This is a genomic window from Zobellia uliginosa (assembly GCF_900156625.1).
Lineage (GTDB): Bacteria > Bacteroidota > Bacteroidia > Flavobacteriales > Flavobacteriaceae > Zobellia > Zobellia uliginosa.
On record NZ_FTOB01000005.1, the window covers coordinates 173,015 to 260,790 of the forward strand.

Here is an 87,776-nt window from a genome sequence, read left to right on the forward strand (position 1 = left end):
CCAGGCATGTGGATATCCATTAAAATGGCGTCGTAATAATTTTCACGGGCCAAATCGATTGCTTCGGCACCATTGTTGGCAATGTCGCTCGTAATCTCTTTTTTGCTCAACATTTTTTTGGTGATGACCTGGTTGATCTTGTTGTCTTCAACAATTAAAATGTTCAAGCCCTTAAAGTCGTATTCCTGCTCGCTGATGGCAAATGGAATATCGTCAACCAAGCTTTCCTTGCTTTTCGCCTCCAGTTCAAAGAAGAAGGAGCTTCCTACCCCGAGTTCACTTTGTAGTTGGATTTTACTACCGAATAGGCCCAAGAGGCTTTTTACGATGGTAAGGCCTAGGCCGGTACCGCCGTATTCCCTGTTGATCTGTATGGATCCCTGTTCAAAGCCGTCAAAAATATTTTCCTGTTGTTCTTTGGCTATACCTATTCCCGTATCCTTAACCTCAAAGTAGAGGGTAATGTCTTCGTCGTCTTTCTTCAATAACTTGGCAATGACCCGTACCTCTCCGTTTTTTGTAAACTTAAGGGCGTTGCCTACGAGGTTCAAGAAAACCTGCGAAAGCTTCAAGGGGTCGCTGAGTATGTGGTAAGGTATCTCGGGATCGTAGTCGAGAATTAATTCGGTTTTGTTGTTTTGCGCGCTCTGTTTGAGCGAATCGATAACTTCTTGAAGTACCTTTTTTAGATTGAACTGTACGTTCAGGGGCTCTAGCTTATCGGCATCGATCTTGTTGATCTGAAGAATATCATTAATGAAATTCAACAGGTAATCACCTGAAAATTTTAAGGCTTTTAGGTGTTCTTTTTGGTTCTTGCTCGGGTTTTCTTCCAAGAGTAAATGGGTAAGGCCCGTTACGGCATAGAGCGGTGTTCTGAGTTCGTGGCTTACGGTAGACAAGAAATTGGTCTTGGCTTCCATGGCCGTTACGGCGGCATCCCTTGCGGCCTTAAGTTCGTTGTTTTTGGTCTGTAAGAGCTCGTTGGTCTTCAGTTTGATCTGGTTGTTCCTAAAAAGGGAAACGGCCAAAAGGGTAATGATCGTCAATAAGGCAGAGGTGAGTATGGCCGTAATGTCCGATTTGTTCTTTGATTCGTTCAGCTCTTCTATCTTGGCTTCTTGACGTTTTATCTCGTCACTCATAAAATCGAACTGGATCTTTTCGGCAGTCTTTGCCTCGGTCTTCATCTTGGCAATATTGAAAAGCGAGTCGCGTATATGTAGTAGATTTTTGTTGTGCTCTAAAGATTTAGGGTATTGGGCCATTTGCTCGTAAGTGTTGGTGAGCATTTCGTTGGCTTCCCAAATTTCCTTGAAAAAATTATTTTTCTTGGCAAGCTTAAGGGCGTTCTCGGCATTTACGGCAGCTTCGTCGAATTTTTCCGTTTGAAAATGTAGCTGTGCCAGGCCCAAATGTGCCCTAGTCGCCAAATAGTCGCTTTCGTATATGTCCGTATTGACAATAAGCGAATTGAAATTCTTTGCAGCGCTATCGAACTTTTCAAGTTTCAGGTAGATATTACCTTCAGCGAGCAATATGTTATTGAAGAAGTTTCGGTCATTGTTCAGTTGCTTGGCCTCATTGAGCATAAAAATGGCCTGAAAATTCTTATCGTCGTGAAAGAGTAAAATGGCTTCGATATACTTTTGCATGGCATGGCCATAGGGGTATTCTATATCTTTTAACAAAGCTTTGGCCCTGTCCCAGTAAAAATAGGTAGTCTCTTCCTTCTTTAGTTTGAGGTATACCAAGGCGAATTTATGGTAACAGTCTACCAAAGCCTTTACGTCGGCATTGGCTTCGGCAACCTCTGCGGCCTTTTCAAGGGCTTCCAATGCCAGGTCGGTCTCATCCCTGTTGCGATGGGCTCGGGCGGCTTCAAAATAAATACGGACATCCTTGTTTTTTAAGTGAAGGGTGTCTTGCGAATGTCCCGTTTGGGCAGTCAGGATAAGGATGAATACCAGTAGTATTCGCGTTAGTTTTATATGTTGTAGGTTAAACCTCAAATGTATTTTTTTTGAACCAGTAATTGCATTAGGTCGACGAGCCTGCTACTATAGCCGGTTTCGTTATCGTACCAACCGATGATTTTAACCATTTTTCCAATCACCGAAGTCATCATAGAGTCAAACGTACAAGAGTGGTAACTATTGTTTATATCGATGGATACAATGGGATCTTCGGTGTATAATAGTATGTTTTTTAGCTCTTTATCGGATTTTTCCTTGAAAATAGAGTTTATTTCGTCAATAGATGTTTCATTCTTAACATTAAAGGTAATATCGGTTAAAGAACCGTTGGGTACGGGTACCCGAATTCCACATCCTCCGATTACCTCGGCCAAATGTGGAAAAATCTTGGTCAGGGCCTTTGCGGCACCTGTTGTTGTGGGAACGATCGATTGAGCGGCCGCCCTGGCCCTTCTTAGGTCGTGATGGGGCTGGTCGTGCAGGCTTTGGTCGGAGGTATACGAATGTATGGTGGTAATATAGGCTTGCTCTATACCGCACAGCTCATCGATAATCTTGATCATCGGAGCGGCATTGTTGGTCGTACAAGAGGCGTTTGAAATAAGGGTATCCTCTTTGTTCAAGATATCTTCGTTGATTCCCAAGACTACCATCTTGATATCCTCGTCCGCCGGGGGAGCCGATAAAATTACTTTTTTGGCGCCATTGGCCAGATGGGGCGCTAGACTTTCCTTGGTCTTAAACTTGCCCGTACACTCTACCACAAGGTCAACCTCGTCATCTGACCACTGGATTTCGGCCGGACTTGTATGGTTGGTCAGGTTTATAGGGGTTCCGTTGACAAGGATTTGGTTTTTTTTGTAGCCGACTTCGCCTCCAAAAACCCCGTGGATACTATCGTATTTCAATAAATGGGATAGTGTTCGCGCATCGGCCAAATCGTTAATGGCAACTACGTTTAAGTTGGGGTGGCCATCTAGCAGTCTAAATAGCGTACGGCCAATACGGCCAAATCCGTTTATGCCAATCTTGGTTTTTTTCATCTTAAAGGGACGGGCTTATCAATAATATGATCTACTTAACTCTGTACTTTTTCTTTGGTATGCTTAGAACGGTAGCCGATTATCCCACAAAAACCTAGTTAATGTGTTTGTGCGCCTTATACGAGGATCTTACCAGTGCCCCGCTTTCAACATGTCTGAATCCCATTTCCAGACCGATTTCTTCATACTTCTTGAACTGTTCAGGAAGAATAAATTCTTTAACGGGCAAATGTTTTTTCGAGGGTTGTAGGTATTGTCCAATGGTAACTACATCAACATTTGCATTTCTTAGGTCTTTCATGGTCTCTATGACCTCTTCTTCAAGTTCGCCCAAACCGAGCATTATTCCAGACTTTGTGCGGTTTACGCCCTTGTCGTGTAAATAACGTAGTACTTCTAAACTACGCTCGTACTTGGCTTGAATACGTACCTCACGTGTAAGTCGTTTTACGGTTTCCATGTTATGCGATACCACCTCCGGACCTACGGCTACGATCCGATCTAGGTGTCTTTCTATTCCCTGAAAATCGGGAATTAGGGTCTCTAAAGTGGTTTCAGGGTTCATTCTGCGAATGGCCTTTACCGTTTCCGCCCAGATAATGGAGCCCATATCTTTGAGGTCATCTCTGTCAACGGAGGTAATTACGGCGTGTTTAATGCCCATAATCTTGATCGAACGGGCCACTTTTTCGGGTTCGGCCCAATCAACGGTTTCGGGTCGGCCGGTTTTTACACCACAAAAACCGCACGATCGGGTGCAGACATTCCCCAATATCATAAAGGTAGCGGTGCCTTCCCCCCAACATTCGCCCATGTTCGGACAACTGCCCGAAGTACAGATGGTATGTAGGTCGTACTTGTCGACCAGGCCCCTTAGCTGGGTGTATTTTTTGCCGGTCGGCAATTTCACTCTTAACCATTTGGGTTTTCCCTTGGGCGGATGTACATTGGTTATGGTTTCCGTACTCATAGCTTGTGCAATTTTATACAAATATACGATTTAGGCGTGCAGTAACATGCGGTCGCCGACGGTTTTTGATGGCATCTGATCATGGGTGCACCTGGGGTGCGATAAATCTTTAGGGGGGACTATTTTTTTTGAATGACCTCTGCCAATAGTTTTTTTGCGCGCAATAGTTTCACTTTTACGTTGTTTATGGGCTCATTGAGCTCTTTCGCAATATCGGCATAGCTTAATTCTTTAAAATACCTTAGGTTGATGACCTCTTGATAGTGGGGCTTTAGTTTTTTGATGTGTAGTAGAAGACTGGCCAGGTTCTGCTCGCGGATCAATTGGTCTTCCGCAGATGGGGCGTCGTCAAGTACTTTTTTTACTACGTCTTGGTGGCCACCGGTTTCAAGGTTTTTTTTGCGCTTACGGATGAGGTCTACATGAATGTTCTTGGAAATGGCAATGAGCCATGTCTTGAATTCATAATCGGCATTGTAGGTGCTCAGTTTATCGAAGGCTTTTGAGAAGGTTTGAACGGTGATGTCTTCGGCGTCGTTCTCGTTCTCGGTGCGCTTCAGTTGAAATCCGTAGACTTCGTTCCAAAAGGTGTCTAAAAGCGTGCTATAGGCTATTTGGTTACCCGCAAGAGCTTTTTTAATGGTAGTTTGGATATGGTCGCCGGCTCTTGCCAAAGGGATATAAGTTTGAGATATAAGTTTATATGGAAGACTGAAGGTTTACGTTGTCGTCTTTTCTACAATCTTGTTCGCTAGGAAGTTTTCCGCACATACCGCAGGCTTCTCCGTCTTTATTCAAGAAAGGACTCTGGCTGGCACAGGTTCCGGCAAACTTGCCATCTTTTTTAGACCATATTTTGATGGCTATTCCTGCAAATGCCAAAGCTAATAACCCAATGGTCAATAATACGAGTTTCATATTAAGTTATTTTGGGGCAAAGATATAAAATTAAGCCCCGAAACGGAAGTTTCGGGGCTTAATGATATCTTAAATGTGAGACGCTTTAATATGCGATGTTGGCAACAATGTTTTCAACCGTTGGGCTTTGGTTGCCTCCCTTGGGCTCTATGGTGATATAGCTAATGGCATCATCAGCATAGGGTAGGGCCAATAATTTCTCTTGGCTATTGGCTTCTTTGATAATGCCTAAGTTTACCATTTCCCCGTTTACCTCTGCCCACATCTGGTAACATTGGTTTTCTGGTAGGTGTGGCAATTTGCTCACGTTTATATAAGAAAGACGTTTTACGGGGTTGATATAGGCCACCGCTTTGAGTTCTTTCGCCTTTTTGTTCCCTTTGACCGTGTATTTTTTGGTTTCGGGATTCTGAAGTACGATAAACTGGTTTCTTACATCTTCAAGTTGGGCACGCATGGTTTCCTCTAAATCGTCGATTTTATTGTTGACGATAGTGTTTTCTTCTTGAAGGCTCTGGTTTTGGTCCCAGAAGAAATATGAGGCGCCCACCGATATCAACACGGTGAAACTGGCCGCAATGGCCATACGGTAAAAGTTCCTTTTCATTCCCGTTTCCTTGCGGATGCTTTTAAGGATACGGTCTTTCAATTGCTCGGGAGCCTTGACGGCATGCATCTTGGCATAGGTCTCTAAATTGTCCTGTAGTTCTTCATAGGTCTCCCTTACTTCGGGATACATTGAGATATAGCGTTCTACACGCAATGTTTCCTCTGTAGTGGTCGTGCCTAAAAGATAGCTCTCGAGTAAATCGGAGTCTAAAAATAGTTTTATCTTTTCTTTCATGGTTTTAAGGTATCAAGTTAATCGATAACACCAACAGTAGGGTAGGGCCGTAAATTTTCTTGAGTTCCCTCAGACCGATCTTTAATCTCGATTTTATAGTTCCCAGCGGAATGTCAAGCTCATCACTTGCTTCCTGTTGTGTCATTCCTTGAAAAAACAAGGCATCTAACACAATTTGGTATTTGGTCTCTATCTTTTCGAGATTCTCACGGACGTCCATAAACTCGGGTCGTGTACTGTTGACGCCTAAATTATATACGTCAGAAACATCGATTTGGATTTCTTTGTCGCTTTTTGTATTGACACTTCTTAATTTATCTATTGCCGTATTTCGTGTAATCCGGAATAACCATGTAAAAAGTTTCGCTTTTGAAGCGTCGTACGAGTCCGATTTTTTCCAGATTTTTACAAAACTTTCCTGTAAGACATCTTGAGCCAGTTCCTCGTCACGTACTACTTTATTGGCAACTCCCAATAGGGTGTCGCCATAATGTTCGTACAAGAGGGAAATCGCTTTATCGTCTCGTTCTCGCAGTAGTTCTACAATGTGCTTTTCAAATAAAGTACTCATTTTTCTGTATGGGGCGAAAAAAAAATCGACCTTATGGCATCCAATCCGATAGATTGTACCGTATATGGTTTGACGCTAATTTATAAAATAGATTTTTATATCGCCGCGTTAATATTAATAATGTAAATGTGCACTTGGTAACTGCACATTTAATTTTTGGTTAGTTTGGTTTGGTATAGCCCCCGGAATTCTTTTTCGGGGGTTATTTTATGATATTGACTTCGGGTGAAATCCGTATTCCGAATCTATGGTCTACTTCTTCAATAATTTTATATGCCAAGTTTAAAATTTCGTCTCCGCTTGCATTTCCGTAGTTGACAAGAACCAATGCCTGGTTTTTATGGACACCGGCATCACCGAATTTTTTCCCCTTAAACCCGCATTGCTCAATAAGCCATCCGGCAGGTATTTTATACGCTTCTTCCGAAACCTTGTACGATGGGGCATCGGGGTGCTGCTGTGAAAATTTCCGATAGGCTTCGGCACCGATTACCGGGTTTTTAAAAAAGCTGCCACTATTGCCCAAAACCTTTGGGTCTGGCAGTTTGCTTTGCCGTATGGCAATAACGGCATTTGAAATGTCCTTTATTGTGGGGTCCGTAATCCCCTTTTTTTCAAGTTCGGCCTCGATTGCGCCATAAGATGTGTTCTTTTTATGGTTGCGCTTTGTGAGCTCTAAGGTAACCGAAACAATAACGTAACGACCTTTGCCTTCATTCTTAAAAAAAGAATCGCGATAACCGAAGCGACACTCTTCTTTAGAAAAGGTTTTCAACGTCTGTGTCTCAATGTGCATGGCTTCGCACGAAACAAAGGTATCTTTGAGCTCTACACCGTAGGCCCCTATGTTTTGAATGGGGGCCGTACCTGTATTGCCCGGAATGAGTGACATGTTTTCTAGTCCCCCGTAATTCCGTTCAAGGGTGTACAGCACCATTTGGTGCCAGTTTTCACCGGCCATGACCTTTAACCTAACGGTGTCGTCGTTTTCCGAAACAACCTCCTTTCCTTTGAGGTTGATGTGCAATACCAGGGCGTTCAGGTCGTTGGTGATAAGCATGTTGCTTCCGCCGCTGAGTATGAATTTTTCAGGGTAGCCTTTTAGTTGAAGTGCCGATTTTAAATCGTTTAAACTATTGACTTCAACAAAAAACTTTGCCTTGGCATCAATGCCAAAGGTGTTATAGGTTTTAAGGGATATATCTTTGTTGACTTCCATTAACCTATATAACTGGCTAGTCCTTCCTTTAGTATATGAACAGCTTTCTTTAAGTTTTCTTTGTCGAGAACGTAGGCAATTCTTATCTGGTTCTTTCCGTGGTCTTCAGAGGCATAGAAGCCTGCGGCCGGGGCTACCATTACGGTTTCGTTGTCTAGTCGGAATTCCTCTAACAGCCATTGGGCAAAAGCATCGGAGTCGTCAATGGGCAATTCAACGATACAATAAAATGCCCCCTGGGGTACCCCTATTTTTACACCTTCTATTTTTTTTAATTCTTGGATCAGAAGGTCGCGCCGTCCGACGTATTCTTCCTTGACTTGGTCGAAGTAACTCTGTGGCGTTTCCAAGGCTGCCTCACTGGCAATTTGGGCGTAGGTCGGTGGCGATAGCCGGGCCTGGGCAAATTTCAGGGCGGTTTTAGTTATGGTTTCGTTTTTTGATACCAGACAACCGATACGGGCACCGCACATGCTATATCTTTTACTGACCGAGTCAACGACAATGGCGTGGTTTTCGAGGCCTTCTTCCTGTAAAATGGAATAGTGTTCCTTGCCATCATAGGTAAACTCCCGATAGACTTCATCGGCAATGAGGAAAAGGTCGTATTTTTTGACGATTTGCGCCAATTTCTTAATTTCTTCCCTAGTATACAGGTAACCCGTAGGGTTGCCCGGATTGCATATAAGGATGGCTTTTGTGCGTGGGGTAATCAGTTTTTCGAACTCTTCGATAGGGGGAAGGGCAAAATTGGAGTCAATATGAGATATGACAGGAACTACCTTGACCCCAACGGCCGTTGCAAAGCCATTGTAATTGGCGTAAAATGGTTCGGGAATGATAATTTCATCATCGTTGTCGGCAACGGTACTCATGGTAAAGGCCAAGGCCTCTGAGCCGCCCGTGGTGACTATGATGTCTTTTGCACTGACGTGGATGTCGTTTTTGGCGTAGTAGGCCGCAAGTTTTTCACGATAGGTTTCCGAGCCTTCGGTACGGCTGTAGGCCAGTACTTCCAAAGTGTTGTTCTTTACTGCATCAAGGGCTACCTGTGGTGTTTTGATATCAGGTTGGCCGATGTTCAAGTGAATAACGTTGACCCCTTTTTTCTTGGCTTCTTCTGCATAGGGGACCAATTTTCTGATAGGGGACTCGGGCATCAATTGCCCTTTATGTGATATTGAAGGCATGTTAATTACAATTTTGGCACAAAAATGAGGAAACCAAACGACAAAACCATGATTCATAGCGAATTCGTTTGTTTGTCTTTTGTTAAAAAAGAGGGGGTGTATCTGAAAAAATCGTAAATTAAAGAGGTAAATATGAAAAAAGTTGAATGGCGCCCGAACTCATATCGTCCTCTTTTTGTTGCTGTTGTCCTCATTGGTGATGAGGGCACAGGGCTTTAGTTTACCCGAGGGAAAAAAGTTTGAAAAGCTAAAATTTCAATTGATCAACAATCTGATCATAGTGCCCATCGAGGTGAACGGTACCGAACTCTCGTTTTTACTGGATTCCGGCGTGGGAACACCTATATTGTTCAATATCTCGGAGCGTGATTCGGTGCAGATCAACAATGTTTCCGAAATTACCATAAAGGGGTTTGGCGATGATGTGCCCATAAAGGCCTTGGTCTCCCGGGAAAACGCTTTTCGTATAAAGTCTATTGTAAACCCCCGGCAAAGATTGTTCGTGGTCATGGACAAGAGCGTCAATTTTTCTACCTCCTTGGGTATTCCCGTACACGGCATAATCGGTTATGACCTGTTTCGTGATTTTGTGGTAGATATCAACTATACGAAGCAGGTCATTCGTTTATATGATCCAGGGAAATATGTATACCGTAAAGGTAGAAAGTACGAGGCCTTGCCTTTGTACCTTACCGGAAAAAAAGCCTATGTCAATAGCGGTCTGTCGTTGAAGAACGGAGAGGAGTTTCCTGTCCGGTTGCTGCTCGACACCGGTAGTAGTGATGCCCTTTGGTTGTTCGAGAACGATACCATTAATGTACCTGATAAGTATTATGACGATTTCTTGGGAAGGGGGCTTAACGGTAATATTTACGGGAAACGTACCAAGGTCGATGCTTTGACCATTGGTCGTTTTACCTTAAGTGATGCCAAGGCGGCTTTTCCCGATAAGGAATCCTTCCGTGAATTGAAAAACCTGACCGACCGCAACGGAAGCATCGGTGGGGCCGTACTCAAACGCTTTAACGTAATCTTCGATTATAGTAAAAACCGTATTACACTTAGAAAAAATTCCAATTTCGGTAAGCCCTTTCGGTATAACCTAAGTGGTCTTGACCTGCAGCACGATGGTATTCGATACATAGCCGAGAGTATTTCCGATTCCCGGGGGGTGGTGCATGATGCTAAAAAGGAATTTGGGAACGTGCAGATACTGTTTGAGGAGCAGACCCGATTGAGCGTTGTACCTGAAATTGTCGTATCTGCTATCAGGGCGGGTAGTCCTGCCCATGAAGCGGGATTGAAGGAGGGGGATGTAATTTTGGCGGTAAACGGAAAAAAGGTCCACCGTTATAAACTACAGGATATTTTGGAAATGATCAATGAACGCGAAGGGAAGCGTGTAAAACTGCTTATAGAACGTTACAATTCCGATTTGCTCTTTTCCTTTGTGCTGAAAAATATGCTTAAATAGAAAACCCTGCCTTTTAGGGCAGGGTTTTTAGCAATATTTATATTCAAGGTTTATTTACCTTCCGAGGCTTTAACTTCACCTTTTATCTTAAGAACCTTTGTAGGTGTATCGGCATTCGATATTACGGTAATGGCCTTTCTGATCGGGCCGACACGATTGGTGTCATATTTTACCTGGATCTCACCGGTCTTACCTGGTAAAATCGGGTCTTCCGGTTTCTTTGGGATAGTACACCCGCAACTAGAGCTAACTTTGCTTATGATAAGCGGTGCCTCGCCCGTGTTCGTAAATTCAAATACGCGAACGCCATCGGCGCCTTTTTGTATTTCACCGTAATCTACGGTCTCTGATTTGAATTCGATTTTTGCTGATTTGTCTTGTGCGGTAAGGGTAAAACCCATTAGCCCAACAAATAATACAAGTACTAGTTTTTTCATTTTGTTAAATTTAGGGAATCTCAAAAATAAATCTTTTCAGATGAACCTCCAAAATTCTTTTGTTATCTCTTAACGTTACTTATTTTTGTTTCGTATTTAAAACGCGGCAAAATTGCCATAATTTATTAACAATGTAACTTCATGTTTCGGTCTTTATTGTGATGACCGACATACTCTAGTCAAAAACCGTTCCAAAAATATGGATATCCCTTCTAAATATGACCCCCAAAAAGCTGAAAACCATTGGTATGATTACTGGATGCAGCATGATTTCTTTTCTTCGACTCCAGATGAAAGGGAGCCTTATACCATTGTAATTCCTCCGCCAAATGTAACCGGAGTACTTCATATGGGGCACATGTTGAACAATACTATTCAAGATGTATTGGTCAGAAGGGCCCGTTTAATGGGGAAGAACGCATGTTGGGTGCCGGGAATGGACCACGCCTCCATTGCTACAGAGGCTAAAGTTGTTGCGAAATTGAAGTCTCAAGGCATCGATAAGGCCGATTTAAGTCGCGAAGAATTCCTAAAGCATGCTTGGGATTGGACGGACGAATACGGCGGGGTTATTTTAGACCAGCTAAAAAAATTAGGGGCATCCTGCGATTGGAAGCGTACCAAGTTTACCATGGATGACGATATGTATAAATCGGTCATCAAGGTTTTTGTCGATTTGTTCAACAAAGGATTGATATATAGGGGCTACCGTATGGTAAACTGGGATCCCGAGGCCCAGACTACACTTTCCGATGAAGAGGTAATCTATGAAGAAAAGCAAGGTCTTCTTTACTACCTTTCATATCCCATAGAAGGTTCCGACGAGCGGGTAACCATTGCTACTACGCGACCTGAGACCATTTTGGGCGATACGGCCATTTGTATCAATCCTAACGATGAGCGCTACCGACATTTAAAAGGGAAGAAAGCCATAGTGCCGATCTCGGGCAGGATTATCCCTATCATAGAAGACGAATACGTAGATATCGAGTTCGGTACCGGTTGCTTGAAGATTACTCCGGCACACGATGTGAACGATAAGGCCTTGGGTGAAAAACACGAGCTTGAAACCATCGATATCTTCAATGCCGATGCTACGTTGAATTCTTTCGGACTTCATTATGAAGGAAAGGATCGTTTTGTGGTGCGCAAGGAAATAACCAAAGAGCTCGAAGAAAAGGGCTTTTTGGTCAAAAAGGAAAATTACGTCAATAAAGTAGGGACGTCGGAACGTACCAAGGCGGTTATAGAGCCAAGGTTGAGCGATCAGTGGTTCTTGAAAATGGAAGATTTGGTCAAGCCAGCGATCAAGGCGGTACTTGAAACCGAGGAGGTAAAATTCTTCCCTAAAAAATTCGAGAATACCTATCGCCACTGGATGGAAAACATCCGCGATTGGAATATTTCACGCCAATTGTGGTGGGGGCAACAGATACCCGCCTATTATTTCGGTGATGGCCAAGAAGATTTTGTCGTGGCCGAAACGGTTGAAGATGCCTTGAAATTAGCCAAGGAAAAGTCAGGTAATGCCAATTTGACAGTAGACGACCTTAAACAAGACGAAGATGCCCTAGATACTTGGTTTTCATCTTGGTTGTGGCCTATTAGTGTCTTTAACGGTATTTTGGAGCCCGAAAACGAGGAGGTGAACTACTACTATCCTACCAACGACCTGGTCACGGGGCCGGATATTATTTTCTTTTGGGTAGCCCGAATGATTATTTCGGGCTATGAATACCGTGATGAACGTCCTTTTCAAAATGTGTATTTCACAGGCTTGGTACGTGATAAACAACGTAGAAAAATGTCTAAGTCGCTAGGGAATTCGCCCGATGCACTTAAATTGATAGAAGATTATGGGGCAGATGGTGTTCGTGTCGGACTTTTATTGAGCTCTGCCGCGGGGAACGATTTGATGTTCGATGAAGATCTATGCCAACAAGGAAAGAACTTTGCCAATAAAATATGGAACGGTTTCCGATTGTTGAAAGGTTGGGAAATAGCCGATCTGCCACAACCCGAGGCATCAAGATTGGGTATTGAATGGTATAGGGCCAAATTCAACAAAACCTTACTTGAGATTGAGGACCATTTTAGCAAGTACCGTATCTCAGATGCCCTAATGGCAATTTACAAGTTGGTGTGGGACGATTATAGTTCATGGTTGTTGGAAATTATAAAACCCGATTACCAGAAGCCTATCGATAAAACCACCTATGAGGCGGTCATCGATTTGTTTGAACAGAACCTTAAATTGTTGCATCCGTTCATGCCTTTCTTGACCGAAGAGGTTTGGCAGCACATTACGGAGCGTAAGCCTCAAGAGGCTTTAGTGGTGGCGCCATGGCCGAAGGTAGAGAAAGTAGACGAAGCTCTTATTGAAAGCTTTGAAACTGCGGCGGAAGTGGTCTCTGGGGTTCGAAATATCCGTAAGGAAAAGAACATTCCTATGAAGGAGAGCTTGGAGCTTTTGGTGCTCAACGAGGGCGGTTTGGCCAAAACATGGGATGTGGTCATAGGGAAATTGACCAATGTATCGGAAGTCTCCTATGTCGATGCTACCGTAGATGGTGCATTGTCATTCCGTGTAAAGAACAATGAGTACTTTGTGCCGATGAGCGGCGCTATCGATGTTGAGGCCGAAATCAAAAAGATCGAAGAAGAGTTGAAATACACCAAGGGCTTCTTGCTGTCGGTTCAAAAGAAACTTTCTAATGAGCGTTTTGTAAACAATGCACCAGAGAAAGTCATTGCTATAGAACGCCAAAAACAGGCCGATGCCGAGGCTAAGATAGAGACCTTGGAAAAAAGTCTGGCCAGTTTAGGCTAGTCCTTTTTTTAATATAAGTGCGGTCGGATATCCTTATTTGAAGGATGTCCGACCGTTTTGTTTTTGGGTTGTTCAGGGTGTTGTAATAACCATTAGTTATCCAATACGTAGGGTGGTTTTTGGTTTCTTTTGGGGCATTGTGCCTGTAATCAGTGAATTACGGATTTTGTTTTATTGTGGATAAAAAACAAGAAATGAACTTAGATTCACTTTAATTACTATATTAGTAATGTGAGAGTAAGGGACGATACCAAGATCAATACCATTTTTGAGGCAACTACTGCATTGACCTCGGAAGTGGGGCTGAACCGGCTCACGATGTCATCTATTGCCCAAAGGGCCAAAATGGCCTGTGGAACCCTTTATATCTACTTCGATAGTAAAGAGCGGCTGCTGAACGAGCTGTATATGCATCTTTTTGTCGGTAGTACCCTTTCCATACTTCCTTCTATTGGGCATTTACCCTTAAAAAAACAACTTTCCATCATCTGGTCAAAAGTGCTGTGGTTTCGTGTAACTAACAGTTCAGAGGTGATATTCATGCATCAGTTTCGGTATTCGGTCTATGCTTCCGAAGAAACCCATAAGCTTGACGACCAGTTTGTGGGCTTTATCAAAAACTTATTGGGGCAGGGAAAGGAGGAATTGATTATTAAGAACATTGATAGTGACCTGATTATTCCCTTGTTTTACGGTTATGCCAATAACTTGGCTAGGCAAATGGCTATGGATGAGGTAGAAATTACGGATGAGATTATCGATCAAACCTTCCACTTGTGTTGGGATGCTATAAAATCATGATATTTTAACATTCATAAATGAATTTGTATTCATTTATAACCGTATATTGTATCGTCTTAACAGTTGAATGGTATCGAAAATTAGTTTGTAATAGCTCCATATTCTTACTGGAATACATTTATTTGAGATTCATCTGATCTGCTTAAGTCATTGGAGGCCCCATTTGTCATAACTATATGTTCCCCCACTTTATGGCTTTAGGGGTCCTTCTTTTACGACTTCGTTCCCAATTTTTGTCCCTTATCTTCTGAAAATTCATTTTTCGTGTCTATATTTAGGTAAAACCTTGATATTATGAAAAATACCATATTGTTAGCAGCTTTGTTCTCTGTGTGTTTTGTCACGTCGCAAGAGAAAAGTAGTGAAGTTCTACCTTCTGAAATACAGGTCAAAACGGCGACCTTGCCTGCTCCCGAAGCCGATAAGGATGGGGCCATGGTGTATGGGTATGATAGTTCGGGAAATCTGACGGTATTGAGGGAAGGCAGTAATAATTTGGTTTGCATAGGAGACGATCCTGCGAAAGAGGGGATAAGCGTAGCTTGTTATTCAAAGGCCTTGGAACCTTTTATGAAACGCGGTAGGGAGCTCACCGCTGAAGGGAAAAACACTAAGGAGAAACGGGAGATTCAAGGTGCCGAGGTTGCGGCGGGGAAATGGCAGATGCCCCTTGTGCCCAGTATGCTCTATATTTATTACGGGAGCGACGAAGCCTACGATAGGAACACCGGTGAATTGGCAGACGGACAGTTTCGTTATGTGATTTATACCCCTTTTGCCACGGTAGAATCTACAGGCTTGCCTTCAAAACCCCATGCCAAGGGTATGCCTTGGCTTATGGATCCCGGTACTTTTCGGGCGCATATAATGGTAGGCCCTTTTAATTGAACCGCATTCTGTTGATGTGAAATTGTTTTAAATGTAATACTACGGCAAGTGGAAACCTATGCTCAGGCACTTTTGTATGCTATCCCCGTTTTTATGGTGCTCTTGGCCATCGAAATAGGGTATGGGTATTTTGTAAAGGACCAAAAGCATAAGGTGATGGATTCCGTATCAAGTATAAGTTCGGGCTTTACCAATATTATTAAAGATACCTTGGGTCTAGGGGTGGCCTTGGTAACCTATCCTTATTTATTGAAGCATTTGGCGGTGTTTCAAATGGAGGCTACGTGGCCGGTATGGTTGATTGCCTTTATCGTAGTCGACTTTGCGGGATATTGGAACCATCGTTTAAGTCATAAAATAAATTTTTTCTGGAACCAGCATGTGATCCATCACAGTAGTGAAGAGTTTAATTTGGCCTGTGCATTGCGTCAGCCCATTTCTAATTTGATCGGTTATTTTCCGTTATTGTTGATTCCTGCGGCAGTTCTTGGCGTGCCTAATGGGCTAATGGCTATTCTTTTGCCCGTTCATCTCTTCGCGCAATTTTGGTACCATACACAACACATAGGTAAAATGGGCTGGGCCGAATATATTATTGTAACCCCTTCGCAACATCGCGTGCACCACGCTATTAATCCGGAGTATATCGATAAGAACCTCGGGCAGATTTTTTGTATTTGGGATCGTTGCTTCGGTACCTTTCAAGAAGAACTTGAGGATGTACCCCCTCAGTTTGGGGTGTTGAAACCCGCTTTGACATGGAATCCGATCCCGATTAATTTTCAACACTTATGGCGTTTGATCCGCGATGCGTGGTATGCTAAAAGCTATTGGGACAAGTTTCGAATTTGGTTTATGCCTACTGGCTGGCGGCCTGATGATGTCAAAGAAAAATACCCCATGGCCATTATTGAGGATGTCTACGGTTTTACCCGTTACGAAACCCCTGCATCGACCGCGTTAAAAGTGTATGCGGTTTTTCAAATGTTGGTTACTACGGGCTTTATGTGGTTTATGTTCTATAATTTTTCTGCAATTGGGCCGAAGGGGCTGCTTCTGTTCGGCTTTGTGGTTTTTACCGGGGTTTATGGCTATACTACTTTGATGGACCGCAAGGAGTATGCCGTGTATATAGAACTATTTAGGGGCGTTTTAGGCTTGGCCTTGATCTTGTTTACGGGCGATTGGTTCGGTCTTGACAGTTATGTGCCCTTCGGAAGTTGGCTCGTAGCGCTTTACTTTTTGATAAGCCTGTTTTCTGGAATATATTTTACCTATTTTGAAACCTCGGCCCCAAAAAGGAACACATGGGCCTAAATGTTTTTTATTTGGGTATTTTAAACAAGAATTATATATGATAAGACCTTACATTTTAGCCGAAACGAATTGGGAGGCGTTAAAGGAGGAAAGTTTTGAGTTGGCCATATTGCCATGGGGAGCTACCGAGGCACATAACTATCATTTGCCTTATGCTACCGATAATATCCAAGCGGATTATTTGACGGCGGAAGCGGCGCGTGTAGCTTGGGAAAAGGGAGGGAAGCCGATCGTGTTGCCGACCTTGCCTTTCGGGGTAAATACGGGGCAATCCGATATTTATCTCGATATCAACCTGAACCCAAGTACTCAGTTGGCCATTTTGACCGATATCGTAGAAGTGCTCAATAGGCAGGGGCTTCATAAGTTAGTACTGTTTAACGGGCATGGGGGCAATAATTTTAAGCCTTTGGTGCGTGAACTGGGGTATAAGTTTCCTAAGATGTTCATTAGCTTTTGCAGCTTTCCCCAAGCCTTGGATAAAGGCTTGTATTTTGAGGAGGAAGGCGACCATGCCGATGAAATGGAGACCAGTCTTATGCTTCATTTGAGACCGGATTTGGTTCTTCCTAGGGAAAAATGGGGTATGGGAGCTTCCAAAAAATTTAAGATCAAATCCTTTTCGGAAGCTTGGGCCTGGGCCGAACGAAAATGGTCTGAGATCAGTGAAGATACCGGTGTGGGTAATCCGCATAAGGCCAGCAAGGAAAAAGGGGAGCGCTTCTTTAATGATGTTACCCAAAAGATGGGGCATTTCCTTTACGAGCTGTGCAAGGCCGATACAAAGGATCTTTATGAGTAGACTTGTGAAATGGGAGTGGGGCTCGGTAGGGCTCAGTGCTTGTTTTGCACTTCGCTTTTTACAAGTTTGATGTAAGCCTTCATTGCCTCGTCTTTTTTAATGTTTTTTGCCTGTATAAGGGCATTGGCCTTAAAGGCGTTGATAAGGGGGGTACTGCTTCCGGGGTTGCTATAGTTTTTGTTGGCTATTTTGTAATAGGCATACAACTTGAGCAGTAAGTCGGCTGGCAGCGGGTCGGTATAGTTGTTCATAAACTCTACCGCCTTGTCGAAATCAATATGTAATTTCTCCTTCTTCATTCCTTTTGACTACAGCGGCGATACAGGTTTCTGCACCGATTACTTTTTGGTTTAACTTAACGGTAATGGCGCAATCCAAAGGCAAGAACAAATCGACCCTGGAACCGAATTTGATGAAACCGGCATCTTCGCCCTGTTGAACGTTATCGCCTTCTTCGGCATAGTTCACTATACGTCGTGCCAATGCGCCTGCAATTTGCCTGTATAGGATGTCCCCGAACTTTGGTGTGCGTATGACTACGGTCGTACGTTCGTTTTCGGTACTTGACTTAGGATGCCAGGCTACAAGGTATTTTCCTGGGTGGTACTTTGAATATTTTACACTTCCACTGGCAGGATATCGGGTAACGTGCACATTGGTAGGAGACATGAAAATGGATACCTGTTTGCGTTTGTCCTTGAAGAATTCGGTTTCCTCTACTTCTTCTATTACCACAACCTTGCCGTCTACGGGTGCCAATATTTCGTCAAAGTTTTTGTTGGCCCTTCGGGTCGGGTTTCTGAAAAATTGAAGAATCAAAATTAAGATTACTACCGCGATCAATTGAATGCCAAGACGTAACCAAGGAATCTCAATGGTATACTGCGAACCAAGGATAAGGGCGGAAACGATAAAAAAGGTAATAAGAATAATTTTTTGACCCTCTTTATGAAACATGGGCGAAAATATTTAAGGTTAAATACGCAAACGGTGCTGCAAATATTAAACTATCTAGGCGGTCTAACATCCCGCCATGGCCAGGTAAAATAGCACCACTATCTTTTACACCGGCAGCTCTTTTAAATTTTGACTCTATTAAATCGCCCAAGTTGCCCGTAACTACAATGATCACAGCTAGGGTAACCCATTGTGCAGGGCTAACGATAGGCTCGTATTTAGCTAGGAAATAGGCTGTTGCCACGGCAAAAACCAATCCTCCCAAAGCGCCTTCAACCGTTTTCTTTGGGGATACCGCCGGAAACAGTTTGGTTCGCCCAAAGGTACGACCAACGATGTAAGCGAACGAATCGTTTACCCAAATTAAGATAAAAATACCTATAATTAGAAACTTGGCAAAGTCATTGTCGGTATAAGGGATCATGGTAAGGAAAATACATCCCCCACCCACATAAAAAAGTCCGATGATAAACTTTTGAACCGTATTGAAAAGCTTTTCCTTTTTTGAAAAAAGATAAAAAAGAAGGGCAAAGTTAACGGTAATGGTGCAGAACAATAGTATGTAGACTACGCTCATGTCGTTTACGAAATAGATAAAGGCCCACCAGAGTGCCAAATAGGCGGCGTAGATGTGCAGTCCTTTAAGGTCGACCAGTTTTTTATATTCGTTGAGACAGGCCAGCCCGAAGATCATGAATAGAAAATCGAAGGCATCCGAGCTTAAAAAGACGGCAGATAGCAATAAAAAGATGTAAACAGCCCCGGTAAGCGAACGCCTTAAAACTTCTTTCATGTTATAGGTCTTCCAAAAGTAAAAGATATAGATTTTTTGAGCTACTTCCGTAAGTTAAAAAATCGTCTGAATTACCCTCGTTAGGTTGAAAGTGTTTTAATGTAGTAATGTTTGCGGGAATGTTATGACCGTATTTCTTTTTGATCGTCTTTAATCCTTCGCCTATAGACTCCACCAATTGGCTGGTCGTGGCAAAAACGATGACGTTGTACGGTAGTTCGTTCAGTTTTTTGTCCATCAACTGGTTTGAGCATACCAATATAGAACCGTTTTGGGCGATAAGGTGCTCACAAGTGGTAAAGAACACTTCGCTCTCTCGTGTCTTGTCGGTAAAACTGATTTTTTCTTTAGAAAACTTTTCCTTGAGTTTAGGGTCGATGATGTAAAAGGGGTGGTCTTGCCAGCTATTTTCGTTGACAATGTTTCTGACAGCCTGGGAGATTTCGTCAAACGAATCGCAGTAGAGGAATTTACCACCATTTTTCTTGAAATGAATGGTAAATTTCTCGTCTACAGGTATGTTCAGATCGGGCATGTGGGCGCCTCTAGTTTCCGCTGTTTCTTTGGAAACCTTCTTCTGCTTGCCACCACCGAATAATTTGTCAAATAGCCCCATTTGCTCTTATAAAACTCAATATACATTCTCTTCTGGTTAAAGAAAACGTTAAATGTTCTTATTTATTTTCTTCTCCTTCTTCTTTAGCAAGTGCGCTATTGTCAGGCGCAGCCGTATCATCGGATATTTTTTCCTGTCCTTTTTGATCGAATTCCTTGTCAAAAGGTCTTTTGCCGAAAATCTTTTCTAAATCTTCTTTAAAGATAACTTCTTTTTCTAACAACCTTTCGGCTAGAATCGTAAGCTTGTCTTTGTTCTCGGTCAATACCTGAATAGCCCTCTGGTACTGCGCTTCTATGATTTTTGAAATTTCCTTGTCGATCTTACGGGCCGTATCCTCGCTGTAAGGTTTGGAGAAGCCATATGAATCTTGCCCCGATGAATCGTAATAGGTAATGTTGCCTATCTCGTCGTTCAGACCGTAGATCGTTACCATGGCCCTTGCTTGCTTGGTTACTTTTTCCAAGTCGCTCAATGCTCCGGTAGATATCTTGTTGAAGATAACCTTTTCGGCGGCTCTACCACCCATGGTGGCACACATTTCGTCTAACATCTGCTCTGGGCGGACGATTAAGCGCTCTTCGGGCAAATACCATGCAGCACCTAGGGATTGTCCCCTTGGGACTATAGTTACCTTAACCAATGGGGCAGCGTGCTCAAGCATCCAACTTGTGGTGGCATGACCTGCTTCGTGGTAGGCAATTGTTTCTTTTTCACCTGGAGTGATGATTTTATTCTTTTTCTCTAATCCACCGACTATTCTGTCGACTGCATCCAAGAAATCTTGTTTGGAAACCGCCTTTTTCTCTTTTCTGGCCGCAATAAGTGCAGCCTCGTTACAGACGTTGGCAATATCGGCACCGGAGAAACCGGGTGTTTGTCTTGCTAAAAATTCTAAGTCTAAGGCCTCGGAGGTCTTGATAGGTCTTAGGTGGACCTCAAATATTTCCTTACGCTCCCTAATGTCGGGTAAGTCTACATATATCTGTCTGTCAAAACGACCGGCACGCATTAAGGCCTTGTCCAAAACATCGGCACGGTTGGTAGCGGCCAATACGATAACGTTGGTATTGGTTCCAAAACCGTCCATTTCGGTCAGCAACTGGTTGAGCGTGTTTTCACGTTCGTCGTTAGAACCGGTAAAATTGTTCTTGCCACGGGCGCGGCCAATAGCGTCAATCTCATCGATAAATATAATGGCGGGTGATTTATCCTTGGCTTGTTTAAAAAGGTCACGTACCCTTGAAGCACCTACACCGACGAACATTTCTACGAAGTCGGAACCGGATAGGGAGAAGAAAGGCACTTTGGCCTCTCCTGCCACGGCTTTCGCCAAAAGGGTCTTACCTGTTCCCGGAGGACCTACAAGAAGGGCTCCTTTAGGAATCTTTCCACCTAGGGAGGTATACTTGTCAGGGTTTCTTAGGAACTCGACAATTTCTTCTACTTCTTCTTTGGCGCCTTCAAGACCGGCTACATCTTTAAACGATGTTCTTGTATCGGTCTTTTCGTCAAAAAGTTTGGCCTTTGATTTCCCGATGTTGAATATCTGGCCGCCGGCACCACCGCCGCCACCGCCCGACATTCTGCGCATGAGGTAAATCCAGATACCGATAATCAAGACGAAGGGCAGTATGCCCAAAAGAAGATCCATAAGATAGTTGTTGTCGGTATCGTAATCGACAATGGTATCTAGGTTGTTCTCTTTTTTGATGTTCTTGATCTCGTTCTCGAAATTCTGCAAATCACCATAATCGAGCACGTACTGTGGTACGGCGCCGGTAGAGGGTAAAAATGGCTTTTCGGCTACATCTTTATGGACGTCTTTGGCCATAGCTTCTTCTGTAAGGAAGACTTTGGCCTGACGGGTATTGGTGATGATCATGATTTCTTTGACATCACCGTTTCTTAGGTATTCTTGTAACTCTGAAGTTGTCGTTTTTTTGGTGCTGGCCAAGTTGCCACTACCTATAAATTGAAAACCTATTAAAAGAATTGCGATCAATCCGTAGACCCACCACGAACTGAACTTAGGTTTTTTTGTATTCGAATTGTTATCTTTCGCCATTATTATTTTTTACTGGTTCAAACTGCTGCTACTTTCTATCGTGGTCAATTTGGCGTCACCCCAAAGACCTTCGATATCATAATATTCTCGAATGTGTTTCTGAAATACATGTACTACAACATTAACGTAATCCATTAAGACCCATTCGGCATTATCCTCACCTTCTACGTGCCAAGGTTTGTCTTGAATCGATTTGCTAACGATTTTACGAATTGAACCTACTATTGCGTTTACATGTGTGTTCGAAGTACCATTACAAATTATAAAGTAGTCACAAACAGTATTCTCTATATCTCGTAGGTCAAGCAGATTTATATCTTGGCCCTTAACTTCTTCTATTCCCTGTAAGATCAATGCAATTAGTTCATCTGCATTGGCTTTGCTTTTTTGCATTCAAAATTTTATTTCTACAAAGTTATTATTTTTTTGTTCTTTTAGGCCTAAGTTTTTTATAATAGATACAATATCTACGATTTAAGCCTGAGATGGAATTAATCAAACTTAATGCCACGGACTCTACAAACGCATATTTAAAACGTTTGTTGCCCGATAGTTCCTTAACTGATTTTACGGTGGTTATGGCCAAAGAACAGTTGAAGGGCAAGGGGCAAATGGGGGCTGTTTGGGAGTCTGAGACCGGTAAAAACCTTACTATCAGTGTTTTGAAAAATGACCTGCATCTGGTTGCCGATGATTTTTTTGCGTTGAACATTTGTGTTTCACTTGCCGTTTATGATGTGCTGAAGGCGTATCAAGTGCCGAACCTTAGCATAAAATGGCCCAACGACATTCTGTCAGGTACTTCGAAAATTTGTGGAATTCTTATTGAGAATTTACTTTCTGGGGGGCAAATAAATACGGCCGTGATAGGTATTGGTCTAAATGTGAACCAAACATTTTTCGGTAATGTTGAAAATGCCTCTTCTTTAAAATTGATTTTAGGTAAAAACTTTGAACTGGATGAACTCTTACATGCTTTAGTTGAAAGTTTAAAACGCAATTTTTTGAAAATGAAGGCCGAACCCGTGATGAAATTGTGGCAGGCCTATGAGGAAGTGCTTTTTCGCAAAGACAAACCCTCGACCTTTGAAAATCGAGATGGGGAACTCTTTATGGGGTTCATTCGTGGTATTTCCCCCAAGGGAAAGCTGGTTATTGCCCTTGAGGATAATATCTTGCAAGAATTCGATATCAAAGAGGTAAAACTGCTCTACTGATTAGATTTTCGATAGGTTCTCTGAAAGTGTTCCCATAAAATTGGTGATCGGATGTTTGATCATCATGGCCATCATAGCGTTGAACTTGCCTTCGAAACTCAGGGTAACCCCACTTTCAGACTCGCTTATTGATGTGATGTCGGCAGTTAGGGTAAAAGGCAACTTGTCACTTGCGGCACCCAATACTATTTGGTTGTACGGGGTTTGTCCTTGACGTTGTAGAACGATCTGTGGCATGCCACTTAGGGCAAAAAGAAAGCGGTCTTCGTTAATGACCTCAAATTTTTCGATGTTGTCGGGCATTAATTTTTCGAAATTCTTCAAATCGGTCAAGAATTCAAAGACTTCTTTGTTTCCTTTGGCTATATTTTTTTGAGGTGTCTCTATATGCATATCAATATTATTGCTGCCACTTCGATGGATTTTTTCTCCATTCCAATAGGGTGTTTAACTGGTCTTCTTTAATAAAATGGGTGTCCGAGGCCTGTTCGATCAGGTGTTCGTAATCACTCAAGGTATTCAAAGAAACATTTTTTGCTTCAAAATTGCTTTGTGCCACATCGAAACCATAGGTAAAAATGGCTAACATACCTTTTACTTTGGCTCCGGCCTCGGTTAGGGCGTCAACGGCGTTTAGGCTACTTTTTCCCGTACTGATCAAATCTTCGATTACCACCACCGTTTGATTGGGCTCCAGTTGGCCTTCAATCTGGTTTTTGCGACCGTGGGATTTGGGCTCGGGCCTAACGTAAATAAACGGAAGCCCCAGAAAATCGGCTACTAAGGCACCTATTCCGATGGCACCCGTGGCTACTCCGGCAATAATATCCGGCTTGCCGTAAAGTGACTCTACTTGCTTGGCCATTTCTTCCCTGACGAAGTTTCTTATGGCGGGGTAAGAGAGTATTATTCGGTTGTCGCAATAGATTGGTGATTTCCATCCGGAAGCCCATGAGAAAGGATTTTCCGGTTTCAACTTAATTGCATTAATTTGCAATAGGAGTTCGGCCGTTTTCTTGGCTGTATTCTTGTCTAAAACCATGACGCAAATGTATAAAGTTTTTGTGAACGAACTGCCCTTGATCTTGACAAATAAACTCTCGGAAACGGGAGGTGGCGAATATTTTTTGTTAAACGAAGATTCTATACAGGCTGCTATCAAGGCATTGCGGAAGAAAAAAATGACCGAGGCCTACATTTATCACCCTAACCATGAGGAGATTCTAAAGAAGTTTACACGAAAAATTCCTTTGGTCGTAGCGGCGGGTGGCGTGGTAACCAACAACCTCGGCGAGGTATTGTTCATTTATAGGAACGATAAATGGGATTTACCAAAAGGAAAATTGGACAAAGGCGAGTCGATCGAGACTTGCGCTATACGCGAAGTTATGGAAGAGACCGGCGTCAAGGGATTGCGTATAGAGAATTTTTTAAGGAAAACCTACCATGTATTCAGTAACAATGGGGTCTATACATTAAAGGAGGTGCATTGGTACGCCATGAGAACCGACTATGATGGCAAACTTAAGCCGGAAAAGAAAGAGGGAATAGAAAAAGTGAAATGGAAGGGCCCTAAAAAAATACAGGAAGCCCTTCAGAACTCCTATAATAACATCAAGATACTTTTTGGCGATTAGGGCCTTTATTTTTTCATTATTCGGTATACCGGATATTGTAAATGGGCCTCTTCATAGTGCTTTGATCGCTTGAATAGCCAATCTAATTGGGCGTACCAGTTGGCATTGAACTCAGGGTCATTGGCTTTTCTGGAAAGAAAACTATCTTTTAATACTTGGTTTTGTTTTAGTAATTCTGCTGCCTCATCTTCAAAAACATAGGGAGAGAAACCTTCCTTTTGTTGTAAGATACTATCGAAAAAATTCCAGTTAAAGAACGAATCCTTGGTTTCGGGCTCCAAGGTTTCAATAATATACCTGATACCTTCTTGGTCGGTAGGTATGAGAATGTCGCCTTGTTGAAACCTTATATTTTTGACGCTGACCTTTACTTCGGTGTCGTAGTGGGGGTAATGCCCTTCATAAGGGTAGTTTAAGGTCTTGTAATGGTCTATTTTATAAGATTCTACCGCAATCACCGTGTCTTTCTGTATGGTGTTGTAGTTGATCTTATTGAGGTCAAGCAGGGTCAGTACTTTGTGCCATCCCTTTTTTAAAACGTAGGCTTCGGGAATTTCGACCGAGTCCGTGGAGATGTAATGGTTTTGGTAATTGACTTTCTTGACAAAGGGCTTGTTTCGATCGTACTTCAGACGGGTGAGTCCGGTAACCTCGCTGGTAAGCGTGTCGCCTTCATATCCTTTAAAATCTAACACGGTTGTTTTGGTGGTGTCTATTTGCCATTTGGTAGGGTAGTGCGTCCAACTTTTGTGCCTGTGCTTGGCTTCCGCCCTTAGTCGCTTTATTTCCTTGGCGTCGGTCTCTGCCAATGAAATCATTTTTGTCATGAGTTCATAGGTTCCTTCAACCCTTTGTTTGTAGGGCTTTAGCATATGGGTTTCTACCATCATGCCAAAAGTGTTCCAAAGCGTAGTGTATCCTGTGGAGTATCGGGGGTAGTCCATAAACTGTGAAAACCCTTTTTCCGGCACTTGGTTGAAGACATTAACGTAAGGGGTAATGCTCCAATCGTCTTCCAATAATGATTTCTCTAGTGATGGCATCATCTTGTTATGGATATAATCGCCTAGTTCGCCGCCCAATTTGTTATGTTGGGTAAAAAGATGGGTAAGGGTGTATTGGTAGTCGGCTCCGTTGCTCACATGGTTGTCGATGAATATATCTGGGTTTACCGTATGGAAAATTTGGAAAAAAGTACGGGCGTTCTTGGTGTCGGCTTTTATAAAGTCCCTGTTCAGGTCGTAGTTTAGGGTGTTGCCGCGAAAACCGTAGGCCTTTGGGCCGTTTTGGTTGGCCCTTGTTGTACTGTTTCGGTTAAGGGCGCCGCCTATATTGTATATGGGGATGGTAACCAAGACCGTATTTTTTGGGGCGGGTATTTTTCCCGATGCAAAATCCCTGTACAGGAGCATGGTGGCGTCAATGCCATCGCTCTCCCCGGGATGAATACCGTTATTTATAAATAAAATGGTCTTGTCGCCACTTACTTTTTTTAAGTTGAAATCGCCATCGGGGTTGTAGGTAATCATATGAAGTGGGTAGCCACTATCGGTGCTGCCGATGGTCTGCATGTTGATTTCGGGAAAATCTTTGGCCAATCGGATGTAGAAATCGATGGTCTCGAGATAGGTGGCCGTTTCCGTGCCCTTACTGAGTTCAAAACGGGTCTTGTAATCTGCCGTTTGGTCGTCTTGTTCGCTTTCGCAAGAAGAACAGAACAGTAGGGTCAAAACAAAAAAGTTGAATATTCCCGAGCTAATTTTCGTAAATCTTCGTCGCATATACCAAAAATAAGCAAAAACAACCAAGTTTTAACTATGCTACTTTGGTAATCTCGGCAACGTGTTCCTTACGGATGGGTTTGTTGTTGAAGGTAATGGTGTGGTCGGTTTTTTGCTTGAAGCACTCCCACTTTTGTAAGTCGATTTTGTCTATGGAAGAGGTGATAATGTTTACCCTTACTTTTTCCGATGTGGGCAGGGTTATGAACTCATCTAGAAATTGCCATCCGTCCATGATGGGCATATTGATGTCTAAAAAAATGACCTGTGGGGCTTGTTTGTTTTCTTCTATTCGCTGTTTGATTCCGTCAATTGCCAACTTGCCGTTACGGTATACTGTAATATCATCGCACTGCACAACGAGGCTCAACATTTTTTGAATGCCGAACACCGTAATCGGATCATCATCGATAATACAAATACTCTCAATTTTGTTCATTAAAATAGATTTTGAAGGTAGTGCCTACGCCTACCTCACTGGCAACGGTTACTTTGCCGTTCATAGCTTCAATTTGATTTTTCGTAATGTATAGGCCAATACCTCTAGAGTCACTATGGTCGTGAAAGGTCTTGTACATACCGAATAATTTTTCGCCATACTTGTTTAAATCGATACCGAGTCCGTTATCTGAGATGGACAGAATGGTATAGCCCTCTTCGTTTTTAGTTTCCAGCCTGATTATAGGACTTCGGTCCGGATGCTTGTATTTGATCGCATTGGTAAAGAAGTTCATCAGTATGCTATCGATATACGATGGTATAACATTTATTTTTACATCATCGCTTATTGTATTGATGATTCGGGCCTCGTTACTTGCGAAGAAAGGTTTTAAGTTGTGTTTTACCGAAGCTATACGTTGGTTGAGCCGTACGGGTTTCTTTTTAAGGTTGATATTGGTGTTTATGGCAACTACCTCGTTCAGGTTTTCTAAGGTTTCCAGTAGATTGTCTGAAGCTTGGGTAAGCATTTCTGTAATCTTGATCTTTTCGTTTTCGTTCTTTTCGTGGGCCAAAAAGTCTAAAAGCATAGAAAAATTAGCCGTGTGCGAACGTAGGTTGTGTGAAACGATATGGGCGAAGTTGACCAATTTTTTGTTCTGTTGGGAAGTAACATTGATCAGGTCGCGTAGTTCTTGTTCTTTTTGTTTCAGGTCCGTGATATCCATACTAATGCCTACGAGGCCCTGGGCTTTTCCGTTATTGGATTTTAAGGGGATTTTTGAGGTGAGAAAGGTTACCATTTTACCATCTTTGGTTCTGCTGGTGGTTTCACGGCCCAACATAGGTATCAAGGTTTCCATTACATGGAGGTCTTCTGCCCTGGATATTTGGGCTATATCTTTGTCAAAGAGGTCAAAATCATTTTTGCCCAATAATTGGTCGGCATTTTCAACGCCCATATATTCGCATTCCGACTTGTTTACCAGAATTTTTCGAGACTCCGTATCCTTTATAAAAACGTTCAGGGGCAGGTTGTCGATAAGCGTGCGCATCAAGAGCTCGTTTTCCTTGGTCTTGGCCTCACGGCGTATCTGTTCTTCTATATTCTGTAAGGTGCCCTTAATGCCTACAATTTTACCGTCGATATAGGTGGGCATACCAGCTACCTGTACCCATATTTCCTTGCCTTTTATGGTTTTGAACTGTAGTTTTTCATTCCATGTCTTGCCATTCGTCAAGGTATCGTGCAGGTGCATGGCAATGGTATTTCTACTATGCCCGTCTTTGTATTGGCTGATGGCCGAGTCAAAGCTGAATTTGTAATCTTTGGAAACCTCATAGATTTCGCGAATAACATCGCAGCCGATAAGCGTATCGCTGATAAAGTCATATTCCCAAACCCCTATTTTACTGATTTCACAAGTGGCATCGAGAAGTGATTGAAGTTTGGCTACTTTTTCCCCTTTTAGTTTCTCTTCGGTAATATCGTTAAAGTGAATGATCAAGCCCACGGTTTCATTGGCGTCGTTCAGCCAAGCCGTGCATGACCATTTATACCATTTGGCATCTGCCTCGCTTTTTAAGCTGTAATTAACATTGAGGGACTCAGAGGAATTGGAAAGGCAGTTGTATAAAGTGTTTTCCCAATTGTCCGACAAAGTGGTGAACAGTTCGTTGATGGGTTTGCCAAAAACGTGCGTGGAATCAAAACCAAAATCACGTACGAATTTATCGGACGCATACACAACCTCGAACTTTTTGTTCGTGAAAACAGTGGCCGATGGCAGCTGTTTTACAAGGGGGTTGTTTTGTATGGTTTTGGTTCCGTTCAACATATTACTGTAATTTCTGACTAAAGTAGAGGCATTTTACTTTATATCTAAACCTTTGTTGTGAATAGTATAAAACTCGTTGTGTTGCTAATAAAATGGGATGTTTGCAACATTAAACAGTTAAAATGTCGTATTTACTTACAAAATACGATTTTATTTTAACATTTGTGTTTTTTAACGAATTATTAGGGTGAACGGCAGTTTAGGATCTATGAAATGCGTACGGTGTCGGGTACGAGGCCTGTATAGTCGCCTCCGTTTCGAATTACGTCCCTTACAATTGACGAGCTGATGTAAGATTTGCCTGAGGAGGTCAATAAAAAAACGGTTTCTATTTCAGATAATTTTCGGTTCGTGTGGGCAATCGCTTTTTCAAATTCAAAGTCGCCCGGGTTTCTTAATCCCCTAAGAATGAAGTCCGCTTCTATTTTCTTACAAAAGTCCACGGTCAGTCCTTCATAGGTGAGCACTTTTATTTTAGGTTCGTCTTCAAAGGCCTTTTCAATGAACTGCATACGCTCTTCTAGGGTGAACATATATTTCTTTTCGGAATTTACACCGATGGCAATGATAAGTTCGTCAAACAGGGTAATACCTCTTTGTATGATATCGAAGTGCCCTAAGGTCAAAGGGTCGAAAGAACCTGGGAAAATTGCGCGTCTCATGGGTTTGTTCGTTTTTGGGGAGCGTATCTTTTTTATTAAAGATAGGTCATTTTTGGTTTAGCGCTTCGTCTACTGCGCTTGTAAATAGTTCTTCCAAGGAAATGCCGGCCTTTTCGGCCTGCTGTGGTAATATGCTTTCGGTGGTCAGGCCTGGGGTCGTGTTCATCTCCAACATATATGGTTCGTCGCCGATAAATATGAACTCGCTTCTTGAGTAGCCTTTCATTTTTAAGACTTCGTAAGCCCGTTTGGCCATTTCCTCCACCTTGTCTTGCTGTATTTTGGAAATACGGGCAGGGGTTATTTCTTGCGATTTTCCTTGGTACTTTGCTTCGTAATCAAAGAAGTCGTTCTCCGAAACGATTTCGGTAATGGGCAAGACCTTGGTTTTTCCCTTGTAAGTAATCACACCAACGGAAACTTCCGTTCCGTCGAGAAAACCTTCGATAATAATTTCATCGTCTTCTTGGTAGGCCTTGTCTATGGCACTTCTTAAATGGTCTTTTTCATGCACTTTGGAAATGCCAAAACTGCTGCCGGCTTTGTTGGCCTTTACGAAACAAGGCAGCCCTACCTTGGCAACAATGGCTTCCTCATCGATAGGGTCGCCAAGGTTCAAATAATACGATGGGGCGGATTTTATACCGTACGGCTTCAATACGCTTAAAAGGTCACGCTTATTAAAGGTTAGGGCCGATTGGTAATAGTCGCATGAGGTCTGGGGAATGCTGAGCAGTTCAAAATAAGCCTGCATGAGCCCATCTTCGCCCGGGGTGCCGTGAATGGCATTGAAAACACAATCAAAGGCCAAGTGCCCCTGGTCGGTGTCTACCGTAAAATCGGCCTTGTTTACCGGATGTTCTTTTTCGTTCGCATCGACATAGACCCATTTCTCTTTAAAAATGTGAATACAATAGGTGTTGAACCTTTCTTTGTTCAGGTAGCGGTGTACTACACTTCCGCTGTTTAACGAAATTTTGTACTCGCTAGAGTAGCCCCCCATAATGATGGCAATATTTTTCTTCATACGACCGTTTAAATTCTTGGCAATAAAACGAAACCGAAATTAAACAAAAAAAGCAATACGAGTTCACTATATTTGTACCGTTAAAATAAACATATGCGTAATTTTTTCAACTTTTTAAAAAGTAGGGTATTTTTTATTCAACTAGGCCTGGCCATAGTGCTTTTGGTAGTTGTATCGATTTTTGTATTGCGCTGGTTAAGCTCTACCACCAATCACGGTGAATTTGTTGAAGTGCCCAATTTCGCCAAGATGTCGGTGCCCGATATGCGCAAGTCGGCAGAAGAGGCAAAATTGAGATACGAAGTTCTCGATTCGGCAAACTTCAATCCCGAATATCCAAGGTTTTCGATTATAGAGCAAAATCCACCGGCGGGTAGTAAGGTCAAGGAAAACAGAAAAATTTACCTGACCGTAAATCCTTCGGGCTATAAAAAAGTTTCCGTTCCTAATATTATACAGGTTACCCAGCGTAACGCTACCTCGATGTTGCGCGCCGTAGGTCTTGATGTACAGCGGGTCACATATATTGATCAGTTGGGTAAAGACATGGTCTATTATATAAAGTACAAGGGCAAGCAAATCAAACCCGGCGACAAGCTGCCTAAAACCTCTAAGATAGAATTGGTGTGTGGTAATGGCTCCATTACCGATCAGGCCAGGGTTCAAGCAGATTCAGAATAATACATGCAAACACCGGAAAATCAAGAACCGAACGATGATGAGCTTTTTGAGCATCACCGTTTTGTAGCCTCTAAAGGTCAAGAACCGTTAAGGGTCGATAAATTCTTAATGAATTTCATAGAATACGCTACTCGAAACAAAATCCAACAGGCTGCCAAAAGTGGTCATATTTGGGTCAATGGGGCTATCGTAAAACAAAATTACAAGGTAAAACCGGGCGATGAGGTAAAGGTGCTGTTCGAGCATCCGCCGCATGAATTTCTTTTGGTTGCTGAAGATATTCCTCTCGATATCGTTTATGAAGACGATGTACTCTTGGTGGTGAACAAACCCGCCGGAATGGTAGTACACCCAGGTCATGGTAACTATTCGGGCACGCTGATCAATGCGCTGCTACATCATATCAAAGACCTTCCTGTCAATAGTAACGAGCGACCAGGCTTGGTGCATCGTATAGATAAGGATACATCGGGACTTTTAGTGGTGGCCAAAACCGAGGCCGCAATGACCCACCTTGCCAAACAATTTTTCGATAAAACATCGGAAAGGGAATATATAGCCTTGGTATGGGGCAATGTGGAGGATGATCATGGGACGATTGAGGGCAATATTGCCAGAAATCCAAAGAACCGTTTGCAAATGCAGGTCTTTCCCGAGGGCGATGAAGGCAAGGAAGCCGTAACGCATTACTCCGTTATAGAAAGGTTAGGTTATGTAACCTTGGTGTCGTGTAAGCTAGAGACCGGTCGTACCCACCAGATCAGGGCGCATATGAAATATATAGGCCATACCCTTTTTAACGATGAGCGCTACGGAGGTGATAAAATATTAAAGGGCACCACATTTACCAAGTACAAACAGTTTGTAGATAATGCCTTTAAAGTACTGCCCCGGCAGGCCTTACATGCCAAAACCTTGGGTTTTGTGCATCCCGTAACGGGCGAAACCATGCGTTTCGATTCTGAAATCCCCCAAGATATGGTCGATTGTATCGATAAATGGAGGCACTATGCACAGCACAGTAGCAAATAGGTTATAAGGAACATCGATGGCCCTATCGATAACTCTTTTCCAAATGCATAGGTTTTACTCCGGATCATCAGTATTTTTACCTGAAGTTTTGAAATAGACACAAGCATGAAAATCGTTATCTCTCCTGCAAAATCCTTGGATTTTGAAAAAGATTATCCAAAATATAAGGAAACACAACCCCAATTTTTAGATGAGGCCCAGAGCTTGAACAAGGTTTTGGCCAAAAAAAGTCCAAAGGCCCTATCGGAGCTTATGGGGATTTCCGATAATTTGGCCCAGCTCAATTATGAGCGAAATCAGAATTTTGAAGTACCTTTTACCTTAAAAAATTCCAGACCGGCCATTTATGCGTTCACGGGTGATGTCTATCAGGGATTGGACCCCTATACCATACCCTCCCATAAGATGGAGAAACTACAGGAAAGATTACGTATTCTCTCCGGATTGTACGGCATTCTTCGCCCCCTCGACCTAATGCAGCCCTATCGTTTGGAAATGGGTACGCAACTGAAGGTCGGTAGAAAGAAGAACCTGTATGAGTTCTGGAAAAAAAAACTGACAGATACCTTGAATTCGGAATTGAAAGACGATGAGCTTTTTATCAACCTGGCGAGCAACGAATATTTTAGCGCCATTGACAAAAAGGCGCTGAAAGTACCTATTGTTACCCCAATATTCAAAGATTGGAAAAACGACAAGCTCAAGGTTATCAGTTTCTTTGCGAAAAAAGCACGTGGTGCCATGGTTCGTTACATTATAGATAAGGATGTGCAAAACCTTGATGAACTGAAAGGGTTCAACTATAACGAATACGAATTTAGCCCGTCACATACCTTAAAAGAAAACGAACCTGTTTTTATCAGGTAATCTATTTCTTTTTCTTTAGGCTGATCTTCTCTTCTACGGTAGGGCGTCTCTTAATTTTTTTAGGGCGCCTTGCTCCGTAAGAGCGATTGGCGATTTTCCCTCTTCTCGATTTTTTGTCTCCTCTTCCCATGTGATATTCTTCTTTAGCTGAAGATACTATTTTAGGTTTGGAATATCAAGCAAAGCGCAAACTGACTTTCTTAAGGTGACATAGAAACGTCACAAAATACCTGTAATTTATAGGCATATCATATTGCTATCCTAGACCAAAAAAGTTAAGTTTGTTTGAATCGGTTCAAGGGTAATAATTTTAAACAACGCGCAAACATGAAGATAGAAAAGGTTTTAGTAGCGAACAGAGGTGAAATTGCCATACGTATTTTTAGGGCCTGTGTTGAAATCGGTGTGCGAACGGTCGGAATCTATACCTACGAAGACCGGTATTCCTTACACCGCTACAAAGCCGATGAATCGTATCAAATAGGGGAGGATAACGAACCGCTTAAACCTTATTTGGATATCGATGCCATTATAAAGGTGGCCAAAGAGAACAATGTAGATGCCATTCATCCGGGGTACGGATTTTTGTCGGAGAACGCCAAGTTCGCCCAAAAATGCGCCGACAACGGTATTGTCTTTGTCGGTCCTAAAGTTTCGGTATTAAAGGCCTTGGGCGATAAGATTACAGCCAAGGAAGTCGCAGTTGCCAATAATATTCCCATTATACAAAGTAGTGATAAGGACTTAAAGGATGTAAAGACCGCGATTGCCGAGGCCAAACGCATCGGTTATCCCTTAATGTTGAAAGCTGCTTCAGGTGGCGGCGGACGTGGAATGCGTGTGATCAGAACCCAAGAAGAACTCGAAAAAGCCTTTCCCGAGGCCAAAAGGGAATCGTTGAACGCCTTTGGCGACGATACGGTCTTCCTCGAAAAGTTTGTAGAGAATCCCAAGCATATCGAAATACAGATCGTGGCCGATACCCACGGGAACATGGTACACCTTTATGAACGTGACTGTTCCGTGCAAAGAAGGTATCAGAAGGTTATAGAATTTGCCCCGTCGATAGGACTCCCGCAAGAGACTAAGGATAGCCTATATAAGTACGCCATAGCTATCTGCAAGGCGGTCGATTATAACAATATCGGTACGGTGGAGTTTTTGGTAGATGATGATGGTAGTATCTATTTTATTGAGGTGAATCCCCGTATTCAGGTAGAGCATACGGTTACCGAAATGATCACCAATATCGATTTGATAAAGGCCCAACTTTTTATAGCTGGGGGATATAAACTGTCGGATACCCAGATAAAAATACCGAATCAAGAATCGGTTCAAGTAACGGGTATAGCACTGCAATGTAGAATAACTACGGAAGACCCATCGAATGACTTTAAACCCGATTATGGGGTAGTCACTACTTATCGAAGTGCTTCCGGTTTTGGTATTCGTTTAGATGCGGGAAGCATTTATCAAGGGGTGGTTATCTCACCTTTTTTCGATTCCATGTTGGTAAAAGTTTCGGCACGTAGCCGAACGCTTGATGGTTGCTGTAGAAAAATGCGCCGTGCCCTGGCCGAATTCCGTATCCGTGGGGTGAATACCAATATGGCCTTTCTCGATAATATCTTGAAGCATGAAACTTTTCGCGAGGGTAAGGTAACGGTCAATTTTATTAAGAACGAACCTAAACTTTTTGAGTTTACCGAACCCCGAAACCGGGCCAATAAACTGATTACATTTTTAGGGGAGGTCATAGTAAACGGAAATCCCGATGTTAAGAAGCTTGAGCCTGGCCGTATCTTGGCCAAACCGACAATTCCTTCTTTTCCGAAAATTGACGGGCACCCAAAGGGTACCAAGGATTTGTTGACCGAATTGGGGCCTGAGCAATTTGCCCAATGGCTCAAGGCGGAGAAAAAAGTACATTTTACCGATACCACCATGCGCGATGCCCACCAAAGTTTGTTGGCGACCCGCATGCGGACCATAGATATGATGAAAGTGGCCGAAGGCTATGCCAAGAACCATCCCGAAATATTTTCCATGGAAGTCTGGGGAGGCGCCACTTTTGATGTCTGCCTGAGGTTCTTGCACGAAAATCCATGGGAGCGTCTGGCCCTGTTGCGTAAGGCAATGCCCAACGTATTGTTGCAAATGCTTATTCGGGGTTCCAATGGCGTAGGGTATACGGCCTATCCCGATAACTTGATCGAGAAATTTGTAGAGGAGTCATGGAATACGGGCGTAGATGTCTTTAGAATTTTCGATTCGTTGAACTGGATGAAATCCATTGCCCCATGTATCGAGCACGTACGAAGCAGAACCGGTGGTTTGGCAGAAGGCTCCATTTGTTATACGGGCGATATTCTAAATCCTTCCAAAACAAAGTACGACCTAAAATACTACGTGCAACTCGCTAAGGATATCGAGAATGCCGGAGCCCATATTTTAGGAGTAAAGGATATGGCCGGACTCTTAAAGCCGAATGCCGCCTTTGAATTGATCCAGGCTTTGAAATCTGAAATCAATATTCCTGTCCATTTACATACCCACGATACCTCCTCGGTACAGACGGCTACCTATTTAAAAGCGGTCGAGGCAGGGGTCGATGTAGTCGATGTGGCTTTGGGCGGACTTTCGGGTCTCACTTCCCAGCCCAACTTCAATTCCGTCTTGGAGATGCTCCGCTTTCATGACCGAGAGAATGCCATGAATACGGAAAAACTTGCCGAATATTCCAATTATTGGGAAACCGTCCGTAATTATTATTACACCTTTGAATCAGGATTGAAATCGGGTACGGGCGATGTGTACCACCATGAAATTCCTGGAGGACAATATTCCAACCTAAAAGGACAGGCCATTGCCTTGGGACTTGAGGACAAGTTTACCGAGGTAACCAAAATGTACGCCGAGGTCAACCAAATGTTCGGGGATATCATCAAGGTTACCCCGAGCTCGAAAGTGGTCGGTGATATGGCGCAATATATGATCAGCAACAACCTAAGTGTTGCGGATGTCATGGAAAGGGGGGAGGATATTTCCTTTCCCGAATCGGTAAAAAGCTTTTTTAGGGGAGACTTGGGACAACCCGTGGGTGGATTTCCAAAGAAATTACAGAAAATCGTTCTAAAGGACGAAAAGCCATATACCAATAGGCCCAACGCGCATCTCGAACCCATAGATTTTGATAAGGAGTTCAAGGCCTTTAAGCGAAAGTTTAAAAAGGGAATGGGCAGGGAACTTAAAATGACCGATTTTCTTTCCTATAAATTATACCCCAAAGTCTTTACCGATGCCTATAACAACCATGTGAAGTACGGAAATTTGGTAAACCTACCGACGAAAAATTTCTTCTACGGCATGGAAGTAGGCGAAGAGATCATGGTCGAGCTCGAAGGAGGAAAGAACGTTCTGATTTCATTGATGCTCAAAGGTGAGCCCGATGAGGCCGGTAATGTTAGTATCTTCTTTAAGATCAACGGTCAACTTAGAAATATTTTGATCAAGGATACTTCCGTAAAAGTGGAAAAGCAGGAAAATATAAAAGTCGACCCGAGTGATCCCAAACAAATTGGGGCACCATTGCAGGGGCTACTTTCCAATGTACTTGTCAAGACGGGCCAAGAGGTGAAAAGGAACCAGCCCCTCTTCGTTATCGAGGCCATGAAAATGGAGACGACCGTAACGGCTACCGAAGAGGGCGTTGTTGCTAAAATACAGTTACAAGGGGGGGCTTTGGTAAATTCCGAAGATTTGGTATTGACCTTGAAATAGGTATATTGTATATCTATGTTTTTACACACGCATCCTTATGAGCCTTTTATTTTTGAGCAGGCTGAAAAGCTCATCGTAGGAACGCTTCCGCCCCCACGGTTTACGACAGGTGAACTAAAGGCCGATGATGTCGATTTCTGCTACGGTAGTAGAAATGGCATGCTCTGGCCTATTCTAGACCGCATTTTCGATTTGGGCCTGGTGTATGAAAACACCCATTTGGCCGTTGAACAACGCAAGAATTTTTTATTGGCCAACAAAATCGGGGTCTGTGATATCGTTGAAAGTGCCGAACGTGAGAAGGTAGATGCTTCCGACTTGGGTATGCAAAATGTACGCCTACGGAATTTGCTGCATTATTTAGAGCGTTATCAGAATCTGAAGACCGTACTCTTTATGGGCGGTAATAGCAAGAACGGTCCTGAATACTTTTTTAGGAAACTGTTGAAACCCATAGAGGTCAAGTTGGAAACCATTTCTGAAGAGGTGCCGCGAATATATCGATTTCAACTCCCGGAAACGGATCGGAAAATACAGACCGTCTCCCTGACGGCGCCATCGGGTGCGGCCAATAGGGCGGTAGGTAGTTTGGCTTCCTATAAAAGTATGAAGGCTGCCGATGCCAATTTTAATACCCTTGATTTTCGAGTGCTACAATACCGCGATTTTTTTCTTTCCTAAGATATTCCTCAGCTTTGGAAATACCATTGGAATAGGTGTAAACTAAAAAGAGCCCTATCGGTTTCGACAAGACTCTTTTACGAGAACACTATATGAAAATGAAAAAATTTAAATCCGTATTAATTACATTGTAAATGTACCTTGTTATACCCTTGTGGGGTAATTATTGTTGTCAAGACTGTTGTTTTTGTGGTGTAGTGTGGTATTTTTGTTATAAGACGCGCTCAAGTGTCGATAGTCGTGTATTATTACCGATATTTACCGGTCGAAAACCATAAGTATTCCTTTTAAATTTTAAATAACCTATGCCGCATATAGAAAGATTGGTTGAGTTTAAGAAGTCGGTCAACAACAAGTTTAATGTCTACAATAGTCTGTTCTTGAATTTGCCGTACCGCAATATCGAGAACGTGGGTATGCTTATACCGTTGTTGTTGGATCAATGTCAGAAAGGATTGAGTTCAGGGCTTAACCCCCAGGAAATTCTTGAGAAGTTCTTTGAGAACTACGCGCATATCGATTCTGAAAAAGAACAGATCGATTTTATGTTCAAGATTATTCAGTACGTTGAGCGACAGGTGGTTTTGTACGATAGTGTTGAAGATGCAGCTTTTCCGAAGCTACAAGAGCATACACAGTCGTTATCGATTAAAGACTACTTTCAATTGGTAAATAAGAACAAGAGTTGGGACAAGGTGTCTAAAAAACTTTCTTCCTTCAGTGCCCGCCTTGTGTTAACGGCCCATCCTACACAGTTTTATACTCCCGCCGTACTCGATATCATCGAAGAATTGCGATCACTTATTTTAGAGGATAAGATAGATGATATTGATATTACCTTACAGCAATTGGGGCTGACCTCTTTGATCAATTCAAAAAAGCCTACCCCATTGGACGAAGCTAAAAATATCATTTACTTTTTACGTCATGTGTATTACAATGCCGTGGGGGACTTGTACGCCTATATCAAAGAGAATATAAAAAAGGACGACTTCGAGAACCACAATATTATGAAGTTGGGCTTTTGGCCCGGTGGTGACCGTGACGGAAACCCTTTTGTAACGGCCGATATTACAAAAGACGTGGCCGATGAGCTCCGTATCAACTTGATGAAGTGTTACTACAATGATTTGAAGATCATTCAGAAAAAATTGACCTTCAAAGATTTGCAGGAGCCTATCCAAAAACTCCGTGGCAACTTGTATACCGCCATGTTCGATTCAAAGAAAACCGTGGGCTATAACGATATCTTGCAACCGCTTCTTGACATTAAGGAGTTGTTGATCAATAAATATCACAGCCTTTACTTAAAGGAGCTGGAGAACTTTATCGATAAGGTGAAGATATTCAAGACCCATTTTGCCACCTTGGATGTCAGACAAGATCATAGCAAGCACAAATTGGCGATTGAGAGTATATTGAAAAACAATAAATTGATCAAAGAAAGTGTTGACGAGCTTTCTCAAGAAGCCTTGGTCGACCTTTTGATCAATAAAGACCTGAAGGTCAATGCCAGTGATTATTCAGAGGATATCGTTAAAGATACCATTACCAACATCAAGCAATTGAAGGGTATTCAAGATGCCAATGGGGAAGAGGGATGCAACCGTTATATCATCAGTAATTCGGAGGATATTTTTTCGGTACTGTTCGTTTTTGGACTGTTCCGATGGTGTGGATGGAAGAAAGAAGAGATCACTTTCGATATCGTACCCTTGTTCGAGACCATGAACGGTATGGAAGGAGCCGAAAAAACCATGCAAACGCTTTTTGATTTGCCCGATTATAAGGCACATCTTGAAAGAAGAAATTACAACCAGACCATTATGCTCGGTTTTTCCGATGGTACAAAAGATGGTGGGTATTTAAAGGCCAACTGGGCTATTTTCAAGACCAAGGAAACCTTGTCAAAGGTGTGTGATAAAAATGGCTTCAACGCTATTTTCTTTGACGGACGTGGTGGCCCACCGGCACGTGGTGGTGGTAAAACGCACCGTTTTTATGCGGCCCAGACCAAGAGCATTGCCAATCATGAAATACAGTTGACCATTCAAGGACAGACTATAACCAGTACCTATGGTACCAAGGAGCAGTTTATCCATAACAGTGAGCAACTCTTGACGGCCGGTCTTTCAAACAACCTTTTCGGTAAAGAGAACGTGATTTCAAAAGAGCACAGAAAATTGATAGAGCAACTTTCTGAGTTGAGCTTCAAAAAGTACGATGCACTTAAGAACCACGATAAATTCATTCCCTACTTGGAGAACCGTAGTACGTTAAAGTACTACCAAAAAGCCAATATAGGTAGTAGACCGGGGAAAAGGGGGAATAAGAAAAAATTGGAACTTACCGACCTTAGGGCCATCTCTTTTGTTGGTTCTTGGAGCCAATTGAAGCAGAACGTACCGGGTTATTTTGGTATTGGTACCGCTATACGGACCATTAAAAATGAAGGTAGGTTGTCTGAACTTAAGAAATTGTACAAAGAGGTGCCTTTCTTTAAAGCCTTGATGCATAATAGTATGATGTCGTTGTCCAAGTGTTATTTTGAGCTCACATCCTATATGCAGAAAGATGAGGAGTATGGAGATTTTTGGAACATCCTTCACGAAGAGTATCAACTGTCTAAGAAAATGTTGCTTTTGATTTCCGGAAGCAAGATTTTGATGGAAAACGAGGCAGTTTCCCGTGAGTCGATCAAAATACGAGAGAATATTGTTCTTCCGCTCTTGGTAATCCAACAGTTTGCCTTGCAGAGAATAGGGCAGGACACAAGCTTTAAGGACGAGTATGAAAAAATCGTTACCCGTTCGCTCTACGGCAATATTAATGCCAGTAGAAACTCAGCGTAAAAAAAGGCCCTTACTTTTAAAGTAAGGGCTTTTTGTTTAAAACGGATATGTTGTTTTTTGGGGTGGCCTAATCTTCGAAAACCTTGAACGCTGCGCCCATACCGTAATTGCGATGTCCAGTTTGGAGCAGTTTTGAGTTGGGGTTATAGTTCCGATCAAAGACTTGCCATTTTTTATCGTTAAAAAAAATGCGGCGAACAAAGGTGCGTTGATTAGCCTCTCCCTTTACGAAGGGCAACAAGGGCCTAAAGGAGGTCGATATTTTTTGTATGCCCCGGGCCGTTTTTATCTCACGGTATTTTTTGGTCTCTACCAATTTCCCCTCTTTATCGGCATAGCCTAAAACTTGGATCGAAACAAAAAGTCCCGACTCGGGAATGAAAATGGAGTTGGACAATAGGTCGAGCTCAAATACCTTGTCGGCCTTTTCGTCCATAGAAAAAACGATGTTTTCATAGGGAATGCCCGCACCGGGAGTTCCATTGTTGTTTTCGTAGAACTGTACCCTGAATATAGTGGCGAACTTACCCTTTCCCTTGGTTTTGTATTCCGATTCGGCATTGACGGGCAAGTAGAGTTTTGATATTTGTGAAACCTGACCTTCATAGCGATGAAAGAGCACGGCTATTTCACTTTCTACGGTAGGCAACCAACAGGCAAAAATGTCTTTATGGGTCTGCGGTTTTTGCTTCCTCAACTTGAATTTTCCTTGTTTTGGGGCGGAGACGATAACTTCGCCGAGTTGTGAAACCTCTGGGGCAAGTGCAACGATATGGGGTTCGGGGCTATTGCCTTTTGGAATCGAGATCGCTTTTTCCGAATAGCCAAGTGCCGAAATATAGAGCGTATCTATGTCGGGGTATTTTTGGGAGGAAAATACAAAAAGACCTTCTTCGTCGGCAAAGGTGCCCAGTCCGTCACCAAACGATATGGTGGCGAAGGAAACGGGGGAGCGGTCTTTGCTGTCTATGACCTTGATCTCTTGTGCATGGCCCCAATAGATAATAAGAAAGAAAAGAACGAGGGTATATCGCTTCATGGCGTAAACAATTTAGTACATAGTTAAGGCCGTTAAGACCTTGTACTCTATTGAGAACGGGATTTACCGATTTTCAGTATTAAAAATCGAATTAATAAGACAAAGGGAAAACCGTGTAAGATCACATCGAACCAATCTTTGGGCTGCATACCTATTGCTCCGCCCGTAATCCACTTGATTTTGCCCCAGATATGGGGTTCGGGAAAAAAAGGGGCCAGACCCAAGCTAAGGCAGAGGAGCAATAGAAGCTTGCCGTTGTTGATAAGGTCTTTCATGAGTTGCTGTTTTTGTCAATAAAAACTAGCGGATGGTTTCGATGAACTTGTCAATTCCGTCTACGCCATGACCGTTTAAATGCTTGATAAAGGCCGAACCGATAATGGCCCCTTTGGCCGATTTTGTGGCCTGCTCGAAAGTTTCGGAATTACTGATGCCGAAACCTACGATCTGGGGATTTTTCAGCTTCATGTCGGCAATGCGCTGAAAATAGGCTTGCTGCTCATCACCGAAACCCGATTGTGCCCCGGTAACACTTGCCGAGCTTACCATGTAAATGAATCCGTTGGAAACCGAATCGATAAAGCGGATGCGCTTTTCGGAAGTCTGTGGGGTAATCAAGAATACATTGATCAGGCCGTATTTTTCAAAGGTCTCCTGGTATTCTTCATGATAGACATCTACCGGAAGATCGGGAATGATGAGTCCGTCTACCCCGATTTCCTGGCATTTTTTACAGAAGGCATCCACACCGTATTGAAGCATGGGGTTAAAATAACCCATGATAATGAGCGGAATGGAAACCGATTTACGGATATCTTTCAGCTGATCGAAAAGAATTTCGGTCGTCATGCCGTTTTTAAGCGCCGCCGTGGAACTTTGTTGAATGGTGGGGCCGTCTGCCAAGGGATCACTGAACGGAAGCCCTATCTCGATTATATCGACGCCGTTTTTCTCCAATTGCTGTATGATTTCCACGGTGTCACCCAGTTTGGGATAGCCGGCCGTAAAATAGATGGAAAGCAGTTTTCCGTCTTCGTTCAGTTTTTTGTTGATTCTATTTCCCATAGTTTCAAATGCTGTTTTTCCTTTTAATAGGATGGGCAAGTTCGTTTGGGATGCCGTTTTATAGGATCCGTAAGATCTTGCCCAAGTATTTTATAGATTAAAATATTCGATATAGTTGTTGAGGTCCTTGTCTCCACGCCCCGATAGGTTGATGACCACTACATCTTCGGGCTTGAATTTTCGGTGTTCCAAGATCGCTAGTGCGTGTGAAGATTCAATAGCCGGGATAATACCTTCCATTTTAGACAATAGCAAGCCGGCCTTCATGGCATCGTCATCGGTAATGGAAATAAATTCCCCGCGGCCCGAGGCGAACAAATTGGCATGCATGGGTCCGACCCCGGGGTAGTCCAATCCTGCGGAAATAGAATAGGGCTCGGTGATTTGTCCGTCATGGGTCTGCATCAATAAGGTTTTGCTACCGTGAATGATTCCTACCTTACCCAAGGCCGAGGTAGCGGCACTTTCGCCACTGTCAATTCCTTTTCCGGCCGCTTCAACGGCTATGATGCCTACTTCCGGAATATCTAGGTAATGGTAGAAGGCGCCCGCGGCATTGCTTCCCCCGCCCACACAGGCCACTACGTAATCGGGATTTTCACGACCTTCCTTTTCCTTTAACTGCCATTTGATCTCTTCCGAAATAACGGACTGAAAGCGCGCTACCATATCGGGGTAGGGGTGTGGCCCGACCACGCTACCTATAATATAATGGGTGTCTACAGGGTTGTTGATCCAGTCGCGAATGGCCTCGTTGGTGGCGTCTTTTAGGGTTCTACTGCCCGAAAGTGCGGGTCTGACCTCGGCGCCCAACATCTTCATTCGAGCCACGTTCGGGGCTTGACGGGCAATGTCTATTTCGCCCATGTAAACGATGCACTCAATGCCCATAAGGGCACATACCGTTGCGGTAGCCACCCCGTGTTGGCCGGCGCCCGTTTCGGCAATGATTCTGTTTTTGCCCAATTTTTTGGCCATAAGGATCTGCCCGATGGTATTGTTGACCTTGTGCGCACCGGTATGGCAAAGATCTTCGCGTTTCAGGTATATCTTGGTGTTGTATTTTCTTGAAAGCCGATCGGCAAAATAGAGCGGGGTAGGGCGTCCTACATAGTCTTTGAGCAATTGGTCAAACTCCTTTTTAAAGGAGGGGTCTTGCATGATACGGATGTAGTTCTGCCGAAGCTCCTCGGTATTGGGGTATAGCATTTCAGGAATATAGGCACCGCCAAACTCCCCGTAATATCCTTTTTCGTCCGCTTGATAGGTTTTCATAACAATTCGTAGTTAATATGAAGTTGTAGTACAAAGTAAAAAGTAGGGTTTCATACGTTTTACTCGATACTAAGTACTCTTTTAAATTCTTTTACTTTTTCAACATCCTTTAAACCCGGTTCTATCTCAAACTTACTGTTCACGTCTATGGCGTGACAGTATTTGGCTTCCGGCCGGGTCATGAATTCCTTTAGGGAATCCACTTCGTTCAATCCGATACCGCCGCTCAAAAAATAAGGTTTGGTAGAGGGATAGTCTTTTAAAACTTCCCAATCAAAGGCATAGCCGTTTCCCCCGGGCAATTTCCCCTTGGTATCGAAAAGAAAGAAATCGCATACGGTTTCATATGGCTTTACTATTCCAAAATCAAAATCGTCCTTAATCGAAAACACTTTGATGATGCCGATATGTTTTACTTTTTGCCTAAGCTCGGCGCAGTATTCGGGCGTTTCCGAACCGTGCAATTGCACTAGCAAAAGGTCGTGCTCTTGTATGCGTTCGACAACGGTTTGAATGTCGGCATCGACAAATACGCCAACTTTCTTTACCGTATGGGGTACGGGTGTCATGGGCCCCGTAAAATGGCGTTTGGATTTTTCCCAAAAAATAAAGCCGAGGTAGTCGGGCCTCAGGCCGGCAATTTCGGTCGTGTTTTTGTTCATGCCACACACCTTCAGCTTGATCGGGGCGTTTTCTATGGTAGAAGGCCCTGATTTTTTGGTTGTGTAATGATAGTCCATTTGAGTCATTGCATTGGGTCGCAATTACGACAATTGTTTAATGAATTCCTTGGCATTTTTACCGGGATTGTCGGTTTTCATAAAATTTTCCCCGATCAAAAAGCCCTGGTAGCCGTAGGGCTTCAAGTCGTTTATGGCCTCTATGGAACTGATTCCGCTTTCCGATACTTTTACGAATTCATCGGGAATGAGTTTTGAAAGCGATTTGCTGGTATCTAGGCTTACCTCAAAGGTTTTGAGGTTTCGATTGTTGACGCCCAACATGTCGAGGCTGGGCATAATGCTTTTCTGTAGTTCGGCTTCGTTGTGCACTTCGAGCAACACGTCAAGGTCCAGGCTTTTGGCCAGTTCCGAAAAGGTCTTTATTTCCTCCTTCGATAAAATGGCGGCGATCAATAGAATCACGTCGGCCCCATGGGCACGGGCTTCCAAAATTTGATATTCGTCTATAATAAACTCTTTCCGCAATAAGGGTAGGCCTACGGAGGCGCGCGCCAATAACAGATCGTCGAGCGAACCGCCGAAATACTTGCCGTCGGTCAAAACGGACATGCCACAGACGCCTGCATTTTCGTATCCACGGGCTACGTCTTGAACGTTCAGGCCTTGGTTGATTTCCGATTTGGAGGGCGAACGGCGTTTGTGCTCGGCAATGATACCGGTTGGGCTGTTGCGCAGGGCCTTGCTTAAAGAAACTGTCTCTCGTGCGAACAAGACCGAATTTTCCAATTGGGAAATGGGAATAAGCGACTTTCTTAAGTCTGTTTCCTTGCGTTTGTCCGCTACTATTTTGTCTAGAATGTTCATCTTCTATGGGCCTTGGGGTGCCCCTGTTTAGTTTTTACTTAATTCTTGCAGTTTTTTCAATGCATTCAGTCCTTTTCCGGCCAATAGCGATTCCTTGGCTTGTTCGAAACCTTCTTTCGGACTAAGGTTTTTTACCGTGGCTATGGCGACACCCGCATTGGCACAGACTACATTGTTCTGGGCTTCCGTACCCCGGCCTTGCAGTACATTTAAGAATATCTGGGCCGAATCCTCAATGGAATCCCCGCCGACTATTTGCGACTGTTCGATCTTTTCTACGCCAAAATCTTCGGGTTTCAACATGCTTTCCGAAGTGTTGGATATGGTTTTGGTATTGCCCGTCAACGAAATCTCGTCATAGCCGTCCAAGGCGTGGAGTACGGTAAACTTCTTGTCCGTATTCTGGTAGAGGTAACCGTACATACGGGCCAGTTCAAGGTTGAAGACACCTACCATTTGGTTCTTGGGAAAGGCGGGGTTGACCATGGGCCCCAACATATTGAAAAAGGTCTTTACGGCCAATTCTTTTCTGATCGGACCTACGTTTTTCATGGCAGGGTGAAATAAGGGGGCATGAAGGACACAGATACCCGCTTGGTCAATCGATTTTTTTAGGAAGTCGGCTTCGTTACTGAACTTGATCCCTAAGAATTCCATGACGTTGCTGCTCCCGCATTTGGAAGAAACACCGTAGTTACCATGCTTGGTTACGTTTACACCTGCGCCCGCCGTTACGAACGACGCCAAGGTGGAAATATTGAAGGTGTCTTTTCCGTCACCGCCCGTTCCACAAAGGTCGATCGGGTCGTATTCCGAGAGGTCTACCGCCAAGCACAGTTCCAAAAGGGCATCGCGGAAACCCTCTAGTTCTTCAATAGTGATGCTACGCATCATATAAACCGTTAGGAATGCGGCAATCTGACTGGTGTTGTATTCGCCTTTCGCAATGTTTACCAGTACCTGTTTGGCTTCCTCTTTGTGGAGAATATCGTGATTGATGAGTTTGTTTAATGTGTCTTTCATGGTCTTGTTCTTACTACAATGGGGTACGTATTTAATCGATTCCTGTGCTGTTCCAGTTTACTTCCCTAGCCAATTGGCGAGAATTTTTTTGCCTTCGGGCGTCAAGACCGATTCAGGGTGAAACTGAACGGCGGAAACATCGTAGACCTTATGGCGCAGCGACATGATTTGGCCGTTCTCATCGACCGAAGTGGCTTCGAGGCTTTCGGGTAAATTCGGGTCGACTACCCAAGAATGGTATCGGCCCACCTTAATTTTTTTGGGCAAGCCCTCAAAATTGGGATCATCTTTGGTGATGGTGATTTCGGTAGCGATACCGTGGTACACTTCGTCGAGGTTGATCAGCGAACCGCCGAATACCTCGCCTATGGCCTGTTGGCCCAGGCAAACCCCGAAAATACTTTTGGTAGGGGCGTATTTGGCAATGATTTCCTTTAGGAGCCCGGCTTCATCTGGAATTCCCGGACCCGGGGAAAGTACGATCTTATCAAAGGCCTCGACTTCATCAAGGGTCAATTGGTCGTTGCGTTTTACGATTACCTCACAATCCAAGTCTTCCAAATAATGGACCAAATTATAGGTAAAGCTATCGTAGTTGTCTATTACTAAAATCTTTTTCATCGTTATATGCTTTCGGCAATTTTCAAGGCCTTGGTCAATGCGCCCAATTTGTTATAGGTTTCCTGCAGTTCGTCTTCGGGGTCCGATGCGGCAACAAGGCCTGCTCCGGCCTGGTAATGCAATTGATGGTTTTTGCTTAAAAAGGTGCGGATCATAATGGCGTGGTTAAAATTGCCGTCAAAGTCCATAAACCCAATGGCGCCACCGTAGTAGCCGCGACTGGTCTTTTCATATTTCTCGATGAGTTGCATGGCCATGTGTTTGGGCGCGCCGCTCAAAGTCCCTGCCGGAAAGGTGTCGGCCACTACTTTCATGGTAGGGATGTCTTTCTTTTTTTGCCCCACAACCTTAGAGACCAAATGAATGACATGGGAGAAGAACTGTACCTCCCTATAGTTGGTCACCTCTACCATGCTACCGTTTCGGCTCAAGTCGTTACGGGCCAGGTCGACCAACATAACATGTTCGCTGTTTTCTTTATGGTCTTCGGTGAGTTCCTTGGCCAGAATGGCATCCTGTTCATCGTTTCCGGTGCGTTTAAAGGTTCCCGCGATCGGGTGGATTTCGGCCTTGCCGTTTTTTACGATGAGCTGTGCTTCAGGCGAACTTCCGAAGATCTTAAAATCACCGTAGTCGAAGTAGAACAGGTAGGGCGAGGGGTTTACGGAGCGCAGTGCCCGGTATACGTTGAACTCATCGCCCTTAAATCCTTGGGAAAACCTTCGGGAAAGGACCAGTTGAAAAACATCGCCACGTTGACAGTGTTTTTTTGCCAATCTTACATGTTCCCGGTATTCTTCGTCCTCTAGATTGGAGGTGGCTTCGCCGTCGAGGGAGAAATTGTACGACGCAAAGGTACGTACGTTTAATATGTGCGCTATTTCGGCCGTGTTTTCATCGGTGTTGAAACAGTGGGCAAAAATATAGGCCTCGTTTTTATGGTGGTCTATGGCAATAATATTCTGGTATACCGCATAATAAATATCGGGTATGGTTACCGAATCATCTTTTTTACTGATTTCTACATCTTCGTAGTAACGTACGGCATCATAGGCCATATAGCCGAAGATACCGTTGTTGATAAACTTGAAATCGCTCTCTTCGGCCTCGAACTTTTTGCTAAAGTCGTGAATGACCTTTACAACGTCGGTGTCGGCATTGATCTGCGTTTCGTACGAAGTCTGGTCAGGAAACCGTTCCACAATGGTTTCATTCTCGATTTTTATCGATGCGATAGGGTTGCAACAGATGTACGAAAAACTATTGTCGGTAGCGTGGTAATCGCTACTTTCCAGCAAAATGCTGTTCGGGAAACGATCGCGAATCTTAAGGTAGACACTTACCGGGGTGATAGTGTCGGCCAAAATTCTTTTGTGATAAGATTTTAATTTGTACTTCATTTTGATAGTATTCAAATGCAAAAGGCTTGTCGTGATGACAAGCCTTTATATAGTTTTACTACAATGGTGCTCAGCTCACGATGTCTGTCAAGAGTTGTTCCACCACCAAGTATTTACGTTATTTCTGTTCATTGGGTCAAATATAGAAATCATTTTTAAAACCACAAACCGATTTTTTGAAAAAAAAGCCCTGCCCTCTTGACGAAGGCAGGGCTTAATATGCTATTGTTGAGCTAACTTAGAATTCTAGGTCAACAACAAGGTCAAACTCGTCATATATAGTCTTGTCTCCTAAATTTTCGAAGAAACTACCCGATCCGTATTTAATGTCATAAGCGGTTCGGTCTACTTTTACTGAAGCGGTAGCTTTGCTGCCATAAACCGATACATCAAAGGTAATGGGTTTGGTAATACCTTTAATTGTAAGGTCTCCGGTTACTTCGTACGCATTTTTTCCAGTGGCTTTTACTTTGGTAAAGACCAATTTAGAGCTAGTGTGCTTTTCGGTGGAAAAGAAATCTTCGGACTTTAAGTGACCTTCCAATTTTCCTTTTGATTCGCCTTCAAGGTCTAGGGCAACCAAAGAAGTCATGTCGGCCTCAAATTCACCACCGGTTAACTTGTCACCATCAAAAATCAATGAACCTGATTTAAGGTCTACCGTGCCATAGTGTGATCCGGTTACTTTGTATGCTTTCCAAGTAATGGTACTTGATTCGGTCTTAACTTCTTTTTTGTCTTCAACTGTCGGCTCAGTAGCCATTGCTACGCCAAATACCATGGCTAGTGCCAAACTTAATACTCCTTTTTTCATAATTGATGTTTAGATTTAAAATGAATAATTAGTGTTTCTATTTAAAATTTGTTGAACAATGTGTTCAGTTGTTCCATGTCTTGGTCCGATAGGTTCTTTAATATAAGGTCCTCTGCCTTGGTCATTGATCGGTCCATTTCTTTTAATATGTCCAGGCCTTCCTTTGTTATACGTATTTCGACCTTTCGTCGGTTCGAAGGGCAAACCTTTCTGTCGACATAGCCTTTTAACAAAAGTTTGTCCACCAAACGGGTAGTGTTACTCATTTTAGAGACCATACGTTCGTTAAGCGTAGCCAAACTCGCTGGTTTGCCGTTCTGGCCCCTTAAAATGCGCAGTACGTTAAATTGTTGTAATGACACCCCGTAGGGTTTGAGGGCGGCACTCAAAGCTTCCGTTACCGTATTGTTGACCAATAAAAAATGGATCAGTGTACGGCTTTTTAGGGGAATTTCTTTTTTAGTCTTTAAAATATCTTCTACATTCATGTCTCTACAACAATTGTATATACAAATGTATATTTAAAGTTCAAATCATTAAAATTTCCGATGGATAATTTTTTGTTAAATATTTAGGAAATGCCTTTGGTTCAAAATCCGTAATTTTGGTTTTTTAAAATGGACATCCGCAATAGCGATAAAAATTAGATTATGAATTTATCACAAGAAGATTGGGAAGAGCAGCTGGAAAAAGATGACAACGCACTTATTCTAGATGTTAGGACTCCTGAAGAAGTAGAGGAGGGTTATATACCCAATTCCATCAATATAGATTTTTACCTTGGGCAAGACTTCTTGAACGAAATCGAGAAGCTTGACAAAAGTAAGAACTACTATGTGTACTGCCGAAGCGGTAATCGAAGTGGTCAGGCCTGTGCCATTATGAACAGTGTAGGTATAGAGAATACCTATAACCTTGAAGGTGGGTTCATGAATTGGGATGGTGCGGTAGAAGGCGATTAGTGTCTTCTTGTCAAACCTGCTTCCATAGCTTGGGTTTGGTGTTGTTGGAAAAATAATGGGCCCCGGTCAGTACTTTATAATGTACCGTCGGGGCCTTGTTTTTTTAATGATTTAGAATTTATCTTTTTTTGTATATAAATTGTGCGTTGCAAAAAAACAACCGTTTCAATGCGCGAAGACCTTCTTCATTTTATATGGAAATATAAAAAACTAAGGCTTTCCGATTTGCGGACGAGCCGAGGGGAGAGTTTGTCCATTATCAATTTCGGTAGGCACAATCACCTGGCCGGTCCTGATTTTTTTAATGCCCAAATAGATATAGGGGGGCAGGTGTGGGCCGGTAATGTCGAGATGCACCTAAGATCTTCCGATTGGTATGCCCACCACCACGAACAAGATGTAAACTATAATAATGTAATACTACACGTAGTTTGGGAAGACGACGGGGATGTTTTTAGAAAAGACAATAGCCTTATACCTACATTAGAGTTGCGTAAGTATATTCCTTTGCAGCTCTTGCAGACCTATCAAAGTTTGTTCGATAGGAAAAACGTGCATTTTATTAATTGCGAAAAAGATATAGGGGAGTTCGATGACTTCTTGATGAAGAACTGGTTGGAGCGTCTTTATTTTGAGCGGCTCGAGACCAAGGCCGTGTTTGTGTTCGATCTATTGAAAAAATCGAATAACGATTGGGAGCAAGTACTGTTTACTTTGCTTTTGAAGGGATTTGGACTCAAAATTAACGGGGCGGCTTTTTTAAGCTTAGGAATTGCCCTCGAATTTTCCATTTTTAGAAAACAGCAAGACAGCGTTTTTCAAATGGAGAGCTTGTTGTTCGGTATGGCCCATCTCTTGGAAGACGATACGGTTTTGGATGACTATTATATAGAGCTCAAAAAAGAGTATGCCTATCAAAAGCGCAAATACGGATTAAGCGATGCCGGTGTGCAAAAACCGGATTTTTTTAAGCTTAGGCCACCTAATTTTCCCACGGTGCGATTGTCGCAATTGGCCAATTTATACGCCACGCACCAAAGTTTGTTTCATAAGGTAATCTCGGCGATAAGCCTAGAAGAGCTTTATGCTATATTTAATGTCAAGGCCAGTGCATATTGGGACAGCCATTATACTTTTGGTAAGGAATCGCGAAAAAAGACAAAAAAGCTCACATCAACGTTTGTTGACCTATTGGTGATAAATGTCATTCTTCCGTTGCAATTCTGTTATGCCAAACACAGGGGAGTGGATGTTAACGAACAAATTATTAAGGTGATATCCAAAATAAAGAAGGAAAATAATACCGTTGTCTCCAACTTCGGAAAAATGGGCATGGCACCATTGAATGCTAAAGATAGCCAGGCCTTATTGCAGTTGTACAATAGGTACTGTACCCAAAACAAATGCCTACAATGTGTGGTGGGAACCAATTTATTGCGTTGAAATGGTTAAATTTGGCTTTAAAGATTTTGAAAAAATGCTCTAGTCGGCGTTTCATATAGTTTCAAACATCACTATGAACCTCTTCTATAAATTACTTTATTATTTTCAGAAACGCGGTTTCGAGGTGTGCCGTAGAATAGCCGAAAGGTTGGGCATACGGGCCAGGGTTGTACGGACATCCTTCATTTACCTGACGTTCGTAACCTTGGGTTTTGGTTTTGCACTGTACCTGTTTTTGGCCTTTTGGTTACGCATCAAAGACTTGGTGTATACCAAGCGTACTTCCGTTTTTGATTTATGATAATGATACAGCTATTTAGGTCTAAAGTGTATATAGCGATTGCGTTGATGTTGGGCGTGTTGTCGCTCGGTGTTTTCGGGTATCGCTACTTGTCGGACCTTACTTGGGTAGATGCGCTCTATATGACCATTATTACGGTGACTACCGTGGGCTTTTCCGAGGTAGGCCCTATGGATACCCAAGAAAAAATATTTACCGTAGTTTTAATCGTACTGAGCGTTTTTATTTTTGCATTTGCCATCTCGGTCATTACCGAATATATTTTGAGCAGAAGTTCGCTACAGGAATTAAAAAGGAAAAAAGTGAAAAATAAGATAGATAGCCTTTCCGGACATGTAATAGTGTGTGGTTTTGGTAGGAACGGTATGCAGGCCGTTGAGCGTTTAAGGGCCTATGAAAAACCATTCGTCGTTATAGAAAAGGATAGGGAGGTTATTGAAAAATACGAGGAGGAGCTTTTGTTTGTCGAAGGCGATGCAAATGAAGACGAAATTCTTTTGGCTGCTGGCCTTGATCGTGCCCAACACTTGATTACGGCCCTCCCCGATGATGCGGCCAACCTTTTTGTCGTCTTGTCGGCGAGACAATTGAACAAAGACCTATTTATTGTTACGCGGGCGTCTTTGGTCAACTCCCAGAAAAAATTGCTTTTGGCGGGAGCCGATAAAGTGATTATGCCCGATAAGATCGGGGGCGATCATATGGCTTCCTTGATCGTAATGCCCGACCTTATCACCTTTATGGATAAGTTGGGAGTGGAAGGGGAGCATACCACCAACCTCGAGGAGGTGGCTATAGAAGATTTTAAAGACCAGGTAGAGTGTAACTCCCTTAGGGATTTGGACCTGCGAAAGCGAACTGGCTGTACGATAATCGGTTATATAGAACCTGATGGTAACTATATCATCAATCCCGAAGCGGACCTGCAATTGCAACCCAAAAGTAAGGTAATCGTCTTGGGAAGGCCCGAACAAATACGAAAACTAAATGAAATGTTCAGAATTGGCTAGTGCCGTGCTGCGTTAATTCAACATTATTATTTGATTGTGTTACTATTTTTTATGATATTGCTGCAATTGTGTTAAAACCACTGATACAGCATCGAACCTACAAAGATTAATATGAAGAAATTTACCTTATTGTTTTTTTTGCTACTAGGTGTAGTAGCCTTTTCCCAAGAGCTTGTTGTAAAAGGCAAAGTCTATAATCCTTCCCCTCGAATAAATGACGGTGTAATTGAAGCAGATGTAACAGGCGGTACCCCTCCATATACCTATAAATGGAGCAATCAAACAACTTCTTTAACTTCCAAAAGATCAAGCGGATTGGTAGAAGGTGTGCCTTATACATTAACGGTAACCGATGCTGCCGGTAACTCCCAGACCAAGACCTTTAAAGTAGAATCCGAGGCTATAGTCGAGGTTTTTAACGGTACTATGACCCCTGCGGTGAGCGCCCTTGGATCAGTACTGTTTTGGGATCCTTTTGCGGCCGTGGGTATTTACGACCCCATAGTGTATGCCGATGTCAAATTGGTAGGAACACCGGGTTGGACCAGCAATATCCAAGATAGGTTTGTTCTCAAAAAGTGGCTTAAGGCCGAAGGGGAAAGGGTCAAAAAGGGAGATAAGATAGCAGTGATTTCCAGTAATAGCCAAGCCGATACTACGGTTGTAGCCCCTGCCAATGGCCAGTTAAAATATTTGGTCGACGAAGGTAAGGTTATCTATAATTCTGAGAATGCAAAGCATGTTATCGAGCAAGGGGCCCATTACCTTGCGGAAATAAAATACGATAAGCCTGTGGCAATGCAACACCCGAACGGTGATCCAATTTCCAATGGTATACCTTTTATTGTGATTTGGTTGGTGTTTGGAGCCACGTTCTTTACGCTTCGAATGGGCTTTATAAATATTAAGGGGTTTAAGCATTCCATTGATTTGGCCAAAGGAAAATATGACGATCCCGATGCGCCCGGTCAAGTAACCCATTTTCAGGCTTTGGCAACAGCGGTATCGGGTACCGTAGGTTTGGGTAACATTGCCGGTGTGGCCGTAGCCGTGTCCTTAGGTGGGGCGGGAGCTACATTTTGGATGATTGTCTGTGGTTTGCTTGGGATGTCTTCTAAGTTCGTGGAATGTACCCTAGGGGTCAAGTATCGCGATATCCTTCCTGACGGTAGGGTCTTTGGAGGTCCGATGAACTATTTGAGATACGGTCTTGAAAAGCGAAACATGAAGGGCTTTGGTAAGATATTGGCCGGCTTCTTTGCCGTCTTGGCCATTGGTGCATCTTTTGGCGGGGGCAATATGTTTCAGGCCAACCAATCTTTCGAACGATTGGCGGGCCAGTTTCCGGCCTTGGAAGGTCAAGGTTTTTGGTTCGGTGTTATAACAGCCATTCTTGTAGGTGTCGTTATTATCGGGGGAATCAACAGTATTGCTAAGGTTACCGGTAGGGTAGTGCCGATTATGGCTTCAATATATATTGTAGCGGCCTTGGCCGTTATCATTATGAATATACAGAATATCGGACCCGCGTTTTCGGCCATATTCGAAGGGGCCTTTAACCCATCGGCCCTAAAGGGGGGTATTGTTGGTGTGCTTGTGATAGGCTTCCAGAGGGCGGCCTTCTCCAATGAGGCGGGGGTAGGTTCCGCTGCTATTGCACATAGTACGGCAAAAACCAATCATCCACCATCTGAAGGCTTCGTGGCCCTTCTAGAGCCTTTTATAGATACAGTAGTGGTGTGTACGCTTACGGCATTGGTATTGATTTTTACCGGTATGCACGAGGTTGAGGGCTTGGCCGGTGCGCAGTTGACCTCCGATGCTTTCGGAAGCCAGATTTCTTGGTTCCCTTATGTATTGGCCTTGGCGGTATTCCTTTTCGCCTTTTCTACCATGATTTCTTGGTCGTATTATGGCATGCGTGCCTGGACCTATCTTTTTGGAAAGAGTAAAAAATCTGAAATGGTATACAAAATGCTTTTCTTGGTATTCGTAGTAGTAGGTGCTTCCGTAAGTTTAGGGGCCGTACTCGATTTTTCGGATATGATGATCTTGGCCATGTCTTTTCCTAATATTATCGGTCTCTACATTATGTCCGGTGAGGTTAAGGGAGATTTGAATGCTTACTGGAAAAAATTGAAGGCAAACGAGCTTTTTAAAAAGCAAGTGGCCGCTAAATAGTATTGACGCATCCCATGCGTATGGAAAATTTTAAGTCCCACTTCAGGTTCAATAAACAGGAACGAAGTGGGATTTTTTATTTGTTGTTCATTATAATAGCCCTGCAAATCGGATTTTTTGTTCTTCGTAATGTAACCGCTGAAAGAGGTGATAGTTCTTTTTGGCTAGATTCGCGGCTTCAGTCTGAAATAGATAGCTTAAAGGCCAGGTCGCAGCAAAAGGACTCGGTGAAGATATATCCGTTCAACCCTAATTATATTACCGATTACAAAGGGTATACCTTAGGAATGTCCATAGATGAAATAGATAGGTTGCACCGGTTTCGGAAAGCGGGTAAGTTTGTCAATTCCGTAGAAGGTTTTCAAGAGGTTACCGGAGTTTCCGATTCCTTGCTTCGGGCCATATCCCCATATTTTAAATTTCCGGACTGGGTCCAAAAGAAAGAAAGGACTCGAAGGGGGGTTGCTACATCGGGTATTCGGGAAAGGAATTACGGGGTAAACCTAGAGGTTCGGGATTTGAACGCAGTAACGGCCCAAGAACTTCAAGAGATCGATGGAATCGGCGAAACCTTGTCCGCTAGAATCGTAAAGTTCAGGAATCGGCTCGGGGGATTTCTGGTCAATGAACAGCTTTACGATGTTTACGGGCTAAAACCTGAGGTGGTCGAGCGCACTTTAGGGCGCTTTCAAGTGTTGAAAAAGCCCGTTGTTGAAAAAATTAACATAAATACGGCATCGGCCAAAAGCTTGTCAAAATTAGTATATATTCAAAAAGGAGTCGCTGAGAGCATAGTAAATTATAGAAATGATAATGGAAACCTTGTTTCTTTTGATGAATTGTCAAAAATAGAGAATTTTCCAATAGAGAAGATTGATAGAATTAAGTTATATTTGGCCTTATAAATTGAATTGCTATGCAGAGCATGTACTTTACTGAAGAACATCAGTTATTTAGAGAGAGTCTCAGGGATTTTTTGTCGAAAGAAGTGGTTCCCCATATCGATAAATGGGAAGCAACCGGCGCCATAGAGTCCTTTATTTGGAAAAAGTTCGGTGAAATGGGGTATTTCGGCCTTGCAACCGATGAAGCCTATGGGGGCTTAGGGTTAGATCTCTTTTATACCGTAATATTTTTGGAAGAGCTTCAAAGGGTAAATTCCGGTGGTTTTGCCGCCGCAATGTGGGCACATGCTTACTTGGCTATGACACATCTGAACAAAAATGCCAACCACGAACAGAAGTTGGCGTATTTGACCCCAAGTGTCAATGGGGAGAAAATTGGCTGCCTGGGGGTTACCGAACCGTTTGGGGGTAGTGATGTGGCCGGAATGAGAACGATCGCAGTAAAAGATGGGGATGAATATATTATCAACGGTTCAAAGACCTTTATTACGAATGGGGTGTACGGTGATTATTGTATACTTGCAGCAAAGACCGATCCGTCAGCGGGAAATAAGGGGATAAGTATCTTTATTGTCGATTTGGATAGCAAAGGGGTTACGGCCAGTAAGCTCAATAAATTGGGTTGGCGTGCCTCGGATACGGCCGAATTGGCTTTTGATAACGTACGGGTTCCCGCTTCCAATTTAATGGGAAGTGAGGGCAAAGGTTTTACTTTTATAATGGAGGCTTTTGCCTTGGAGCGTTTGGTTATGGGGATCAATGCCCATGCAAGGGCCGAATATGCCCTTGAATACGCCATGCAATACATGTCGGAAAGGGAAACTTTCGGGAAGCCTATAAACCAGTACCAGGCCCTAAGGCATAGGTTGGTCGACGGACATGCCAGTATGGATCTGTGTAAACAGTATAATTACGGGGTCGTCTATAAAATGAACAAAGGGGAGTATGTGGTGCGTGAAGCTACTATTTCAAAGTTGAAATCGACGGAAATGGCCGACAAGGTCGCCTATGATTGCTTACAGTTTCTAGGGGGCTATGGTTATATCGAAGATTATCCTATGGCTCGAATGTTCAGGGATAGCCGATTGGGGCCGATAGGTGGAGGTACCTCCGAAATCCTTAAGGAAATTATCGCTAAAATCGTCATAGACAAAAAAGAATATCGTCTGCCTAAAGACTAGCTACGGCTTGTAAATAAAGGAGTGTAGCTAGGAGGGTATAAAATTTGCCGAATAATTTAAAAACAAGTAGTGCTCAATTCTAAATAAGTTGTATATTTGCACCCTTAATTCTAAAGAGAGGAGGTAGTAGCCAATGTTAATTATACCAGTAAAAGAAGGAGAAAACATCGATAGGGCTTTGAAACGTTTCAAGCGTAAATTCGATAAAACGGGTACGATGCGTAGATTACGTAAGCGTCAGCAATTCACAAAACCCTCCGTTGAGCGCAGAGCGCAGATACAAAAAGCAGAATACATTCAAGGTTTAAGGGATAAAGAAGAAATTTAATATCCTTTACTAAGTGTACAAATAAGAAAATCCCATCGTTAGATGGGATTTTTTTTGTTGGGAATATATCGATAGGATGTTCTGCAATCTATCCTTAAATTTAGCGTTAGATGAATCTTAAGATTTAAAGGTAACTTCGTAGCATGGCGTTAGAGTCGTTCATATCATATCTTTCTTTGGAGAAGCATTATTCGGAACATACCGTAAATGCTTATGAAAAGGATATTGGGTCCTTTATCGATTTCTGTGCGCAGCGTCACGGGAGTGGGGCTATAGATGGGGTGTCGTATTCCGTAATTCGAACTTGGGTGGTCGATTTGGTGGAATCCGGTATTTCAAACCGAACGATAAACAGGAAGGTGGCCGCCTTAAAGGCTTACTATAAATTTTTGCAGGGAATAGGTGTTATTTCTGTAAATCCCTTGGCAAAACATAAGGCCTTGAAAACGGCGAAGAAAATAGAGGTTCCTTTTTCGGAAAAGGAAATGGAAGATGCGCTTTTTCAGGTGGACTTTTCCGATGACTTTGAAGGTGTTCGCGATCGGTTGATAATAGAACTGTTTTATACTACAGGTATCAGGAGGGCCGAACTGGTGAATTTAAAACTGTATGATGTTGATTTGCCTGCTCGGTCGATCAAGGTGTTGGGGAAGCGGGATAAAGAGCGTATAGTGCCTTTGTTGCGGTCTACGGTTGAATTGTTTTCCCAATATTTTGTTAAACGGGAGGCCTTGGCGAAAGTGCCCGATGAAGCCTATGTCTTTTTGTTGAAATCTGGCGATAAAATATATGAAACCCTTGTTTATCGATTAATAAATAAGTACTTTAGTAAGGTGTCGTCCAAGGTGAAAAAGAGTCCCCATATCTTGAGACATACCTTTGCTACGCATATGCTCAACAAAGGAGCGGATATAAATTCGGTCAAAGAGTTGTTGGGGCATGCGAGTTTGGCGTCTACCCAAGTGTATACGCATAATGGTATAGCTGAATTGAAAAAGGTACATGCCAAGGCTCACCCGCGGGCAAAGAAGTAGTGGGGTCAATTTCATTGTTAACATAAAAAACTATAACCTATGAAAGTAAATGCGCAATCAGTGAATTTTAATGCGGATCGAAAACTCATCGATTTTTTGCAGAACAGAATGGATAAGCTTGAGACCTTTTATGATAAGGTCATCAGTTCCGATGTGTATTTGAAGGTAGAGAATACAAGTTCAAAGGAAAATAAAATAGTGGAGATAAAATTGAATATCCCTGGGGATAAATTTGTAATAAAAAAACAATGTAAGACTTTTGAGGAGGCAGTGGACTCATGTTGTAACTCGCTGGAAAGAAAGCTGATAAAACACAAGGAAAAATCAAGAGTGCAGGCTTGATGAAAAAAATTCTAATTTTTGTTTTGAATAAACAAAAAAACGTATACATTTGCAGTCCGTTAGAAATAGCGGACTTTTTTATGCTGAAAATAGCGTGGAAAGGCCGATGTAGCTCAGCTGGCTAGAGCAGCTGATTTGTAATCAGCAGGTCGTGGGTTCGAGTCCCTCCATCGGCTCTAAAAGTTCTTTAAAAAAATGATTTGGGGAGATACTCAAGCGGCCAACGAGGGCAGACTGTAAATCTGCTGACTATGTCTTCGCAGGTTCGAATCCTGCTCTCCCCACTTTTTTTAAGAAGCCTAGTTTTTATTCGGGTTTTGAAATATTGTAGTATTGTAATTTGCGGGAGTAGCTCAGTTGGTAGAGCGTCAGCCTTCCAAGCTGAATGTCGCCGGTTCGAACCCGGTCTCCCGCTCTAAATGAACCAAGGTAATGTTGTATGGTTCCGATCAGAAAAACATTGAACCTTGAACCTTGAACCTAATAAGCCGACGTAGCTCAGGGGTAGAGCGTTTCCTTGGTAAGGAAGAGGTCACGGGTTCAATTCCCGTCGTTGGCTCAACTAAGGCATTATTTGTACACTAATATATAACTAAGATTAAAATTTATTAAAAATGGCAAAGGAAACTTTTGATCGTTCCAAACCGCACTTGAATATAGGTACTATTGGACACGTAGATCACGGTAAAACAACATTGACTGCTGCTATTACTACAGTATTGGCGAATGCAGGTTTGTCTGAACTTAGAAGCTTTGATTCTATTGATAACGCTCCTGAGGAAAAAGAAAGAGGTATTACTATTAATACTTCACACGTTGAGTACCAAACGGCTAACCGTCACTACGCGCACGTTGACTGTCCTGGTCACGCGGATTACGTAAAGAACATGGTTACTGGTGCTGCCCAAATGGACGGTGCTATTCTTGTTGTTGCTGCTACCGATGGTCCTATGCCACAAACACGTGAGCACATCCTTTTAGGTCGTCAGGTTGGTATTCCAAGAATCGTTGTGTTCTTGAATAAAGTTGATATGGTTGACGATGAGGAGCTTTTAGAGCTAGTTGAAATGGAAGTAAGGGAATTGCTTTCTTTCTACGAGTATGATGGTGATAATGGACCTGTGATCTCTGGATCTGCTTTGGGTGCCCTTAATGGGGAGCAAAAGTGGGTTGATACGGTAATGGAATTGATGGAGGCTGTTGATAACTGGATCGAATTGCCTGCTAGGGATGTTGATAAGGATTTCTTGATGCCTGTTGAAGATGTATTTACGATTACTGGTCGTGGTACTGTTGCTACGGGTCGTATTGAAACTGGTGTTGCCAATACGGGTGATCCTGTTGAAATCATCGGTATGGGAGCTGAGAAATTGACTTCTACTATTACTGGTGTTGAGATGTTCCGTAAGATATTGGATAGAGGTGAAGCTGGTGATAACGTAGGTATCTTGTTGAGAGGTATTGAAAAAGCCCAGATCAGCAGAGGTATGGTAATCTGTAAGCCAGGTTCTGTTAAGCCACATGCTAAATTCGAGGCTGAGGTTTATATCCTTAAAAAAGAAGAAGGTGGTCGTCACACGCCATTCCACAATAACTATCGTCCACAGTTCTACGTAAGAACAACTGACGTAACTGGTAACATCGCTCTTCCTTCTGGTGTAGAGATGGTTATGCCTGGTGATAACCTTACTATTACAGTAGAGCTTATTCAGCCTATTGCATTGAGTGTAGGTCTACGTTTCGCTATCCGTGAAGGTGGTAGAACTGTAGGTGCTGGTCAAGTTACCAAGATTATAGATTAATCTATTGTATTAGAATAATGTATTTAAGGGTGTTCTGCTTTAGTAGGGCACCTTTAAATGCAATTATAAACGGGTGTAGCTCAGTTGGTAGAGCACTGGTCTCCAAAACCAGGTGTCGGGAGTTCGAGTCTCTCCTCCCGTGCGAATTTAAGTAAGAATCATTATGTTAACGTATATAAAAGAATCTATAGAAGAGCTTCGTAACAATGTTACTTTGCCTTCAAGGGCTGAATCATCTAATTTAATGGTTGTTGTGGCTGTTTTCTCTATTTTGTTCGCTTTGGCGACATGGGGTGTAGATACGGTGTTCAGTAAATTGGTTCGCTTATATTTCGATAACGTATTAAACTAGTCGTTCGCTATGTCAGAAGTATTGGAAAAGAAATGGTATGTGGTGAGGGCGGTCAGTGGTCAGGAAAACAAGATCAAGGGGTATATCGAGAGTGAGGTAGAGCGCCATGGTTTTTCCGATTATTTGGAAGATGTTCTTGTTCCTACTGAAAAAGTGATTCAGATTCGTAACGGAAAAAAAATTAACAAGGAGAGGGTTTATTTTCCGGGTTATATAATGATTAAGGCCAACCTTGGCGGTGAAATGATTCATATTATACGTTCGATTACGAACGTTATTGGTTTTTTGGGCGAAACAAAAGGGGGTGACCCGGTTCCGTTGAGAAAGGCCGAGGTGAACAGAATGTTAGGTAAGGTAGATGAATTGGCCGTTAATACCGATACGGTAGCTATTCCGTTTACACATGGTGAAACGGTAAAAGTTATTGATGGGCCTTTTAACGGGTTCAACGGTACTGTTGAGAAAATCAACGAAGAGAAGCGTAAGCTTGAGGTTATGGTGAAGATTTTCGGAAGAAAAACACCATTGGAACTCAGTTATATGCAAGTAGAGAAAGTATAAGTTAAGTGTTACATATTTAAAGTTGTGTTGCTTCCAAAATAATACAGCTTAAATTTAATTTTAAACAATGGCAAAAGAAGTAGGTAAAGTAGTTAAACTACAAGTTAGGGGAGGTGCTGCGAATCCGTCGCCACCGGTTGGACCCGCCTTAGGTGCTGCCGGCGTTAACATCATGGAGTTCTGTAAGCAGTTCAATGCGCGTACACAGGACAAACAGGGCAAGGTATTGCCTGTTGTTATCACCGTGTATAAAGACAAGTCTTTTGACTTCGTCGTTAAAACACCACCAGCGGCAGTTCAGCTTTTGGAAGCGGCTAAGATTAAAAAAGGATCGGGCGAACCTAACCGAGTTAAGTCAGGTAGTGTTTCTTGGGACCAAGTTAAGGTAATTGCCGAAGACAAAATGGTCGACCTTAATGCGTTTACGGTAGAATCTGCAATGAGCATGATCGCCGGTACAGCTAGGTCTATGGGTCTTAAAGTTGCAGGTAAGCGACCTTTCTAAAATCTTAAAAGCAATTTGAAATGGCAAAATTAACTAAGAAACAAAAAGAGGCCCACGCTAAAATCGAAAAAGATAAACTTTATTCGGTTAGTGAAGGTGCAGCTTTGGTAAAAGAAATTACCAATACAAAATTTGATGCGTCTGTTGACTTGGCGGTACGCTTGGGTGTGGATCCAAGAAAAGCGAACCAAATGGTACGTGGTGTGGTAACGCTACCTCACGGTACAGGTAAAGATGTTAAGGTTTTGGCTTTGGTAACCCCAGATAAAGAAGCAGAGGCAACAGAAGCTGGTGCCGATTTTGTCGGGTTAGATGAGTATTTGGATAAAATCAAGGGCGGTTGGACAGATGTTGATGTTATCATCACTATGCCAAGTGTTATGGGTAAACTAGGTCCTTTAGGACGAGTATTGGGGCCAAGAGGTCTTATGCCCAATCCAAAAACAGGAACAGTTACAATGGATGTTGCTAAAGCGGTATCCGATGTAAAGGCTGGTAAAATAGATTTTAAAGTAGATAAAACAGGTATCGTTCATGCTGCTATAGGGAAAGCTTCTTTCTCTGCGGACAAGATTGCTGAAAATGCCAAGGAGTTGTTAGATACTTTAGTGAAAATGAAGCCTGCTGCAGCTAAGGGTGTTTATATGAAAAGTATTTTCATGTCAAGTACCATGAGCCCAAGTGTTCAGTTAGATCCAAAAACAGTTTAATCGAACTGGGTAGTTCAAAATTTACAGTATGACAAGAGAAGAAAAAGCAAACGTAATACAGGATTTGACTTCACAGTTAGCCGATAGCAGTACTATTTATTTAGCTGATATATCGGGATTGAATGCAACGCAAACCTCAGATTTGAGAAGAGCTTGTTTCAAGGCAAACGTTAAACTGGCGGTAGTCAAGAATACATTGCTGGCTAAGGCAATGGAAGCTTCCGAAAAAGAATTCGGTGAACTTCCCGGAGTGCTTAAGGGCAATACTTCGTTGATGTTCTCAGAAGTAGGGAATGCTCCCGCAAAGCTTATCAAGACTTTCAGAAAGAAATCTGAGAAGCCTTTGTTGAAAGGGGCTTTTGTCGAGGAAGCTATATACATTGGTGATGAAAACTTAGATGCGCTCGTAAGCATTAAGTCTAAAGAAGAAATGATCGGCGAGGTTATTGGATTGCTGCAATCCCCAGCCAAAAACGTTATTTCTGGACTTAAATCTGGTGGTGGTAAACTGGCAGGCATTCTTAAGACATTATCAGAAAGATAAGTACGCACTAGTAAACTAAGTATATTTTAAAAATTTTATTAAACGATAGAAAAATGGCAGATTTAAAAGATTTCGCAGAACAGTTGGTTAACTTGACCGTAAAAGAGGTAAACGAGTTGGCTGATATATTAAAAGAAGAATACGGTATCGAGCCTGCAGCTGCTGCAGTTGCTGTTGCCGCCGGTGGTGGTGGTGAAGCTGCCGAAGCCGCTGAAGAGCAGTCAGAATTTGACGTAGTCTTGAAAGCAGCAGGTGCTTCTAAATTAGCAGTTGTTAAATTGGTTAAGGAATTGACCGGACTTGGATTGAAAGATGCTAAGGACATCGTTGATAGCGCACCTAAAGCTGTAAAAGAAGGTGTTTCTAAAGACGAAGCTGAAGGAATCAAAAAATCTTTGGAAGAAGCAGGAGCGGAAGTTGAGCTTAAATAGTATCAGCAACCATAGTACTTTGGTTTAGGTCTTTTTTCGCCCACGGCGGAGCTAGACCTAAGCCTTTTTATACAAGTAAGATTCACGTATATGAAGAGGTATACGACCCGAATTTAGTATTCACGTTCAAAATACTGTCCATAGATGTTCACACAACAGACTGAGAGAATAAATTTTGCATCCGCTAAGAACACGCCGGATTATCCGGACTTCTTGGACATTCAGATTAAATCTTTTCAAGACTTTTTTCAGCTTGAGACAAAATCTGACGAAAGAGGCAATGAAGGCTTGTACAACACCTTCATGGAAAACTTCCCTATTACGGACACCAGAAACCAGTTCGTACTTGAATTTTTAGATTACTTCATAGATCCGCCTAGATATTCGATACAAGAATGTATCGAGCGAGGTCTTACTTATAGTGTTCCTTTAAAGGCACGATTAAAATTATACTGTACCGATCCCGAGCACGAAGATTTCGAAACTATCGTGCAAGACGTGTATTTGGGTACCATTCCGTATATGACACCCAGTGGTACGTTTGTTATTAACGGTGCAGAAAGGGTTGTAGTATCTCAGTTGCACCGTTCTCCAGGTGTTTTCTTTGGTCAGTCGTTTCACGCGAATGGAACTAAGCTTTATTCTGCCAGGGTAATACCGTTCAAAGGTTCGTGGATCGAATTTGCTACAGATATTAACGGAGTGATGTATGCGTACATCGACCGTAAAAAGAAATTACCCGTAACTACCCTGTTTAGAGCCATCGGTTTTGAAAGGGATAAGGATATTCTTGAAATCTTCGACCTTTCTGAAGAGGTGAAGGTATCTAATGCGGGACTTAAAAAGGTTTTAGGCCGTAAATTGGCCGCAAGGGTATTGAACACGTGGCACGAAGATTTCGTCGATGAAGATACGGGCGAGGTTGTTTCTATCGAAAGAAACGAAATCATTCTTGATCGTGATACCGTGTTGGAGAAAGATCATATTGCCGAAATCTTGGAAGCGGACGTGAAAACTATCCTGCTTCATAAAGAGAACAATGCGCAGTCTGATTATGCCATCATCCACAATACGCTTCAGAAGGATCCGACCAACTCTGAAAAAGAAGCGGTAGAGCATATCTATCGTCAATTGCGTAATGCCGAACCGCCCGATGAGGAAACGGCTCGTGGTATTATCGATAAACTGTTCTTTTCGGATCAACGTTACAACCTAGGTGAGGTAGGACGTTACCGTATGAATAAGAAATTACAGTTGGATATTGGAATGGACAAGCAGGTCTTGACCAAGGAAGATATTATAACTATTATTAAATATTTGATCGAGCTTATCAACTCTAAAGCGGAGATTGATGATATCGATCACCTTTCGAACCGTCGTGTACGTACTGTTGGTGAACAATTGTCATCCCAGTTCGGCGTAGGTCTTGCGCGTATGGCCAGAACTATCCGTGAGCGTATGAACGTTCGAGATAACGAAGTGTTTACCCCGATCGATTTGATTAATGCAAAGACCTTGTCTTCTGTTATTAATTCATTCTTCGGAACGAACCAGTTGTCTCAGTTCATGGATCAAACGAATCCATTGGCCGAGATTACGCACAAACGAAGATTGTCGGCACTTGGGCCAGGTGGTCTCTCGAGAGAGCGTGCCGGTTTTGAGGTTCGTGATGTTCACTACACACACTACGGTAGACTTTGTCCTATTGAAACTCCTGAAGGTCCAAACATTGGTTTGATATCTTCCTTATCGGTGTTTGCCAAGGTAAACCCAATGGGCTTCTTGGAAACACCTTACCGTAAGGTTGACAATGCCAAGGTCAATACAGAAGAGTATGTGTACCTAAGTGCGGAAGAAGAGGAAGGAATGAAAATTGCCCAGGCAAACATTCCGTTAAAAGAAGACGGTCAGATCGATACTGATAAGGTTATTGCCCGTGAAGAGGGTGATTTCCCTGTAGTAGATCCAATTGAAATAAACTATACTGACGTTGCTCCTAATCAGATTGCATCTATTTCGGCATCACTTATTCCTTTCTTGGAACATGATGATGCGAACCGTGCACTGATGGGCTCTAACATGATGCGCCAAGCCGTACCGTTGTTGAAGCCTCAGTCCCCGATTGTGGGTACTGGTCTTGAGCGTCAGGTGGCATCCGATTCTAGGGTACTTATCAATGCTGAAGGCGATGGTACTGTAGAATATGTAGATGCCAAGATGATCACTGTAAAGTATGATCGTACCGATGCTGAGCGCTTGGTCAGTTTTGAAGATGACTCCAAGAGTTACAATTTGGTGAAGTTTAGAAAGACTAACCAGGGTACCAGTATCAACCTAAAACCTATTGTTAGAAGAGGTGATAAGGTTAAGAAAGGTCAGGTGCTTTGTGAAGGCTATGCTACGGAAAAAGGTGAATTGGCCCTAGGCCGTAACCTTACGGTTGCATTTATGCCTTGGAAAGGATACAACTTTGAAGATGCGATCGTAATTTCTGAGAAAGTTGTTCGCGAAGATATATTTACCTCAATTCACGTAGATGAATATTCTTTAGAGGTTAGGGATACTAAATTAGGTGCTGAGGAATTGACTCATGATATTCCGAACGTATCGGAAGAGGCTACCAAAGATTTGGATGAGAACGGTATGATCCGTATCGGGGCCGAAGTCAAGCCTGGTGATATCTTGATAGGTAAGATTACTCCGAAAGGGGAATCTGACCCGACTCCAGAAGAGAAATTACTTAGGGCGATTTTTGGTGATAAAGCGGGCGATGTTAAGGATGCCTCTTTAAAGGCATCACCTTCATTGCGTGGTGTGGTTATCGACAAAAAATTGTTCTCCCGTTCAGTAAAAGATAAGCGTAAGCGTTCTGAAGATAAGGAAGAGCTTAACAAGTTGGAATTGGAGTACGAAGTGAAATTTCAAGAGTTGAAAGACATCTTGATCGAGAAGCTTTTTACTTTGATCAATGGTAAGACATCGCAAGGTGTGATGAACGATTTAGGTGAGGAAGTATTGCCAAAAGGTAAGAAATACACCTTGAAAATGTTGAACGCGGTTGATGATTTCGCTCACTTGGTTGGCGGTAGCTGGACCATGGATAAGGATACCAACGAAGCCGTTGCCGATTTGCTCCACAACTATAAGATCAAGTTGAACGACCTTCAAGGTAACCTAAGAAGGGATAAGTTTACCATTTCGGTAGGTGATGAACTGCCAGCTGGAATTATGAAATTGGCCAAGGTTTATATTGCCAAAAAACGTAAGCTTAAAGTAGGGGATAAAATGGCAGGACGTCACGGTAACAAAGGTATCGTTTCTCGTATCGTTCGTCAAGAGGATATGCCGTTCTTGGAAGACGGAACGCCTGTGGATATCGTATTGAACCCGTTAGGGGTGCCTTCTCGTATGAACATCGGTCAGATCTATGAAACCGTATTGGGTTGGGCAGGTCTTAAATTGGGTAAAAAATATGCTACTCCAATTTTCGACGGGGCCACTTTAGATCAGATTAATGAATATACCGATCAAGCGGGTATACCTAGATTCGGTCATACCTACCTTTATGATGGTGGTACCGGTAAACGTTTTGATCAACCGGCAACCGTTGGTGTGATCTATATGTTGAAACTAGGCCACATGGTAGACGATAAGATGCATGCACGTTCTATTGGACCGTACTCATTGATTACGCAACAGCCATTAGGTGGTAAAGCACAATTTGGAGGTCAGCGTTTTGGTGAGATGGAGGTTTGGGCATTGGAAGCTTATGGTGCTTCGGCCACACTTCGTGAAATATTGACCGTTAAGTCGGATGATGTTATCGGAAGGGCCAAGACCTATGAGTCAATAGTCAAAGGAGAAACCATGCCAGAGCCCGGTTTACCGGAATCTTTCAACGTATTGATGCACGAACTTAAAGGTTTGGGCTTAGATATCCGTTTGGAAGAATAGAATCGATTGTAGCGATTGAAGAACACACATTTTAATTAGTATCACCATTAGATTATGGCTAGAATAAAAGATAATAATCCAATAAAAAGGTTTGATAAAATTTCCATAGGATTGGCCTCGCCGGAAGCAATTCTGGCGGAGTCGAGAGGAGAGGTTCTCAAGCCTGAAACTATCAACTACAGAACGCATAAGCCTGAGCGTGACGGTCTTTTCTGTGAGCGTATTTTCGGACCTGTAAAAGATTACGAATGTGCCTGTGGAAAATACAAGAGAATACGTTACCGTGGTATCGTTTGTGACCGTTGTGGTGTTGAAGTTACCGAGAAGAAAGTACGTAGGGATAGGGTAGGGCATATCAATTTGGTAGTGCCCGTGGCCCACATCTGGTACTTCCGCTCCTTGCCTAATAAAATAGGTTACCTTTTGGGATTGCCCTCGAAGAAGTTGGATATGATCATTTACTACGAACGTTATGTAGTAATTCAACCAGGTATTGCAAAAGGTCCTGAAGGTGAAGAAATCAATAAAATGGATTTCTTGACCGAAGAGGAGTACTTAACGATTTTGGAGTCTATTCCTGTTGAGAATCAATATTTAGAAGATACCGACCCTAACAAGTTTATCGCTAAAATGGGAGCGGAATGTCTTATTGATCTCTTGGCCCGTATCGACTTAAAGGATTTGTCGTACCAGTTACGTCATAAAGCGAATACAGAGACTTCCAAACAAAGAAAGACCGAGGCCTTAAAAAGACTTCAAGTAGTTGAAGCGCTTCGCGAATCTCAAGAAAATAGGGAAAACAGACCAGAATGGATGATCATGAAGGTGATTCCGGTGATTCCACCAGAATTACGTCCATTGGTGCCGTTAGATGGTGGTCGTTTCGCTACATCCGATTTGAACGATCTTTACAGAAGGGTGATTATTCGTAACAACCGCTTGAAAAGATTGGTAGAGATTAAAGCTCCTGAAGTGATTCTTAGAAATGAGAAACGTATGCTTCAAGAAGCGGTAGATTCTCTTTTCGATAACACAAGAAAAGCGTCTGCGGTGAAAACCGAATCAAACAGACCCTTGAAGTCACTTTCCGATTCATTGAAAGGTAAGCAAGGTCGTTTCCGTCAAAACCTATTGGGTAAACGTGTTGATTATTCCGCACGTTCGGTAATCGTCGTTGGACCTGAAATGAAATTGTTCGAATGTGGTCTTCCTAAAGATATGGCCGCTGAGCTTTACAAACCTTTTGTAATCAGAAAACTGATCGAAAGAGGTATTGTAAAAACAGTGAAGTCGGCCAAGAAGATTATAGATAAAAAAGAGCCGGTAGTTTGGGATATCCTAGAAAATGTATTGAAAGGACATCCGGTACTATTGAACCGTGCCCCTACATTGCACCGTTTGGGTATCCAGGCCTTCCAGCCAAAACTTATCGAAGGTAAGGCGATTCGTCTGCACCCATTGGTATGTACGGCGTTTAACGCGGATTTCGATGGTGACCAGATGGCGGTTCACCTCCCGTTGGGCCCTGAGGCTATTCTTGAAGCCCAATTGTTGATGTTGGCTTCGCATAACATCTTGAACCCGGCAAATGGTTCGCCTATTACCGTACCTTCACAGGATATGGTATTGGGTCTGTACTATATGACCAAGGAAAGAAAGTCTACACCTGAAGTTCCGATTGCGGGAGAAGGTCTTACTTTTTATTCTGCGGAAGAAGTTGAAATTGCTTTCAATGAAGGCAAGGTAAACTTGAACGCAGGTATCAAGGTTAGGGCAAAAGATTTTAATGAAGAAGGAGAATTGGTGTACAAGATTATACCGACTACTGTGGGTAGGGTGTTGTTCAACATGGAAGTTCCTGAACAGGCAGGTTATATCAATGACGTACTGAACAAGAAATCCCTAAGGGATATTATTGGTGGAATTTTGGCCGTGACCGATGTACCTACTACAGCAGATTTCTTGGATAAGATCAAGACTATGGGATATGAGTTCGCTTTTAAAGGTGGACTATCATTTAGTTTAGGTGATATTATTATCCCACAAGAGAAACATGAAATGATCGCTGAGGCCAATGGTCAGGTAGATGGTATTATGACCAACTACAATATGGGTCTGATTACCAATAACGAACGTTACAACCAGGTGATTGATGTTTGGACATCGACCAATGCCATGTTGACCGAGCTTGCTATGAAGCGTATTCGCGAAGATCAACAAGGGTTCAACTCTGTGTATATGATGCTTGATTCTGGTGCAAGGGGGTCTAAGGAACAGATTCGCCAGTTGACAGGTATGCGTGGTTTGATGGCCAAGCCTAAGAAATCTACTGCAGGTGGTGGTGAAATTATTGAAAACCCGATTTTGTCGAACTTTAAGGAGGGTCTTTCAATTCTTGAATACTTTATCTCAACTCACGGTGCCCGTAAGGGTCTTGCGGATACGGCCCTTAAAACGGCTGATGCAGGTTACCTGACCCGTCGTTTGGTGGATGTTTCACAAGATGTTATTATTAACATCGAAGATTGTGAAACCCTAAGAGGTATTGAGGTGGAAGCCTTGAAGAAAAATGAAGAAGTTGTAGAATCACTAGGAGAGCGTGTTCTCGGTAGGGTTTCCTTACACGATGTATACAATCCGTTAACGGAAGAACTGATCTTGAAAGCAGGTCAGCATATTTTGGAAGCTGATGTGAAGCGAATAGAAGAGTCGCCTATAGAAAAGATAGAAGTACGTTCGGCATTGACTTGTGAAGCCCCTAAAGGTATTTGTGCCAAATGTTATGGTAGAAACCTTTCTACCAACAAAATGGTACAACGCGGTGAGGCTGTTGGTGTTGTTGCGGCTCAATCGATCGGTGAACCAGGTACACAGCTTACTTTGCGTACTTTCCACGTGGGGGGTATTGCAGGTAACATTTCCGAGGATAACAAGTTGATTGCCAAATTTAATGGTGTAGCCGAAATAGAAGATTTAAGAACGGTTACCGGAGAAGACGGTGAGGGCAAATCTGCCGAGATTGTAATATCAAGGACTTCTGAAATTAAAATCGTTGACAAGAAAACAGGTATAACCTTAAGTACGAATAACATTCCTTACGGATCGCAATTGTTCATTAAAAACGGTGCCTCCGTATCTAAAGATGATGTTATTTGTTCTTGGGATCCTTATAACGGTGTTATTGTTTCCGAGTTCCCAGGTAAGATTGCTTACGAGAATATCGAGCAAGGTGTTACTTACCAAGTTGAAATTGATGAACAGACCGGTTTCCAAGAGAAGGTTATTTCCGAATCTAGAAACAAAAAGTTGATTCCAACACTTTTGATTCAAAACAATAAGGGTGAAACCTTACGTTCTTATAACCTTCCTGTTGGTTCTCACATCATGGTAGATGATGGTGATAAGATTAAAGAAGGTAAGATCCTTGTGAAAATACCACGTAAATCTGCTAAGGCAGGTGATATTACGGGTGGTCTTCCAAGGGTAACGGAACTGTTTGAAGCACGTAACCCATCTAACCCGGCCGTAGTGTCTGAGATAGACGGTGTTGTTTCCTTCGGTAAGATCAAAAGAGGTAACCGTGAAATTATCATAGAATCTAAATTGGGCGAGGTCAAGAAATACTTGGTCAAGCTTTCAAACCAGATTTTGGTTCAAGAGAACGATTACGTTCGTGCAGGTATGCCCTTATCGGATGGTTCGATTACGCCAGAGGATATTCTTGCGATCAAAGGGCCATCTGCCGTTCAGCAGTACTTGGTAAACGAAGTACAGGAAGTGTATCGTTTACAGGGTGTGAAGATCAATGATAAGCACTTTGAGGTCGTTGTGAGACAGATGATGCGTAAGGTGCGTATTCAAGATCCGGGTGATACTATATTCTTAGAGAACCAATTGGTTCACAAAGATGACTTCATCAAGGAAAATGATGAGATTTTCGGTAAGAAGGTGGTTGTTGAGCCAGGTGATTCGGTAAACCTTAAGCCGGGTCAAATTATAACGGCTCGCGAACTAAGGGATGAGAATTCGGTATTGAAGCGTTCCGATAAGAACCTGGTTACTGCCAAAGACGCGATTGCGGCTACGGCTACACCAATATTGCAAGGTATTACAAGGGCGTCGTTACAGACGAAATCGTTTATATCTGCAGCATCTTTCCAAGAAACGACCAAAGTATTGAACGAAGCTGCCGTAAGCGGTAAGGTAGATACATTGGAAGGCTTGAAGGAAAATGTTATTGTAGGTCATAAGATACCTGCAGGTACGGGTATGCGCGACTATGAGAACATCATTGTTGGCTCTAAGGAAGAATACGATGAGATCATGGCCCGCAAGGAAGCCTTGAAATTTTAAACTCAAATATCAAACCCTCAATACATTGTATTGGGGGTTTATTTTTTTTACATATGAGCGAAAAAGAACAAAAGCAGAACCAGATCAATATTGAACTTGATGAGAAAACGGCCGAAGGTATTTATTCCAACTTGGCGATCATCAATCATTCGGTTTCTGAATTCGTAGTAGATTTCATTAGTATGATGCCTGGTGCGCCCAAGGCCAAGGTGAAAAGCCGTATTGTGCTTACACCCCAACACGCCAAGAAGTTCTTGAAGGCATTGAACGACAACGTGAAGCGTTTTGAGAGCGCCCACGGAACGATTAAAGATTATGAGCAACCTCCTATCCCGATGAATTTCGGTCCCACAGGGGAAGCTTAATTGCATAAAAAAATGCCCTCTACTTGTAGAGGGCATTTTTTTGTTCGGTATTTTTCTTAATCGAATTCGGAGACAAAATGTAATTTTACGCTTGGGTATTTCTGCTGTGTCATCTGCAATGAGAATTGAGAGTCGGCCAAGAATACCAATTGACCACGCTTGTCTTTCGCCAAAAATTTCTGTTTTACCCTTTTGAATTCCTTGTACTCATCGTTTTTTGGGTCTTCGGCCTGTACCCAACAGGCTTTGTAAACGGGGAAGTTTTCATAGGTGCACTTTGCCCCATATTCGTGTTCGAGACGGTATTGGATTACTTCGAACTGTAGGGCGCCAACGGTGCCGATAACGCGTCTTCCGTTTAGTTCTAAGGTAAACAATTGAGCCACACCTTCATCCATCAGCTGGTCGATACCCTTGTAAAGCTGTTTTGACTTCATGGGGTCGGCATTGTTGATATACCTAAAGTGTTCAGGGGAAAAACTAGGAATCCCCTTGTAGTGGAGGGCTTCCCCTTCGGTTAGGGTATCGCCGATCTTAAAGTTGCCCGTATCGTGTAGCCCTACGATGTCGCCGGGATAGGATATGTCGACAATCTCTTTTTTCTCGGCAAAAAAGGCATTTGGGCTCGAAAACTTCATTTTTTTCCCGTTTCTAACATGTAGATAGGGTTTGTTTCGCTCAAAAGTGCCCGATACGATTTTTATAAAGGCCAAACGGTCCCTGTGCTTGGGATCCATGTTGGCATGTATCTTGAATACAAAACCCGACATTTCCTTTTCATTGGCCTCAACCAGTCTTTCTTCCGCTTTTTTGGCGCGTGGGGAAGGGGCAATTTCAATAAAACAGTCCAATAACTCACGAACCCCGAAATTGTTCAAAGCCGAACCGAAGAAAACCGGTTGTTGCTGACCTTTTAGATAACTTTCTTTATCGAAAGGGGGGTAAACGCCATTGACCAAATCTAGGTTGTCGCGCAATTCCTCGGCGGCCTTGTTGCCGATAATGCTTTCTAGTTCGGTACTTTCCAAAGAATCAAAGGCGATGGTTTCTTCAATATTCTTCTTACTGTCACCACTAAAGAGGTTGATATTCTTCTCGTAAATATTATATATACCTTTAAAATCATAACCCATACCGATCGGAAAACTCAAAGGGGTCACAGATAGGCCAAGCTTTTGTTCCAGGTCGTCAAGCAGATCGAAAGCATCTTTACCTTCCCTGTCCAATTTGTTGATGAATACGATCATCGGTATGTTGCGCATACGGCATACCTGTACCAGTTTTTCGGTTTGTTCCTCAACCCCTTTGGCAACATCGACTACAACGATGACGCTATCTACGGCAGTCAGGGTTCTAAATGTATCCTCGGCAAAATCTTTGTGACCGGGCGTATCGAGTATGTTTATTTTTTTGTCCTTATATATAAAGGCGAGTACGGACGTAGCAACGGAAATACCTCTTTGGCGTTCTATTTCCATAAAGTCACTGGTGGCCGTTTTCTTTATTTTATTGTTTTTAACGGCACCTGCCTCTTGAATGGCCCCTCCGAACAACAGCAGTTTTTCGGTTAATGTGGTCTTACCGGCATCAGGGTGGGATATGATCCCGAAAGTTCTACGCCGTTGGATTTGTTCTTTGAAACTCATGAAGAAAATTTGTGCAAAAATACATTAAATTATAGTTTATCTAGAGGGGAACGCTGCTTAAAAACAAAGTCCTTCTTTTTGATGTGGAGTTTGTTGCATCAATATTTTACGGACATATTTTGGTGTGTCGACCAACTACGGAAAAATTCGATATGCTGTTATTGACGTTTGATTTCTAGCGTGTTTCGTCGGAGTCTAAGTTCGTCAAACTGATTTGATGTGCTCGCTTCACCGAATATATAGGTCTTTAGCGGATAAATCATAATTTCTGGAATCAAAAGAATTTGGAGATCTAAATATTAGATATATCTTGCGTCAATATTGAAGTATCCCAACTTCTTACTACATACGCTTTATAACCTACAGGCCATGGTGATTAGTTTAATAAAACTAAACATTTATGGAAAACTTTACCCTATTAAATTTTAAGAACGGTGCTTTTAAGGCCGTCACCTATACCTTCGCCCTCGCTATTTTGGGTGTGGGATCTTCTTTTGCCAGCAATGGTCCTATAGAGGGAGCCAATGGCAAAGAAGCTCAAAAAATAAAGTCCACTCTCGTGCTGGAAAACAGTCTTACAGGGTGTGTCGAAGAAAATCCTGAAGAAATCAAGGCTAGTGATTTTGGTTTTGCCAATGGCGTAACCGATGGGAGCCTATCTGCAACGAACGTTGATTTAAGTGCTAAGTGGGGGCTTCCCGTTGGTAGTGTTTTGGTAAGCGTTACCGGGGCAAGTACTAAAAATACAGGCGGGCTGTTTGAGGTGAACCAAGGCCTTCCGGTTACCTTTTCCTTTTCGGGTACCGTACCTGTACAACTGATAGCGGAGCATTCAGCTAGAGTCGATGCAAACCACAGGGATGGTATCGTTGCTCTTGATAACACTACATATGTACAGACAACGGCGCTTCCCGCAGGAATCATTTCTAGTAATGAAACCAATGATTACTTTGTAGAAAATACAACAGTTTCGCCTATAACAGGTCCTGATCGTTTTGTTTGGGTATCTCAAGGCGTGGCTGATGAAATCCAATTCTATACAACTTCCGATTTTCCAATAAACGGAATCCGCTTAACTGCAATTCCGATGGTATGTCCTGATACCGATGGTGATGGCGTGCCGGATTCTACCGATTTGGATGATGATAACGATGGTATTTTAGATACTGTGGAAGACCCTAATACCGATGGTGATAAGGATCCTTTGACCAATCCTTTGGATACGGATGGTGACGGCATACCTAACCATTTGGATATCGACTCTGACGATGATGGTATTCCTGATAACGTAGAGGCCCAGACCACTGATGGTTATATTGCACCGAATAATGACGATCAAGCGACCTACATGGCCAATGATGGGGTAAATTCGGCCTATATCGGAGGGTTAACACCGGTAAATACCGATGGGGCTGATACTGAAGATTACATAGACCTTGACAGTGATAACGATAGTGTTCCCGACAACAACGAGGGTAACGATTTCAATTTCGATGGTATTCCTGATCTGACCTATACCGGTAACGATGCCGATGGCGACGGATTGGATGACGGTTACGAAGGAAGCGATATCAACGATGGCTTTGATGTCAACGATGAAATTGACGATCCTGCAAATGACCTTCCCGATACCGATGGTACCGAAGATGTAAATTACCGTGATTTAGACGATGACGGTGACGGCATCGATACTCCCGATGAAGATATCGATGAAAATGGTGACCCGACCAATGACGATACCGATAATGACGGTACGCCAAATTACTTGGATCCTACCGATACCGATGGTGATGGTGTACCTGATTCTACCGATTTAGACGATGATAACGACGGTATTTTAGATACAGTGGAAGATCCTAACACCGATGGTGATAACGATCCTTTAACCAATCCTTTGGATACGGATGGTGATGGCATACCTAACCATTTAGATATCGACTCTGACGATGATGGTATTCCTGATAACGTAGAGGCTCAGACCACTGACGGTTATATCGCACCGAACGATGACGATGCGGCAACTTATGAGACCAATGACGGATTGAACTCGGCCTATCCTGACGGGTTAACACCTGTGAACACCGATGGGGCTGATACTGAAGATTACATAGACCTTGACAGTGATAACGATAGTGTTCCCGATAACAACGAGGGTAACGATTTCAATTTCGATGGTATTCCTGATCAGACCTATACCGGTAACGATGCCGATGGTGACGGATTGGATGATGGTTACGAGGGAAGCGATATCAACGATGGCTTCGATGTGAATGACGAAATTGACGATCCTGCAAATGACCTTCCCGATACCGATGGTACCGAAGACGTAAATTACCGTGATTTAGACGATGACGGTGACGGCATCGATACTCCCGATGAAGATGTGGATCAAGACGGTGACCCTACCAATGACGATAGTAATGGAAACGGTACGCCAAATTATTTAGATCCTACCGATAATATTCCGAATCCTGACGATACCGATACCGATGGTGACGGAGTGCCGGATAGGGTAGACTTAGATGACGATAATGACGGTATATTGGATACTGTAGAAGATCCAAACACCGATGGTGATAACGATCCTTTGACCAATCCTTTGGATACGGATGGTGACGGTATACCTAACCATTTGGATATCGACTCTGACGATGATGGTATTCCTGATAACGTAGAGGCCCAGACCACTGACGGTTATATCGCACCGAACGAAGACGATGCGGCAACCTACGAAGCCAATGACGGATTGAACTCGGCTTATCCTGATGGATTGATACCGGTAAATACCGATGGGGCAGATACGGAAGATTATATTGACCTAGATAGTGATAATGATTTGGTGTTCGATAATAATGAAGGGAACGACTTCAACTTTGATGGTATCCCTGACCAATCGTACACAGGTATTGACACGGATGGAGATGGTCTTGATGATGGTTACGAAGGAAGTGATGTCAACGATGGCTTTGATGTCAACGATGAAATCGACGATCCGGCAAACGACCTACCGGATACCGATGGTACCGAAGACGTGAATTACCGTGATATTGATGATGATGGAGACGGTATCGATACGCCTGACGAAGATGGAAATGGAAACGGTAATCCTACAGACGATGATCTTGATAGTGATGGAATCCCTTCATATCTTGACCCGGAGGAGGATACCGATATTGTAGTGATGCAAATGGTGACGCCTAACGGGGATGGTAAAAATGAATTCTTGTGGATTGAAAATGTCGATAAGGCATTGAACAATAGCCTTAAGATATTTAACCGATGGGGAGTGGCAGTTTACGAAGGGGAAGATTACAATAACCAGAACAATGTTTTTGACGGTAGGTCAAAAGGAAGATCCACTATAAGTGGCGCAGACTATCTACCTGCCGGTGTATATTTCTATATCTTTAAGTACTCCACTGTAAACAAGCAGAATATAACTGATAGTGGTTATATTTATATCAGTAAATAATCTATAAAGTAGGCATGATTATAAAAAACAAGCTACTAGCGGCCCTATTCCTGGTGTTGGTCTATTGTCAAACGGCTTCCGCCCAACAAGATGCCCAATACACTCAGTACATGTTCAATACGATGAGCGTTAACCCAGCCTACGCGGGCTCTAGGGGACAGCTCAGCATCGCGGGCCTTTACAGGTCACAGTGGGTAGGTTTAGACGGTTCGCCCGAAACCTTTACCGTTAACCTGCATTCTCCCATTCGAAATAGTAATGTGGGATACGGCCTGTCGGTAGTAAACGACAAAATAGGGGAAGGAACCGTTCAGGAAACGTATATAGACGGATTGATTTCTTATTCAATCGATGTTTCCCTTAAAGGAAAACTGTCTTTTGGTCTAAAATTGGGGGGTAACATCCTGAACCTTGATTTTGAACAATTACGGCAGCGACCAGGTTTTGAAGAAGCCGTAGGTACGGATAATATTGAAAACAAGTTTTCCCCGAACGTAGGTTTGGGTATGTATTATCACACCAATAAGTTTTATGCCGGTCTTTCCGCGCCCAATTTATTGGAGGTAGAGCATTTCGATTCGGGCGATACCGATGCCAATCAAATCGACTTTTTGGCAAAAGACCGTGTGAACTTCTATTTGATTACCGGTTACGTATTTGATTTGAACGATAACCTTATGTTCAAACCGGCCCTTTTGACAAAGGTCGTCGGTGGTGCGCCTCTTCAGGTAGATGTGTCGGCCAACTTTCTCTTTGCGGAAAAGTTTTCGTTCGGAGCCGCTTACAGATGGGATGCCGCAGTAAGTGCCTTGGCAGGGTTTCAGATATCTGACCAAATTATGTTAGGTTTGGCCTATGATAAAGAAACAACCGATTTTGGCAGTACACAATATAACTCAGGGTCTTTTGAAATTTTTCTAAGATGGGAATTGGTGAAATCGTTTGAAAAATTGGTTTCTCCCCGTTTCTTCTAAACCTTATATCTTATGATAAAAAAAATACACATTCTATTTGTTTTGGTCTTTTTGATGGGTGTTAGCGGTTTTGCCCAAGAAAAATTAATAACCAAAGCCAATGAAAAATATGACGAGTACTCCTTTAGTCCGGCTATCGACATTTACAAAAAAGTGCTCGATCGCGGATATGTTTCGGCCGACTTATTAAAGAAACTGGGGAACTCTTACTATTACAATGCAGATTACGAAGATGCCGCCAATACCTATAAGAGGCTGGTAGATGAATATCCTGACGAAACGGGTCCTGAATATTACTTTAGGTATGCCCAAACCTTGAAGACTTTAGAAGATTACGAAACTTCAAAAGTTATAATGGCCAAGTTTCTAGAAGTCACTTCAGATGATGTTAGGGCCAATACCTACAAAAGTGAAGAAGACTATTTAAACGATATCAAGAAAAATTCCGGTAGGTACAACGTTTTGCCATTTCAATACAATTCACCTTACTCGGAGTTTGCCCCATCTTTTTATAAGAAGGGACTTATATTTTCTTCGGATAGGGACACCGGTAACTTTGCGCGCTATCGTCACACCTGGAATTCAAAAGACTTCTTAGACCTTTACAAGGTTAATGCCGATAGTACCTCTACCGGATTCGTAACCAAGTTGGGCGATCAACTTAATACGAGATTGCACGAGTCTACATCGGTAGTTACCAAAGATGGTCAAACACTTTATTTTACCCGTAACAATTACAAGGATGGTAAATATGTAAAAGATGGTAATGGAATCATTCGTCTTAAGATCTTTAAGGCGGTTATGTCTGAAGAAGGGGTTTGGTCTAATATTGAAGAACTGCCTTTTAATAGCGATGAATATTCCATAGCGCACCCTACATTGAGCGCTGATGAAAAAACTTTGTATTTTGCTTCTGATATGCCCGGCTCATATGGTGAGTCCGATATTTTTAAGGTGGCCATAAATGAAGATGGAAGTTATGGAACGCCTGAAAATCTAGGGGACGTAATCAATACAGAAGCTAGGGAAACCTTTCCTTTTGTAACCAGTAAGGATATTTTGTACTTCTCTTCCGATGGACATCCAGGACTGGGAGGGCTTGATATTTTTGCCACGAAGATAGGCAATGGAAGGTTCGATGGTACCGTAATGAATGTAGGGGAGCCCGTTAATGGCCGAATGGACGATTTTACGTTCATCTTTAACGAAGATACCCGCGAAGGTTACTTCGCTTCAAACCGCTCGGAAGGTCAAGGAGCGGATGATATTTATGCTTTCCTTGAAACTAAACCACTACTTATCGACTGTGAACAAGCTGTATCTGGGGTCGTAAGGGATAAAATATCCAATGAGCCATTGGTTGGGGCTTCTGTGAAGGTTATTGATGAAAATAACGAAGAAATTATGTCTGCCATCACCGATGCGGAAGGTAAATATAATTTGATCGTAGACTGTACCCAGGGCAATTTTGTAAGGGCAATGACCGAAGGTTATATTCCTTCCGAAGAGTACTTGGGAAAATCTGATGGGGCACCTAAAACCATCGATTTCTTCTTGGAAAGAAGCTCTATCAGTGCCGGATTTGGAGACGATTTGGCCAAGTTGTTACAACTTAGTACCATCTATTTTGACTTCGATAAGTACAATATTCGAAAAGATTCGGAAATAGAGGTGGAAAAAGTTATTGCGGCCATGGAGAAATACTCGAGTTTAAGAATCAAGGTGAACTCACATACCGATAGTAGGGGGAAAGATTCGTACAACCTATGGCTTTCCCAAAAGAGGGCAGAAGCTACGGTAAACTATATGATCAGTAAGGGAATTGCCAAAGAGCGACTGGAAGGCGAAGGTTTTGGGGAAACCAAACTCATAAACAAATGCGCCAATGGTGTAAAATGTTCCGATAAGGATCATGAACTGAACCGACGTTCCGAATTTATCATTCTCGAATAAAACAATTAAATATACCAACTGTAAAAGGCCGCTATCAAATAGCGGCCTTTTTTGATGGATATTCTTGGTTTTTTTATCATAAGGTAGTTGGTCGATAAAAGCCTTGAAGTAGCTCTATGGGCCATGTTGAAAATCGATAGACACTGTAAAACGGGCCTCACGTGTTACCAATTCTTCACTTCACAACAATTTTGGTAGTAGCGGGCCAGATACCGGTATATTTGTTTGATTATTGGGTTGATTCGATTCTTTTTGGATGGTTTTGACCCTTTACGGATATATTAAATGTTCCATAAAAACATAAGCTACTTTTATATTTTTATTGCGATGCTGTTCTCGTTACAGCTGTTCGCGCAAGAAACTTATAGGGACAATTTCAGCAGTGTTTCTTACGCCAATAACAATGGTAGTTCCAACTTTAGTACCAATTGGATCGAAACAGGGGACACGAATGGTGGACCGGTAAGCGAGTATATACGAATAAGTAGTAACCGGCTCGAGCTTTATTATCTATGGTCGGAAACCATACGTCGATCGGCCAACTTAAATGGCGCGGCAACGGCAACCCTAAGTTTCACTTATAGGGCCATAAGCCTTACGGGAGGCACGGCACTGGGCGTAGAGGTTTCCAATAATGGCGGGGCGTCTTATACAAGAGTAGGTACGATTAGTGGGAATAATACTTCGGGAACCTTCAGTCGAGATATTTCAAGCTATATTTCGGCGACCACAACCATTCGATTGGCAAAATCCGGAGTGAATTGGAATCAAAGCGACTATGCCCTTATTGATAATTTTCTGATTACGGCCACTTTTCCGCCACCATTACCGGTAATTGAAATAGATGATATTACGGTAGATGAAGATGCCGGTAATGCTACTTTTACTGTTAGACATACGGGGGCAAATGCCACGGCACCTTATACTTTAAATTATCAAACCGTAAATGGTTCCGCTAACGACGGTAGCGACTACTCCTCTAGAACAGGTGTTTTGAACTTTAATGGATCTACAGGTGATACCGAAACCATAACTGTTCCTATTCTTGATGATGGAATTATGGAGAATCCCGAAAATTTTACGGTGGAATTTACCTTGTCATCCGATTCCCAGATAGATATTAGCGATACGGCTACGGCTACTATTATAGACGATGACGCCTTAATTATGACCAATGGGGGTAGTGCTACCACATGTAGTGATACTTTTTTTGATCCGGGCGGACTTTCAAATTACGGCAATAACCAAGATATGACGTATACTATATGTCCGGATACGGCCGATACGTACATTAATATCAACTTTTCCAGTTTTGAAATCGTTTCCGGTGATGTTCTTTATATTTATGAAGGTTCGAATACGAGTGGAACGCTAATAGGGCAGTACGATAGTGCTAACGTTCCTACGAGTATTAACTCTTCCCATTCATCAGGATGCTTAACTTTTAGGTTTGTTTCCAATGGAAGTAATACTGGAGCCGGTTGGGAAGCTGAAATCAATTGTTTTCCTGACGGACCGATTATTGTAATTGACGATATTACTTTTGATGAAGATGTAGGTAATGCCGTATTTACGGTAAGGTCCACACGAGCGGCCCATGGAAGAAATATTTTCTTGTTTGGATTCGTGGAAGTTCCTTTTACGGTCGATTTTAGGACCGTGGACGGACTTGCATTGGCAGGAAGCGATTATACCGCAACCTCTGGTACATTGACTTTTACGGGAGAGCTGAACAATATTCAGACCATATCGGTGCCTATAGCCAATGATGGTGTACCCGAATATGCCGAGGATTTTGATATAGAGTTTACCGGAGCGAATGCTCAGTATGCCGTAGTGAACTATAATGAAAAAGGGAAAGGTACTATAAACTCACAAATCTTGGCAAATGACCCTTTGACCTTGTTTCAAGAATTTGATGGGTATTACGATTATACCACCACGGGAGGTACGTTGCGTACCAGTCCTAATGGGGCTAGTCCTTGTGCGGTTACTACATCGTCGTCAAATAGCTTGGTATCCCCGGTACCGGCAACGGCGTCTGTAGAACGGGCCTATTTGTATTGGTCGCACTCCAGTACGGTGCGGGATTCCGATGTAATCTTTGAAGGACAGAATGTATCGGCTAATTTTTTGTATCAAACTTCGTTGGGTAACAGAAACTTTTTTGGGTATGTAAGTGATGTAACCGCAATAGTTAAGGGGGTATCTAATTTATCGGGCAACGTTTTCGATTTTAGTGGTCTTACCATTAATAATACCGGGGAATATTGTACTACAAGTACGGTGCTAGGAGGCTGGGCGCTAATGGTGTTTTATGAAGACCGCTCCTTGCCGGCCGTAAACATTAACTTGTATCAGGGTTTTGACGGATTAAGTAATGACGGTAACTCATTTACCTTAGATTCGTTTTATGCCATTTATGGCACTGGAGCTAAAGCTTCTTTCTTATCATGGGAAGGTGATCCAGACCTTAATGGTTCAAGTTCGGGTTCTACTAACCCCGAAGAACTGTCCATTACCAACCAGCGTAACCAAAACTTTATACTTACGGGCGATGGTGGCCAAACCGGAAATAACTCTTATAATTCTACAATTTACGATAATACTGTAGGTCCGCCCGTTTATAATAACGCCAGTACCTATGGTGTAGATTTAGATACTTATGATATTTCGTCATTTATTCAAACTGCGGATAGTGAGGTAACGGCCAACGTAGACGTAGGTCAAGATTTTGTTATTTCCGCAGCAGTAGTCTTAAAAGTTCCATCGAATTTGATTGCAGGACGTGTTTTTGAGGATGTTAATTATCCTGGAGGTCCGGGGCGAAACCAAATGACTTCGGGTGGGATAGGAATTTCGGGGGCAATCGTAGAACTCTTTGACGCTTCAGGCAATTTCATCCAAAGAAAAAATACCGAGGCGAACGGAAATTACTCGTTTGGGGGGATGGCCGATGGAGACTATTTTGTAAAGGTGGTTAGTTCGACCGTAAGGTCCACCAGGGACAATGGAGCCAATTGCTCGAATTGTTATCCGGTACAGACTTATAGGAACGAAGTTGTTTCTGGTAGTATTGTAGATGTCATCAATGAGGTTGGTGGGGCTGACCCAACAGCTGGGCAAGATGTATCGCTAGGTGTTTTTAATAACGCACAGAGTATATCACCGGTTGAGGTGGCGGGTAATGGTGTCGTGGGAATCGATTTCGGCTTCAACTTCAATACCATTGTGAATACCAATGAAACTGGACAAGGTTCATTGACCCAATTTATTAAGAATTCCAATGGCATAGGTGAGGTAGGCTTAGATATTGAAGCCAATGGCCTATTTGATCCGGGTGCTGGTGAAGACACCTCAATTTTTATGATACCCGCTACCGGTGATCCCTTGGGCAGACCGGCCGATACCAATTTTGCTAACGGATATTTCAATATTACCATGTCAAATCCCAATGAATTTCCTGTGGTGTCCGGTACAAATACGGTTATCGATGGTCGTACGCAAACGGCGTATTCGGGAAATACAAATACAGGGACCGTAGGTTCCGGGGGAACAGGGGTAGGCGTGTCAAATACCATTTTACCCGATTTCGATAGACCTGAAATTGAACTTTATAGTGCCAGTGGTGATGTCCTTCAATTAAACGGCACCAATGTGGAGGTACGTAATATTGCCGTTCGTGCGGGTAATAATGCCGGAGTAAAGGTCGAAGGTGGTTCGGCTACCGTATCGCATAATTTATTAGGGGTCAACGCTCTTGGTAATGCATCGGGTAACATCGATTATGGAGTCGAAGTAACGGGAGGTATAACGACCATAGAAGGGAACTACATCGCAAGAAACACGAATGAAGGTGTATGGGTCAACGGAGGCACGTCTACCGTTATTCAGAACAACCATATAACCGATAACGGAAGCAATGCGTGTTTTGATAATATAAAAGTTAGTGGGGGATCGGGTATTTTGATCCAACAGAATTTAATAGATAGGGCGGCTTCCTTAGGAATTGATGGCGAAGGAATTTCGGGTGGACTCACGATTACGGAAAATACAATAGTAAATTCAGGCCAAGACGGGGGTAAGTGTACCGGAGATGATGCCAATGCGGGCATTCGTCTCGATGGAAGCAATTCTACCCTGACCCAGAATATAATCGCTTCAAATGGAGGCGCCGGTGTTGTTCTTGGAGGAGGGAATACCTCGGGTAATCTAATTTCTAGAAACGCCATTTACACGAACGGAACGGCCGGTCCGGCATTAGGTATCGATTTAGATGCATCCGACAGCATGGGAGATGGGGTTACCATTAACGATTCAGGTGATACCGATAATGGTCCTAACGGACTTCTCAATTTTCCGATAATCACTGGGGCTTATCTTTCAGGAACCAACCTTATCATTGAAGGGTGGTCAAGGCCAGGGGCAACCGTAGAACTGTTTGCAACCGACATCAATGAGGGTTCCGCCGCCATTGGTGATAATAAGTTGGGAATGGCATACGATTACGGTGAAGGACAAATATATCTCGCCACTATGGTCGAAGGTGGCCCGATGGACACTGATTCGCAGGTTACGACCTACACCGATGATGACAATAATACCGATAACACCAATAAGTTTAAGTTCAGTATCCCTGCTCCGTCGGGTATTAGCCTAGGTAAATCGGTAACTACAACGGCTACCTTGGCCAATGCTACTTCTGAATTCTCTCCCCTAAGCATTATTAAAGCGTATACCGTAATTACAAATCGTAGAATTACCTACCGTGTAAAGAAGAATTAACAGCTTGTTCTCGCTTCCGGTTTTACCTCGATATAGGGATGGGTTTTTCATCTTTCAAAGTTGTTTTTCGATACTTTTTTGCGCCTTCTTTAGTGGTCAAAAAAAGATGCAAATACGAACTATTTGATTCATTTTTAAGATTTATAGACCTTTGTAATACAGCGATATAATTGAACTTATCGACGAGTGGCACAGAAAATATATTTATCGAAACCTCATTTTTTCCTACGTATACATTAGTAATTAACACTTATACAACAATTATTTTCAGTTGGTAGCACTAAGGTTAATTTTGTAAACTGTAATTGGATCATTTTCAATAGGATTGGTTCAATTCACCCCAAAAACTGAATAGCTTAACCAAATAAGACAATAGGTTTTATCTCAAAAACCGAGTGGCATTTAGGATGTATCCACATCCTCTTCACTATACCAAAATGCACATAAAACGTGCAATGTCCGGAAAGGTGTTCAGCTTTGATTTTTTTGAAAAAGAAACAGTTCACTATGTCTGTTAATAGCTCGCATAGTAATTACAAAAAGTATTGGACGATACGATATTAAGCAAAGTGATGGTCATGAAAAAAATAAGTATAATCCTCGTTTTTTTAATCTCCGGATTAACATTTGCACAGACTACGGTCAATTTAGAAGACCAATGTAACTGTGAGGTGTTAAGCGGTGTCGATGTTACTGCACCGGGAGTAGCTACTCCTGCAGGAGCCGATCTCGGGGATATTTATGTGAATACCGATACCGGTACAATTTATTTCTGGGATGGCGATTCTTGGGAATTGACATCATCTGATGACCAACAGCTTCAGAGTTTTACTTTTGATAATGGAACAGGAGTACTGTCGCTAACCCTTGAAAACGGAGGTACGGCAACGGTGACTTTGCCTGTTGAGACTATTACGACCTTATCGGGAACGGCACCCACGGGGAATGCCATAGGTGTTTACGAGAATGAGAATGGCGATATAGTAACAATTAACGAAACCATAACGGCTATAAGCGATGCGGGTGATGGCAATGTAACTTTTACAAACGAATCTGGAGCAACGGTAACAGTCGCCAAGTCGGATATCACGGATCTGGGAGGTGGGGTTTATAGGTTTACCAATGGCGACGGAACGGATGTGGATATCAACACGAACGGCATTGCCATAACCGATGTTATCGCCGGTAATCTGATCGCCACGGTAACGGAGGCCGATGGTACTACCACGGAAATCGATGAAACGGTTACGGATATCACGGGAACATCGACTACAGGAAATGAAATAGGTATTTACGAAAAGGAGGACGGTACTACGGTTTCGATCCAAGAGAGCATTGTAAGTATCGAGGATAATAATGACGGGAACATCACTTTGGTCGATGAGACGGGAACCGATGTAACAGTCGCCAAGTCGGATATCACGGATCTGGGAGGTGGGGTTTATAGGTTTACCAATGGCGACGGAACGGATGTGGATATCAACACGAACGGCATTGCCATAACCGATGTTATCGCCGGTAATCTGATCGCCACGGTAACGGAGGCCGATGGTACTACCACGGAAATCGATGAAACGGTTACGGATATTACGGGAACATCGACTACAGGAAATGAAATAGGTATTTACGAAAAGGAGGACGGTACTACGGTTTCGATCCAAGAGAGCATTGTAAGTATCGAGGATAATAATGACGGGAACATCACTTTGGTCGATGAGACCGGAACCGATGTAACAGTCGCCAAGTCGGATATCACGGATCTGGGAGGTGGGGTTTATAGGTTTACCAATGGAGACGGAACGGATGTAGATATCAATACGAACGGCATTGCCATAACCGATGTTATCGCCGGTAATCTGATCGCCACGGTAACGGAGGCCGATGGTACTACCACGGAAATCGATGAAACGATTACTACTTTATCCACTGCAGATAACGTAAATTATGTGTATTCATCCGAAAACGGAACTACTACAAGTTTTGATGGAACCGATGATCAAGAAGCGACCGAGGTGAACTTAACAACACCTTTGGATGTTGACGGTGATAGTGTAGACGAAAATACGGTAGAAGAGGCTATTATTGATTTGGCAGCCAATGCTAGCGATAACCAGAATTTGACCGGAGCCACTTTAAGTGGAACCAATCAATTACAGATCGAGATTGAAAGAGGGAGTTCAACAAGTGTTGATTTATCATCGCTCGTAGAAACCGTAATCGCCGGAACAGGTGCGATTTCAGTATCGGATGATGGCGATGGAAACTATACGGTAAATTCAACAGATCTTGATGAGGATGCCACTAACGAACTTACTTTGTTGGGCAATGGAGCTCCGTCCGTAACACCTAGTAATAGTGGGGTTACTTATGTAGACGAAGTTGCGGGACAATTATATGTTTATGACGGAAGTACATGGAATGCCGTAGGTGGAAATGCGAGTCCTGATTTAGATGGGGACCCCAATAACGAGATCCAAGATTTAGAGGACGTAATAGGTGAGGACCCAAGTGCGGGTAACCAGGCCATCACCAACTTGGCCGATCCAAGCAATCCACAGGACGCGGCCACTAAGGCCTATGTCGATGCCTTGGATACCGATGATGCGGATGCCGACCCGAATAACGAGATCCAGGATGCCGCTGAAGTAGCCCTGGGAACTCCATTTGATGTTGACGGGGATAGTGTAAACG

The 87,776-nt window shown here is 42.8% G+C and carries 75 protein-coding genes and 5 tRNA genes (1 of these 80 cut by a window edge); 44 read left to right on the top strand and 36 right to left on the bottom strand.

The window, feature by feature from the left end:
- The 9 genes from BW980_RS17230 to BW980_RS17270 all read right to left on the bottom strand — a co-directional run.
- Positions 1-2,012, bottom strand: partial view of a tetratricopeptide repeat-containing hybrid sensor histidine kinase/response regulator gene (locus BW980_RS17230; RefSeq protein WP_076456424.1) — the 5' portion only. The gene continues 217 nt to the left of window position 1, outside the view; 2,012 of the gene's 2,229 nt are visible here — the first part of the coding sequence; it begins with the start codon at positions 2,010-2,012; its stop codon lies beyond the left edge, outside the window.
- Entirely contained in the window at positions 2,009-3,019 is a 1,011-nt protein-coding gene (gap, locus tag BW980_RS17235) for a type I glyceraldehyde-3-phosphate dehydrogenase (RefSeq protein WP_076456425.1), read from the bottom strand. The genes BW980_RS17230 and gap overlap by 4 nt, the downstream gene beginning before the upstream one ends.
- A gap of 94 nt (positions 3,020-3,113) precedes the next feature.
- Complete coding sequence (gene lipA, locus BW980_RS17240; protein WP_076456426.1) at positions 3,114-3,989, bottom strand: lipoyl synthase; 876 nt, start codon at positions 3,987-3,989, stop codon at positions 3,114-3,116.
- A gap of 119 nt (positions 3,990-4,108) precedes the next feature.
- The gene (locus tag BW980_RS17245) at positions 4,109-4,663 is read right to left on the bottom strand and encodes an RNA polymerase sigma factor (RefSeq protein ID WP_076456427.1); all 555 of its coding nucleotides are present in this window, start codon (positions 4,661-4,663) and stop codon (positions 4,109-4,111) included.
- 25 nt (positions 4,664-4,688) lie between these two features.
- On the bottom strand, positions 4,689-4,907 hold the full coding sequence (locus BW980_RS17250) for a hypothetical protein (protein WP_013992087.1): 219 nt from the start codon (positions 4,905-4,907) through the stop codon (positions 4,689-4,691).
- An 85-nt stretch (positions 4,908-4,992) separates the two neighbouring features.
- Complete coding sequence (locus tag BW980_RS17255; RefSeq protein ID WP_076456428.1) at positions 4,993-5,751, bottom strand: anti-sigma factor; 759 nt, start codon at positions 5,749-5,751, stop codon at positions 4,993-4,995.
- A 4-nt stretch (positions 5,752-5,755) separates the two neighbouring features.
- A complete protein-coding gene (locus BW980_RS17260; protein WP_076456429.1) occupies positions 5,756-6,322 on the bottom strand; it encodes an RNA polymerase sigma factor in 567 nt (188 codons plus the stop codon).
- A 202-nt stretch (positions 6,323-6,524) separates the two neighbouring features.
- Positions 6,525-7,541 (bottom strand): UDP-N-acetylmuramate dehydrogenase, encoded by a 1,017-nt coding sequence (murB, locus tag BW980_RS17265; RefSeq protein ID WP_076456430.1) that lies wholly within the window; start codon positions 7,539-7,541, stop codon positions 6,525-6,527.
- Positions 7,541-8,731, bottom strand: coding sequence for a pyridoxal phosphate-dependent aminotransferase (locus BW980_RS17270; protein WP_076456488.1), 1,191 nt, complete (start codon positions 8,729-8,731; stop codon positions 7,541-7,543). The genes murB and BW980_RS17270 overlap by 1 nt, the downstream gene beginning before the upstream one ends.
- 142 nt (positions 8,732-8,873) lie before the next feature.
- Between BW980_RS17270 and BW980_RS17275 the strand changes: the two genes are divergently transcribed.
- Positions 8,874-10,205: a PDZ domain-containing protein gene (locus tag BW980_RS17275; protein ID WP_245800093.1), complete on the top strand. Its 1,332-nt coding sequence runs from the start codon at positions 8,874-8,876 to the stop codon at positions 10,203-10,205.
- 50 nt (positions 10,206-10,255) lie between these two features.
- On the opposite strand, the gene BW980_RS17280 is transcribed toward BW980_RS17275, so the two are convergent.
- A complete protein-coding gene (locus tag BW980_RS17280) occupies positions 10,256-10,642 on the bottom strand; it encodes a DUF1573 domain-containing protein (RefSeq protein WP_076456432.1) in 387 nt (128 codons plus the stop codon).
- A 199-nt stretch (positions 10,643-10,841) separates the two neighbouring features.
- Here BW980_RS17280 and BW980_RS17285 point away from each other — a divergent pair, with 199 nt between their 5' ends.
- From BW980_RS17285 to BW980_RS17305, 5 genes are all read left to right on the top strand, one after another.
- Complete coding sequence (locus tag BW980_RS17285; RefSeq protein WP_076456433.1) at positions 10,842-13,472, top strand: valine--tRNA ligase; 2,631 nt, start codon at positions 10,842-10,844, stop codon at positions 13,470-13,472.
- A 231-nt stretch (positions 13,473-13,703) separates the two neighbouring features.
- On the top strand, positions 13,704-14,273 hold the full coding sequence (locus BW980_RS17290) for a TetR/AcrR family transcriptional regulator (RefSeq protein WP_076456434.1): 570 nt from the start codon (positions 13,704-13,706) through the stop codon (positions 14,271-14,273).
- A gap of 294 nt (positions 14,274-14,567) precedes the next feature.
- A complete protein-coding gene (locus BW980_RS17295) occupies positions 14,568-15,161 on the top strand; it encodes a hypothetical protein (RefSeq protein WP_076456435.1) in 594 nt (197 codons plus the stop codon).
- 48 nt (positions 15,162-15,209) lie between these two features.
- Positions 15,210-16,478 carry a sterol desaturase family protein gene (locus BW980_RS17300; protein ID WP_076456436.1) on the top strand — a complete coding sequence of 423 codons (1,269 nt, stop codon included), beginning with the start codon at positions 15,210-15,212 and terminating at the stop codon, positions 16,476-16,478.
- 37 nt (positions 16,479-16,515) lie between these two features.
- Positions 16,516-17,280 (top strand): creatininase family protein, encoded by a 765-nt coding sequence (locus BW980_RS17305; RefSeq protein WP_175609907.1) that lies wholly within the window; start codon positions 16,516-16,518, stop codon positions 17,278-17,280.
- A gap of 32 nt (positions 17,281-17,312) precedes the next feature.
- Here the strand turns inward: BW980_RS17305 and BW980_RS17310 are convergent, their stop codons facing one another.
- From BW980_RS17310 to rsfS, 6 genes are read right to left on the bottom strand one after another with little or no spacing between them, the layout of a single operon-like run.
- Positions 17,313-17,579, bottom strand: coding sequence for an acyl-CoA-binding protein (locus BW980_RS17310; RefSeq protein ID WP_013992075.1), 267 nt, complete (start codon positions 17,577-17,579; stop codon positions 17,313-17,315).
- Entirely contained in the window at positions 17,554-18,237 is a 684-nt protein-coding gene (locus BW980_RS17315; RefSeq protein WP_076456437.1) for a phosphatidylserine decarboxylase family protein, read from the bottom strand. The genes BW980_RS17310 and BW980_RS17315 overlap by 26 nt, the downstream gene beginning before the upstream one ends.
- Entirely contained in the window at positions 18,227-19,030 is an 804-nt protein-coding gene (locus tag BW980_RS17320) for a phosphatidate cytidylyltransferase (RefSeq protein WP_013992073.1), read from the bottom strand. Before BW980_RS17320 ends, BW980_RS17315 begins: the two co-directional genes overlap by 11 nt.
- 1 nt (position 19,031) lies before the next feature.
- On the bottom strand, positions 19,032-19,646 hold the full coding sequence (locus BW980_RS17325) for an LUD domain-containing protein (RefSeq protein WP_076456438.1): 615 nt from the start codon (positions 19,644-19,646) through the stop codon (positions 19,032-19,034).
- Between the two features lie 58 nt (positions 19,647-19,704).
- On the bottom strand, positions 19,705-21,714 hold the full coding sequence (gene ftsH / locus BW980_RS17330; RefSeq protein WP_076456439.1) for an ATP-dependent zinc metalloprotease FtsH: 2,010 nt from the start codon (positions 21,712-21,714) through the stop codon (positions 19,705-19,707).
- A gap of 9 nt (positions 21,715-21,723) precedes the next feature.
- Positions 21,724-22,107: a ribosome silencing factor gene (gene rsfS, locus BW980_RS17335; protein ID WP_013992070.1), complete on the bottom strand. Its 384-nt coding sequence runs from the start codon at positions 22,105-22,107 to the stop codon at positions 21,724-21,726.
- Between the two features lie 92 nt (positions 22,108-22,199).
- On the opposite strand from rsfS, the gene BW980_RS17340 reads away from it, so the two are divergent.
- Positions 22,200-22,931: a biotin--[acetyl-CoA-carboxylase] ligase gene (locus tag BW980_RS17340; protein ID WP_076456440.1), complete on the top strand. Its 732-nt coding sequence runs from the start codon at positions 22,200-22,202 to the stop codon at positions 22,929-22,931.
- Here the strand turns inward: BW980_RS17340 and BW980_RS17345 are convergent, their stop codons facing one another.
- Complete coding sequence (locus BW980_RS17345; RefSeq protein WP_076456441.1) at positions 22,932-23,324, bottom strand: SRPBCC family protein; 393 nt, start codon at positions 23,322-23,324, stop codon at positions 22,932-22,934.
- Between the two features lie 7 nt (positions 23,325-23,331).
- Complete coding sequence (pyrE, locus tag BW980_RS17350; RefSeq protein WP_076456442.1) at positions 23,332-23,973, bottom strand: orotate phosphoribosyltransferase; 642 nt, start codon at positions 23,971-23,973, stop codon at positions 23,332-23,334.
- 7 nt (positions 23,974-23,980) lie between these two features.
- On the opposite strand from pyrE, the gene BW980_RS17355 reads away from it, so the two are divergent.
- Complete coding sequence (locus BW980_RS17355; protein WP_076456490.1) at positions 23,981-24,568, top strand: NUDIX hydrolase; 588 nt, start codon at positions 23,981-23,983, stop codon at positions 24,566-24,568.
- 5 nt (positions 24,569-24,573) lie between these two features.
- Here BW980_RS17355 and BW980_RS17360 read toward each other — a convergent pair whose 3' ends face one another.
- The 5 genes from BW980_RS17360 to BW980_RS17380 form a co-directional block, all read right to left on the bottom strand.
- Entirely contained in the window at positions 24,574-26,349 is a 1,776-nt protein-coding gene (locus BW980_RS17360; protein WP_076456443.1) for a M14 family metallopeptidase, read from the bottom strand.
- Positions 26,350-26,383: 34 nt separating this feature from the next.
- The gene (locus BW980_RS17365) at positions 26,384-26,788 is read right to left on the bottom strand and encodes a response regulator (RefSeq protein ID WP_076456444.1); all 405 of its coding nucleotides are present in this window, start codon (positions 26,786-26,788) and stop codon (positions 26,384-26,386) included.
- Positions 26,775-28,625 carry a PAS domain-containing sensor histidine kinase gene (locus tag BW980_RS17370; protein ID WP_076456445.1) on the bottom strand — a complete coding sequence of 617 codons (1,851 nt, stop codon included), beginning with the start codon at positions 28,623-28,625 and terminating at the stop codon, positions 26,775-26,777. Before BW980_RS17370 ends, BW980_RS17365 begins: the two co-directional genes overlap by 14 nt.
- A gap of 206 nt (positions 28,626-28,831) precedes the next feature.
- Complete coding sequence (gene coaD, locus BW980_RS17375) at positions 28,832-29,287, bottom strand: pantetheine-phosphate adenylyltransferase (RefSeq protein ID WP_076456446.1); 456 nt, start codon at positions 29,285-29,287, stop codon at positions 28,832-28,834.
- Positions 29,288-29,333: 46 nt separating this feature from the next.
- Complete coding sequence (locus tag BW980_RS17380) at positions 29,334-30,314, bottom strand: D-alanine--D-alanine ligase (protein ID WP_076456447.1); 981 nt, start codon at positions 30,312-30,314, stop codon at positions 29,334-29,336.
- Positions 30,315-30,407: 93 nt separating this feature from the next.
- Here BW980_RS17380 and BW980_RS17385 point away from each other — a divergent pair, with 93 nt between their 5' ends.
- The 3 genes from BW980_RS17385 to yaaA all read left to right on the top strand — a co-directional run bounded on the left by BW980_RS17385 (position 30,408) and on the right by yaaA (position 32,894).
- A complete protein-coding gene (locus BW980_RS17385; RefSeq protein WP_076456448.1) occupies positions 30,408-30,995 on the top strand; it encodes a PASTA domain-containing protein in 588 nt (195 codons plus the stop codon).
- Positions 30,996-30,998: 3 nt separating this feature from the next.
- A complete protein-coding gene (locus tag BW980_RS17390; protein WP_076456449.1) occupies positions 30,999-32,027 on the top strand; it encodes an RluA family pseudouridine synthase in 1,029 nt (342 codons plus the stop codon).
- 105 nt (positions 32,028-32,132) lie between these two features.
- Positions 32,133-32,894, top strand: a complete 762-nt coding sequence (gene yaaA, locus BW980_RS17395; protein ID WP_076456450.1) for a peroxide stress protein YaaA — start codon at positions 32,133-32,135, stop codon at positions 32,892-32,894.
- A 1-nt stretch (position 32,895) separates the two neighbouring features.
- Here yaaA and BW980_RS17400 read toward each other — a convergent pair whose 3' ends face one another.
- A complete protein-coding gene (locus BW980_RS17400; protein WP_076456451.1) occupies positions 32,896-33,024 on the bottom strand; it encodes a 30S ribosomal protein THX in 129 nt (42 codons plus the stop codon).
- 197 nt (positions 33,025-33,221) lie between these two features.
- Here BW980_RS17400 and BW980_RS17405 point away from each other — a divergent pair, with 197 nt between their 5' ends.
- The 3 genes from BW980_RS17405 to BW980_RS17415 all read left to right on the top strand — a co-directional run bounded on the left by BW980_RS17405 (position 33,222) and on the right by BW980_RS17415 (position 40,207).
- Complete coding sequence (locus BW980_RS17405; RefSeq protein ID WP_076456452.1) at positions 33,222-36,674, top strand: pyruvate carboxylase; 3,453 nt, start codon at positions 33,222-33,224, stop codon at positions 36,672-36,674.
- A 15-nt stretch (positions 36,675-36,689) separates the two neighbouring features.
- Positions 36,690-37,355 carry a uracil-DNA glycosylase family protein gene (locus BW980_RS17410; RefSeq protein ID WP_076456453.1) on the top strand — a complete coding sequence of 222 codons (666 nt, stop codon included), beginning with the start codon at positions 36,690-36,692 and terminating at the stop codon, positions 37,353-37,355.
- Between the two features lie 305 nt (positions 37,356-37,660).
- Positions 37,661-40,207, top strand: coding sequence for a phosphoenolpyruvate carboxylase (locus BW980_RS17415; protein WP_076456454.1), 2,547 nt, complete (start codon positions 37,661-37,663; stop codon positions 40,205-40,207).
- Between the two features lie 67 nt (positions 40,208-40,274).
- Here BW980_RS17415 and BW980_RS17420 read toward each other — a convergent pair whose 3' ends face one another.
- The 11 genes from BW980_RS17420 to BW980_RS17470 all read right to left on the bottom strand — a co-directional run bounded on the left by BW980_RS17420 (position 40,275) and on the right by BW980_RS17470 (position 49,479).
- On the bottom strand, positions 40,275-41,246 hold the full coding sequence (locus BW980_RS17420; RefSeq protein WP_076456455.1) for a carboxypeptidase-like regulatory domain-containing protein: 972 nt from the start codon (positions 41,244-41,246) through the stop codon (positions 40,275-40,277).
- 47 nt (positions 41,247-41,293) lie between these two features.
- Positions 41,294-41,521, bottom strand: coding sequence for a hypothetical protein (locus BW980_RS17425; RefSeq protein ID WP_076456456.1), 228 nt, complete (start codon positions 41,519-41,521; stop codon positions 41,294-41,296).
- 25 nt (positions 41,522-41,546) lie between these two features.
- On the bottom strand, positions 41,547-42,311 hold the full coding sequence (gene trpA / locus BW980_RS17430) for a tryptophan synthase subunit alpha (RefSeq protein WP_076456457.1): 765 nt from the start codon (positions 42,309-42,311) through the stop codon (positions 41,547-41,549).
- Positions 42,312-42,401: 90 nt separating this feature from the next.
- A complete protein-coding gene (trpB, locus tag BW980_RS17435; RefSeq protein ID WP_076456458.1) occupies positions 42,402-43,586 on the bottom strand; it encodes a tryptophan synthase subunit beta in 1,185 nt (394 codons plus the stop codon).
- Between the two features lie 59 nt (positions 43,587-43,645).
- Complete coding sequence (locus BW980_RS17440; RefSeq protein WP_245800094.1) at positions 43,646-44,326, bottom strand: phosphoribosylanthranilate isomerase; 681 nt, start codon at positions 44,324-44,326, stop codon at positions 43,646-43,648.
- Positions 44,327-44,350: 24 nt separating this feature from the next.
- A complete protein-coding gene (gene trpC / locus BW980_RS17445) occupies positions 44,351-45,133 on the bottom strand; it encodes an indole-3-glycerol phosphate synthase TrpC (protein ID WP_076456459.1) in 783 nt (260 codons plus the stop codon).
- Between the two features lie 27 nt (positions 45,134-45,160).
- Positions 45,161-46,156 carry an anthranilate phosphoribosyltransferase gene (gene trpD / locus BW980_RS17450; RefSeq protein WP_076456460.1) on the bottom strand — a complete coding sequence of 332 codons (996 nt, stop codon included), beginning with the start codon at positions 46,154-46,156 and terminating at the stop codon, positions 45,161-45,163.
- Positions 46,157-46,213: 57 nt separating this feature from the next.
- Entirely contained in the window at positions 46,214-46,777 is a 564-nt protein-coding gene (locus BW980_RS17455) for an anthranilate synthase component II (protein ID WP_013992046.1), read from the bottom strand.
- A gap of 2 nt (positions 46,778-46,779) precedes the next feature.
- Entirely contained in the window at positions 46,780-48,177 is a 1,398-nt protein-coding gene (locus tag BW980_RS17460) for an anthranilate synthase component I family protein (RefSeq protein WP_076456461.1), read from the bottom strand.
- A gap of 238 nt (positions 48,178-48,415) precedes the next feature.
- A complete protein-coding gene (locus tag BW980_RS17465; RefSeq protein WP_076456462.1) occupies positions 48,416-48,991 on the bottom strand; it encodes a YceI family protein in 576 nt (191 codons plus the stop codon).
- 41 nt (positions 48,992-49,032) lie between these two features.
- Complete coding sequence (locus BW980_RS17470) at positions 49,033-49,479, bottom strand: MarR family winged helix-turn-helix transcriptional regulator (RefSeq protein ID WP_076456463.1); 447 nt, start codon at positions 49,477-49,479, stop codon at positions 49,033-49,035.
- A 159-nt stretch (positions 49,480-49,638) separates the two neighbouring features.
- On the opposite strand from BW980_RS17470, the gene BW980_RS17475 reads away from it, so the two are divergent.
- The 25 genes from BW980_RS17475 (at position 49,639) to BW980_RS17595 (ending at position 72,255) form a co-directional block, all read left to right on the top strand.
- Positions 49,639-49,953, top strand: a complete 315-nt coding sequence (locus tag BW980_RS17475; protein ID WP_046287314.1) for a rhodanese-like domain-containing protein — start codon at positions 49,639-49,641, stop codon at positions 49,951-49,953.
- 168 nt (positions 49,954-50,121) lie between these two features.
- Positions 50,122-51,396 carry a DUF2851 family protein gene (locus BW980_RS17480; protein WP_076456464.1) on the top strand — a complete coding sequence of 425 codons (1,275 nt, stop codon included), beginning with the start codon at positions 50,122-50,124 and terminating at the stop codon, positions 51,394-51,396.
- A gap of 73 nt (positions 51,397-51,469) precedes the next feature.
- Complete coding sequence (locus BW980_RS17485) at positions 51,470-51,697, top strand: PspC domain-containing protein (RefSeq protein WP_013992040.1); 228 nt, start codon at positions 51,470-51,472, stop codon at positions 51,695-51,697.
- 2 nt (positions 51,698-51,699) lie between these two features.
- A complete protein-coding gene (locus BW980_RS17490; RefSeq protein ID WP_076456465.1) occupies positions 51,700-52,707 on the top strand; it encodes a potassium channel family protein in 1,008 nt (335 codons plus the stop codon).
- Between the two features lie 111 nt (positions 52,708-52,818).
- Positions 52,819-54,888, top strand: coding sequence for an amino acid carrier protein (locus tag BW980_RS17495; RefSeq protein WP_076456466.1), 2,070 nt, complete (start codon positions 52,819-52,821; stop codon positions 54,886-54,888).
- A gap of 20 nt (positions 54,889-54,908) precedes the next feature.
- A complete protein-coding gene (locus BW980_RS17500; RefSeq protein ID WP_076456492.1) occupies positions 54,909-55,793 on the top strand; it encodes a ComEA family DNA-binding protein in 885 nt (294 codons plus the stop codon).
- Between the two features lie 11 nt (positions 55,794-55,804).
- Positions 55,805-56,974, top strand: a complete 1,170-nt coding sequence (locus BW980_RS17505; protein WP_076456467.1) for an acyl-CoA dehydrogenase family protein — start codon at positions 55,805-55,807, stop codon at positions 56,972-56,974.
- Positions 56,975-57,107: 133 nt separating this feature from the next.
- The gene (gene rpsU / locus BW980_RS17510) at positions 57,108-57,302 is read left to right on the top strand and encodes a 30S ribosomal protein S21 (protein ID WP_038234876.1); all 195 of its coding nucleotides are present in this window, start codon (positions 57,108-57,110) and stop codon (positions 57,300-57,302) included.
- A 143-nt stretch (positions 57,303-57,445) separates the two neighbouring features.
- Positions 57,446-58,336 (top strand): tyrosine-type recombinase/integrase, encoded by an 891-nt coding sequence (locus tag BW980_RS17515; RefSeq protein WP_076456468.1) that lies wholly within the window; start codon positions 57,446-57,448, stop codon positions 58,334-58,336.
- A 39-nt stretch (positions 58,337-58,375) separates the two neighbouring features.
- Entirely contained in the window at positions 58,376-58,678 is a 303-nt protein-coding gene (hpf, locus tag BW980_RS17520; protein WP_076456469.1) for a ribosome hibernation-promoting factor, HPF/YfiA family, read from the top strand.
- Between the two features lie 102 nt (positions 58,679-58,780).
- Positions 58,781-58,854, top strand: a tRNA-Thr gene (locus BW980_RS17525).
- A 26-nt stretch (positions 58,855-58,880) separates the two neighbouring features.
- Positions 58,881-58,962: transfer RNA gene (locus BW980_RS17530), tRNA-Tyr, on the top strand.
- A gap of 58 nt (positions 58,963-59,020) precedes the next feature.
- Positions 59,021-59,093, top strand: a tRNA-Gly gene (locus BW980_RS17535).
- A gap of 72 nt (positions 59,094-59,165) precedes the next feature.
- Positions 59,166-59,237 (top strand) — tRNA-Thr (locus BW980_RS17540).
- A gap of 55 nt (positions 59,238-59,292) precedes the next feature.
- Positions 59,293-60,480, top strand: coding sequence for an elongation factor Tu (gene tuf / locus BW980_RS17545; protein WP_076456470.1), 1,188 nt, complete (start codon positions 59,293-59,295; stop codon positions 60,478-60,480).
- Positions 60,481-60,549: 69 nt separating this feature from the next.
- Positions 60,550-60,622, top strand: a tRNA-Trp gene (locus tag BW980_RS17550).
- Positions 60,623-60,643: 21 nt separating this feature from the next.
- Positions 60,644-60,832 carry a preprotein translocase subunit SecE gene (gene secE / locus BW980_RS17555; RefSeq protein ID WP_076456471.1) on the top strand — a complete coding sequence of 63 codons (189 nt, stop codon included), beginning with the start codon at positions 60,644-60,646 and terminating at the stop codon, positions 60,830-60,832.
- A 9-nt stretch (positions 60,833-60,841) separates the two neighbouring features.
- Positions 60,842-61,393 (top strand): transcription termination/antitermination protein NusG, encoded by a 552-nt coding sequence (gene nusG / locus BW980_RS17560; protein WP_013992032.1) that lies wholly within the window; start codon positions 60,842-60,844, stop codon positions 61,391-61,393.
- 67 nt (positions 61,394-61,460) lie between these two features.
- Positions 61,461-61,898, top strand: coding sequence for a 50S ribosomal protein L11 (gene rplK / locus BW980_RS17565; protein WP_076456472.1), 438 nt, complete (start codon positions 61,461-61,463; stop codon positions 61,896-61,898).
- Positions 61,899-61,918: 20 nt separating this feature from the next.
- A complete protein-coding gene (gene rplA, locus BW980_RS17570) occupies positions 61,919-62,608 on the top strand; it encodes a 50S ribosomal protein L1 (RefSeq protein WP_013992030.1) in 690 nt (229 codons plus the stop codon).
- Positions 62,609-62,636: 28 nt separating this feature from the next.
- Positions 62,637-63,152: a 50S ribosomal protein L10 gene (gene rplJ / locus BW980_RS17575; RefSeq protein WP_013992029.1), complete on the top strand. Its 516-nt coding sequence runs from the start codon at positions 62,637-62,639 to the stop codon at positions 63,150-63,152.
- A 32-nt stretch (positions 63,153-63,184) separates the two neighbouring features.
- Positions 63,185-63,583, top strand: coding sequence for a 50S ribosomal protein L7/L12 (gene rplL / locus BW980_RS17580; RefSeq protein ID WP_353939145.1), 399 nt, complete (start codon positions 63,185-63,187; stop codon positions 63,581-63,583).
- A 144-nt stretch (positions 63,584-63,727) separates the two neighbouring features.
- Entirely contained in the window at positions 63,728-67,537 is a 3,810-nt protein-coding gene (rpoB, locus tag BW980_RS17585; protein ID WP_076456473.1) for a DNA-directed RNA polymerase subunit beta, read from the top strand.
- Positions 67,538-67,591: 54 nt separating this feature from the next.
- Positions 67,592-71,890, top strand: coding sequence for a DNA-directed RNA polymerase subunit beta' (gene rpoC / locus BW980_RS17590; protein WP_076456474.1), 4,299 nt, complete (start codon positions 67,592-67,594; stop codon positions 71,888-71,890).
- 53 nt (positions 71,891-71,943) lie between these two features.
- Positions 71,944-72,255, top strand: coding sequence for a DUF3467 domain-containing protein (locus BW980_RS17595; RefSeq protein ID WP_013992025.1), 312 nt, complete (start codon positions 71,944-71,946; stop codon positions 72,253-72,255).
- 56 nt (positions 72,256-72,311) lie between these two features.
- On the opposite strand, the gene BW980_RS17600 is transcribed toward BW980_RS17595, so the two are convergent.
- Entirely contained in the window at positions 72,312-73,901 is a 1,590-nt protein-coding gene (locus BW980_RS17600; RefSeq protein ID WP_076456475.1) for a peptide chain release factor 3, read from the bottom strand.
- A gap of 400 nt (positions 73,902-74,301) precedes the next feature.
- On the opposite strand from BW980_RS17600, the gene BW980_RS17605 reads away from it, so the two are divergent.
- From BW980_RS17605 to BW980_RS17625, 5 genes are all read left to right on the top strand, one after another.
- Entirely contained in the window at positions 74,302-77,373 is a 3,072-nt protein-coding gene (locus BW980_RS17605; RefSeq protein WP_083690520.1) for a T9SS type B sorting domain-containing protein, read from the top strand.
- 14 nt (positions 77,374-77,387) lie between these two features.
- Entirely contained in the window at positions 77,388-78,347 is a 960-nt protein-coding gene (locus BW980_RS17610) for a PorP/SprF family type IX secretion system membrane protein (RefSeq protein ID WP_076456476.1), read from the top strand.
- A 12-nt stretch (positions 78,348-78,359) separates the two neighbouring features.
- Positions 78,360-80,300, top strand: a complete 1,941-nt coding sequence (locus tag BW980_RS17615; RefSeq protein ID WP_076456477.1) for an OmpA family protein — start codon at positions 78,360-78,362, stop codon at positions 80,298-80,300.
- A gap of 327 nt (positions 80,301-80,627) precedes the next feature.
- On the top strand, positions 80,628-85,085 hold the full coding sequence (locus BW980_RS17620; RefSeq protein ID WP_245800095.1) for a Calx-beta domain-containing protein: 4,458 nt from the start codon (positions 80,628-80,630) through the stop codon (positions 85,083-85,085).
- A gap of 578 nt (positions 85,086-85,663) precedes the next feature.
- A partial coding sequence (locus BW980_RS17625; RefSeq protein WP_139327723.1) for a beta strand repeat-containing protein occupies positions 85,664-87,776 on the top strand: 2,113 nt, incomplete at its 3' end.

Coding starts and splice junctions, on each gene's coding strand:
- gap (WP_076456425.1), bottom strand. CDS start 3,019: ATGAAAAAAACCAAGATTGGCATAAACGGATTTGGCCGTATTGGCCGT.
- lipA (WP_076456426.1), bottom strand. CDS start 3,989: ATGAGTACGGAAACCATAACCAATGTACATCCGCCCAAGGGAAAACCC.
- BW980_RS17250 (WP_013992087.1), bottom strand. CDS start 4,907: ATGAAACTCGTATTATTGACCATTGGGTTATTAGCTTTGGCATTTGCA.
- BW980_RS17255 (WP_076456428.1), bottom strand. CDS start 5,751: ATGAAAGAAAAGATAAAACTATTTTTAGACTCCGATTTACTCGAGAGC.
- BW980_RS17260 (WP_076456429.1), bottom strand. CDS start 6,322: ATGAGTACTTTATTTGAAAAGCACATTGTAGAACTACTGCGAGAACGA.
- murB (WP_076456430.1), bottom strand. CDS start 7,541: ATGGAAGTCAACAAAGATATATCCCTTAAAACCTATAACACCTTTGGC.
- BW980_RS17270 (WP_076456488.1), bottom strand. CDS start 8,731: ATGCCTTCAATATCACATAAAGGGCAATTGATGCCCGAGTCCCCTATC.
- BW980_RS17280 (WP_076456432.1), bottom strand. CDS start 10,642: ATGAAAAAACTAGTACTTGTATTATTTGTTGGGCTAATGGGTTTTACC.
- BW980_RS17285 (WP_076456433.1), top strand. CDS start 10,842: ATGGATATCCCTTCTAAATATGACCCCCAAAAAGCTGAAAACCATTGG.
- BW980_RS17295 (WP_076456435.1), top strand. CDS start 14,568: ATGAAAAATACCATATTGTTAGCAGCTTTGTTCTCTGTGTGTTTTGTC.
- BW980_RS17305 (WP_175609907.1), top strand. CDS start 16,516: ATGATAAGACCTTACATTTTAGCCGAAACGAATTGGGAGGCGTTAAAG.
- BW980_RS17310 (WP_013992075.1), bottom strand. CDS start 17,579: ATGAAGAAGGAGAAATTACATATTGATTTCGACAAGGCGGTAGAGTTT.
- BW980_RS17315 (WP_076456437.1), bottom strand. CDS start 18,237: ATGTTTCATAAAGAGGGTCAAAAAATTATTCTTATTACCTTTTTTATC.
- BW980_RS17320 (WP_013992073.1), bottom strand. CDS start 19,030: ATGAAAGAAGTTTTAAGGCGTTCGCTTACCGGGGCTGTTTACATCTTT.
- BW980_RS17325 (WP_076456438.1), bottom strand. CDS start 19,646: ATGGGGCTATTTGACAAATTATTCGGTGGTGGCAAGCAGAAGAAGGTT.
- ftsH (WP_076456439.1), bottom strand. CDS start 21,714: ATGGCGAAAGATAACAATTCGAATACAAAAAAACCTAAGTTCAGTTCG.
- rsfS (WP_013992070.1), bottom strand. CDS start 22,107: ATGCAAAAAAGCAAAGCCAATGCAGATGAACTAATTGCATTGATCTTA.
- BW980_RS17340 (WP_076456440.1), top strand. CDS start 22,200: ATGGAATTAATCAAACTTAATGCCACGGACTCTACAAACGCATATTTA.
- BW980_RS17345 (WP_076456441.1), bottom strand. CDS start 23,324: ATGCATATAGAGACACCTCAAAAAAATATAGCCAAAGGAAACAAAGAA.
- pyrE (WP_076456442.1), bottom strand. CDS start 23,973: ATGGTTTTAGACAAGAATACAGCCAAGAAAACGGCCGAACTCCTATTG.
- BW980_RS17355 (WP_076456490.1), top strand. CDS start 23,981: ATGTATAAAGTTTTTGTGAACGAACTGCCCTTGATCTTGACAAATAAA.
- BW980_RS17360 (WP_076456443.1), bottom strand. CDS start 26,349: ATGCGACGAAGATTTACGAAAATTAGCTCGGGAATATTCAACTTTTTT.
- BW980_RS17365 (WP_076456444.1), bottom strand. CDS start 26,788: ATGAACAAAATTGAGAGTATTTGTATTATCGATGATGATCCGATTACG.
- BW980_RS17370 (WP_076456445.1), bottom strand. CDS start 28,625: ATGTTGAACGGAACCAAAACCATACAAAACAACCCCCTTGTAAAACAG.
- coaD (WP_076456446.1), bottom strand. CDS start 29,287: ATGAGACGCGCAATTTTCCCAGGTTCTTTCGACCCTTTGACCTTAGGG.
- BW980_RS17380 (WP_076456447.1), bottom strand. CDS start 30,314: ATGAAGAAAAATATTGCCATCATTATGGGGGGCTACTCTAGCGAGTAC.
- BW980_RS17385 (WP_076456448.1), top strand. CDS start 30,408: ATGCGTAATTTTTTCAACTTTTTAAAAAGTAGGGTATTTTTTATTCAA.
- BW980_RS17390 (WP_076456449.1), top strand. CDS start 30,999: ATGCAAACACCGGAAAATCAAGAACCGAACGATGATGAGCTTTTTGAG.
- yaaA (WP_076456450.1), top strand. CDS start 32,133: ATGAAAATCGTTATCTCTCCTGCAAAATCCTTGGATTTTGAAAAAGAT.
- BW980_RS17400 (WP_076456451.1), bottom strand. CDS start 33,024: ATGGGAAGAGGAGACAAAAAATCGAGAAGAGGGAAAATCGCCAATCGC.
- BW980_RS17405 (WP_076456452.1), top strand. CDS start 33,222: ATGAAGATAGAAAAGGTTTTAGTAGCGAACAGAGGTGAAATTGCCATA.
- BW980_RS17410 (WP_076456453.1), top strand. CDS start 36,690: ATGTTTTTACACACGCATCCTTATGAGCCTTTTATTTTTGAGCAGGCT.
- BW980_RS17415 (WP_076456454.1), top strand. CDS start 37,661: ATGCCGCATATAGAAAGATTGGTTGAGTTTAAGAAGTCGGTCAACAAC.
- BW980_RS17420 (WP_076456455.1), bottom strand. CDS start 41,246: ATGAAGCGATATACCCTCGTTCTTTTCTTTCTTATTATCTATTGGGGC.
- BW980_RS17425 (WP_076456456.1), bottom strand. CDS start 41,521: ATGAAAGACCTTATCAACAACGGCAAGCTTCTATTGCTCCTCTGCCTT.
- trpA (WP_076456457.1), bottom strand. CDS start 42,311: ATGGGAAATAGAATCAACAAAAAACTGAACGAAGACGGAAAACTGCTT.
- trpB (WP_076456458.1), bottom strand. CDS start 43,586: ATGAAAACCTATCAAGCGGACGAAAAAGGATATTACGGGGAGTTTGGC.
- BW980_RS17440 (WP_245800094.1), bottom strand. CDS start 44,326: ATGGACTATCATTACACAACCAAAAAATCAGGGCCTTCTACCATAGAA.
- trpC (WP_076456459.1), bottom strand. CDS start 45,133: ATGAACATTCTAGACAAAATAGTAGCGGACAAACGCAAGGAAACAGAC.
- trpD (WP_076456460.1), bottom strand. CDS start 46,156: ATGAAAGACACATTAAACAAACTCATCAATCACGATATTCTCCACAAA.
- BW980_RS17455 (WP_013992046.1), bottom strand. CDS start 46,777: ATGAAAAAGATTTTAGTAATAGACAACTACGATAGCTTTACCTATAAT.
- BW980_RS17460 (WP_076456461.1), bottom strand. CDS start 48,177: ATGAAGTACAAATTAAAATCTTATCACAAAAGAATTTTGGCCGACACT.
- BW980_RS17465 (WP_076456462.1), bottom strand. CDS start 48,991: ATGAAAAAAGGAGTATTAAGTTTGGCACTAGCCATGGTATTTGGCGTA.
- BW980_RS17470 (WP_076456463.1), bottom strand. CDS start 49,479: ATGAATGTAGAAGATATTTTAAAGACTAAAAAAGAAATTCCCCTAAAA.
- BW980_RS17480 (WP_076456464.1), top strand. CDS start 50,122: ATGCGCGAAGACCTTCTTCATTTTATATGGAAATATAAAAAACTAAGG.
- BW980_RS17485 (WP_013992040.1), top strand. CDS start 51,470: ATGAACCTCTTCTATAAATTACTTTATTATTTTCAGAAACGCGGTTTC.
- BW980_RS17490 (WP_076456465.1), top strand. CDS start 51,700: ATGATACAGCTATTTAGGTCTAAAGTGTATATAGCGATTGCGTTGATG.
- BW980_RS17495 (WP_076456466.1), top strand. CDS start 52,819: ATGAAGAAATTTACCTTATTGTTTTTTTTGCTACTAGGTGTAGTAGCC.
- BW980_RS17500 (WP_076456492.1), top strand. CDS start 54,909: ATGGAAAATTTTAAGTCCCACTTCAGGTTCAATAAACAGGAACGAAGT.
- BW980_RS17505 (WP_076456467.1), top strand. CDS start 55,805: ATGCAGAGCATGTACTTTACTGAAGAACATCAGTTATTTAGAGAGAGT.
- rpsU (WP_038234876.1), top strand. CDS start 57,108: ATGTTAATTATACCAGTAAAAGAAGGAGAAAACATCGATAGGGCTTTG.
- BW980_RS17515 (WP_076456468.1), top strand. CDS start 57,446: ATGGCGTTAGAGTCGTTCATATCATATCTTTCTTTGGAGAAGCATTAT.
- hpf (WP_076456469.1), top strand. CDS start 58,376: ATGAAAGTAAATGCGCAATCAGTGAATTTTAATGCGGATCGAAAACTC.
- tuf (WP_076456470.1), top strand. CDS start 59,293: ATGGCAAAGGAAACTTTTGATCGTTCCAAACCGCACTTGAATATAGGT.
- secE (WP_076456471.1), top strand. CDS start 60,644: ATGTTAACGTATATAAAAGAATCTATAGAAGAGCTTCGTAACAATGTT.
- nusG (WP_013992032.1), top strand. CDS start 60,842: ATGTCAGAAGTATTGGAAAAGAAATGGTATGTGGTGAGGGCGGTCAGT.
- rplK (WP_076456472.1), top strand. CDS start 61,461: ATGGCAAAAGAAGTAGGTAAAGTAGTTAAACTACAAGTTAGGGGAGGT.
- rplA (WP_013992030.1), top strand. CDS start 61,919: ATGGCAAAATTAACTAAGAAACAAAAAGAGGCCCACGCTAAAATCGAA.
- rplJ (WP_013992029.1), top strand. CDS start 62,637: ATGACAAGAGAAGAAAAAGCAAACGTAATACAGGATTTGACTTCACAG.
- rpoB (WP_076456473.1), top strand. CDS start 63,728: ATGTTCACACAACAGACTGAGAGAATAAATTTTGCATCCGCTAAGAAC.
- rpoC (WP_076456474.1), top strand. CDS start 67,592: ATGGCTAGAATAAAAGATAATAATCCAATAAAAAGGTTTGATAAAATT.
- BW980_RS17595 (WP_013992025.1), top strand. CDS start 71,944: ATGAGCGAAAAAGAACAAAAGCAGAACCAGATCAATATTGAACTTGAT.
- BW980_RS17600 (WP_076456475.1), bottom strand. CDS start 73,901: ATGAGTTTCAAAGAACAAATCCAACGGCGTAGAACTTTCGGGATCATA.
- BW980_RS17605 (WP_083690520.1), top strand. CDS start 74,302: ATGGAAAACTTTACCCTATTAAATTTTAAGAACGGTGCTTTTAAGGCC.
- BW980_RS17610 (WP_076456476.1), top strand. CDS start 77,388: ATGATTATAAAAAACAAGCTACTAGCGGCCCTATTCCTGGTGTTGGTC.
- BW980_RS17615 (WP_076456477.1), top strand. CDS start 78,360: ATGATAAAAAAAATACACATTCTATTTGTTTTGGTCTTTTTGATGGGT.
- BW980_RS17620 (WP_245800095.1), top strand. CDS start 80,628: ATGCTGTTCTCGTTACAGCTGTTCGCGCAAGAAACTTATAGGGACAAT.